This is a genomic window from Hydrocarboniphaga effusa AP103, assembly GCF_000271305.1.
In the GTDB taxonomy this organism is placed as follows: domain Bacteria; phylum Pseudomonadota; class Gammaproteobacteria; order Nevskiales; family Nevskiaceae; genus Hydrocarboniphaga; species Hydrocarboniphaga effusa.
This window is the reverse complement of sequence record NZ_AKGD01000001.1, coordinates 223,264-337,332: the sequence shown is the minus strand read 5'-3', so window position 1 is coordinate 337,332 and position 114,069 is coordinate 223,264. Positions and strand designations below refer to the sequence as shown.

Annotated in this window: 99 protein-coding genes and 3 tRNA genes (1 of these 102 only partly in view); 55 read left to right on the top strand and 47 right to left on the bottom strand. The window is 65.6% G+C overall.

The window, feature by feature from the left end; all coding sequences use genetic code 11:
* Positions 1–202: 202 nt before the first annotated feature.
* The 14 genes from WQQ_RS01465 to WQQ_RS01415 all read left to right on the top strand — a co-directional run bounded on the left by WQQ_RS01465 (position 203) and on the right by WQQ_RS01415 (position 10,219).
* Positions 203–278: transfer RNA gene (locus tag WQQ_RS01465), tRNA-Ala, on the top strand.
* Between the two features lie 182 nt (positions 279–460).
* The gene (locus tag WQQ_RS01460) at positions 461–1,675 is read left to right on the top strand and encodes a tyrosine-type recombinase/integrase (RefSeq protein WP_007183260.1); all 1,215 of its coding nucleotides are present in this window, start codon (positions 461–463) and stop codon (positions 1,673–1,675) included.
* A 102-nt stretch (positions 1,676–1,777) separates the two neighbouring features.
* A complete protein-coding gene (locus tag WQQ_RS01455; RefSeq protein ID WP_007183259.1) occupies positions 1,778–1,966 on the top strand; it encodes a hypothetical protein in 189 nt (62 codons plus the stop codon).
* Positions 1,956–2,207 carry a hypothetical protein gene (locus WQQ_RS01450; RefSeq protein ID WP_007183258.1) on the top strand — a complete coding sequence of 84 codons (252 nt, stop codon included), beginning with the start codon at positions 1,956–1,958 and terminating at the stop codon, positions 2,205–2,207. The genes WQQ_RS01455 and WQQ_RS01450 overlap by 11 nt, the downstream gene beginning before the upstream one ends.
* Positions 2,204–2,425 carry a hypothetical protein gene (locus WQQ_RS24110; RefSeq protein ID WP_157534459.1) on the top strand — a complete coding sequence of 74 codons (222 nt, stop codon included), beginning with the start codon at positions 2,204–2,206 and terminating at the stop codon, positions 2,423–2,425. The genes WQQ_RS01450 and WQQ_RS24110 overlap by 4 nt, the downstream gene beginning before the upstream one ends.
* A 41-nt stretch (positions 2,426–2,466) precedes the next feature.
* A complete protein-coding gene (locus tag WQQ_RS01445; RefSeq protein ID WP_040452780.1) occupies positions 2,467–2,820 on the top strand; it encodes a hypothetical protein in 354 nt (117 codons plus the stop codon).
* 132 nt (positions 2,821–2,952) lie between these two features.
* Positions 2,953–3,366 carry a hypothetical protein gene (locus WQQ_RS24105; RefSeq protein ID WP_157534457.1) on the top strand — a complete coding sequence of 138 codons (414 nt, stop codon included), beginning with the start codon at positions 2,953–2,955 and terminating at the stop codon, positions 3,364–3,366.
* Between the two features lie 95 nt (positions 3,367–3,461).
* Positions 3,462–3,797, top strand: coding sequence for an IS66-like element accessory protein TnpA (tnpA, locus tag WQQ_RS22765; RefSeq protein WP_083844375.1), 336 nt, complete (start codon positions 3,462–3,464; stop codon positions 3,795–3,797).
* A complete protein-coding gene (gene tnpB, locus WQQ_RS01435) occupies positions 3,794–4,141 on the top strand; it encodes an IS66 family insertion sequence element accessory protein TnpB (protein WP_040452778.1) in 348 nt (115 codons plus the stop codon). Before tnpA ends, tnpB begins: the two co-directional genes overlap by 4 nt.
* Before the next feature lie 28 nt (positions 4,142–4,169).
* Complete coding sequence (tnpC, locus tag WQQ_RS01430) at positions 4,170–5,705, top strand: IS66 family transposase (RefSeq protein ID WP_007183254.1); 1,536 nt, start codon at positions 4,170–4,172, stop codon at positions 5,703–5,705.
* A 41-nt stretch (positions 5,706–5,746) separates the two neighbouring features.
* Positions 5,747–5,998, top strand: coding sequence for a phage tail assembly protein T (locus WQQ_RS25370; RefSeq protein WP_436198055.1), 252 nt, complete (start codon positions 5,747–5,749; stop codon positions 5,996–5,998).
* The gene (locus tag WQQ_RS01425; protein WP_007183253.1) at positions 5,995–7,971 is read left to right on the top strand and encodes a phage tail tape measure protein; all 1,977 of its coding nucleotides are present in this window, start codon (positions 5,995–5,997) and stop codon (positions 7,969–7,971) included. Before WQQ_RS25370 ends, WQQ_RS01425 begins: the two co-directional genes overlap by 4 nt.
* A 428-nt stretch (positions 7,972–8,399) precedes the next feature.
* Entirely contained in the window at positions 8,400–8,927 is a 528-nt protein-coding gene (locus WQQ_RS01420; RefSeq protein WP_157534456.1) for a hypothetical protein, read from the top strand.
* Positions 8,924–10,219, top strand: a complete 1,296-nt coding sequence (locus tag WQQ_RS01415; RefSeq protein WP_007183251.1) for a di-heme oxidoredictase family protein — start codon at positions 8,924–8,926, stop codon at positions 10,217–10,219. Before WQQ_RS01420 ends, WQQ_RS01415 begins: the two co-directional genes overlap by 4 nt.
* Positions 10,220–10,229: 10 nt before the next feature.
* Here WQQ_RS01415 and WQQ_RS01410 read toward each other — a convergent pair whose 3' ends face one another.
* Positions 10,230–12,410: a TonB-dependent receptor plug domain-containing protein gene (locus WQQ_RS01410; protein WP_157534455.1), complete on the bottom strand. Its 2,181-nt coding sequence runs from the start codon at positions 12,408–12,410 to the stop codon at positions 10,230–10,232.
* A gap of 509 nt (positions 12,411–12,919) precedes the next feature.
* On the opposite strand from WQQ_RS01410, the gene WQQ_RS01405 reads away from it, so the two are divergent.
* Positions 12,920–13,282 carry a hypothetical protein gene (locus WQQ_RS01405; protein WP_007183249.1) on the top strand — a complete coding sequence of 121 codons (363 nt, stop codon included), beginning with the start codon at positions 12,920–12,922 and terminating at the stop codon, positions 13,280–13,282.
* A gap of 30 nt (positions 13,283–13,312) precedes the next feature.
* Here the strand turns inward: WQQ_RS01405 and pgl are convergent, their stop codons facing one another.
* On the bottom strand, positions 13,313–14,032 hold the full coding sequence (pgl, locus tag WQQ_RS01400) for a 6-phosphogluconolactonase (protein WP_007183248.1): 720 nt from the start codon (positions 14,030–14,032) through the stop codon (positions 13,313–13,315).
* Positions 14,033–14,210: 178 nt separating this feature from the next.
* Here pgl and WQQ_RS01395 point away from each other — a divergent pair, with 178 nt between their 5' ends.
* On the top strand, positions 14,211–15,695 hold the full coding sequence (locus WQQ_RS01395) for a DUF7125 family protein (protein WP_202800593.1): 1,485 nt from the start codon (positions 14,211–14,213) through the stop codon (positions 15,693–15,695).
* Positions 15,696–15,697: 2 nt separating this feature from the next.
* A complete protein-coding gene (locus tag WQQ_RS01390; protein ID WP_040452773.1) occupies positions 15,698–16,069 on the top strand; it encodes a response regulator in 372 nt (123 codons plus the stop codon).
* A gap of 21 nt (positions 16,070–16,090) precedes the next feature.
* Here the strand turns inward: WQQ_RS01390 and WQQ_RS01385 are convergent, their stop codons facing one another.
* Positions 16,091–16,444 carry a YciI family protein gene (locus WQQ_RS01385; protein ID WP_007183244.1) on the bottom strand — a complete coding sequence of 118 codons (354 nt, stop codon included), beginning with the start codon at positions 16,442–16,444 and terminating at the stop codon, positions 16,091–16,093.
* A gap of 199 nt (positions 16,445–16,643) precedes the next feature.
* Here WQQ_RS01385 and WQQ_RS01380 point away from each other — a divergent pair, with 199 nt between their 5' ends.
* On the top strand, positions 16,644–17,084 hold the full coding sequence (locus WQQ_RS01380; protein ID WP_007183243.1) for a VOC family protein: 441 nt from the start codon (positions 16,644–16,646) through the stop codon (positions 17,082–17,084).
* On the opposite strand, the gene WQQ_RS01375 is transcribed toward WQQ_RS01380, so the two are convergent.
* The 8 genes from WQQ_RS01375 to WQQ_RS01340 form a co-directional block, all read right to left on the bottom strand.
* On the bottom strand, positions 17,085–18,080 hold the full coding sequence (locus WQQ_RS01375; RefSeq protein WP_007183242.1) for a hypothetical protein: 996 nt from the start codon (positions 18,078–18,080) through the stop codon (positions 17,085–17,087).
* A 22-nt stretch (positions 18,081–18,102) separates the two neighbouring features.
* Positions 18,103–19,599 (bottom strand): protein adenylyltransferase SelO, encoded by a 1,497-nt coding sequence (locus WQQ_RS01370; RefSeq protein ID WP_007183241.1) that lies wholly within the window; start codon positions 19,597–19,599, stop codon positions 18,103–18,105.
* A gap of 68 nt (positions 19,600–19,667) precedes the next feature.
* The gene (locus WQQ_RS01365; protein ID WP_007183240.1) at positions 19,668–20,471 is read right to left on the bottom strand and encodes an ABC transporter permease; all 804 of its coding nucleotides are present in this window, start codon (positions 20,469–20,471) and stop codon (positions 19,668–19,670) included.
* Positions 20,468–21,235, bottom strand: a complete 768-nt coding sequence (locus tag WQQ_RS01360; RefSeq protein ID WP_050997634.1) for an ABC transporter ATP-binding protein — start codon at positions 21,233–21,235, stop codon at positions 20,468–20,470. Before WQQ_RS01360 ends, WQQ_RS01365 begins: the two co-directional genes overlap by 4 nt.
* 183 nt (positions 21,236–21,418) lie before the next feature.
* On the bottom strand, positions 21,419–22,054 hold the full coding sequence (locus WQQ_RS01355; protein ID WP_007183238.1) for a glutathione S-transferase family protein: 636 nt from the start codon (positions 22,052–22,054) through the stop codon (positions 21,419–21,421).
* A 49-nt stretch (positions 22,055–22,103) separates the two neighbouring features.
* A complete protein-coding gene (locus WQQ_RS01350) occupies positions 22,104–22,358 on the bottom strand; it encodes a hypothetical protein (RefSeq protein WP_007183237.1) in 255 nt (84 codons plus the stop codon).
* Between the two features lie 55 nt (positions 22,359–22,413).
* The gene (locus WQQ_RS01345; RefSeq protein WP_007183236.1) at positions 22,414–23,109 is read right to left on the bottom strand and encodes a glutathione S-transferase family protein; all 696 of its coding nucleotides are present in this window, start codon (positions 23,107–23,109) and stop codon (positions 22,414–22,416) included.
* 43 nt (positions 23,110–23,152) lie between these two features.
* Positions 23,153–23,587 (bottom strand): hypothetical protein, encoded by a 435-nt coding sequence (locus WQQ_RS01340; RefSeq protein ID WP_007183235.1) that lies wholly within the window; start codon positions 23,585–23,587, stop codon positions 23,153–23,155.
* A gap of 19 nt (positions 23,588–23,606) precedes the next feature.
* Between WQQ_RS01340 and WQQ_RS01335 the strand changes: the two genes are divergently transcribed.
* The 4 genes from WQQ_RS01335 (at position 23,607) to WQQ_RS22760 (ending at position 30,877) form a co-directional block, all read left to right on the top strand.
* The gene (locus WQQ_RS01335) at positions 23,607–23,774 is read left to right on the top strand and encodes a hypothetical protein (protein WP_007183234.1); all 168 of its coding nucleotides are present in this window, start codon (positions 23,607–23,609) and stop codon (positions 23,772–23,774) included.
* A 96-nt stretch (positions 23,775–23,870) separates the two neighbouring features.
* Positions 23,871–25,940 carry a flagellar biosynthesis protein FlhA gene (flhA, locus tag WQQ_RS01330; protein WP_050997633.1) on the top strand — a complete coding sequence of 690 codons (2,070 nt, stop codon included), beginning with the start codon at positions 23,871–23,873 and terminating at the stop codon, positions 25,938–25,940.
* Between the two features lie 222 nt (positions 25,941–26,162).
* On the top strand, positions 26,163–27,236 hold the full coding sequence (gene rsgA / locus WQQ_RS01325) for a ribosome small subunit-dependent GTPase A (RefSeq protein WP_007183232.1): 1,074 nt from the start codon (positions 26,163–26,165) through the stop codon (positions 27,234–27,236).
* 212 nt (positions 27,237–27,448) lie between these two features.
* Positions 27,449–30,877: a DUF4394 domain-containing protein gene (locus WQQ_RS22760; protein ID WP_050997540.1), complete on the top strand. Its 3,429-nt coding sequence runs from the start codon at positions 27,449–27,451 to the stop codon at positions 30,875–30,877.
* A gap of 131 nt (positions 30,878–31,008) precedes the next feature.
* Here WQQ_RS22760 and WQQ_RS01310 read toward each other — a convergent pair whose 3' ends face one another.
* Complete coding sequence (locus WQQ_RS01310) at positions 31,009–31,680, bottom strand: cytochrome b/b6 domain-containing protein (RefSeq protein WP_007183230.1); 672 nt, start codon at positions 31,678–31,680, stop codon at positions 31,009–31,011.
* Positions 31,681–31,696: 16 nt separating this feature from the next.
* Positions 31,697–32,173, bottom strand: a complete 477-nt coding sequence (locus WQQ_RS01305) for a c-type cytochrome (RefSeq protein WP_007183229.1) — start codon at positions 32,171–32,173, stop codon at positions 31,697–31,699.
* 147 nt (positions 32,174–32,320) lie between these two features.
* On the opposite strand from WQQ_RS01305, the gene WQQ_RS01300 reads away from it, so the two are divergent.
* From WQQ_RS01300 to WQQ_RS01290, 3 genes are all read left to right on the top strand, one after another.
* On the top strand, positions 32,321–32,761 hold the full coding sequence (locus WQQ_RS01300; RefSeq protein WP_007183228.1) for a YeeE/YedE family protein: 441 nt from the start codon (positions 32,321–32,323) through the stop codon (positions 32,759–32,761).
* A complete protein-coding gene (locus tag WQQ_RS01295) occupies positions 32,758–33,174 on the top strand; it encodes a YeeE/YedE family protein (protein WP_007183227.1) in 417 nt (138 codons plus the stop codon). The genes WQQ_RS01300 and WQQ_RS01295 overlap by 4 nt, the downstream gene beginning before the upstream one ends.
* Before the next feature lie 98 nt (positions 33,175–33,272).
* Positions 33,273–33,899: a TetR/AcrR family transcriptional regulator gene (locus tag WQQ_RS01290; RefSeq protein ID WP_040452766.1), complete on the top strand. Its 627-nt coding sequence runs from the start codon at positions 33,273–33,275 to the stop codon at positions 33,897–33,899.
* A gap of 562 nt (positions 33,900–34,461) precedes the next feature.
* Here the strand turns inward: WQQ_RS01290 and WQQ_RS01280 are convergent.
* The 3 genes from WQQ_RS01280 to WQQ_RS01270 form a co-directional block, all read right to left on the bottom strand.
* Positions 34,462–35,811 carry a DUF1329 domain-containing protein gene (locus WQQ_RS01280; RefSeq protein WP_007183225.1) on the bottom strand — a complete coding sequence of 450 codons (1,350 nt, stop codon included), beginning with the start codon at positions 35,809–35,811 and terminating at the stop codon, positions 34,462–34,464.
* Positions 35,812–35,843: 32 nt separating this feature from the next.
* The gene (locus WQQ_RS01275) at positions 35,844–37,472 is read right to left on the bottom strand and encodes a DUF1302 domain-containing protein (RefSeq protein WP_007183224.1); all 1,629 of its coding nucleotides are present in this window, start codon (positions 37,470–37,472) and stop codon (positions 35,844–35,846) included.
* Positions 37,473–37,806: 334 nt separating this feature from the next.
* A complete protein-coding gene (locus tag WQQ_RS01270) occupies positions 37,807–39,543 on the bottom strand; it encodes a sigma-54-dependent Fis family transcriptional regulator (protein ID WP_007183223.1) in 1,737 nt (578 codons plus the stop codon).
* Positions 39,544–39,763: 220 nt separating this feature from the next.
* Between WQQ_RS01270 and WQQ_RS01265 the strand changes: the two genes are divergently transcribed.
* Both WQQ_RS01265 and WQQ_RS01260 read left to right on the top strand, forming a co-directional pair.
* Positions 39,764–40,735 carry a PDR/VanB family oxidoreductase gene (locus tag WQQ_RS01265; RefSeq protein WP_007183222.1) on the top strand — a complete coding sequence of 324 codons (972 nt, stop codon included), beginning with the start codon at positions 39,764–39,766 and terminating at the stop codon, positions 40,733–40,735.
* Positions 40,736–40,813: 78 nt separating this feature from the next.
* Positions 40,814–41,893 carry an aromatic ring-hydroxylating dioxygenase subunit alpha gene (locus WQQ_RS01260; protein WP_007183221.1) on the top strand — a complete coding sequence of 360 codons (1,080 nt, stop codon included), beginning with the start codon at positions 40,814–40,816 and terminating at the stop codon, positions 41,891–41,893.
* Between the two features lie 238 nt (positions 41,894–42,131).
* Here the strand turns inward: WQQ_RS01260 and WQQ_RS01255 are convergent.
* The 7 genes from WQQ_RS01255 to WQQ_RS01225 form a co-directional block, all read right to left on the bottom strand.
* Positions 42,132–42,208 (bottom strand) — tRNA-Pro (locus tag WQQ_RS01255).
* Positions 42,209–42,219: 11 nt separating this feature from the next.
* On the bottom strand, positions 42,220–43,188 hold the full coding sequence (locus WQQ_RS01250) for a polyprenyl synthetase family protein (RefSeq protein WP_007183220.1): 969 nt from the start codon (positions 43,186–43,188) through the stop codon (positions 42,220–42,222).
* 142 nt (positions 43,189–43,330) lie between these two features.
* Positions 43,331–43,879 (bottom strand): DUF3016 domain-containing protein, encoded by a 549-nt coding sequence (locus WQQ_RS01245; RefSeq protein ID WP_040452762.1) that lies wholly within the window; start codon positions 43,877–43,879, stop codon positions 43,331–43,333.
* 81 nt (positions 43,880–43,960) lie between these two features.
* The gene (locus WQQ_RS01240) at positions 43,961–44,911 is read right to left on the bottom strand and encodes a hypothetical protein (protein WP_192812938.1); all 951 of its coding nucleotides are present in this window, start codon (positions 44,909–44,911) and stop codon (positions 43,961–43,963) included.
* A 363-nt stretch (positions 44,912–45,274) separates the two neighbouring features.
* On the bottom strand, positions 45,275–46,273 hold the full coding sequence (locus WQQ_RS01235; protein ID WP_007183217.1) for an inorganic phosphate transporter: 999 nt from the start codon (positions 46,271–46,273) through the stop codon (positions 45,275–45,277).
* Positions 46,273–46,899: a DUF47 domain-containing protein gene (locus WQQ_RS01230; RefSeq protein WP_007183216.1), complete on the bottom strand. Its 627-nt coding sequence runs from the start codon at positions 46,897–46,899 to the stop codon at positions 46,273–46,275. Before WQQ_RS01230 ends, WQQ_RS01235 begins: the two co-directional genes overlap by 1 nt.
* Before the next feature lie 149 nt (positions 46,900–47,048).
* The gene (locus tag WQQ_RS01225) at positions 47,049–47,279 is read right to left on the bottom strand and encodes a lipoyl domain-containing protein (RefSeq protein WP_007183215.1); all 231 of its coding nucleotides are present in this window, start codon (positions 47,277–47,279) and stop codon (positions 47,049–47,051) included.
* Between the two features lie 235 nt (positions 47,280–47,514).
* On the opposite strand from WQQ_RS01225, the gene WQQ_RS01220 reads away from it, so the two are divergent.
* Entirely contained in the window at positions 47,515–48,144 is a 630-nt protein-coding gene (locus WQQ_RS01220) for a type 1 glutamine amidotransferase domain-containing protein (protein WP_007183214.1), read from the top strand.
* A 54-nt stretch (positions 48,145–48,198) separates the two neighbouring features.
* On the opposite strand, the gene WQQ_RS01215 is transcribed toward WQQ_RS01220, so the two are convergent.
* From WQQ_RS01215 to WQQ_RS01205, 3 genes are all read right to left on the bottom strand, one after another.
* Positions 48,199–48,753 carry a hemerythrin domain-containing protein gene (locus WQQ_RS01215; RefSeq protein ID WP_007183213.1) on the bottom strand — a complete coding sequence of 185 codons (555 nt, stop codon included), beginning with the start codon at positions 48,751–48,753 and terminating at the stop codon, positions 48,199–48,201.
* A gap of 336 nt (positions 48,754–49,089) precedes the next feature.
* On the bottom strand, positions 49,090–49,671 hold the full coding sequence (gene pth, locus WQQ_RS01210; RefSeq protein ID WP_007183211.1) for an aminoacyl-tRNA hydrolase: 582 nt from the start codon (positions 49,669–49,671) through the stop codon (positions 49,090–49,092).
* Between the two features lie 166 nt (positions 49,672–49,837).
* Positions 49,838–50,512: a 50S ribosomal protein L25/general stress protein Ctc gene (locus tag WQQ_RS01205; protein WP_007183210.1), complete on the bottom strand. Its 675-nt coding sequence runs from the start codon at positions 50,510–50,512 to the stop codon at positions 49,838–49,840.
* Between the two features lie 169 nt (positions 50,513–50,681).
* Between WQQ_RS01205 and WQQ_RS01200 the strand changes: the two genes are divergently transcribed.
* From WQQ_RS01200 to WQQ_RS01185, 4 genes are all read left to right on the top strand, one after another.
* Positions 50,682–51,338 carry a response regulator transcription factor gene (locus WQQ_RS01200; RefSeq protein WP_007183209.1) on the top strand — a complete coding sequence of 219 codons (657 nt, stop codon included), beginning with the start codon at positions 50,682–50,684 and terminating at the stop codon, positions 51,336–51,338.
* Positions 51,335–52,660, top strand: coding sequence for an ATP-binding protein (locus tag WQQ_RS01195; protein WP_007183208.1), 1,326 nt, complete (start codon positions 51,335–51,337; stop codon positions 52,658–52,660). The genes WQQ_RS01200 and WQQ_RS01195 overlap by 4 nt, the downstream gene beginning before the upstream one ends.
* Positions 52,660–53,514 (top strand): DMT family transporter, encoded by an 855-nt coding sequence (locus tag WQQ_RS01190; protein ID WP_007183207.1) that lies wholly within the window; start codon positions 52,660–52,662, stop codon positions 53,512–53,514. Before WQQ_RS01195 ends, WQQ_RS01190 begins: the two co-directional genes overlap by 1 nt.
* Positions 53,515–53,727: 213 nt before the next feature.
* A complete protein-coding gene (locus WQQ_RS01185) occupies positions 53,728–55,194 on the top strand; it encodes a DegQ family serine endoprotease (protein WP_050997538.1) in 1,467 nt (488 codons plus the stop codon).
* Positions 55,195–55,340: 146 nt separating this feature from the next.
* Here the strand turns inward: WQQ_RS01185 and WQQ_RS01180 are convergent, their stop codons facing one another.
* Genes WQQ_RS01180 through WQQ_RS01165 form a run of 4 tightly spaced genes read right to left on the bottom strand, consistent with a single transcriptional unit; the run spans position 55,341 to position 60,256 of the window.
* Positions 55,341–57,479: a phosphocholine-specific phospholipase C gene (locus WQQ_RS01180; protein WP_007183205.1), complete on the bottom strand. Its 2,139-nt coding sequence runs from the start codon at positions 57,477–57,479 to the stop codon at positions 55,341–55,343.
* 23 nt (positions 57,480–57,502) lie between these two features.
* Entirely contained in the window at positions 57,503–58,522 is a 1,020-nt protein-coding gene (phnE, locus tag WQQ_RS01175) for a phosphonate ABC transporter, permease protein PhnE (RefSeq protein WP_007183204.1), read from the bottom strand.
* On the bottom strand, positions 58,515–59,327 hold the full coding sequence (gene phnC, locus WQQ_RS01170; RefSeq protein ID WP_007183203.1) for a phosphonate ABC transporter ATP-binding protein: 813 nt from the start codon (positions 59,325–59,327) through the stop codon (positions 58,515–58,517). The genes phnE and phnC overlap by 8 nt, the downstream gene beginning before the upstream one ends.
* Complete coding sequence (locus tag WQQ_RS01165; protein WP_007183202.1) at positions 59,324–60,256, bottom strand: phosphate/phosphite/phosphonate ABC transporter substrate-binding protein; 933 nt, start codon at positions 60,254–60,256, stop codon at positions 59,324–59,326. Before WQQ_RS01165 ends, phnC begins: the two co-directional genes overlap by 4 nt.
* Positions 60,257–60,448: 192 nt before the next feature.
* On the opposite strand from WQQ_RS01165, the gene WQQ_RS01160 reads away from it, so the two are divergent.
* The 3 genes from WQQ_RS01160 to WQQ_RS22755 all read left to right on the top strand — a co-directional run bounded on the left by WQQ_RS01160 (position 60,449) and on the right by WQQ_RS22755 (position 64,497).
* A complete protein-coding gene (locus WQQ_RS01160; RefSeq protein WP_007183201.1) occupies positions 60,449–61,420 on the top strand; it encodes a LysR substrate-binding domain-containing protein in 972 nt (323 codons plus the stop codon).
* Between the two features lie 166 nt (positions 61,421–61,586).
* On the top strand, positions 61,587–63,824 hold the full coding sequence (locus WQQ_RS01155) for a TonB-dependent receptor plug domain-containing protein (RefSeq protein ID WP_007183200.1): 2,238 nt from the start codon (positions 61,587–61,589) through the stop codon (positions 63,822–63,824).
* A gap of 13 nt (positions 63,825–63,837) precedes the next feature.
* The gene (locus WQQ_RS22755; protein WP_050997537.1) at positions 63,838–64,497 is read left to right on the top strand and encodes an HAD family hydrolase; all 660 of its coding nucleotides are present in this window, start codon (positions 63,838–63,840) and stop codon (positions 64,495–64,497) included.
* Positions 64,498–64,621: 124 nt separating this feature from the next.
* Here the strand turns inward: WQQ_RS22755 and WQQ_RS01145 are convergent, their stop codons facing one another.
* The 5 genes from WQQ_RS01145 to WQQ_RS01125 all read right to left on the bottom strand — a co-directional run bounded on the left by WQQ_RS01145 (position 64,622) and on the right by WQQ_RS01125 (position 69,179).
* Complete coding sequence (locus WQQ_RS01145) at positions 64,622–65,575, bottom strand: ribose-phosphate diphosphokinase (RefSeq protein WP_007183198.1); 954 nt, start codon at positions 65,573–65,575, stop codon at positions 64,622–64,624.
* A 243-nt stretch (positions 65,576–65,818) separates the two neighbouring features.
* Positions 65,819–65,893 (bottom strand) — tRNA-Gln (locus WQQ_RS01140).
* 40 nt (positions 65,894–65,933) lie between these two features.
* Positions 65,934–66,791, bottom strand: a complete 858-nt coding sequence (ispE, locus tag WQQ_RS01135) for a 4-(cytidine 5'-diphospho)-2-C-methyl-D-erythritol kinase (protein ID WP_007183197.1) — start codon at positions 66,789–66,791, stop codon at positions 65,934–65,936.
* A gap of 37 nt (positions 66,792–66,828) precedes the next feature.
* Positions 66,829–67,443 (bottom strand): lipoprotein insertase outer membrane protein LolB, encoded by a 615-nt coding sequence (gene lolB, locus WQQ_RS01130; protein WP_007183196.1) that lies wholly within the window; start codon positions 67,441–67,443, stop codon positions 66,829–66,831.
* Positions 67,440–69,179, bottom strand: coding sequence for a tetratricopeptide repeat protein (locus WQQ_RS01125; protein WP_157534453.1), 1,740 nt, complete (start codon positions 69,177–69,179; stop codon positions 67,440–67,442). Before WQQ_RS01125 ends, lolB begins: the two co-directional genes overlap by 4 nt.
* A 294-nt stretch (positions 69,180–69,473) precedes the next feature.
* Here WQQ_RS01125 and hemA point away from each other — a divergent pair, with 294 nt between their 5' ends.
* From hemA to WQQ_RS01095, 6 genes are all read left to right on the top strand, one after another.
* Positions 69,474–70,736 carry a glutamyl-tRNA reductase gene (gene hemA / locus WQQ_RS01120; RefSeq protein ID WP_007183194.1) on the top strand — a complete coding sequence of 421 codons (1,263 nt, stop codon included), beginning with the start codon at positions 69,474–69,476 and terminating at the stop codon, positions 70,734–70,736.
* Positions 70,737–70,813: 77 nt separating this feature from the next.
* On the top strand, positions 70,814–71,890 hold the full coding sequence (gene prfA / locus WQQ_RS01115; protein ID WP_007183192.1) for a peptide chain release factor 1: 1,077 nt from the start codon (positions 70,814–70,816) through the stop codon (positions 71,888–71,890).
* A complete protein-coding gene (prmC, locus tag WQQ_RS01110; RefSeq protein ID WP_040452758.1) occupies positions 71,883–72,734 on the top strand; it encodes a peptide chain release factor N(5)-glutamine methyltransferase in 852 nt (283 codons plus the stop codon). The genes prfA and prmC overlap by 8 nt, the downstream gene beginning before the upstream one ends.
* Entirely contained in the window at positions 72,731–73,498 is a 768-nt protein-coding gene (locus tag WQQ_RS01105) for a HesA/MoeB/ThiF family protein (protein WP_007183190.1), read from the top strand. The genes prmC and WQQ_RS01105 overlap by 4 nt, the downstream gene beginning before the upstream one ends.
* A 3-nt stretch (positions 73,499–73,501) precedes the next feature.
* On the top strand, positions 73,502–73,846 hold the full coding sequence (locus WQQ_RS01100) for a hypothetical protein (RefSeq protein WP_007183189.1): 345 nt from the start codon (positions 73,502–73,504) through the stop codon (positions 73,844–73,846).
* A gap of 108 nt (positions 73,847–73,954) precedes the next feature.
* Positions 73,955–75,043: a hybrid sensor histidine kinase/response regulator gene (locus WQQ_RS01095; protein ID WP_040452756.1), complete on the top strand. Its 1,089-nt coding sequence runs from the start codon at positions 73,955–73,957 to the stop codon at positions 75,041–75,043.
* A 56-nt stretch (positions 75,044–75,099) separates the two neighbouring features.
* Here the strand turns inward: WQQ_RS01095 and WQQ_RS01090 are convergent, their stop codons facing one another.
* From WQQ_RS01090 to WQQ_RS01035, 12 genes are all read right to left on the bottom strand, one after another.
* On the bottom strand, positions 75,100–75,498 hold the full coding sequence (locus WQQ_RS01090) for a hypothetical protein (protein ID WP_007183187.1): 399 nt from the start codon (positions 75,496–75,498) through the stop codon (positions 75,100–75,102).
* Positions 75,499–75,614: 116 nt separating this feature from the next.
* Entirely contained in the window at positions 75,615–76,646 is a 1,032-nt protein-coding gene (locus WQQ_RS01085; RefSeq protein ID WP_007183186.1) for a sensor histidine kinase, read from the bottom strand.
* A gap of 119 nt (positions 76,647–76,765) precedes the next feature.
* Positions 76,766–78,385, bottom strand: a complete 1,620-nt coding sequence (purH, locus tag WQQ_RS01080) for a bifunctional phosphoribosylaminoimidazolecarboxamide formyltransferase/IMP cyclohydrolase (protein WP_007183185.1) — start codon at positions 78,383–78,385, stop codon at positions 76,766–76,768.
* A gap of 87 nt (positions 78,386–78,472) precedes the next feature.
* Positions 78,473–78,742 carry a helix-turn-helix domain-containing protein gene (locus WQQ_RS01075; RefSeq protein ID WP_040452754.1) on the bottom strand — a complete coding sequence of 90 codons (270 nt, stop codon included), beginning with the start codon at positions 78,740–78,742 and terminating at the stop codon, positions 78,473–78,475.
* 154 nt (positions 78,743–78,896) lie between these two features.
* Positions 78,897–80,246 (bottom strand): 50S ribosomal protein L11 methyltransferase, encoded by a 1,350-nt coding sequence (gene prmA / locus WQQ_RS22750; RefSeq protein WP_007183183.1) that lies wholly within the window; start codon positions 80,244–80,246, stop codon positions 78,897–78,899.
* Between the two features lie 121 nt (positions 80,247–80,367).
* A complete protein-coding gene (gene accC, locus WQQ_RS01065; RefSeq protein ID WP_007183182.1) occupies positions 80,368–81,726 on the bottom strand; it encodes an acetyl-CoA carboxylase biotin carboxylase subunit in 1,359 nt (452 codons plus the stop codon).
* 37 nt (positions 81,727–81,763) lie between these two features.
* Complete coding sequence (gene accB, locus WQQ_RS01060) at positions 81,764–82,234, bottom strand: acetyl-CoA carboxylase biotin carboxyl carrier protein (RefSeq protein WP_007183181.1); 471 nt, start codon at positions 82,232–82,234, stop codon at positions 81,764–81,766.
* Between the two features lie 36 nt (positions 82,235–82,270).
* The gene (gene aroQ, locus WQQ_RS01055; protein WP_007183180.1) at positions 82,271–82,717 is read right to left on the bottom strand and encodes a type II 3-dehydroquinate dehydratase; all 447 of its coding nucleotides are present in this window, start codon (positions 82,715–82,717) and stop codon (positions 82,271–82,273) included.
* A 142-nt stretch (positions 82,718–82,859) separates the two neighbouring features.
* The gene (locus WQQ_RS01050; protein WP_007183179.1) at positions 82,860–83,402 is read right to left on the bottom strand and encodes a TlpA family protein disulfide reductase; all 543 of its coding nucleotides are present in this window, start codon (positions 83,400–83,402) and stop codon (positions 82,860–82,862) included.
* Positions 83,402–83,869 (bottom strand): protein-disulfide reductase DsbD N-terminal domain-containing protein, encoded by a 468-nt coding sequence (locus tag WQQ_RS01045; RefSeq protein ID WP_007183178.1) that lies wholly within the window; start codon positions 83,867–83,869, stop codon positions 83,402–83,404. Before WQQ_RS01045 ends, WQQ_RS01050 begins: the two co-directional genes overlap by 1 nt.
* On the bottom strand, positions 83,845–84,174 hold the full coding sequence (cutA, locus tag WQQ_RS01040; protein ID WP_040452751.1) for a divalent-cation tolerance protein CutA: 330 nt from the start codon (positions 84,172–84,174) through the stop codon (positions 83,845–83,847). The genes WQQ_RS01045 and cutA overlap by 25 nt, the downstream gene beginning before the upstream one ends.
* Before the next feature lie 83 nt (positions 84,175–84,257).
* Complete coding sequence (locus tag WQQ_RS01035) at positions 84,258–85,403, bottom strand: hypothetical protein (protein WP_007183176.1); 1,146 nt, start codon at positions 85,401–85,403, stop codon at positions 84,258–84,260.
* A gap of 219 nt (positions 85,404–85,622) precedes the next feature.
* Here WQQ_RS01035 and putA point away from each other — a divergent pair, with 219 nt between their 5' ends.
* The 14 genes from putA to WQQ_RS00965 form a co-directional block, all read left to right on the top strand.
* Entirely contained in the window at positions 85,623–88,832 is a 3,210-nt protein-coding gene (gene putA / locus WQQ_RS01030; protein ID WP_007183175.1) for a bifunctional proline dehydrogenase/L-glutamate gamma-semialdehyde dehydrogenase PutA, read from the top strand.
* Positions 88,833–89,347: 515 nt separating this feature from the next.
* Complete coding sequence (locus tag WQQ_RS01025) at positions 89,348–90,727, top strand: MATE family efflux transporter (protein ID WP_007183173.1); 1,380 nt, start codon at positions 89,348–89,350, stop codon at positions 90,725–90,727.
* Positions 90,728–90,823: 96 nt separating this feature from the next.
* Positions 90,824–91,459, top strand: coding sequence for a peroxiredoxin (locus WQQ_RS01020; RefSeq protein WP_007183172.1), 636 nt, complete (start codon positions 90,824–90,826; stop codon positions 91,457–91,459).
* Between the two features lie 131 nt (positions 91,460–91,590).
* Positions 91,591–91,818 (top strand): DUF2970 domain-containing protein, encoded by a 228-nt coding sequence (locus WQQ_RS01015; protein ID WP_237714993.1) that lies wholly within the window; start codon positions 91,591–91,593, stop codon positions 91,816–91,818.
* 191 nt (positions 91,819–92,009) lie between these two features.
* The gene (locus WQQ_RS01010; protein WP_007183170.1) at positions 92,010–92,828 is read left to right on the top strand and encodes a sulfatase-like hydrolase/transferase; all 819 of its coding nucleotides are present in this window, start codon (positions 92,010–92,012) and stop codon (positions 92,826–92,828) included.
* Positions 92,829–92,901: 73 nt separating this feature from the next.
* On the top strand, positions 92,902–101,934 hold the full coding sequence (locus tag WQQ_RS01005; RefSeq protein WP_040452747.1) for a type I polyketide synthase: 9,033 nt from the start codon (positions 92,902–92,904) through the stop codon (positions 101,932–101,934).
* A complete protein-coding gene (locus tag WQQ_RS01000) occupies positions 101,934–106,862 on the top strand; it encodes a type I polyketide synthase (RefSeq protein WP_007183168.1) in 4,929 nt (1,642 codons plus the stop codon). The genes WQQ_RS01005 and WQQ_RS01000 overlap by 1 nt, the downstream gene beginning before the upstream one ends.
* A gap of 81 nt (positions 106,863–106,943) precedes the next feature.
* Positions 106,944–108,557: an alkaline phosphatase family protein gene (locus WQQ_RS00995; RefSeq protein ID WP_007183167.1), complete on the top strand. Its 1,614-nt coding sequence runs from the start codon at positions 106,944–106,946 to the stop codon at positions 108,555–108,557.
* A 170-nt stretch (positions 108,558–108,727) separates the two neighbouring features.
* Entirely contained in the window at positions 108,728–109,375 is a 648-nt protein-coding gene (locus tag WQQ_RS00990) for a CatB-related O-acetyltransferase (RefSeq protein WP_237714992.1), read from the top strand.
* A 6-nt stretch (positions 109,376–109,381) separates the two neighbouring features.
* Positions 109,382–109,663, top strand: coding sequence for an acyl carrier protein (locus WQQ_RS00985; protein WP_007183165.1), 282 nt, complete (start codon positions 109,382–109,384; stop codon positions 109,661–109,663).
* Positions 109,664–109,673: 10 nt separating this feature from the next.
* The gene (locus WQQ_RS22745; RefSeq protein WP_007183164.1) at positions 109,674–110,501 is read left to right on the top strand and encodes an alpha/beta fold hydrolase; all 828 of its coding nucleotides are present in this window, start codon (positions 109,674–109,676) and stop codon (positions 110,499–110,501) included.
* Between the two features lie 15 nt (positions 110,502–110,516).
* Positions 110,517–111,254 (top strand): DUF2238 domain-containing protein, encoded by a 738-nt coding sequence (locus WQQ_RS00975; RefSeq protein ID WP_007183163.1) that lies wholly within the window; start codon positions 110,517–110,519, stop codon positions 111,252–111,254.
* 113 nt (positions 111,255–111,367) lie between these two features.
* Positions 111,368–113,647, top strand: a complete 2,280-nt coding sequence (locus tag WQQ_RS00970; protein WP_040452745.1) for a TonB-dependent receptor — start codon at positions 111,368–111,370, stop codon at positions 113,645–113,647.
* Positions 113,648–113,660: 13 nt separating this feature from the next.
* Positions 113,661–114,069: the 5' end (the start) of a PepSY-associated TM helix domain-containing protein gene (locus WQQ_RS00965; RefSeq protein WP_007183161.1), read on the top strand. 749 nt of this gene lie beyond the right edge of the window; only the first 409 of its 1,158 coding nucleotides appear in the window; its start codon is at positions 113,661–113,663; its stop codon lies off the right edge, out of view.

Here is a 114,069-nt window from a genome sequence, read left to right as displayed (position 1 = left end):
CTCGCGGACGATGATTGGCCCCGCCGCTTTTGCGCACATCGTTGCGGCGCCGAAGCATCGGCCCTGGCGCGACCGCACGCATTCCGCCGCGCATCAGCCGGCCGACCTGCGAGCCGCCGCTTGGCCCAAGGGCTTCGTCCTGAGGCTCTCGGAGAGGGGCTGTTTTCTGGCCGATGACTCGCTATACTGCGCGCCCTTGTGTGGGGCGGTAGCTCAGCTGGGAGAGCGTCGCGTTCGCAATGCGAAGGTCGGGAGTTCGATCCTCCTCCGCTCCACCATTACAGGTTCCATAGACGTCCAAAGATGCACAGATAACCCCGCTAAACGCGGGGTTTTTCTTTGGTTTCTCTGTTTTTGCTTCCACCGTCGTCCGCCGACTTCCAGCACTTGCGCCGGGTAACTTTCCGGGTAACTTCGGGATCACCGAACGAGTTACCCGACTTCGAGTTACCCGACGACCATGAAGCTCACCGACACCGGCATCCGCGCGGCCAAACCCAAGGCCAAGCCCTACAAGCTGCCTCGCGAAGACGGCCTGTTCCTGCTGATCAACCCGAGCGGTTCCAAGTGGTGGCGCCTGGCGTACAGCTTCGACGGCAAGGAGAAGCTGCTTTCCTTGGGCGTGTATCCCGAAGTCAGCCTGGCCGATGCCCGCCGCCGGCGGGATGAGGCACGCAAGCTGCTCGCGGCAGGTGTCGACCCGAGCGGGCACAGGAAGGCCGAAAAGCTGGCCGGAGCGGAGCGAGCCGCCAACAGCTTCGAGGTGATTGCTCGGGAGTGGTTCGGCAAGTTCTCGACCCGCTGGGCTCCCAGTCACTCATCCAAGACCATCGGCCGGCTTGAGCGGGATGTGTTCCCGTGGCTCGGTGATCGGGCCGTCGCCAGCGTCACCGCCCCTGAGCTCCTGACGGTACTGCGGCGCGTGGAGGCCCGCGGCGCCCTGGAGACTGCCCACCGAATCCTGCAGGTCAGCGGCCAGATATTTCGCTACGCCATCGCCACCGGCCGGGCCGAACGTGATCCGTCCCAGGATCTGCGCGGTGCCCTCGCGCCCTGGAAGCCCGAGCATTACCCGTCGATCACCGAGCCCAAGGCCATCGGCGGCCTGCTGCGCGCGATCGATGGTTTCTCCGGCACCTTCCCGGTTGCCTGCGCCCTCAAACTCGCCCCGATGCTGTTCGTGCGTCCCGGCGAGCTGCGCCAAATGGAATGGGCAGAGGTCGATCTCGACTCAGCGGAGTGGAGTATCCCGGCAGGCAAGATGAAAACGCGCGAGCCGCATCTCGTACCCCTGCCGACGCAGGCTATTGCCATCCTGCGCGAGCTGCAGCCGTTCAGCGGGCGAGGGCAGTTCGTCTTCCCTGGTGTTCGCAGCCCGCGCAAGCCGATGAGCGACGCGGCTTTGAATGCAGCCCTGCGACGTCTGGGCTATCCCAAAGAAGTAATGACGCTGCACGGTTTCCGCGCAACGGCGCGCACGCTGCTGGATGAGACCTTGGGCTTTCGTCCGGACTTCATCGAGCACCAGCTCGCGCACGCGGTCCGCGATCCCAATGGCCGCGCGTACAACCGCACGTCGCACCTGCCCGAGCGCCGCAAGATGATGCAGGCCTGGGCCGACTATCTGGATACGCTGACGGCCCCGGCCGCGGTGTTGCCGCTGCGCGCCGCTTGATCGCTGTACCGCGAAGCCCTGCGGCGGATTTCAGCGGGGCATGAGGCGGGGAGACGGCGTGTACGAGACGCCGTGCCCCTGACTCGCAACATGGAGATACCCATGGAGCAAGCTGTTGAGGATGGTATCAAGGCCGAAAGGCAGAAGCCGACGCTGAGCTACATCGTCGAAGACGGGCAGACCCTGCTCAACTGCGACGACAAGGACGCCATGTTTCGGATCATGCACACCGTTGCGGATGCGCTGGCTTGGGAGCATGGTCGCACGAGGGAGGTGAGCAATGGCAATTGAGCCCCGCACGTTTCTCGAACTGAACGCCAAATATCAGATCGTCCCCGGCAGCGGAGACGCCATCAGCTACTACGACGACGGAACAATGCTCTTTGGGGAAGCGCTTTCCGTTCTAGAGCAATTCACCGATCTCAATCAGCAAGCCATTTATGACCCGATCCACGCCGCCATTCACATGCTTCAAATGGCAAGCGCTGCATTCGCCGCGAGCCATGCGGAACATCGGAAGGTGAAGTCATGAGCGCCGCCGCGAATACCGTTGCAGGAGCCAGAGCGTTTGCTGGTGAAATCTACGACTCCGTAGATGTTGCTCTCGCTGTACTCGGAGAATTGGCACCGAAACTTTGCTTCGCCGACAGACGCCTAGTTGCCGCCGCGCAGACTCTCTGTCGCAAGGCGCTCGAGGCTCACAACGATCTTGATTGCACGCTTGAAGAGCTTGAAGGGGGTGGGGTATGAGTGCGGTTATAAAGCTTCGCGAATACGTGCCAGGTTCTGGTATGACCGAGGTGCGCCGCTCCCAGAAATGGGTTATTTCAAAAGATGCACCGTCTAAAGTGGAAGACTTGAGTTTCGTCAGTATTGGGCCCGATGAGCGCCCAATCTGGTGGAAGCCGGAGGTGCTCAAAACTCGTTATAGCCAAGCGCACTGCGCGCTCGGCACGGCGTACGCCTATGAGTTTCTGGATTTCATGAACAACCCGCATGCGAGTGACGACACCAAAGAACTGATCCTTGGCTTCATCGTGTCTGCCATGATTCATGGATCTCGCGACTGGAAGGCGGTTACGGTAGCGGAATCTTTCATGAAAACGGTCGGCACTTACATGTCGACCGGTGCGGTGTATCGATAGAGTCGCTGCTTCTGAGCAGACTTGAATAGATCAAGCCACGTCTAGCCCGACGGGGTGAAAGGCCGGATTCCTTCACCGGCTTGGCGTGGCCCTTTCTTGAGAAGCTCGGAGAAGCGAGGCTAGTTGACATAAATGGACAAACGGCTTGGATCAAAAGAGGTGCGCTATGCGGTAGCAGTCCAGCACCCCACCGAAGATCGCTGCTTTTCGTTCTCCCTGTCGAGCATTGAACCTGCTCGACAGGGAGAACGGAACGCGCTGGCCCGTGTGCTAGCCGAATCTGCTCTAGCGATAAGATCGGGGTTTCCGTTGCCCGAAGAGCTAGCCGAATTTATGAGTAGTCGCCTGCTGGCTTCCGCAAACCTTGTCGGTGCTGCTGGGGCGCTTGATCCGAAGGAATTCCAAGCGGCCATGCTGGGACCGCTACCCCGCGGCGCTGCGGCACGCAGGCGGGTAGATATCAAGAGCTGGATTCAGCTCTCCCATCAGACCAACAGAGCGCTTGGACGAACCGCAAAAGAATCCTTTGCGCGTATAGAAGCGTAAGCGTCCGAGGCTCACCGCTTGAAGGGAGTGTTGTGGCGTAGAAGATAAGCGTCCCTTGGGCGCCGATGGTGTCCACGATTGATTAAGTGGACACCATGCAAGCATCATCCTTGGGCAAGAAGCGGCGCAGCTATTCGGCGGAATTCAAGGCGGCGTGCGTAGCCGAAGCACGGCAGAAGCAGAGTTCGGTCTCGTCGATCGCCCGGCGCCATGGGCTGAATCACAATCTAATTTTCAAATGGTGGCGCGAGGCGGACGCGGCGAGCAAGACGACGTTGCTGCCGGTCACGATCGTCCCGCCTGCTGCACCGACTCCGCAATCGACGAGCGTCGCTTTGAGCGTGTCCTTCGCCGACGGTGCCTGCCTACGCATCGAATCGGCATCCGATGCGATGGTGCTGACGATCCTTGATCGCCTGCGCTCACGATGATCGGTTTGCCAGCCAGCACACAGGTGTGGATCGCGGCCGGCGTGACGGACATGCGCAAAGGCTTCGATGGTTTATCGGCACGGGTGCAGCAGGTGCTCGCAGATGATCCGTTCTCGGGCCATGTCTTCGCCTTTCGCGGTCGCCGCGGCGATCAGCTCAAGCTGCTGTGGTGGGACGGTGACGGCTTGTGTCTGCTATCGAAGCGACTGGAGCGCGGCCGCTTCGTCTGGCCGAAGGCGGAGTCGGGCCGCGTGCATCTGACCGCAGCCCAGCTCTCGATGCTGCTCGAAGGCATCGACTGGCGACGACCGGAACGCACCACAAAACCCTCGAAAGCCGCCTGATTCTGCAAGCTTTTTGCATCGAGATGCCATGCTCGATGCGCCCGAATCCGATCTGCCCGATACCGTCGAAGCGCTGCGTGCGCTGGTGCAGTCGCATGCCGCCGAGCTGTCGACGCTGCGCAGCGTGCTGCGCCATCGCGATGCCCAGATCGACAAGCTGCTGATCCAGCTGGCACGCCTCAAGCGCATGCAGTTTGGCGCCAAGAGCGAGAAGCTCGACCGTGAGATCGAGCAGCTCGAATTGCTGATCGAGGAGCTGCAGACACCCGACGCGGTACCGGTCGTTTCAGCGGCCACGGAAGCCAGGCAGAAACCTGCCCGCAAGCCATTGCCCGATCACCTGCCGCGCGAGTCCATCGTCCATGCGCCGGCATCGGCGTGCCCCGACTGCGGCGGCGCGCTGCGGCCGATCGGCGAAGATGTTTCGGAAATGCTCGATTACGTGCCGGCGCACTGGAAAGTGATTCAGCACGTGCGCCCCAAGTGCGCCTGTGATGCCTGCTCGCGCATCGTCCAGGCCTCGGCACCTTCACGGCCGATCGCCCGTGGCCTGGCCGGCGCTGGCCTGCTGGCGCATGTGCTGGTCAGCAAGTACGGCGACTCCCTGCCGCTGTATCGGCAAAGCGAGATTTACGCCCGTGAAGGTGTCGAGATCGAGCGCTCGACGCTGGCCGAATGGGTCGGCGGCAGCGCGGCGCTACTCGCCCCGCTGGTCGAACGCATTGCCGCGCACGTGATGAGCGCGACCAAGATTCATGCGGACGACACGCCGGTGCCAGTGCTCGCGCCAGGCAATGGGAAAACCAAGACCGGACGGCTGTGGACTTACGTGCGCGACGATCGCCCGGCTGGCAGCCAGACTCCCGCAGCGGTGCTCTTCCGCTACACGCCCGATCGCAAGGGCGAGCATCCGAAGCGGCACCTGAGCCGTTTTGAAGGCACGCTGCAGGCCGATGGTTACGCCGGTTTTCATCACCTCTACGGCGGCGGCAAGATCCAGGAAGCCGCCTGCTGGGCGCACGTGCGAAGAAAATTCTTCGACATCCACCAGGCCAATGCCTCGCCCATCGCCAAGCAAGCCCTCGATCGCATCGGCGCTTTGTATGTCGTCGAGCAAGACATTCGCGGTAAACCAGCACAAGAGCGAAAAGCACAACGGCAATCGCGCGCCGGACCACTGCTGCAAGAACTGAAGGGCTGGTTCGATCAAACCGTCGGCACGCTCTCGACGAAATCCGAACTCGCCAAGGCGATTCGCTACGCCACCTCACGCTGGCCGGCGCTGACGCGCTATCGCGACGACGGGAATCTGGAAATCGACAACAACGCAGCGGAGCGATCCCTGCGCGTCGTCGCGCTCGGGCGCAAGAATTTTCTCTTCTGCGGCTCCGATGCCGGCGGCGTGCGTGCCGCTGCGATCTACAGCCTGATCGGCACGGCCAAGCTCAACGGACTCAACCCCGAAGCCTATCTGCGGCATGTGCTCGATCGCATCGCAGATCATTCCATCAACAAGCTTGATGAGCTGCTGCCCTGGAATGTCGCCGCTCAGCTCCCGCTATAGGTAGTCTCTGGACGCTTACCCTGGCGATCCTCAAACGAGTCATGACCTACGGGGAATTTAGGGGGTGGTGCTCTTATTTCGAAGTTCACCCCTTTGATGACCGCAGCAATTTTCAGATTCCTTCTGCGCTCACGCGCGCACTGCTGGCAAACATAAATCGCGATAGCAAGGTTCGGTGTGAGCCTTTTACCTATAAGGATTTCATGCCGTATGACCCGCCCGAAGAAGAGCGGGTTGGCACTATAGAAGACGTGATGAAAATTTTTGGCCGGCACCGAGAGTCATCCCAATGAGTACAAGAAGCTTAGGCACACTCACGCTGGATTTGATCGCTCGTATCGGTGGATTTGAAGACGGTTTGGATAAAGCAGGTCGGCTCGCTGATAAACGGACCAGCGAGATGCAGCGGTACTTCGAAAGGCTTGGTCAAGCCGTCGGCGCGAGCTTGGCTGCAATCGCTACTGTTTCTGCAGCTGCCGTAGCAAAAGCCATTGGCCGATTCGATGAACTGGATGAGATGGCCCAGAAGGTGGGCTCGTCCGTCACCGCCTTGTCCCAGCTTCAGTTCGCCGCCGATTTAGAGGGCGTCAATGATTTCACTGGCGCGCTGGTGAAGCTCAATCGATCGATGATTGAATCGGCCGAGAACGCACAAGGCGAGCAAGCGCGCGCATTCAAGGCGCTCGGGGTGATCGTAAAAGGTGCGGATGGGCAGCTGCGCTCGACGGACCAAGTGCTGACCGATATTGCTGCGGCCTTCGGCGATGCTCGTGACGGTGCTGCCAAGAGCGCCGTCGCCATGGCGCTTTTTGGTAAGTCTGGCGCCGATCTGATTCCCTTTCTCAACAATGGCGCTGATGGCTTGCAGCGGCTGAGAGACAAGGCTGATGCACTAGGTTTCACCATTGATGAAAAGACCGCGTCAGCCGCGGGCAGTTTTAACGACAACCTCTTTCTTATGGGGCGAGCCGCCGAAGGGTTGACGACACGCCTTGCAGCGAACTTGATGCCAGCGCTTGAAAGCTTGTCGTCGGAGTTCGCGGATGTTGCTGCAGATGGCGACGTAGCCGTTGCTTTGGCTGATTCGCTTCTTGTCGGATTCAAAGGTGTCGCGCTTGTCGCGGTCAATGTCGCGCATGTCTTCAAGCAAGTTGGAAATGAGATCGGCGGTATCGCTGCTCAAGCGGTTGCGCTGGCTCATCTGGATTTTCGTGGCGTTGCGGCCATTCACGGCGCGATGGTTACTGACGCTGAAGAGGCACGAAAGCGAATCGATGAGCTCAACGCCGCAATCCATGCTTTGGGCAAAGCCGACAAGCAGGTGCGTGACCAGGCACAGGAATCAGCGGCACCGGAGGCACCCAAGCAGGAAATTCAGTTCGGCACAAACTTAGCGATGTTCGAGGGGAGACTCGATCTCAAGTCGTTAGAGGCCGACGCGCTTCGTCCATTAGGGGAGCAGATCGACACTGAGCGCACCTTGCTCCAGCAGTCGCTTGATCAAAACGAGGAATATCACGCGGCTCTTTACAAAGGGGCGTTGGACGCTGCAGAGCGACAACGCGCAATCGCCGACTCGCTCGCCGAGTATCAACGACAACAGATAGACGCGATGGTTATGCAAGCGGATGCAATCGCGAGCACGCTAAGCATGGCTGCGGATGCTGCTTCAGTGTTCGGTGCCAAAGGCTTTGCCGTTTTCAAAGCGCTGAAGATTGCCGAGGCACTGGTCTCGATTCCGTCGACTGCCATCAAAGCCTACGAATCCGCTATTGCCGTGCCCGTAATTGGTCCGGCTTTGGCCCCGGCCGCCGCCGCTGCTGCAGTAGCGGTTCAGCTGGCGCAGATCCAGCAGATGCGCGCAATGCAATTCACTGGGCGTCGGTACGGTGGCCCGGTGAACGCTAGTGGCATGTATGAGGTCGCCGAGGACGGTCCGGAGCTATTGAGAATTGGCAGCCGTACGTTGCTGATGATGGGAGCGCAGTCAGGCATGGTTGAGCCTGCCCGATCCGCCCCGCTTGCATCAGGCAAGCAGGGCATAAGTATCGTCTACAACGACAATGTTGGCGTCGCTGTGAGCATGCGCCAGCTCAGCGACGGGCAGATCATGGCGGAGATCAACCATCGCGTTGAGCGGGGCGTGGCGCAGTCGGTGAACATCGTCGGAGCTCAACTCGCGACGCGCACGGGCGCGGTCTACGCAGGTCTGCAAGGTGGCTCCGTGGTGCAGCGCCGTGCGACGCCGGCCAAGGTCTATGGCTGATTCATTCGGCTCCCCGAGACGGGCTCGAACCGAATAGCGCTGGCATCGAGGGCTGTGACTTTAGGGCGGCTGCCGTTGGTCAGATCGCTGCGGTAGCAGAATCGCTGATTTTCTGGCCGATGATTACCCCGCGAGAGCCAGTTGCGAATGGTCGGGTAACTTTCCGGGTAACTTAAAAGAGAGTGTCCAACATAGTCCAGCAGCATCATAATGTTAGGACGCGAATCACAGTGACCTCCGCCCACCATTACAAGATCCGAAGCCGCGCCGAAAAGCGCGGCTTTTTTGTTTCTGAGCCGATCAGCGTTTTTTTCCGCGTTTCGCCACACGGTTTTTCGCTCGCGCGGAGCTGCCGTGCGACGGTCCTATCGTTATGTTTGTTTTTATATAGCGTGTAGGATTCTCCGTCTCTGATACGGAAAAATCTCATGCGGACTCTGACGTGGATCGTTGGCGCTGCGATGTGCCTGGGCGCGATGCAGGCATCGGCCAGCGATGCCTGCAAAAGCTTCAAATGGGACGTTGCGCATGAGCACGCGCTGTTCGTGGGCAAGGCCGAGAGCGCCTCGGCCGGCAAGTCCGGCCAGAGCGCTCCGCTGCTGCAGCTCGATCGGCTCTACGCACTTGCGCTGCTGCCGCAGGACACCGTGCAGTTCGCAGCCAGCCCGAGCAAGAAAATGCTCGCCGACGGCGCGTCGGCCGGGCTGATCCGCTTTCGGGTGCCGAAGGCCGGGCAGTATCGCGTCGCGCTCGACGTTCCGTTCTGGATCGACATTGTCGCCACAGGCAAGGTCGTGCCTTCGCTCGATTTCAATGGCTCTCCCGGCTGCGACAAGCCACGCAAGGTGGTCGTCTATGACCTGCCGGCCGAGCAGGAGCTCACGCTGCAGTTCAACGGTCTTTCCGAAGACACGCTGCACTTCACCTTGACGCCGGTCGCACCTGCGACCCGGTGAAGTGGAGGCTTGCAGCGCTGCTCTGGGCCGGCGCGTCGGTGGCGACGGCGGCCAACGGATTCGGACGCGCGGAATTTGCCGATCGCCGTGATCCGCCGCCGTACACCGCTTTGAATGCAGCGCAGCGCGAGGCTTACGAGCTCGGCCATGCGATCTTCAACACGCAATGGGTGATCGCCGGAACGCCGCGAGCGGGCCGGCGCGACGGCCTGGGGCCGCTGTTCAACGCAGCGACTTGCGATGGCTGCCACAACGAAGGCGCGCGGGCGCAAGGCGCATCGGGCGATGAGCCCGCGCCGATCGGCCTCGTCGTGCAGCTCGGTTCGCCGACTGCGCAGTTCGACGTCGGCGATCCGGTTTATGGGCACGTGCTCAACACGAGTGCGATCGAGGGCTACGCGCCCGAGGCGCGCGTGCGCATGCGCTATATCGAGCGCGCCGGACGTTATGCGGATGGCGCGGCCTGGACTCTGCGCGCGCCGCGTATCGAGATCGATGCGCTCGCCCACGGAGCGCTCGCACGCGACACGCTGATCAAGCCGCGGCTGGCTTCTGCCTTGTTCGGCGCGGGCTTGCTGCAGGCGGTGCCCGATGCGGCGATCGTCGAGATCGCCCGGCGGCAAGCGGGAATCGATGGCCAAGTCGCCTGGCGTGAAGTGAATGGCCTGCAGCGTGCTGGCCGCTTTGGCTGGCAGGCCGATGCGGTGTCGATCGAAGCTCAAACCGCGCGGGCGTTCTCTCGCGAAATGGGGCTCGGTTCCACGCCGATTCCGCATGACGATTGCACCGCTGCGCAAGGCGAATGCCGCAAGGCCGCCGATGGCGGAAAGCCGGAAGCGACAGACGAATTTCTCGCCGCGCTCGTGAGCTTTCAGCAGTGGCTCGCGGTGCCCGCCGCGAGCGCATCGCAACCGCAGGACGGCGCTGCGCTGTTCGTGGCGACCGGCTGCGCGGCTTGTCATCGGCCGCAGTTGCCGGTCGAAAACATCGTGGGCGCCGAGATGATCGCCCCGTATACCGATCTGCTGCTGCACGATCTCGGCGCGGGGCTTGCCGATCGCACGCTCAGCGGCAAGCCGGTGACGAGCCGCTGGCGAACCGCGCCTTTATGGGGCTTGAATCATGTGCGGCGCAGCGGACGAGCCTGGGCGCTGTTGCATGACGGCCGAGCCCGTTCGGTCGAAGAAGCGGTGCTCTGGCACGACGGCGAAGCGGCGGCTGCGCGCCGCCGCTTCGAGAAGCTCGATGCATCGCGACGTCAGCGACTGTCGAGCTGGGTCGAAGGGCTTTGAAGACGCATCGTCAATAGCGATAGTCGACCTGCGCGAGCCAGGTGCGGCCGGCTTCGTAATAGCCTTCGTCGTAAGCGTAGAGCTCGTCGGTGAGGTTGCGAACGCCGATGTCGATGCCGACGCTCGTCACCGGTGAGAACCGCAGAAACGCGTTGGCGACCGTGAACGATTCGGCAACGCGTGTGCCCGTGCTGTTGCTGAAACGATCGGCCTCATGCTGCGCATCGAGACGCAGGCGCCATTGCGGCAGCAAGTTCCAGTCGGCGCGCAGGCGATAGATGGCGTCCGGCGTTCCGGTGATCTTCACCGCGCTGTTCTGGCCGCGGTTGTCGATGTCGACGAAGTTGGCCTGCGCGATCAGCGTGAGCGCGTCGATCGGAGTGGCGGTGGCCGACAGTTCCACGCCGCGATGGCGCTGCTTGCCGACGTTCTGCAACTGCGTACAGGTGGTCGTCGAGTTCGGACACGGTGGTTCGGCCGGGGCGGGCGGAGTGAGCAGGGTCACGCTCTGGATGGCGTCGTCGAGCTCGCTCTGGAACAGCGCGATCCTGCCGCCCCAGCGCTCGCGCCGCAACTCGTAGCCTATTTCGTAGTGGTCGGCGATTTCACGCTTGAGCGCCGGGTTCGGCCTGACGGTTCCGAGCCCGCCCGAAAAGCGGTCCTTGAGCGTCGGGAAACGCGTTTTGCGGCTCACGCCGGCCACGAAGGACTGGCTGTCGTCGAGGCGCCAGGTGCCGATGATCTGTGCGTTGTGAGCATCGGCATCGTCGACCGACTGCGGGTTGAAAGTCTGCGATCTGCTGTCGTAGATCTGCACCGTTCGGCCCGGTTGACGCAGAAACGAATAGCCGGGCGTGAGCGTGAGCTGCGGCGTGAGCTTCCACTCATGTTCGATGGCGACGTCGTAGGTCGGAATCTCCAGGCGCTGTTCGGGCAGCGCGGGCTGCCGCTGCGATTCGCGATGCACGTCCTGGCGATAATGGCTGGCGATGCGCGTGGTGTGCAGATCGCTCCAGCGCCATTCGAAGTCCGCGCCGCCGCCGTAGGTGTAATCGTCGTACTGGCTGCCGTAGAAAACGTAGCCCGGCAACGTTCCGGTTTCGTAGGTGTAGGAGGCGTTGCGGAACGACTCCAGCGAATTCTTGAAGCTGTCGTGGAACAGCCTCCAGCGCAGCGCGCCCTGCGAAGTCACCGCATTGCGGGCGACGAAGTAGAAGCTCTCCTTGTTCCAGTACGGCCATTGCCAGTAACGCAACGCCACGCCATCGGGGCGCGAGCAGTTGGTGTCCGGCGTGCTCGGGTCGTTGTCGGCGTCGCAGGCGTACTGGTTGAGATAGTTGCTCGAGTACAGCGGATCGTTCTTGTCGCCTTGCTGGCGGTAGTAGCTCAGCGCGAATTCGTTGTCCGCGTTCGGCACGAAGCCGATCTTGGCGCTGATGACGGTGTCGCGGCTGTCGGCGTTGTCGCGTGCGCCTCCATCTTCATGGTTGGATGGGCTGGCATTCAGCGGCAACGGACCTTGTCGCCTGAAATCATCGGACAGGCGATAGCCTTCGGAATCCGCATGCGAGACGGTGAAATTGCCGTACCAGGCGCCGCGCGCGCCGCCGACCGACACCGATCCGCGCTGCTCGATGTCGCCGAAGTCGTCGTCGAACTCGGCGCTCGCGCGCGCGAAGATTTCGAGCGGGGCGGTGGGCTTGCGGCTGATCACGTTGATGGCGCCGCCGAGCGCGTTCGGGCCATAGAGCAGCGAGCCCAGGCCTTTGCTGACGACGATCTCCGAAACGTAATCGATGCCGAAACGCGCGAGATCGACATTGCCGTCGTACGGCACGTAGACCGGCACGCCGTCGATGAACAGCGGCACCTGGCGGCTCGAAAACCCGCGCAGGGCGATCAGGCGTTCGCGGCGCTGGCCGAGATTCTGCAGGGCCACGCCGGGAACGAGGTCGAGCGCTTCGGCCAGATCGTCGCGATGCAGCGCGAGCATCTGTTCGACGTCGACCGTCTCGGTGGTCAGCGCGGTGGCGTCGGACTCGGCAGTGCCGATCACCTCGACGGTTCCGAGCGTGAAGGTTTTGCTCGGCCCGGCGGCCGCCGCGGCCTGTGCCTGCGCCGCGCCGCTTGAAAACACCGCGATCAATGCCGACGCGAACGCGCCGAGCTGGTGGCTCCCCACTCTCCGCATATCAACCCCTGTTCTGGATCCGGAAAGGCTCGGATCGATTGCCAATTCGCCAGCAACGTATCGTTATATAAAAAACTATACAACGAGGGCGCAGCGCAGGGCGAACCTGCGACTGGCGATGGGTTTGGCGGGAGCGCAAACAAAGAGCCCGCGATAACCGGAGGGAGTGGCCGGCACCGCGGGCGTGGAGCGGTCGGAACGGGAGAGAAGCGGTCCGACTGCAAGCAGGGCGACTGCGAACCCTGCTTGCGTATGACTCGGGTTCGAGCAGGTAGTTCCAAAATTTTTTTCGATCTGCGTGAGGTAGCCGTAAGGCTCAGCGCCCCACGAAAAGGCCCGGCCCGATAGAGAGATTTGCGTCCGTTCTGCTGAGGACTATTCCCCATAGGGTGGGCAAGTCCTTCTTGTTAGGCTCTTTTCAGCGGTCAGCGACTCATGCACAACGACAGCCTGCGGGGATCCATGGAGGCCGCTGAGCCTGCAGGCTGCGAGGCGTGGCGGGGAAAGGAATGGAAAGCGCGGAGCAGGCATCGCTGGAACAGTGGCTGCGAGCTTATCTGAAGCCGTTGACGGACCGCATCGCTCAGCTCGACGGCCAGTTCGCCCTGCTGCATTCACGGCTCATGGTGGCCGAGCATCTGAGCCTGCAACTCTCGACGGTGATGACCGAAGCGGCGCGCATCCGGGCGGTGCAGGAGGTTCGCAATTCGGTCGCCCAGGAGTTGCACTACGCCCAGCAGTCGGCCGGACTCGAAGTTCTCGCCCAACACCTGCAGGAGCAGGTCAACCATCTCGACAACAGCCTCGCGGTGATGCGGGCCAAGCTCGCAGCGGCCGAGGACGCGGCGCGGCTCGAAAGCGGCGAGATCTGAGGATTGCTTTGCCGAAACTGCTCGCGAAATTCAGTCCGAGTAGTACAGCCGCACCGGGATCTCGCGTAGCGACAAGATCGCAGCGATCGGACAACGCAGCGCCGGTTGGCCGACGGCCGCTTCGATCACCTCGCGCTTCTTGCTTCCCTGAATCTGCAGCACGATGCGCCGGCTGCGCTTGAGCGCTGCGAGCGTCAGCGTGATGCGGGCGTGCGGAGCCGTGCTTGGACGGATGATCGCAAGCGTGGCGGGGCCTGCCGGATCGAGCGCGCGCTCGGTTTCGGGAAGGTTCGGGAACAGCGAGGCGGTGTGCGCGTCATCGCCCATGCCCAGCACCACTACGTCGAACGGCGAAGGCAGGGCGGCGAACTCTCGCTCGACACGCGCTAGCGCGGCCTCCGGAGCGCTGTCCGCATGGGCCAGCGGGACGAAGTGCGCGGCCGCAGCCGGCCCTCGGAGCAAATGCTCGCGAACTAGCCGGGCATTGCTGTCCGCATGATCGGAGGGAACCCAGCGCTCGTCGGCCAGGCTCACGGTGATTTTCGACCAATCGAGCATCGCGCCCGACAAGGCTTGGAAGAATGCGATCGGGCTGCGGCCTCCAGAGACAATCAGCGTCGCCTGGCCGCGTTGCTGAACAGCGCCGTCGAGTTCGGTCGCGATATCGGCCGCCATCCGCAGGGCGCTCGTCTCGGAGTTCGCGTCGAGGCGCTGTTCGACGGTGTCGGGCAATGACAGCAACGTGGACATGGCGAGAATCTCCGCGGCTCGGTGAATGAGTGGTGTCCGAAGCTTAGGGATGTGCAGCTGACTCGTCGCGGGCTGGGTGGCTCGCGGACATCGGCGGAGCCCGCCGACGGGGTGTCCGCATCATCGCGCACGTCATCTGTTAGCCTTCGCCCATCGCGCGAGGAGTCAGGAGAAGTTTGTGAGTCAGGGCGGCGCAGGAATCGTGGCCGGGAACCAGAACGGGGCCGGCCGGATCTCCACAGGTATCTTCGGTCTGGACAGCGTGTTGCACGGCGGCCTGGTAGCCGGCTCGGTCTATATCGTCCAGGGCACGCCGGGAGCTGGCAAGACCATCTTCTCGAACCAGCTGTGCTTTCACCGCGCGCGGCATGGCGAAAAAGCGCTGTACGTGACGCTGCTCGCCGAGTCGCATTCGCGGCTCATGCAGCATCTCGAAGGCATGAGTTTCTACGACGGTACGCAAGTGCCCGATTCGGTCTACTACGTCAGCGGCTTCGACGATCTGCAGAGCGATGGCCTGCGCGGCATCCTGCGTCTGCTCAACGGCGAGAGCCGCCGCCTCGGCGCGCGCACCATCGTCGTCGACGGCCTGTTCGCGCTCGAGGAAAGCGTTGGCTCGGAGCGTGACTTCCGCAAGTTCGTCAACGATCTCGCCATTCTCGCCAACCTGCTCGGCAGCACCATCCTGCTGCTGACCAGCAGCCGCCGCGGGGCGACGAGCCCCGAGTTCACGATGGTGGACGGCTGGTTCGAGATCGGCACCATGACGCTCGACTACCGCAGCTATCGCTACTTCCAGGTCCACAAGTTTCGCGGCAGCGGCTTCATCATGGGCCGGCACATGATGCTGATCTCCAATGAAGGCGTGCAGGTATTGCCGCGCCTGGAGACCGTCACGGCGCTCGCTCCCGAGAACGGGCACTACGGCCAGCGCTTGAGCACCGGTGCGCCCGAACTCGACACGATGATCGGCGGCGGCCTGCCGCGAGGGTCGAGCACCTTGCTGATCGGTCCGACCGGCATCGGCAAGACCACGCTGGGCCTGCAGTTCGTCAGCCAGTCTTCGGCCGAGGAGCCCGGGCTGGTGTACAGCTTCTACGAAACACCCGCGCGCATTCGCCGCAAGGCCGATGGCAATGGCCTGGTGCTGCCCCGGCTCTGCGACGACGGCATCGTCGAAACGCAGTGGCAATCGCTGACCGACACGCTGCTCGACGACATCGGCTACCGCCTGCTCGCGGCAGTGCGCCGGCGTGGGGTCAAGCGCCTGTTCGTCGACGGGTTCGATGCGATCGAGCAATCGGCGATCTACCCGGACCGCCTCGCTCCGTTTCTTGCCGCGCTGACCAATGCCTTGCGCGAAATGGGCGTGACCTCGATCTTCACGTCGGAGAGCCCGCAGCTGGTCGGCGGCGAGACGTCGATTGCATTCGGCGCCGTTTCAGCGGTCGCTGAGAACATCATGCTCATGCGTTACATCGAGCTCGATTCCGAACTGCGCCGCATCCTGTCCGTGGTCAAGGTCCGCGAGAGCGGCTTCGACCCGTCCATTCGCGAAATCTCGATCACGTCCGAAGGGCTGCAGCTTCAGGCGCTACCAGGGCCCATGGAAGGGTTGCTTTCAGGTCAGGCTCATCGCCAGGCTCGCAGCGAGCAGGGCTGAAAATGAGCGCCAAAGCGCCGCCCCACGTGTTGCTCGTCGAGGACGAGCCGGGCACTCTCACGACGGTAGCGCTGCTGCTGGAGATGTCGGGCTATCGCGTGAGCCAGGCGGCCAACGGCGAGCGCGCCCTGCAACAGCTCGCGCGCGAACGGCCCGATATCGTCTTGACCGATTTCATGATGCCGCACGTCAATGGCCTCGAGCTGATCCAGGCCATGCGCGCCCAGCCGGCGCTCGCCGCGATTCCGGTGATTCTCACGAGCGCCGCCCTGCCGGCGGACATCGAGCCTTCGAAGGTCGCACAGGGCTTCATCACCAAGCCGTATCGCATCGAAGCGGTGATCCAGCTCATCGAGTCGATACTGGCGGCCTGATCCGCCGAGTGCACCGGCCGCTCAGGTAAAGCAGGGGCCGTTTTCGCGAATCTCGATGGTCGCGTACTGCGCCGCCGGGCAAGCGGCCGCGATCTCCAGCGCCTGCTCGCGCGTTTCGCAATCGAGCAGGAAGAAACCGCCGATCATTTCCTTGGCCTCTGAAAACGGGCCATCGACGAGCGTGCGCTTGCCGGCGCGAACCTGCAGCCGGACGCCGGCCGAGTCGGTCTTGAGCGACTGAGCCTCGATCAGCAGCCCGCGCTCCTTGAGCTGGGCGCCGAAGGCCAGCATCTGCTCGTAGACCTGGGCACCTTGTTCGGGCCCGCGTTCGGCGCGTTGGCCGCGCGGTTCGATGATCAGCATCGTGTACGGCATGAGTGTTCCTGGTTCCTTAAGTGCCTTCGATCGTCACGAGCGGCGCACTAAAAATCAAGCGCGTTTACGGACTTAGCAGGCGGGCGTAAAAAATCATCGCGCGTGTCGATTGTTCTGTCGATTTTTGCGAGCCCGATTCGACGTGTTCATAGAGTCTCGCGGCGAGGCTCCCGCAAATGAACCTGCAAGGAGAGCGGTAATGAAACTGAACACCTACCTGAGCTTCGACGGCAACTGCCGCGAGGCCTTCGAGTTCTATGCCCAGGCGCTCGGCGGCAAGATCACGGCGATGATGAGCTTCGGCGAAACGCCGGCCAGCGAATACGTTTCCGAAGCGTCGCGCAGCAAGATCATGCACGCCTGCCTCGATGTCGACGGACACGACATCATGGGCACGGATGGAACGCCCGAACATCCGCACGTGCCGGTGCAGGGCGCTCATGTCGTGGCCGATGTCGCCACACCGGCCGAGGCCGAGCGCGTGTTCGCTGCCTTGTCGCCTGGTGCGCAGATTCAGATGCCGCTGGCCGAGACCTTCTGGGCCCAGCGCTACGGGCAGCTGGTCGATCGCTACGGCGTCGCCTGGATGGTCAATTGCAGCCAGCCGTTGCCGGGCTGCGCGGTCGAAAGCTCAGGCTAATTAACCGCCCAAAGCCTTGTTGAGCAGCGACAGCACCTTGGCGAGCTTGGGCGTTTCCTGCGAAGCGAGCGTGCGACCGGCCGCGGTGATTTCGATATCGAGCGGCCGGCCTTCGTGCAGCTGCACGCATGAGAGCTTGTGCAGCATGTCGAGGCCATGCAGCAGCGCGTTGTCGTCCAGGCGTGTGCGCTGCATCCAGGCCGGGCGCAGCAGCGTGTAGTCGAGCCGGCTCTCGCCGGGGCCGAGCTCGGCGACGAGCACACGCGAGGTCAGCAGGCGCAGCTCGTCGGCCGGCGGGGTCGGGGAAACCCTGTCGAGCGGCGGGGCGAGTCGCGAAAGCGAGGCCGGGGTTTGCGCGCCGGCCATGAAGTGCGCGCCCTCCTCGGTCAGCATCCAGTGCTTGTCGATGCCGACCATGCGCGGTTGCAGGAAGCCGTCGCGCACGAGCACGTCGATCCCATCGCGCAGATCACCCGCGCGATTGCCGAGCTCCTGCCAGTAGCGCGACAAGGTCATGCCGATCAGCCTCGCGCCGGCCTTGAGCTTGAGTTCGCGATAGATACCGAGAATGTCGTTGCGCAGGCGCAGCTCGCTCGGGCCACGGAACGTGGCGGCGGCCGGAGCCGCAGTCGAGGGCGCCGCCGGCACGGTGACGGGGCGTTCCGCCGCCGATGCGGAGGCGACCGGCGCGGCTTCGGCGATCGCCTCCGCGACGGCTGCGGGCTCCTCGATCAGCGGCGCTTCGATGAGCTTGCGAAAGCCCTCGCTCGAAAACCGCAGGTGCGGCGGATCGAGGTCCGGCGTGATCGCGACCCAGTCCTGATCGAACAGCAGCTTGAGCGCCGGCCCGAGCTGGGCGGTCGAGCGCCCGGCCTGCTCCCAGCGCTTGTTGAGCAGCTGCGCAGGCAGGCCTTGCGTGACGCTGACGCTGTGCGCATCGAGCCAGTGCAGGATGTCGTCGCAATCGGCGTTGCGGGTCAGCTGGCGTCTGCGCATGGCGTTCTCCTCGCGATTCGGGTCAGGACGAGCAGCTCACGCTGATGTGGCGCGCTTCGGGAGGCGGCTCGGCTGCATACGCGTCGAATTCGGGCTGTTCGTCGTACGGGCGCTGCAGCACGCGGAACAGGCGATCGATCTCGCTCGCGTCGCTGGCTTCGGCCTTTTCGATCGCCGCCTGCGCCAGGTGATTGCGCAGCACGTATTTCGGATTGACGGCCCGCATCGCCTGCTGGCGCTCGGCCTCGGGCTGGCCGTCCTGCGCGAGGCGGGCGCGATAATCCGGCAGCCAGGCGTCGAACGCGGCCTGGTCGAGCAGCTCGTCGCGCATCGCCGGCTTGTCGTCGCCGTCGCGCAGATTCGACAGCGCGCGGAACGTGCGCGTGAAATCGCTCTTGCCCTTGTCGAGCAGGTTCAGGAAACGGTTGATGAGCTCGCGGTCTTCTTCCTGCTCGCTGACGAGCCCGAGCTTGCGCCGCCAGAGGCTCATCATCTGGTTCATGTAATCGGCCGGATAGCGCGTGAGGATCGCGTTGGCGATTTCGACGGACTGGTCCGGGTCTTCATGCAGCAAGGGCAGCGTGGCCTGCAGCAGCTTGCTGCAATTCCACTGGCCGATCACCGGCTGGCGATCATAGGCGTAGCGGCCGCCTTCATCGCTGTGATTGCAGATATGGTGCGCGTCGAAACCGTCGAGAAAGCCGTACGGGCCGTAATCGATCGTCAGGCCCAGCACGCTCATGTTGTCGGTGTTCATGACGCCGTGGCAGAAGCCCACCGACTGCCATTGCGCCATCAGCCTGGCGGTGCGCTGCACGATCTCGCTGAGCCAGGCCGCGTAGCGCTCGGGGAAGCCGGCCAGATGCGGGTAGTGCGCCTCGATCACATGATCGGCGAGCTGGCGAATCTCCTCGTGTCGATTGCGGAAGTAGAAATACTCGAAGTGCCCGAAGCGCACGAAGCTCGGGGCCACGCGGCAGACCACCGCCGCGCGCTCGAAGCGTTCGCGCTGCACCGGATCGCTCGCCCCGACCAGCGACAGCGCCCGCGTGGTCGGAATGCCGAGCGCGTGCATGGCCTCGCTGCAGAGGTATTCGCGAATGCTCGAACGCAGCACCGCCCGGCCATCGGCGAAGCGCGAGAATGGCGTCTGCCCCGAGCCTTTGAGCTGCAGTTCGAACTGCTCGCCAGACGGCGTGAGAACCTCGCCGATCAGGTTGGCCCGACCGTCGCCGAGCTGCGGAACCAGCGTACCGAACTGATGGCCCGCGTAAACGCTCGCCACATAAGCGCCGCCGACGATCTTGCGATTGCCGGCCATTGCCGCGACGAAGTCCGGGTCTCGCGCGGCCGCACCCGCATCGAGCCCGAGCTGTCCGGCAAGCTGGGCGTTGAGGTGCAGCAGGCGGACCTCGGACAGCGGCTGCGGCTCCACCTGGGCGTGGAACGGGCCGTCGAGCCGGGCGAAGCGGTTGGTGAATTCCAGCGAGTCCAGGGTGATGGCGGTGGTGGTGTCCATGCACACACTTTAACGCCTCGAACCCGGCCTGGCGGTTAGCGAAGGGATCGGGCCGCCGGATGCGCCGCTCAGGCGACGCTTTCGGCGCTGTAGCGGGCAAGCAGGCCGCTGCGGATCGAGTAGCGGAACACCCATTTGAAGCAGACTGCCGCGAGCAGGATCTGGCCGACCGCCAGTCCGAGTCCCCAGAGCAGCGTATGAGCCTCGAAAGGCTGACCCGCGACGATCGAGCGCATGCCTTCGAACACGTACGAAGGCGGCAGCGCGTGGCCGACCGCCTGCATCCAGCCCGGTAGGGTCGACAGCGGATAGAACACGCCCGCGAACGGAGACAGCAGCGCCGGAATCGGCCAGACCAGCCATTCGGAGGCCGGGCCGAGCCGCAGCACCATGGCGCTCGCGAAGATGCCGAGCGCGATACCGAACAGGAACAGCACGAGCAGGAACGGAATCAGCAGCAGCCCGTAGCTTACGAATGACAGGTCGAAGATGCCCATTGCGAGCACCAGCATGACGATCAGCCCGATGGCGCTGCCGATCAGGCTCGTGAGCACCAGGCCGGCGACGTAATCGGTCACCGACAGCGGCGAGGCGAACAGGTTGAGGAAATTGCGCGACCACACGTCCTCGAGGAACGAGGTGGTGATGCCCTGCATCACGCGCGAGAACAGATCCCATAGCAGCACCGCCCCGAGCAGGGACGGCAGCAGCGCACCGCCCGCCTGCGTGAGCGTGTCGAGATAGCGCGTGATGTAGCCCCACAGCACGATGTCGATCGCCACCCAGGCGAACATCGGCAGCAGGCGCGTCGGGCTGCCGCGCATGAGATAGAACTGTCGCAGCACGATGCCCCAGGTTCCGCTCCAACTCATTCGGTGCCCTCTGCGTTTTGCGCGGCGTTCGCGTGCGCGAGCTTCACGAACAGATCGTCGAGCGTGGCTTCGCCATGCTGCTGCGGCAGCGTGCGCGGATCGCCCTGGAGCAGGATGCGTCCGCGCGACAGGAACAGCACGCGATCACAGACTTCCTGCACCTCGAGCATGTTGTGCGAGGTCCACAGGATTCCGCCGCTGCCGTGAGTGGCGATGGCCTTGATCTGCGCGCGGATGTCGCGCGCGGTGGCCGGATCGAGCGAGGCCGTAGGCTCGTCGAGCAGCAGCAATTGCGGCATGTTGAGCATGGCCTTGGCCAGGCAGACGCGAGTCTGCTCCCCCGACGACAGCACGCCACAGCGCGTGTCACGGAAGCGCACGAGGTCGAACTGCTCGATCAGTGTCTCGATGCGCCGGGCGAGATTGCGCACTGCATAGAGCAGGCCGAAAAAACGCAGGTTCTCGTAGACCGTGAGATTGCCCGGCAGCGGCGCATAGACGGCCGCGAAATTGGTTCGTTCGAGCGCCTTGCGGCGCTGGCGCTGCACGTCGAACCCTTCGATCAGGATGCGTCCGGCGCTCGGTTCGAGCACCCCGAGCACCATGTTGAGGGTCGTCGTCTTGCCGGCGCCATTCGGACCCAGTAGGCCCACGATCTCGTTGCGCCCGACCTCGAACGACACGTCCGAGACGGCCGCGCGCTCACCATATCGCTTGCCGAGGCCTGACACCTGCAGTACCGGAGAAGACGGTTTCGGATTCACGAGTTTCGAAAGTGGCGACAGCCGCCAAGCTTGCCACGGAAAGCGCAAGCGTCGTTGCCCGTGCGCGACCGGTTGCCAAGCCGATAGGGCGGGGCCGCTCGCACGCAGGCCAAGACCCGCCTGGATTCACGACGTGGCACCATCGGCGCTTACTCTCGGCGGACGCACCTGGCGCCGAAGCGCCTAGGCTTGCTGCGCCGCCGCGAGCTCTGCATCGGCCTTGGCGGCCGCGACGATCTTCGGCCGCGAACCGATACGCTCGACATAGGCCTTGACCACCGGCGTGCCGTCGACGAGACCGAAGCCGAGCATCCACTTGAGTGCGAGCCCCCACAGCACGTCGGCCGAGGTAAAGCGGTCGCCGAGGATGTAAGGCCCTGCCGAGAGCTGCGCTTCGATGGTCGCCATCATGGTGTCGAAGTCGCCGTAGGGGCACATCGACGGCGGCGCCGGATCGCGCTTCATCGCCTTGTCGGTCACCGCGGGCTCGAACGAGGAGCCGTAGAACGCGAGCCAGCGCAGGAACGGCCCGCGCAGCGGATCGCCCATCTGCGGCGCGAGGCCGGCTTCTGGATAAAGGTCGGCGAGGTACTGGTAGATCGCCGACTGCTCGGTGATCAGCGAACCCAGGTGCACGATCGCGGGCACCTTGCCCATCGGGTTGATCGCGAGATACGCCGGCTCGCGCGTCTGCCCGGTCTTGAGGTTGAGCGCGTGCAGTTCGTAGTCGGCGCCGAGCTCCTCGAGCAGGGCGCGCACGCCGGCCGAGCGGCTTTGCGGTGCGTGATAGAAGATGACGCGGCGGTCGCTTGGGCTCATGGTTTCAACTCGATTCAATTCAACTCGATGCGCGGGCGAGGGTGCAGCCTCAAAGCGCAGCCGCTTCGCGAGTGGTTTCACGATCCCCGCTGGTCGGGAAGATGCATCCCAGGGCTCGCCGCAGAACGAAGCGGGTTCCTTCTGGAGAAGGCACGTCGAGGTCGGCGTTGACGCAGCGCGAGCCGTTCCAGCCTTGCTCCACTTCGAGCGCGCTCAACGAATCGGAGGTCTTGGGCTGCGTTGCGCAGGCACCGAGCAATCCGCAGGCGAAGAGCGCTGTGAGGATGACGAGCTGCCGGTTCATCGGGGGCTCCATGCGGGTTCTGCCAGAGAAAAGCCGTTTCGGGCTGGGCTGGATACTAAACGGCACGCAAGTCCTGCAGCCAGACGCCGACACTGCGTGCCTCCGCCTCGTGATCCGCTTCGCGCCAGGTCTCGGCGAGGCCGGCTGTGTACCAGTCACGCATCGCCGGTAGCGCGAGCAGGCGATCCGCATAAGCCTGCGCGGCCGGGCTCAGCGCCAGTGCGTAAGTCTGCACGCGAAACGCGACAGGACCGTAAAACGCATCGACGGCGCTGAACTTCTCGCCGGCCAGGAACGGTCCGCCGAATCGGTCCAGCCCCTGGTTCCAGAGTTCGTCGATGCGGCTGAGGTCCTTCTGCAGCGCCGGCGAGATCGCGTGCAGGCGCACGCGGATGCCGCAGTTCATCGTGCATTGATTGCGCAGCTCGCCGAAGCCCGAGTGCATTTCGGCCGCGGCGCAGCGGGCCCAGGCGCGGGCGGCGGCGTCGGTTGGCCAGACGCCGGCGTGGCGCTCGGCGAGGTACTCGGTGATGGCTAGCGAATCCCAGACCACGGTGCCGCCATCGACGAGGCAAGGCACCTTGCCGGTCGGCGAGAAGCGGCGGAATTCGTCCCAGTTCGAGCCCGGCGAAAACGGGGCCAGGTGCTCGTCGAAGCCGATGCCGAGTTCGCGCATCAGCAGCCACGGGCGCAGCGACCAGGACGAGTAGTTCTTGTTGGCGATGTGGAGCGCGTAGCGAGGCTCGGTCACGGTGGCGGTCCGTCTGCGTTCGGGTCGCTACCGTAACAGCCGCTCAGGAACCGCGCAGCGCTGGTTTGAGCTTGCCAGGCGCCGGCTCCGGCGGCGGAACCCAGTGCCGGGCCAGCAGCGCACAGCCGGCATAGAGCGTGCCCCAGCAGACTCCGGAGACGACGTATCGCATCAGCGAGAACATCGGCACGGTCGATTCGATGCTCAGGTGCCACCAGATGCAGAGCAGGAAGATCAGCAGGCCGATGGTGCCGCCCGAAAGAATGAAAGCCGGCGTTGCCGGCAGCCTGGGCCAGATTCGCAGCAGCAGGGCACCGAGCAGGTAGGCCGCGACGCAGCCTGTGGTCATCATCGCGCCGGCGAACGGAATGAGCGCCAGGCGTGAGATGTCGCCGTGGCCGACCGTGACCGAGCTGACGATGAAATAAAGTTCGGCCGCTGCGAAGCAGAGCAGGGTGGAGAGCAGCAGGCGTTTCATCGAGGCTCAGGCGGCGACGATGCACGCGCCCGATGGCCTGCTGTGGCTGCGCGACATCGGCAGAAGATTCGCTTGGAAGCTCGACATGGCTGCAAGGCTCGCGTCGGAAGAGGCCACTGAAAGTCTGCGCCCAAAAGATGCCCGCTCGCCATGCGGCGAGACGGACGTGCGTCGCATGCCGCTGTAGGAAAAAACCGGAATCGATGCCGCCGATCGAGGTCGGCCGTTCGTGTCGATCCGCGCTCGGGTGAGAGCGCGGGCACGCCGCTTGTACGGCAGCGGCGTGAACAACCCGACCTCCTTCCTCTCGCTCCTGCGCGGCGGCGCCTCCAAGGGCCTCGGCGCTCCGCTCGTACTGCTCGCGATCCTCGGCATGATGGTGGTGCCGCTGGCCCCGTTCGCGCTCGATCTGCTGTTCACCTTCAACATCGCGCTGTCGATCGTGATCCTGCTCGCGGTCATCTACGTGATGCGGCCGCTGGAGTTCTCGGCGTTCCCGACCGTACTGCTCGGCGTGACCCTGTTGCGGCTCGCGCTCAACGTGGCTTCGACGCGCGTGGTGCTGCTGCACGGGCACGAAGGCTCGCACGCGGCCGGCAAGGTGATCGAAGCCTTCGGCAACTTCGTGATCGGCGGACATTACACAGTGGGTTTCATCGTGTTCATCATCCTCACGATCATCAATTTCGTCGTCGTCACCAAGGGCGCCGAGCGCGTGTCGGAAGTCTCGGCCCGCTTCGTGCTCGACGCGCTGCCCGGCAAGCAGATGGCGATCGACGCCGACCTCAACGCCGGTTTGTTGACGCGCGAGGAGGCGAAAGCCCGTCGCGAGGACGTGCGCGAGGAAGCCGACTTCTACGGCTCGATGGACGGCGCCAGCAAGTTCGTACGCGGCGACGCCATCGCCGGCCTGCTCGTGCTCGTCATCAACATCATCGGCGGACTGCTGATCGGCACGATGGAGCACGATCTGCCGATCGGTGAGGCGGCCAGGAACTACACCTTGCTGACGATCGGCGACGGCCTGGTGGCGCAGATTCCGGCGCTGCTGCTGTCGACCGCGGTCGCGGTGCTCGTCACGCGCATGTCCAAGGCCCAGGACATGGGCCAGCAGCTCGCCGCGCAGATCTTCGGCCAGGCCAAGGCACTTGGAATCGCCGCCGCGGTGCTCGCGCTGCTCGGCATCATTCCGGGCATGCCGAACCTGGTGTTCCTGAGCCTCGCGGCGGGCTGCGGCTACCTCGCGTTCAGGCTGTCCCGACGCAAGCAGCAGGCGACCGAAGCCAGGAAGACGCAGGAAGCGCTGCCGGCGCCGAGCAAGCTGCCCGAGCTGAGCTGGGAGGACGTCGCGCCCGAAGACGCGCTCGGGCTCGAAGTGGGCTACCGGCTGATTCCGCTCGTCGACGCCAAGCAGGGCGGCGAGCTGATGGCGCGCATCAAGGGCGTGCGCAAGAAGCTCACGCAGGACCTGGGCTTTCTGATTCCGCCCGTGCACATCCGCGACAACCTCGAGCTGTCGCCGAACGCCTATCGCGTCACGCTCAACGGCGTGCCGCTGGCGAGCGGCTCGGTGCATGCGGACAAGTTCATGGCGCTCGATTCCGGCCGCGCGCTCGGCACCATCCCCGGCATCGCGGCCAAGGATCCGACCTTCGGACTCGACGCCACCTGGATCGAACGCGGGGCGCGTGATCATGCGCAGTCGATGGGCTACACGGTCGTCGATCCGGCCACCGTCGTCGCCACCCATCTGTCGCACCTGATCGGCCAGCATGCCTCGGACCTGTTCGGCCATGACGAGGCGCAGGCGCTGCTGAGCAATCTCGCCAAGGCCTCACCCAAGCTCGCCGAAGACCTCGTGCCCAAGACCCTGCCGATGGCGGTGTTCGTCAAGGTGCTCAAGAGCCTGCTGGCCGACCGCGTGCCGATCCGCGCGTTTCGCAGCATTGCCGAGGCGCTCGCCGAAGTGGCGCCCAAGAGCCACGATCCGGTCGCGCTCGCCTCGGCCGTCCGCGTCACGCTCGGGCGCCAGATCGTGCAGGACATCAACGGCATGGACGCCGAACTGCCGGCCTACACGCTGGCCCCGCAGCTGGAGCGCCTGCTGCAGGACACGCTCAACGCCGGCAGCCTCGCGCTCGAACCGGGCCTGGCCGAGCGCATGCAGCAGTCGATCGCCGACGGCGTGCAGCGCCAGACCGCGATCGGCCAGCCGGCCGTGCTGCTGGTTCCGGGCCCGCTGCGGCCGCTGCTGTCGCGCTTCACGCGCCAGACCGTGCCGGACCTGCACGTGCTCGCGTACAACGAAGTGCCCGAGAGCAAGCGCGTGCGGCTGATCGGGGCGCTCGGCTGAACAAAGCCCTGCGTTGACCCGGCGCAGGCCGCTCGCCATCATGCGCCCCGCGACCACCACGGTCGCCCGATCCCTCTGATGCCTGTGACTGTCTTTGCCTGAGCGCTCGACGCGCGTTTCCGCCGCTGCCGGTCCCTGCCGGCCCGGCGGTGCGTGCTTCGAAATCCTTCGCCGCGCCCACTGCGGCGCGGCGGCCTGCCGCTCTTTTTCACAGGACTTCCCATGTCTTCGAATCGATTGCCGCCCGCGCTAGCCGCGCTGGGCTGGACCGAGCGTTGCAGCCGCGAATTCGCGGCGCTCGATCTGCGCGGCGACGCCTTCGCCCCGGCGCGCGTCGTCGAACAGCATCGCCATCATTTCGTCGTTCATGACGGCCTCGAAACCGCCAGCGTCGAGATGAATCCCGCGCTGCTGCAATCGCTGCGACAGCAGGACGACGGCCTGTCGGTCGGCGACTGGGTCGTGCTCGATCGCAGCAGCGATCCGCAGCGCATCGCGCACTGCCTGCCACGCTCCAGCCTGCTCGTGCGCGGCATGGCCGACGGCTCGCGCCAGCGCATCGTCGCCAATGCCGATTGCGCCTTGCTGGTGATGGGACTCGACGGCGACTACAGCCCGAACCGGCTCGAACGCTATCTGCTCACGGTGAGGTCCGCCGGCCTGATGCCGGTGGTGCTGCTGACCAAACCCGATCGCTGCGAGGACGTGGACGCGCGCATCGAAGAAATCCAGAGGCTGGCCGGGCCGGCGACGCCGGTGCACGCGCTCGATCCGCGCCACGACGATGTGCCCGGACGGCTCGCGCCTTATCGATCGCCCGGAACCACGCTGGTGCTGCTCGGTTCCTCGGGCGTCGGCAAGTCGACCTGCATGAACGCGCTGCTCGGCGTGTCGGTGCAGAAGACGCAGGCGACGCGCGAGGGCGACGACACCGGCAAGCACACCACCACGGTGCGCAGCCTGCGCCAGCTGCCGGGCGGAGCCTGCCTGATCGACACCCCGGGATTGCGCGAACTGCGCCTGGCCGGCCGCGAATCGGTGGAGAAGGACGCCTTCGACGACGTCGCCGCGCTCGCGGCGCAGTGCCGCTATTCCGATTGCGCGCACGAGCGCGAGCCCGGCTGCGCCGTCGTTGCCGGCTTGCCGGCCGAACGCCTGGCCAGCTACCGCAAGCTGCGCGACGAGCTGACGGCGCTCGCGCGCTCGCCTCGGCAGATGGCCGAGCGCAAGCAGCAGGACAAGCAGGTCCATCAGGCGCAGAAGCGCTTCCGGCGCGAGCACGACAAGCGACGTTGAGTCTCTGGCTGCGGCGATGTCCACGCTCGTTTCGGCGCGGCGGGCATCGCTTTCGGTGTGCGGACCACGGCGCCGGAGGGGCGATCTGACGAATCGTTCGGGTTTCTGCATCCGGTCGTCGCGAGCTGCCGTAGCACTCCCAACGGCGGGCACTGGCGCTCGTCGTCCACGCGTCGCCATGAAGGCCGCGCGCACCATCAAGGGAGATGCAAATGAATAGCCGCTGGGTGAAGAGCCCGATAGCCGCCGTGCTGCCCGCCGTATTCCTGCTCAACGCCTGCAGCGACAAGGGGCCGCAGGCCGGCGAGCTGCTGTTGAGCGCCGCCAACTATTCGGTCGAAGAAGGCGCCGGCACCGCGACGATCACGGTGTTCCGCAATGGCCCGAACCTCACCCAGGCGCGTGTGAACTACGCGGTGAGCGCGGGCAGCGCGACCGCCGGCGCCGATTTCACCACCGTTTCCGGGACGCTGAGCTGGGACGTCGGCGACGCCGAACCCAAGAGCATCGTCGTCCCGATCCTCGAAGACACGATCATCGAGGGCAACGAAACCTTCACGGTGACGCTGTCCGAGCCCTTCCTCGCCGATCTCGGCTCGCCGGCGACGGCCACCGTCACCATCATCGACAACGACGCGGTCGGCGACAGCGTGGGCCTGGTCGGCAACCAGCTCGTCACCTTCAATCGCGCGGCTCCGGCCAGCGCGACGAGCGTCGTCACCGTCAGCGGCCTGGCCGCCGGCGAAACCCTGGTCGGGCTCGATCGCCGTCCGGCCGACGGCGCGCTGATCGCGCTGTCGACCGCCGGCAAGCTCTACACCATCGACGCCGGCACCGGCGCGGCGACGCTCAAGTCGACGCTGATCGCCGATCCGACCGACACCAGCAATCCGTACGCGAGCCTGTCGGGCGCGCGCTTCGGCGTCGACTTCAACCCGGTTCCGGATCGCCTGCGCGTGGTCTCGGACACCGGCCTGAATCTGCGCATCAACGTCGACACCGGCGCGACGATCACCGACGGCGTCATCAACGGTGCGGCGACCGGCTACTCGACGGCCGCGTACACCAACTCGTTCGGTGCGGCCTGCCGCACCGCGCTCTACGCGATCGACACGCAGACCAACCAGCTGCTCCTGCAGAACCCGCCGAACGACGGCACCGCGGTGGTCGTCGGCCCGCTCGGCATCGATGTCGATGCGGTCAACGCCTTCGACATCGCCACCGACGCCGCGGGCGCCAACAGCGCGTTCGCCGCACTGTCGGTGAGCGGCAGCACGGCGCTGTATTCGATCAACCTGAGCACCGGCACGGCGACGCGCGTCGCCGCCCTGCCGCTCGCCACGAGCGCGTATTCGGGCCTCGCGCTGAGCATCGCCTCGGGCAGCCGCCCGCAGGCGGCCGGCGACACGCTGGGCCTGACCGAGAGCAGCAAGCTCGTGAGCTTCAACCGCGCCGCGCCGGCCAAGCTCTGCACCTCGACCGCCGTCAGCGGCCTGGGCGCGGGCGAGGCGCTGGTGGGCTTCGATACGCGTCCGGCCGATGGCCTGCTCTACGCGCTCAGCAACGCGAGCAAGCTCTACACGATCGACAAGACCACGGCCGCCGCCACACTCAAGTCCACGCTGACCACGGCGCTGGCGGGCAGCGAATTCGGCGTCGATTTCAACCCGGTTCCGGATCGCCTGCGCGTGACCTCCGACACCGGCCAGAACCTGCGCATCGACGTGAGCACCGGCGCGACGACGGTCGACGGCGCGCTCAACGTGGGCGGCAGCGCGCGCGGCGCAACCGCGGTCGGCTATACCAACAGCCTCGCGGGCGGCAACGCGGCCTCGCTGACGACCACCACGTACTACCTCGACAGCGCCAACGATCAGCTGCTGACCTCGACCAACCCGAACGCGGGTGAACTCAGCGTGGTGGGCAGCCTCGGCGTCGATGTCTCGGGCATCAACGGCTTCGACATCAACGGCAGCGACAACACCGCGACGATCGCGGTCAACGCGCAGGGCACCACCACGACCACGCTGCACACGATCGACCTGGCGACCGGTGCGGCGAGCGCCTCGCTCGGCACGGTCGGCGGCGGCGAGCGTCTGCTCGGCGTGACCGCGTTCGCGGCTCCGGCGGTGGCGACGGTTTACGGCCTGACCTCGGGCGACGAACTCGTGAAGTTCTCGCCGGCGACTCCGGGCACGGTGACCACGGTCGGTGCACTCAGCGGCCTGCAAGGCGGCGAAAGCGTGCTCGGCCTGGACTTCCGTCCGTCCACCGGCAAGCTCTACGCGTTCACGAGCGCTGGGCGTCTGTACACGGTCGATACCGCCACCGCGGCGCTGACCGCGGCCTCGACGCTCGCGGCCGATGCGAGCGACACCAGCGATGCCTACGCCGGCCTCGGCGCGGACAGCGCCTACGGTGTCGACTTCAACCCGACCGGCCCGGTCGCGCTGCGCATCGTCGGCAACGCCGGGCGCAATCTGCGCGTGGCCAATCCGGATGCCGGCAACACCTTCACCGACGGCACGCTCTCGTACGGCGCCTTCGGCGTGAGCGGCGCGGCCTACACCAACAGCTTCGCGGGCACCGCCACGACGAGCCTGTTCGTGATCGATCCGACCACCGACCGTCTGTTTCTGCAGGCGCCGCCGAACGATGGCGTGCTCAAGGATCGCGGTCCGCTCGGCGTCGATGCGAGCAGCGTCAACGGCTTCGACATCGTCGGTGCGGATACCGCTTTTGCGGCGCTCACGGTGAATGCGATCACCTCGCTGTATCGCATCGACGTGACGTCGGCGTTCGCGGCAGCGCGCGCGACGAGCATCGGCGCCATCGGCATCGCCGGCGTCAAGGGCCTGGCGATCGCCCCGGCCACCGTCGCACCGGCCGATCCGACGATCGTCGCGCTGGTCGGCGCGGCGGGCGTCGACTCGCTCGTGAGCTTCGCGGCGAGCGCTCCGGCCACGGTATCGGCTCCGGTGATCATCACCGGCCTTGCCGTCGGTGATGCGCTGATCGACATCGATTTCCGCCCGGCCACCGGCGCGCTCTACGGCCTGTCGGGCAGCGGAGCGATCTACACGATCGACACCGTCACCGGCGTCGCCACCGCGGTGCCGGCGCTGACGGCCGATCCGACCGACACCACCGCTCCGTACACGGGCTTGAATGGTACGGCGCTCGGCATCGACTTCAACCCGGTTCCGGATCGCCTGCGCGTGGTCACCGATGCGGGGCAGAACCTGCGCATCAACGTCGGCAACGGCATCACCATCACCGACGGCACGCTCACGCGTCCGCCGCAGGCGGTCGCCGCTGCGTACACCAACAGCTTCCGCGCTTCGACGGCGACGCAGCTGTTCGTGCTCGACGGCAACAGCGCCGGCCTGAGCCTGCAGGCGCCGCCGAACGACGGCGTGCTCCGGAGCATCAACACGCTCGGCGTGAACCTCACCGACGCGAGCGCGATCGGCTTCGACATCGCCGGTGGAGCGAACGGCTTCGCACTCGCCGTGCTGGTCGTCGATGGCGCAACGCAGTCGAGCCTCTTCCGCGTGAACCTGGCGACCGGGCAGGCGACGCTGGTCGCGCCGATCGGCGTGCCGACTCCGCTGCGTGCGCTGAGCATCGAGGTGAAGTAAGTGTTGCGATTGACGTGAGCAGTACGAAAAAGCCGGCCTGATGGCCGGCTTTTTCGTGGCTCGCGATGCTGCGATCGCTCGCGCTCCTCGGATCTGCGCGCTGCGAATGGCCTGGGATGAGCTGTTCCTGGCTAGGCGCGAGCGATCAACACGCTGATCACCACCGCGACGACGATTCCAGCCAGCGCTTTGCCCATCGATGCGAACTGCAGCGGAGGTGAGGCTTCCGGGGGCAGGCGCTTGTCGCCCGTGAACATCGGCGTGATCAGGTTCTGCCGCTTGTAGAACAGATAGAACAGGACCACCGCCACGTGCAGGCCGACGAGTATCAGCAGCAGGTCGAAGCTGAGGCCGTGCACGCTCGCGTACGAACGCCCGGTGGAAAAGCTCACGAATCTGGCGAGCGGCCCGGATTCGAGGCCATCGGTGTCGACCGAAAACAGGCCCGTGAACACCTGCAGGCTCAGCAGCACGATCAAGGCGAGCACGCTCCAGCCGCCCATCGCGTTGTGCCCGGGCGTGATCGGGCCCTGGCGCGTGAAGAAATGCGCGGCGTAGTCGAGCACTTCGCGCGGGGTCTTGACGAAGCTGGAGAATCGCGAAGTCGTGCTGCCGGCGAAGCCCCAGTACCAGCGAAACAGCAGCAGCGCGAGCAGCACGTAACCCGAAACGCGATGCCAATCCATGCGCGCGTTTTCGGCGGACCACCACGAAAAGCAGAACAAGCCCGCCAGCGACCAGTGGAATACACGCGTCGGCAGATCCCAGATGCGCGTGCGGGTGGTGAGGGCGGGCTCGATCATCGTGCGGCTCCGACGCTTATTTCTTCTTCTGGCGATAGCTGTCGTGGCAGGCCTTGCAGGTGCCGCCGACGGTCTTGGTCTGCGCCGCGAAGCCCGCCGCGTCGCCCGCATCGGCCAACTGTGCCCAGCGCGCGGATTCGGTGACCAGGTCCTCGCGCTTTTTGCCGAAGTCGTCCGGGTTGCTCCAGATATCGGCCTTGGCCTCGGTCTTGGCGCCGGTTTCGGGGCCCGAACCCTGCGGGAACCAGTTGGCGATCTTGGTGGCTTCGACGCTGATGGTGCGCGCCGCCGCAGCGGTTTCCTCGTCGAGCCCGCCGCCGGCCTTGAGCTTGTCGTTCACGAGCTTGAAGTTGTCGCCGATCTTCTCGAAGCCGTCGTGGCGCTCCTTCATGACGGCTTCGGTGGCCGGATCGAGCTTGGGTTTGTTGCAGCCCGCGAGCGCGGCGGCGGCGATGAAAACGAGGCCCCAGGCCGGTGTGTATGGGTTCTTCATGCGTACATCCTTTGTCTGGACTTGAAAGGTCTGGATCGCTGCGCGCGAACTGGCCCGGCAGCGCCGGGACTATAGCGGCGCCAGACCGAACCAAGCCAGCGGCTGGGCTTATAGTCGCGGCTCGGATTCTGGGGATAGGGGAGTGCAATGCAGATCGTGGTGGATATCGCTGCCTGGCAGCGCGGGCTTGCCGGTGGCTTGCTGATCGGGGCGGCCGCCGCGACGCTGCTGGCGGCCAACGGACGCATCGCCGGCATCAGCGGGGTGATCGGTGGCTTGCTGAGCGCTCAGCCGAGCGGGGGTCGGCGCTGGCGCCTGCTGTTCGTACTCGGCCTGCTCGCCGGCGCGCTCGTCATGGCCAGGCTCGCGGGCCTGCACCACACGCCGGTCGCGGGTAGCCTCGCGGTGACGCTGGTCGCCGGCCTGCTGGTCGGTTTCGGCACGCGCATGGGCAACGGCTGCACCTCCGGTCACGGCGTCTGCGGTATTGCCCGGTTCTCCCGCCGCTCGATCGTCGCCACGCTGGCGTTCATGGGCGCGGGCATTGCAACCGTGTTCGTGCTGCGACTGCTCGGAGCGGTGTCATGAATGCCGTCGCCGCAATGCTCGCCGGCGTTCTGTTCGGTGCCGGGCTGGTGCTCTCGGGCATGACCGATCCGTCGCGCGTGCAGGGCTTTCTCGATCTGTTCGGCGATTGGGATCCGACGCTCGCCTTCGTCATGGGCGGAGCCTTGCTGTTCAACATTCCGGCGTATTGGCTCACGCGCCGCCGCGCCCGGCCGCTGTTCGCCGAAAGCTTCGAAGTGCCGACGCGTCGTGATCTCGATGCGCGGCTGATCGGTGGTGCGGTGCTGTTTGGAATCGGCTGGGGGCTGGCCGGTTATTGCCCCGGCCCTGCGGTGGTTTCGCTGCTGACCGGATCGAGCGACGTGCTGTGGTTCTGTGCGGCGATGCTGATCGGAATGCTGATCTGGGATCGCGGGTTTTCGCGGCGTCTTTGAGTCGAGATTTGGATGACAGCGAATGGGCCTTGGCTCGTCGTGTTGACGCAAGACAGTCGAATCGTCACAGTTATTGTTGCCGACAAGTAATGATCTGAATGCCCGCAGTCGCCCGAGCCCGCCGCACACAGGAAGAACGCACGGCCTTGTCCGATCAACGGATGTTCGAGGCCGCCATCGGCTTGATCATCGAGAGCGGAATTCCTGGCGCCACGCTTGCGGCTATCGGCGAACGCGCGGGCTATTCGCGCGGGCTCGTCACCCATCGCTATGGAAACAAGGCGAACCTGCTCGCGCACGTGCACGACGTGGTCGTCGCCGACTGGATCAATCGTGTCCAGCAAGCGGTGGGCGATCACAGTGGGCGCGAGGCTTTGTCGCGCATCGTCGACGCGCTGCATGCATTCGTACGCGAAGAGCCGAATGAGATCCGGGCGATGTATCTGCTGCGGTTCGCGAGCATCGATCCGAGCGCGCAGTTCCGCACCAACGTCGCCAAGGCCCATGCCGCTCAACGCCGTGACGTCCAGCGCTGGATCGAGCTCGGCAAGAAGAGCGGCAGCGTGCATGCCGGCATCGATGCCGCGTTGGTCGCGGAGCTTTTCTGTTCCGCCGCCGATGGTCTGATCTATCGCTGGCTCGTCAACCCCAAGCTGCCGATAAAGGCGCTGCACAGCTTGCTCAAGTGCGAAGTGGTCCGAGCGCTGTCGCTCGGTCACGCCTGAGCCTGGGAACCGTTCTGTCATGAAACAACAAAAAGGCCGCTTCGATGAGCGGCCCGGTTCATTGCAACGTTCCGATTTTGGTCGGGGCGACAGGATTCTGCGTCGATACCCGATAAGTTCATTCAGAAGAAAGGAAAACCCCTTTTTCGGGGGCTGACAGAGGTTCGGACCAAACTGCGGATTTGTGAGCGGTCATTGAGGAAAGCTGTACGTCATCAACTCGTCTACGAAAAAACCTGCCGATAGACCCCGGCGGTGGCGGGGCCCCGTCGGCTCGATCTCCGTTGTCCTGCACTCTTGCGGCGGCTTCGCCCCGAAGTCTTCGAGCTGCTGCGCGATGTTGCAGCCTCGGATGAACGTGATCAGTTCATCGAAGTCAGCAGGGGCATCCAGTAGCCGAGGCTCGTTCTCGAAGATGGCCTGATACTGGAGATCGTCAAATCTGAGCGTCGGCCTCTGCCACGCTGTGGCATTGTGGAGGACAACGCCGCCGGGGGGGGGCGGCGGCGACCCGCTGTCCGGACTCATCCGGACAGCGGGCATCACGAAAAATCGCTGCGAATCAGCTGTCCGCCTCGGCAGCCACGGCCTCGCCGGTGAAATAGCTTTCCGGCTTGCGATCCACGATCTTGTAGTACTCGCCGTTCAGCGACTGAACGGCACTGAAGGTCTTGGCTTCGAGATTGAAGATGATGACCGGCTTGATGAGCAGACCCGGCAGTTTCGGTGCGTAGAACGGTGTCACCTGCGATGTGCGCCACAGCTTGCCTTCGGCGTCGTAGCCGTCCATCAGCAGCATCACCCAGCTGTCCTCGTCGAAGTAGAAGCGACGCTTCGGCACCGCGTGCCGCTTGCCGGGCGCGACCGTGGCCTCCACTTCCCAGACGCGGTGCAGTTCCCAGCGAACGTTGGCAGGGTTCAGGTGGTTGGCGGAAAAGGCCTCGTCCTGCGATACCGTCACGGCCTGATTGGCGTTGTACGGCACGTACATTTCGCGCTTGCCGACGAGCTTCCACGAATAGCGGTCGGGATGGCCCATGAACCCCATGACCTCGTCGAAGTAGTTCGCGCCGGAGGCGACGAAATCCGGCGTGTCGTAGGCGACGGTCGGCGCGCGCCGCACGCGGCGCTGACCTACCAGATACTGCCAAGCCTGACGCGGCGTCACGGGATCAATGCTGTCGTGAATCACCAGCGATTCACCACGCTTGAACGGCGGATCCGTCGTATTGAAGCGCTGGATCCAGTACTCGCCGTTCCAGGTATCGGCCGAACCATCGCGGTAGTAGTACAGATGCTGGAACGACTCGTCGATGCGGGTCGCCAGTGTGCGCTTGCCGTCGGCGGTGCCGACGACGTTGCGCGCACCCAGATCGACTGATTCCGGTTCGAGGCGCAGAAGATGATTCCAGATGACCTCGACGCCGGACTTCGGGATCGGGAACGGAATGCCGCCGTAGCAAGCCTTCAGCGTCTTGCCGCCATCGACGGCCTGACAGCTCGCCGCGTTTTTCTTCGTATTGTCGTAGACGTACTGCGGCGCCACCGCAGTGCGATGGGTCGGATAGACATCGATGCGGAAACTGGACGGATAGCGCTGCATCAGCGCGACCGTGCCGTCACTCAGCTTGCCGCGATACTTCTCCATGTTCGCGACGCTGACCGAGAACAGGGGCTTTTCGTCGGGGAACACAGCCTTCGGCACGTCGCCGACGCTGGTACCGCCGACCTGCGGAGGCTTGGCGCTCCAGGCGGGAATCGAGCCGTCGGCGTTGCCCGCCTTTTCGCCGCCCAGGGGCGTCAATGTCGTGCCGAGGGTCGCCACCTCGTCGGCGCCGACTGCCGCCCGCGCAAGGCCAGTACAGAACAGTGCGGCCGCGGCAGCCGCGAGTACGGTATTTCGGATATTCATGCTTAGGTTCTCCTCAGAATCCTCTGCGGTCGTCAGAACGCGCGCTCGATCGAGACCGAGATGTAGTCGCGGTCGCCATAGAAGTTGTTGTAAGAGAGGGCCGGCGCGGCAGCGGGCCGAATGATGGCGCCATCCGCTCCGAAGTAGTGCGAGTAATTGACGCTGCCACTCCAGAGCTTGCGGTAGCTGCCCTTGACGCCGACATTGAGCGTGCCGCCGTGATGGGACGGGAACAGCACGCCATTGACCGCCGAGCGGCCGCTGATGCCGTAGGTCAGGCCGATCGGCAGCTGCAGATCGAGGCCCGGCAGAACCTGGAAGTACTCCGGCTGAAAGACCAACTGCGCCGCGCTCGCGTTGCGTGTCGCGAGCGGATCGACCGCGTCTTTGTTGTCGGTATGCGAGACCACGCGATTGAACGCGAACTCTCCGATGAACGATGCGCCGTCCCATATGGGGCTCTCGCCGAGGACGCTGATCGCCGAAGCGTTCAGGTGTAGCGTCCTGCCGACGGGATAGGCGGGATGGCGGTTGTTGTCCGCATCGGGGCCGACGATCGCCGTTGCGCCGGTTGCAGCGAGCGGCATGTTGTCGCGGTACGAGACTTCAGCCGCCACATTGGTCTCGCCGATCAGCGTGCTGACGGACGCGCCGAAGAGGCGGATGTCCTCGCCGTAGACAAGCAGGTAGTCGCCGATGTCGTTTGCACTGACCGCGTTGACGCCCGGGCGGGCATAGAACTGCGGCATCTTGTCGTGGAAGATCGCCGCGTAGAGACCGTACTCGCTGTCGCCAGCCTTGAGACGCAGCTGCATGCCGCCCTGCCCGGAGTCCTTGGCCTGCATGTCGTCGCCGCGGTGCACCCACAGGTCCGGGCCGAGCAGCAGGCGTTCGCCGCCCTTATCCGCGAAGTCGGAGAAGCTCCAGTAGCTGCCTGCGCCGGGCAGACGGGTCTTTCGCCATTCCAGCTGGTAGTACGCGCCGAGCGTCAGTCGGGCGTTCAGCTGCAGCTGCGCGCTGACCTGTCCGGCCGGGCGTGCAACCTCCTTGAACTGCGCGTTGGGGACGGACAGGGCCTTCGTCAGATCAAGCGGCGTCTGCGCCGCCGCGACGGCGTTTGAGCCGAAAAACAGGCTTTCGCCGTAGAGCTGCGTGAAGCGACCGCCTTTGACGTTGAGCCGCTTGTCGCCCATGACGAAGTTGCCGTAGACGAACGCGTCCATCAGCTCGGCCCTGCCGCCATGAAGTTTTTCGGTGTCGTTGACGAACTCGTCAGCGGGGCTGGATATCTGGTTGATGCCCTGATTGCCCGGATTGTCGGTGTCGCTGTGATAGACCGTGTCGTACCAGGCCTGACCACTGAGGCGCATGCCGTACATCTTCCGGTAGCGGAAGTCGATCGCGCTGAGTAGATCGAGTCGATTCGAGATCAGGCCTTTATCGAAGTTCAGATCGCCGTCATTGGTGTTGACCTGCGCCGTCGTCGGATCGCCGGCGACGGTGGTGGTGGGATCGTGGAGGCGCCATGCGGCGCTGTACTTCACGTTGTTGTCCCAGGACAGGCGCGCATCCTGAGAGCCAATGTCGATGTCGAATGCCACCGCCACGCCGCTTGCCGTCAAAGCGGCGACACACATCGCCGCGATCGCAACACGCGCCATGCACCCGGTTGAGCGCAATCTCATGACTCCTCCTCCGCATCTTTCTATTTTTGGTCTGCCGCCGGGTCGGACCGGGCGACTGGCGGCGACACTAATAAGGCATAGAAATACCGTCCAATACCATTTGATGGCGTAACAGATACCGATCAGGTATCGCTGCGTCCGCGCCGGGACGGGCGCGAACTCCCCGAGCGCCGCTTGCCGGTGTGACGCCGGGGGGCAGAACCGGTCAGCGCGCTGGCGCACTTCCCGCCCTTCGTGCGCCCCGGCCGAAGCCGTCAGCGCTTCAATGCCTGTGCGTCGCGCATGCGACCGCGGCGTGGCGACGCACGCGTCACCCGCCGGATGGCCTTCTTTTGCGCCAGCGGTATTCGAACTGCCCGCGCCCGAGCTTCAGCATGCGCGCCGCAGCCGAGGCATTGCCGCGGCATGTATCGAGCGCGTGCTGCAAAAGCAGCGTTTCCACCGCGTCCAGAGAGCCTGCGCGCCGGAGCAGCCGCTCCAGCAGCAGCGCCTCGTCCGCCGTGTCGGCCGCGGGCGGTGACGGTTCCGCCGACCTGGCGGCGGATTCGAAGGGGCGGCCTGGCAGCACTTCGCCTCCGGAGAACAGATGCTGGACATCGATGCCGGCACCATCGTCGGCGAGAATGATGGCGCGTTCGACCATGTTCTCGAGTTCGCGAACATTGCCGGGCCAGCTGTACGCCCACAGCGCCTCGCTGGCGGCGCGCGTGACGCCCGTAATGTGCTTGTTGAAGCGCCGCGCATAGCGGTTCAGAAAGACATTCACCAGCAGCGGTATATCGTCGCGCCGATCCCGGAGCGGCGGGATGTCGATCGGAAACACGTTGAGCCGGAAGAACAGATCTTCACGGAAGCGCCCGGCGCGAACCTCCTCGCGTAGGTTGTGATTCGCTGCCGCGACCACGCGCACGTCAAGCTTGCGCATCTGCGTGCCGCCGACCCGCTCGATCTCGCCCTCCTGCAGGACGCGCAGCAGCTTGCCCTGGGCCAGCATCGGCAGGCTGCCGATCTCGTCGAGCAGCAGCGTGCCACCGTCGGCCCGCTCGAAGCGCCCGGGGCGGGACGTGCTGGCGCCGGTGAAGGCGCCCCGCTCGACGCCGAACAGCTCAGCTTCGACAAGCTCCTGAGGCAGCGCCGCGCAATTGATCGACACGAACGGTTTCGACGCGCGCGGCCCGATCGCGTGCAGCGCGCGCGCGAAACGTTCCTTGCCGACACCGCTCTCTCCCGTGAACAGCACGGTCGCATCGGTTTGCGCCACGCGTTTGAGCCGCCAGGCGACCGCATTGAAGCCGGCCGAAGCACCGACCAGGTCCGGAAGCGCCGATCCGGCCGGAGCCTTGCCGCGTCCCTGCTCGTCCGGCTCCCGGTGACGCGGGACCGTGACGAACTCTTCGACCCGCATGAAGCTCAGCAGATCGTCGGCGTCGTCGCACTCCTCTACCGGCTGACCGATGACGCGACAGCAGGCGTGGCCCATCGCGACGCATTCGATCTCACGCCAGATGACCGGACGGCCCATCATGGCCGTGGTGTAACCGCAGGCATAGCCGGCCATCATCCAGCAGGCAGGGACGCCACTGATGCCGAAGTGCTGCAGGTGAGTTTCGGCCTCCCACGAGTGTTGCCAGTGGTAGTCGCCCCAGAAGCCGCCGGACTCGGTGTCGTATTGCATGCGCTCGACCACGCGGTTGCGTACGAAACCCTCGATCTCGCGCAGTCGCGGCCCCAGCTTCATGGCCTCCGGCACGCCGGCGCCGCCCTGACGGCGAAGCCCTTTGGAATCCTCCACGCCCTGCTGATAGCCGAGGCGCATGAACAGCTCCCGCGTCTTGTCGAGCCCCAGCCGTTCGATCAGTTCATGCCGCAGGGTCGCCAGCGAATAGCCATGCATCAACAGCATCCGCTGATCGAACAGGAGAATCTCGCCCCGATCCGGATCGAAACGCAGATGCTCGGCCAGCGCGGCGTCGTCGACCGTCGCAGCGACGAGTTTCAGAGCGGGGACATCGGTGCCCCGCCGATGGCAGGGGATCTTCTTTTCCATGGCGCGCGTAGTTCCTTGGTTTCAAAAAATTGTCTGATATCAAAAAGTCATTGTTTCTGATTTCAGACGATCTTTTCAGGAGCACGCCGCACGGCCATCGAGAAAGACAATCTAATTTATTGTTTTATAAGAGTTATAAACGAAGACGGTGAGGTGGTCTCGCTCTTGCTATCTCTCCGGCAGGCGCTCATCGATGGCGCCATGACAGCAGGAGGAGAGGATGTCGGATTCACCGATCGCCGCGACCACGCAGGCGCGCATCATCAGGCGCCGGATGCTGGCTGACGGCATCCTGGGACTCACACTGGAACGCATTGACGGCGAGCCGCTGGCGGTCGCCGATGCCGGCGCCCATATCGATCTGCACCTGCCGAACGGCCTGGTCAGGCAGTACTCGCTCAGCAACGCCCCGACCGGGCGCACCTACGAGCTCGGCGTGCTGCTCGATCCGGGCGGCCGGGGTGGATCGATCTGCGTGCACGAGGACTTGCGTGAAGGCGAGGTCCTGACGATCGGCGCCCCGCGCAATCTGTTCCGTCTGGTTGCCGGGGCGCGGCGAAGCCTGCTGGTCGCTGGAGGCATCGGGATCACGCCGATCATTTCGATGGCGGACACGCTGCACGCCGCCGGCAAAGCTTTCGAGCTGCACTATTGCTGCCGCTCGGCCAGCCGCGCCGCCTACCGTGACCGCCTAGGAAGCGCGGCCTACGCCGATCGCGTCCGCTTCTACTATGACGACGCCCCGCAGGACGGCCGCCTGGATACCGATGCGCTGCTGGCATCGCCCGCGAAAGATCTGGACCTCTATGTCTGCGGACCCGGTGGCTTCATGGACCACGTCATTGGCCGCGCCAGAGCCGCCGGCTGGCCGGAATCAAATATTCACGCAGAGCGGTTTTCTGCTGACGTTAGAGATCGCGCTGGCGACGCATTCCAGCTGGTGCTGGCGCGCTCCGGCCGCACCTTGCGGGTCGCCACGGAACAGTCGGTTCTCGATGTCTTGAGAGAAGCGGGCGTGCAAGTGCCGGTCTCCTGCGAGCAGGGCATCTGCGGAACCTGCATCACGCGCGTGCTGGAGGGGCAGCCGGAGCACCGGGACGTGTTCCTGACCGAGGACGAGCGCGCCTGCAATGACCGGTTCATGCCCTGTTGTTCTCGCGCCCGAAGCGCCCGGCTGGTCGTCGACCTGTAAGCGATTTTCTTGCGCGGCGCGCACGCCGGCGGCGCCCGTGGATCAGCACCAGAAGCCGCAACCCCTCGAGGAGACCCCATGTACAACGGAAAATACTTGCTCAACACCTGGTATGTCGCCGCGCTGTCGAGCGAACTGGAAAGCGAGAAGCTGTTCGCGCGAACCCTGCTCGACACGCCGGTGGTGATGTATCGCCAGCGCGACGGCGCAGCCGTCGCGCTGCACGACCGCTGTCCGCACCGCTTCTCGCCGCTGTCGATGGGACATCGCGACGGCGACAACGTGGTTTGCCCGTACCACGGCTTGCGGTTCAATACCGCGGGGCAGTGCGTCCACAATCCGCACGGCAATGGCGCCATTCCCGCGGCGGCGAAGGTCCGCACCTTTCCCCTGATCGAGCGTTACGGCTTCATCTGGATTTGGATGGGCGAGGTACCGGCCGATGCTTCAGCGCTTCCCGACTACGGTCCGATCGATCGCGGCCATCCGAACGGCGTCGCACATACCTACATGCGCCGCCCATGCCATTACGAGCTGATCACCGACAATGTCATGGACCTGTCGCACGTCGATCACCTCCACGGCGAGATCATCTCCACCCGCGGGCAGCTCTCGCCGAAGATTCCAAAACTGCAGGAAGCGGACGGCGAGATCAGCGTGCACTGGCAGTGGGAACAGACGCCCCCCATCATGATCTTCAACGCGTTCCTGCCGGAACCCGGCGCCAGCGCCCGGCATTTTGTGAGGGTCGCCTGGCGCGCACCGACCCACATCCAGCTGACGATCGGCGCTACGCAGGATTCGGGCGCCCCTCTGACCCACGATGCCTGCACTAGCCAGTACGATTTGCATACGTGCACGCCGGAAACGGACAGCACCACGCATTACTTCTTCGCCACGCGCCGCAACCACTTCGAAGAAGACGCCGAGTACAACCGCATGAAGATCACCGGCATGCACGACGCATTCGTCAACGAGGACGGCCCGGTCCTCGATGCCGTGCAGAAGCGGATGGGCACGTCGGACCTCTTCAGCCTGAACCCGGTCCTGATCAGCTCCGATGGAGGCCCCGTCCGCGTCCGCCGCATCCTGAAGCGGATGATCGAAGCCGAGCGAGCCGCTTCGAGCGCCGAGCCTCAAGCATCCAGTGTCGCGTGAGCTGGACCGATGCTGCGCCGGCGGACACGTCCGCCGGCGCAGCATCGCCGCTTCGGAACGCCCGGAACGAACATCTCGAGAAGGCGTTGTTTGGCAAAGCCTCTCAGTTGGCTGGAATCCCACGCCAACGTCCAATGAACATTGCTCCGGATCTTGTTCCAACGCGACAGACAATAAAAAACCGCCTTGCGGCGGTTTCATGTTGACTTCGATAAGCGCCTAAACTGCCCCTTATCATTGGTCGGGGCGACAGGATTTGAACCTGCGACCTCTTGCTCCCGAAGCAAGCGCTCTACCAAGCTGAGCTACGCCCCGATTTGTCTTTCTCAGCTGGCTCTGGAGAGCGCGAACTGAGTCAGATCCAGCAACGCTTTTTTGTATGACGAGTCGGGAAGATCGTCTAGCGCCGCTGCCGCCGAAACCGAGTAGGCCCCGGCGAGCGCGCGAGTGTACGGGATTGCTTGGGTGGCTTCAACGATTTTCAGCACTTCATTCAGAAGTCCCACCTTGCCGCCCGTGAGCGCTTCGCGGATGAGCGCGGATTGCTCGGCCGAGCCCACGCGCATGGCGTGAATCAGCGGTAGCGTGGGCTTGCCTTCGGCGAGATCGTTGCCGACTGCTTTGCCGCTGACTTCGGGATCGGCGGTGTAATCGAGCACGTCGTCGATCAGCTGAAACGCGATGCCGAGATCATGACCGTAACGGCCGAGCGCTTCGATCAGCGCAGGCGTGGCGTCGGCGCAGAGCGCGCCGGCCTGGCTCGCGGCACGGAACAGTACTGCGGTCTTGAGTTCGATCACGCGCATGTAACGCGCCTGGTCGACATCGGGATCGCCGGCATTCAGAAGCTGCAGCACTTCGCCTTCGGCGATCGCGTTGGTGGTATCGGCCATCAGTCGCATGACCGGCATGCGGCCAGAATCGACCATCATCTGAAAGCTGCGCGAGTACAGAAAATCGCCAGCGAGCACCGCTGCGGCGTTGCCCCAGGACGCATTCGCGGTCTTGCGACCCCGGCGCAGCTCGGAATGATCGACCACGTCGTCATGCAATAGCGTCGCGGTATGGATGAACTCCATGACCGCCGCGAGCAACTGCGGCTCCTCGGTCCTGCAGCCCAGCGCACGCGCGGACATCAGCAACAGGGCAGGGCGCAGCCGTTTGCCGCCGGCTCCGACGATGTAAGCCCCGATCTCGTTGATGAGGGCGACTTCGGACGCTAAGCGCGCACGGATGATGCGGTCCATGCCGAGCATGTCGTCGGCAATGGGGGCGAGAAGGGTCTTGAGGTCCATAGGGCGGGCTTGCGAAGGACCAAAATGCTAGGGGCTCGCGGCACCCAGGGTCAATCCGGACGATGCTGCGGCCGACCTTCCATGCCGTTATCCCGCCCGTTTAGCGGTCTTCGAGCCGGCGCCGCCGAAGTCTGGGCGAGGGTTACGGCTTGCGAGCCGCGACCGAGTGCTTGGACTGCGCGTCGAACTGGCCGCGGAACCAATCGTCGAGCATGGCCTTTTCGTAGCGCAGCGAATCGTTGTTCGCGCGGGCGGCCGGGCGACGCAGATAGTTCATGTCGGCGACGCGCTGCTCGCCGTGGGCGATCTCATGGCCGTCTTCGAGCAGGCGGTACTGCAGGCTCACGCTCGGCCAGGTCACGTCGACCATGTAGCGCACGTCCGGGTTGTAGTTGCGCCAGGGCTCGTAGCGGCCCGCGAGGTCGATGTCGGTGACTTTTATCTCCAGCCTCTGGTTCGCCGGCAGATAACGCTGGCCCAAGCCGACGAGGTAGTCGGAGAGTTCCTTCGTCACGCGCTCGTAGGACTGGAACCGGTTCTGCAGCGTCGCATCGGTGAACTTTTCGGGCTTGACGAAGCTCACCGCCACCCGGGGCTCCGCTGCAGGCGCGGATGCGCTCTGCGGCTGGGCATGGGCCGGCAGCGCCAGCAGGGCGCCGGTCAGGGACATCAAGGGAAGCAGGGTACGCATGGGAAACCTCCGAAGCCACATAGGCCGATCGGCAACGATCGTACCGATCTTGGACCGCTTCGCCGTGAGGAGGTTTCCGGCTCAGAACATCGGATCGACACGCAGCCCGTCGTTGCGGGCGAGCGCGCCGCGCGTGCGCATGGACACGTCGCCGAGGCCGCGCATGGCCGGCCCGGCCGCTTCGACGAGCACGAACGGGCGGCCCTGATGGGTGATGAAGGCCTCGTCCGCTTCGGGCCGGCGATCGAGGCCGAGCAGGTAGTGCCCCGGAACGTGCAGGCCGACGACGCGACGTTCGCCGAGGTCGAGCAGCATCGCCGCGAGCAGGGCGGATTTGGTATCGCAGTCGCCGTAGCCGCGTTCGAGCGCGAACGCCGGCGGATAGAAGCCCAGCAGCGAGCGCCCTTCGAGTTGTGCGACGGGCTTCTTGTACGGCAGTGCGGTCTGCACGAGCGTCATCGCGGTCTTGATCATCCAGTCGCCGTTCTGGCCCCGCTCGGCCGCGGCGCGGCGCAGTGCATCGGTCAGCGGACGCACGCGCGAGCGGTTGCGCAGCACCACGGCCGGTACGTCGACCGACAGCCGCGAGGCGCGCCCCGGATCGGCCGTGAGGCGCAGTGCATGCTCGCGGTAGTAGCGCGTGGTGTAGCCGTCGTAGGTGGCCTGATCGCAAGCCATGGCCTGGCGGCAGAGTCGCATCAGCGCATCGAGTTCGCGATCGTCGACGCCGAACTCGCTCAGCGAGCGGCGGCTTTCGGCAGTCGCGAGATCGAAGCCGAGCGCGATGGTTTGCCCGTCGAAATTTCGAAAGCGCGTCGACACGCGATAGCGCCCATCCGTGGTCGGCTGGCCCCAATAGCGATTTTGCGCGGTGGTATCGGCGCTCGCGGCGACAGCGCTTCGGTCTTCGTCGACCTCGGCACCTTGCTCATTACCGGCGACCGGTTGCGCGAACCAGGCCAGGCACAGCAGCACGGCGCGCAGGACGGCACTCGATCGCGATGAAGCGCACGACGAAGTATGGGGGCTCATGTGGATCGCCATGTCCGAAGAGGTCATGGCGATCGACGTTCAAACCCCGTTCTCGAATCCTGAGCACGGTTTCATCTGGCCGCATCAGGCGTGCACCGGCAGGCCGTGGCCTGCCGGTGCCGCCGGGCGATGCAAGAGCTTGTTGCAATTGGGGTTTGCGCTCACCGCGATCGAATGCCGCAGTGCGTCAGAAGGCGCGATACACCGGGCAGGCCGCGGATGGCCGGCGATTGGGCTCGGATGGACGGAATCGCCGGCTTGCGGGTTTTGAATCCCAGAGCGCCGGTTCGCCCGCGTATCGCGACGAATCGTGTCAGTTGAGTGGCCGATCAGGTGACGCAGCGCGTCGTCCGGCCGGTGGCTTCAGAACACCACGTGTGCCACTTCCCAGGCGATCGCGGACAAGAACGCCGCCGCCGGAATCGTGAAGATCCAGGCCCAGACGATGTTGCCGGCCACGCCCCAGCGCACCGCCGAGAGCTTGCGCGAAGCGCCGACGCCGACGATAGCCCCGGTGATCGTGTGCGTGGTCGACACCGGTACGCCGAGTCCGGTGGCCAGGAACAGCGTCGCCGCCCCGCTCGCCGATGCGCAGAAGCCGCCGACCGGGCGCAGCTTGGTGATGCGCATGCCCATGGTCTTGACGATGCGCCAGCCGCCGAACAGCGTGCCGAGACCCATCGCCGTCTGGCAGCTGATGACGACCCAGAACGGCAGGTCCGCATCTTTCTGCAGCGCACCCGAGACCATCAGCAGCAGCCAGATGATGCCCATGGTCTTCTGCGCGTCGTTGCTGCCGTGGCCGAGGCTGTAGAGCGCCGCCGAGACGAACTGCAGGCGGTTGAAGGTGCGCTCGACGCGGCGAGGCGAGGTGCGGAAGAAAATCCAGGCGATCGCGATCATCAGCGCGGCTGCGAGCAGAAAGCCCAGCAGCGGTGACAGCACGATGGCCGCTGCGGTCTTGAGAAAGCCTGCCGACACCAGCGAGCCGGTGCCGCCCTTGGCGATCGCCGAGCCCGCGAGTCCCCCGATCAGCGCGTGCGAGGAGCTCGATGGAATGCCGAAGTACCAGGTGATGACGTTCCAGCAGATCGCCCCGAACAGGGCGCCGAAGACGACATAGGTGTCGACGATGTTCGGGTCGACGACGCCCTTGCCGATGGTCGCGGCGACGTGTGAGCCGAAGAAAGCGAAGGCGATGAAGTTGAATCCGGCGGCCCAGATGATCGCGGCCTGCGGCGACATTGCGCCGGTGGAGACGATGGTGGCGATCGAATTGGCCGCGTCGTGAAAGCCGTTCATGAAATCGAACAGCAGTGCCGCTGCGATCAGCAGCACGAGAACTTCCATGCTGACGCTCATCAGCCGTTCTCGATCACGATGCCTTCGATGATGTTGGCAACGTCCTGGCAGCGGTCGGTCACCGATTCGAGCAGCTGGTAGATCTCCTTGAGCTTGAACAGCTGCTTGGCGTCGGCCTCACCTCGGAACAGCTTGGCCATGGCGCTGCGCATGACGTGGTCGGCATCGCCTTCGAGGCGGTCGACCTCGTTGCAGAGCTCGAGAATGCGCTTGGCGTTCTTGAGATTGCTGAGCAGGTCCACCGCTTCCTTGACCTTCTGCGTGCTGGTGAGGCAGAGGTCGGCGAGCGCGCGCGCCTCATCGGTGACCGCGCGGATGTCGTACAGGAACATGCACTGCGAGACGTCCTCCATGAGATCGAGGATGTCGTCCATCTTGGTGATCAGCTGATGGATCTCGTCGCGGTCGAGCGGAGTGATGAAGGTCTGATGCAGCAGCTGCATCGTCTGCGAGGTGATCTTGTCGGCCCGATGCTCGATGTTCTCGATGTTGCGCTTGCGCTCGTCGAGCTCATGCTCGGCCCGCATCAGCGCGGTGAGCTGCTCGGCCCCGAGCACGATCTGGTCGGCATGCTGGCTGAAATAGTCGAAGAATTTGCCCTCGCGGGGCATCAGGCGTCCGAACATGGGAGCTCGCGGTACTTTAAAAACGCAAGCTTAAAGCTTGAACGGAAGCTGAGCGAGATTGCGGCTGTAATCGATTTTGTGCTTGGCGCCACCGCGGCGGCCGACGCGACCGCTCGGCAACCATGATCCTGCGACCGTGCAACGCCGGCTCAGACGATCTCGCCGAGCTTGGTTCCGACCGGATACGCGGCGCCTGCGGCGTGCAGAATCTTGAGCCTGCCCGAGGCGGGAGCCTCGATGTCCTGTATGGATTTGTCGCTTTCGAGCGAATACAGCAACTGTCCCTGCATCACCGCCGCGCCGTCGGCGACGAGCCAATCGGCGAGCGTTCCTTCGGTCATCGAAAAACCGAGCTTGGGAAGGACGATCGGCGTACTCATGGCGTGCTCATGTTCCGGAAGGCTGCGGGCTGCGGGCTAGTGTAGTGAGTATTCCTGTCGACCGGGAGCGCATGGCGCGGCGGATCAGCCTGCACGATCGGGCTTCGATAGTCGTGCGGCTTGCGGGCGAGTCGGCGCCTTTTTGCGGCGTTTACGTCCGCGTGCGAGCCGGAACGTCTATTGCAACCGATCGGCTGCGCACGGATGCGCATCGTAAAAACGCAAGGAGCACGACATGAACGACAAGACCCCAGTACGCAGGAAAATCGCCATTCTCGCCACCGACGGCTTCGAGCAGGACGAGCTCTTGGGGCCCAGGCAGCTGCTCGAGCAGGCCGGCCTCGAGGTCGAGGTGCTGGCCCCGGCCAAGACCGCCAACCCCGGCGAGATCAAGGCCTGGAAATTCACCGATTGGGGTGAGACCGTCCGCGTCGATCGCAAGGTCGACGACGCGAAGGTTCAGGACTACGAGGCGCTCGTATTGCCGGGCGGGCAGATCAACCCGGACAAGCTCAGGCTCGAGCCACGGGCCATCGACTTCATTCGCGCGTTCGGCCAGACCGGCCGGCCGATCGCGGCGATCTGCCATGGCCCGTGGACCCTGATCGACGCCGGCCTTGCGAAAGGCAAGCGCATGACGAGCTGGCCCTCGCTCAAGAACGACCTGAGCAATGCGGGCGCGCAATGGGCCGATGCGGAGGTCATCGTCGATGGCCCGATCATCACGAGCCGCAAGCCGGACGATATTCCGGCTTTCGTCGACGCACTGATCAAGCAGCTCGGCATCGACTCGAAGCAGAAGAAGCAGCGTAGTACGAACAGGGCAGGTCGGCAGCCCGCTGCTGACCGCCTTTTTAGCGCATGAACAAAAGTGGGTTAGCGCGCTGGCGCTAACCCACTTGTGAAGCGCCCGAATCGATCAGGCCGCTTTTTTCATCGCGCGCTGCGGCAGCGGTTGCGACTCGATGAGCTTGGCGCGCACCACGCCGCGAGGGCTGCCCTCGTCGCGCAGCTGCGTCATGAGCTGCTCTTTCAGAACGAGCATGCGCTGGCCGATCGCTTCGAGATCGAGCGAGGTCTTTTCCACATCGGGAAAGTAGTCCTTCTCTTCTTCCTTGACGTGATGCTGCACGTATTCCTTCAGTACAGTCACGTAAGCCTTGAACAGCGGCTCGTTCGCGCGCATGCCATCGAGCCGCTGGATCAGGCCCTTGAGACTCGCGTGCTCGACATAGGCTTCATCGACCTGATCCTGGCCGTCGCTCTTCAGCACGTTGCGCGACTCCGGGTAAAAGATGCGCTCTTCGAGTTCGGTATGAATGGCGAGCGCCTTGCAGATGCGGCTGACGATTTCGGTTTGATCGGGGCCGGTTGTGGCTTTCTCGAACGCCTCGAACATGGCATCGACTTCGCGATGATCGGTTTCGAGCAACTTGATCGCATGCGTGGAAGAACGCGGATTCATCAGGCTCATGGCTTGCCCTCCTGGCTGGCTATTGAGGGCTCCAAGATTAGGCGCACGTGCTGAATCGTCGCAGGCTTCAAACGGCCGCTTTTTCAGCATTCAAGTCAGGGCGCGTACACGCGTGCTGGCCGAGCATCGACGCTTCTTGAAACGCAAAAAACTCAGGAGGCGACGACGAATCGCAATGATCGAAACGATGACGGCAAGCAGGCTTCGCGGGCTCGAAACGAGCAACCGAAGCAGGGCAAGGATTCACCGCAGGAACGCGAGAAGAGCATCAACGGTGGACATCAAGGCAGCACGGGCCAACGTGACAAGCACGATCGCTAGAACGCAGACCGGTGATCAGCGCGCAGCGGTGTGGAGCTGCTGAGTGCCCTTGTCCCAACTTTCCTTGAGCCAGGTTTCGACCGCGTTCAAGGAGTGACCGAGGCCATCGAGAATGGCGTCCTCATCGGTTTTGTTAGGGCGGCCGAGGACGTAATTGAGCACCAGCGTCTTGTCGCCCGGATGGCCGATGCCGATGCGCAACCGACGGTAGGCCTCACCCTGTGACTTGTGGATGTCGCGCAAGCCGTTGTGTCCGCCGTGCCCGCCGCCAAGCTTGAGGCGCATGGTGCCGGCCGGCAGATCGAGTTCGTCGTGAGCGACGAGCAACTGGTTCGGAGTCAGCTTGTAGAAATTCGCAAGTGCCGAGACGGCTTGGCCGCTGCGATTCATGAACGTGGTCGGCTTGAGCAGCAGCACGTCTGCAGGGCCGATCTTCACGCGCGCGGTTTCGCCGAAGAACTTCGATTCCGTGCGGAAATTACCGCCGTAGCGCAGGGCCGCGAGATCGGCGAACCAGAAGCCGGTGTTATGGCGAGTGCGCGCGTATTCCGGCCCTGGATTACCGAGGCCGACGATGGCGTAGAGCGAGTCGGGCATTGCGTGTTTTTCGAGACTGCTGACGAGGCGGCGACCTTAACAAAAAAGCCCTGCCGATGAGGCAGGGCTTTTCGTTGAGCCGGAGCTGGTGTCGCGTCTGGGAGAGCAGACACTCGCCTGGGCGTCGATCCCGGCTTCGCCGGGCCCCGACGCGTGGCTCGGTCTGCTACTTCTTCTTCGGAGCCGGAGCCGCCTTGGCGTCCGCAGCCTTCTGGTTGGCGGCCGGAACTTCAGCGGAGGCCGGAGCGGCTTCCTCTTCTTCGGCGGCCTTCGGCAGGTGGATCGCGACGACCGCGAGGTCGTTGTCGTGCTTGAGTTCGACGAAGGCGACGCCTTCCGGCAGCGCGATCTGCGAGAGATGGATCGACTCGTTGACGTTGAGGCCGGAGATGTCGATCTCGAAAGCTTCGGGCAGATCCTTCGGCAAGCACTCGACTTCGACTTCGTTCAGCAGATGCTCGACATAGCCACCGCCGGTCTTGACGCCCGGAGCCACGTCGCCGCCCTTGAAGTGCAGCGGAACGCGGATGCGCAGGGCGACGTCGGCCTGGATGCGCTGCAGGTCGAGGTGCAGAACCTGCTCGCGAACCGGGTGACGGTGCAGATCCTTGAGCACGACCTGCTCGGATTCGCCGCCGACGTTCAGCGTGATGATGGCCGAGTAGAAGGCCTCGAGCTTGAGCTGCTTCCACAGTTCATTGTGGTTGACGGAGATCATCTGCGGCTCTTTCTTGCCGCCGTAGACGATGCCCGGGACCGAGCCCGCGTGGCGCAGACGGCGGCTCGCACCCGTTCCCTGCGCCGACCGTGCTTCGGCTTCGATAACGAATTTCTGTTTCATGGCAAAACTCCAAAAATGGTTGACGACCCGTAGCCGCGACCAGCCACGGGGGCGCGGATTCTACGGGAGCGGTCGCAAAGTCGCCACCGATCGCGGCGGCTCCGGGCTTGACGTTTGGCCGCAACCGGGCAGGCTAGCCGGCTTTCCGTAGCGACGAATCGGGCCCATCGTGCGCATCCTGCTGGTCGAAGACGACGAAATGATCGGCAGCGGCCTGCGTGCGGAGTTGCGCCACCGCGGCTACGCGGTCGACTGGCTGCAGGACGCACCTGGCGCCCTGACTGCCGCGATCACCGAGCATTTCGACCTGATCGTGCTCGATCTCGGGCTGCTGCGCGGCGATGGGCTCGAGGTGCTGCGCCAGCTGCGCACGCAGGGTGTCGCGTCCCCGGTGCTGATCCTCACCGCGCGCGACGCGATCGCGAGCAAGGTCGCCTGCCTCGACGCCGGTGCCGACGATTACCTGACCAAGCCCTTCGACCCGGACGAGCTCGCGGCCCGCATTCGCGCCCTGGTGCGGCGCAAGAGCGGGCAGAGCGGCCCGCTGATCGAGCATCGCGATCTGCTGCTCGACCCGGCCGCGCACAAGGCCACGCAGGCCGGCGTCGAGCTGGCGCTGTCCCCGCGCGAATTCGCGATCCTGCAGGCCCTGCTCGAACGCCCCGGCCAGGTGCTCTCGCGCAGCCAGCTCGAGGAGCGGCTCTACGGCTGGGGCGAGGAAGTGGAGAGCAATACCGTGGACGTTCACCTGTCCGGCCTGCGGCGCAAGCTCTCGGCCGGCTTCATCCAGAACGTGCGCGGGGTCGGCTGGCGGGTGGCGACATGAGCTCGCTGCGCACGCGCCTGCTGCTCTGGCTGCTCGGGGCCGTGCTGCTCACGGGCATCGCGGGCGCGGCGTTCCTGTACCGGCAGGCGCTCGCCGAGGCCGACATCGTGTTCGACCAGCAGCTGCAGGAAACCGCGCATGCCCTGCGCGACCGCAGCTTCCTGCAGCCCGCGCCCGAGTTCGGTGAGCGCGAAGCCGCGGCCGACCTGGTCGTTCAGGTCTGGAGCCTGACCGGCGTGCGCGTCTACCTGTCGCAGCGCCACGCGAGCCTGCCGGGCTTGACCACGCTGGGGTTTTCGACCGTGCGCACGCCCGAGGGCGAATGGCGCGTCTACGGCCTGCGCACGCCGTTCAACGTGATCCAGGTGGCGCAGCCGATGCGCGTGCGCGAATCGCGGGCCGCGCATCTGGCCGCTCGCGTGCTGTTGCCGCTGCTATTGCTGATGCCGGCGCTCGGCATGGTGATCTGGATCTCGGTCGGCCGCGTGCTCGCCCCGCTGCGCAAGCTTGCGCAACAGGTCGGCTCGCGGCCGGCCGTCGAATCGGCCCCGCTGCGCGAGCGGGGCCTGCCGGCCGAGGTGCGGCCGCTGGTGACCTCGCTGAACGATCTTCTCGGCCGCCTGAGCAGCCAGCGCGAGCGCGAGCGCCGCTTCATCGCCGACGCGGCGCACGAGCTGCGCACGCCGCTGACGGCCCTGCGCCTGCAGCTGCGCGGGCTCGACCAGGCCGGCGAGCAGGAGCGCCGCGCCGCGATCGAGGCGCTCGAATCCGGCGTCGGCCGGGCCTCGCGGCTCGTCGAGCAGATGCTCGCGCTGGCCCGGCAGGACGCGCCGGAGTCGGAGGCCGGCTCCGAATTCCGCCGGCCGCTCGTGCTGGCCGAACTCGCGCGCCAGGTGATCGGCGAGCTCTACGCTGCCGCCGAGGCCAAGCAGGTCGATCTGGGGCTCGATGACGCGGCCTCCGAAGCAGTGCTCGTCGGCGAGCCCGAGGCGCTCAAGACCCTGCTGCGCAACCTGCTCGACAACGCCATCCGCCATTCGCCGCAGGGCGGGCGCGTCGATGTGTCGGTGCGCAACGCCGGATCGACGATCGAACTCGTGGTGCTCGACCAGGGCTCGGGCATTCCGGAAGCCGAGCGCGGGCGCGTGTTCGATCGCTTCTACCGCGCGCCCGATGCGCCGCCGGGCGGCAGCGGGCTGGGCCTGGCGATCGTGCGCAGCATCGCCGAGGCGCATGCGGCCACGGTGACGCTGGCCGGCGGTGACGATGGGCGCGGGCTCAAGGTGATCGTGCGCTTCGCCGCGCAGAAAGGATCGAACTGATGCGGACCGAATCGCTGGCCGGGCTGGCCTTCGTGTTGCTCTGGAGCACGGGCTATCTGGCGGCCGAATTCGCGCTGCAGGGCAGTGGCGCGTTCACGCTCGCGGTGCTGCGCTTCGCCGGATCCGGGGCGATCGTCGGGCTCTGGCTGCTGGCGTGGCGACGGCCGGCCGCGGCCGCGTTCTCCGAACTCAGGCACGCGGCGATCGGCGGCGTGCTGCTGCAGGCCGGATTCTTCGGCTTCACCTACGCGGGCATGCGCGCGGGCGTTCCGCCGGCCGCCGCCGGACTCATCGCCGGGCTCATGCCGCTGACGACGGCGATCGGTGGCGCGGTGTTCCTCGGCGAGCGCCTGCGCCGCTATACGCCGATCGGCCTCGCGCTCGGGCTCGCCGGCGTGCTGTTCGTGATCGGGCCGAAACTCGTGGCACCGAGTTCGCTGCTCGGCTACGGCTTCATGCTGCTGGCGCTGCTGTCGCTGAGTTTCGGCACGCTCTACCAGAAGCGCCACACCACGCATCTGGACCCGCGGCTCTCGCTGGTGGTGCAGCTGCTCGCCTCGCTGATCGTGCTCGCGCCGTTCGCGATCGCGCTCGAAGGCCTGCACTACGTGCCGCAGACCCGCGTGCTGCTCGGCACCGCCTGGTCGATCCTGGTGAATTCCTGCGCGGGCCTGCTGCTGTACCTGTGGTTGCTGCGCAGGGGCGCGGCCGGCCGCACGGCCGGGCTGTTCTACCTGGTTCCGCCGGTCACGGCGCTGCTTGCAGCGCTGCTGCTCGACGCGGCCTTCGGCTGGCACGAGCTGGTCGGCCTGCTGCTGGCTTCACTGGGCGTCTGGCTCGGGCAGCGGGAGTAATTCGGGGAGAGAGGGTTCGTCTGAAAAGTGGGCGCACTTTCCGATCAGCCCCTCACCCGGCGCTTGCGCGCCACTCTCTCCCACGCGTGGGAGCGGGGACAATCAAACCCGGCGTGGCTCGTCTTAAATCTCTCTTAAATCTTCGCCCCCATCGTGGCTGCACGCGGAACGATTTCCGCGGCTTTCCACCGACTTGTCAGGAGCGTTTTGAAGATGAGCATGAAGATCGTACGCAATCCCTTCGCCGCGGCGTTGTTGGGCGCTGCGGCCGTCGCCGTGCCCGGCACCGCGCTCTTTGCGATGGGCCACGAAAACCCGAGCGTCGCAGTCGCAGCCCCGGTGGCCGCGCCGGCCAACGTCTCGGCCCGCGCCGCGCTGCCGGATTTCTCGGCCATGGTGCGCGCCTATGGCCCGGCCGTCGTCAACATCACCACCAAAGGCACCGTGAAGACTTCGGCGCGCGGCCAGCTGCGCGGCTTTCCGGGCTTCGGCGGTAACGGCGACGATCCATTTTCGCAGTTCTTCGGACAGATGCCGCAGCAGGAGCGCCCGACCTTCGGCGAAGGCTCCGGCTTCATCGTCGGCGCGGACGGCGTGATCCTGACCAACGCGCACGTCGTCGCCGATGCCAAGGAAGTCACGGTCAAACTCACTGACCGCCGCGAGTTCACCGCCAAGGTCATCGGCCAGGACGCCAAGAGCGACGTCGCCGTGCTCAAGATCGATGCGCGCGACCTGCCGACCGTCAAGCTCGGCAACCCCGAAGAGCTCAACGTCGGCGAATGGGTGGTGGCCATCGGCAGCCCGTTCGGCTTCGAAAACACGGTCACGCAGGGCATCGTCAGCGCCAAGGGCCGCACCCTGCCGGACGGCTCCTACGTGCCGTTCATCCAGACCGACGTCGCGATCAACCCGGGTAATTCGGGCGGCCCGCTGTTCAATCTCGACGGCGAAGTGGTGGGCATCAACTCGCAGATCTATTCGCGCAGCGGCGGCTTCCAGGGCGTGAGCTTCTCGATCCCGATCGACGTCGCGCTCAACGTCAGCAAGCAGCTGCAGACCAGCGGCAAGGTCACGCGCGGCAAGCTCGGCGTGACGATCCAGGCCGTCAACCAGCAGCTCGCGCAAAGCTTCGGGCTGGCGCAGCCCACCGGCGCGCTGGTCTCGAACGTCGAAGAGGACAGCGCCGCCGCCAAGGCCGGCGTGCAGCCGGGCGACGTGATCCTGGCCGTCGACGGCAAGCCTGTACAGGACTCGTTCGCACTGCCGTCGGCGATCGCGTCGATGCAGCCGGGTGCCAAGGTCGAGCTGACGGTCTGGCGCGACGGCAAGAAGCGCGATCTCACCGCCAAGCTGGAGGCGATGGACGATACCCAGGTTGCCAGTGCCGACGAAGGCGGCAAGGCCGATGCCGGCGGACGCCTCGGCGTCGCGGTGCGCCCGCTCACCAGCGACGAGAAGAAGCAGATCGACGTCAAGGGCGGCCTGGTCGTCGAGGACGTCGCCGCCGCGGCGGCCGAAGCCGGCATCCGCCCGGGCGACGTGCTGCTGTCGGCCAACGGCAAGACCATCGACAGCGCCAAGCAGCTGCGCGAGATCGTCGAAAAGTCCGACCGCCACATCGCCGTGCTGATCCAGCGCGGCGAGGCGCGAATCTTCGTGCCGGTCGATCTGGGCTGAACGATGCGTTGAACGATGGACCGCTGCGGCGGTCCATCGACGCGTGAGCCGGCAAAGGCGCCGGTTCACGCGGGCAACGAAGCCCGGACATCGCCAACGGCGGCGATCGCGGATCGGATGGAGCACAGACGAGCTCCGGATCGATGTCAGGAGAACAGCGCAGGCCCCATCGCCATCGCCGGGTCGCTGAAGCCATGACTGCCGGACTCCGCGCGTCCGGCATGACGCTGATGCCAGTCCGGCTTGCCTTCCAGGCTCACGGTGAAGTCGTACCAGTGCGCGCTCTTGCGCAAGCTCCAGTGCTTGCTGGCCGTGGTGCCGGGCTTCAGTTTGAGCTTCACGATGCCGTCGCCGTAGGCGTTGTCGACGATCGTCAGCGTCACCGGCTCGCTGCCGGCTGCCGCCTGCGCTTCGAGCGTCAGGCTGCCGTCGTCGCCGTGGCGAAACCGCAGTTGCGGGGCCGAGGCCGCGTCACCGATGCGGCCCTTGAAATGGCGCACGTGGCCGTTGACGCCATGCACCCAGAGGTCGAAAGCCCCGTCGGTGTCGGCGGTGGTCCAGCGATCCGTCAGCGACTTGCCGGCTTCGACCGTGTAGCGGCGCGGGATGCGCTTGGGCTGCAGGCGATCGTAGACCTGGAACACTGCGCCTTGAGCCCCGGTGTTGCCGAAGTCCAAGGCCAGTTGACCGTCTTGGCTGCGCGCGTCGACGTGCAGCGCGTAGGGCAGGGCGCGCGAGGGGCGCATGCCTTGCTCCTGCCAGACCGGCTGCGCCTGCGCGGGCGCGGCCGGCACGGCGAGCTTGTTTTGCGCGCTTTCGATTTCGGCGTAGTTCGCCACGTCCGGCAGGCGCGGAAAGCGGGCCGCATTCGGGTTCTTGAAGTCGAACGCGGAGCTCAGGTCGCCGCAGACCGCGCGATGCCAGGGGCTGATGGCCGGAATGCGCACGCCGAAGCGGCGCTCCAGGAATTGTCCGACCGAGGTGTGATCGGCTACCTGCGAATTGACCCAGCCACCGCGGCTCCACGGCGAGATCACGTACATCGGCACGCGCGGCCCGAGGCCCCAGGGCCGGCGCGTGCCGCTGATGACGTCCTCGCGCTTGAGATGGTTGCGATAGGGATCGTGGAAGAAATGGCCGGCCAGATCGAGGGTCGCGGCGCCCGCGAGCTTGCCGTCGGCATCGAACGAAGGTGGCGCGGGCGGCGGCAGGTGATCGAAGAAGCCGTCGTTCTCGTCGAAGGTCAGAAACAGCGCGGTCTTGCTCCAGACCTCCGGGTTGCGCGTCAGCGCGGCGAGCACTTCGCTGGTGAAGTGGCCGCCCTGCTGCGGGCTGGACGGGGCGCCCGGGTGCTCGGACTGCAGGCGCGTCGGCAGTATCCAGCTCACCTGCGGCAGCGTGTCCTGCTCGACGTGCTGGATCAGGTCGTCGATGCTCCAGTGCGACATGCCGTTGCGATAGATCGGAGAATCGCGTTCCGCTTCGCGGAAGCTCTTGAACGCCAGGCAGCCGTGCATCGCGCCGGTCCAGTTGTCGTTCGGGTCCTGGTAGACGCGCCAGCTCACGCCGGCCTCCTGCAATACGTCCGGAATCGTCGGCCAGGTCAGCGCGTTGCTCACGTACCGGTAGCCCGGCTCGGGCAGCGCGCCGGTGACCCAGCAGCGCAGGTTGTCGGGTTCGGAATCGACGTCGGTGCTGTCGATGCCGCGTGCGCGCAGCTGCGGATCGAAGCTGGAGCCGCTCCAGAACACGATGCGGTTCGGATCGGTGCCCGCGGTGATGGAGCAATGGTAGGCATCGCAGATCGTGAAGGCTTCGGCGAGCGCGTACTGGAACGGCACGTCGGCACGCCGATAGTGGCCCATCGAATACTGCGTCTTGTACAGCGGCCACTGCCCGAACAAGCCCTGGTTCCAGGCCGCCTGCGCGTCCGAATACGAATGCGGCGTATCGGGCACCAGCAGCGCGTTCATGCGCGCGCTGTCGAGGTGGTACGGCGGAATCTCGCGCTTGCCGTCGGATTGCCACCAGACCGACTTGCCCGAGGCCAGCGGAATCGGAAAGCGATCACCGAAGCCACGCACCCCGCGCAGGGCGCCGAAGTAGTGATCGAACGAGCGGTTTTCCTGCATCAGGATCACCACATGCTGCACATCGCGGATCGTGCCCGTTTCGCTGCGTGCGGAGATGGCCAGCGCATCGCGGATGGACAGCGGCAAGGCAGTGGCGCCGGCAGCGCCGCCGACCAGGCGCAGAAAGTCGCGGCGACTGCGAGTCGTCGTCATGGGAGCAGCTCCTGCTGTGGGGGTTAGATGAAGCGGGCGCGCAGGCGTCCGGCCAGATGTTCGAGCAGCACCACGGAGGCGAAGATCGCGAGCAGCAGCGTAGCCACGTGCCCGAAGTCGAACATCTCGAAGCGTCCCTTGAGTTCCTGCCCGATACCGCCGGCACCGACGATGCCGATCACCGTCGCGGTTCTTACATTGCGTTCGAGGATGTACTGCACCTGGCCGATCACCGACGGCAGCACCGCGGGCCAGACCGCATAACGCAGAACCTGCAGATCGCGCGCGCCCGCCGCGCGCAACGCATCCTGCGGAGCGCGCTCGGCGTTCTCGATGCTTTCGGCGAAGAACTTGCCCAGAAAGCCCGCGCTGTGCGCACCGAGCGCCAGCACGCCCGCGATCGGACCGAAGCCGAAGGCCAGCACCAGGAACAGCGCACTGACCAGATCAGGTATCGAACGCAGCAGGCTGCTGGTTCCGCGCGCCAGCGTGTGCAGTAGCGGATGCGGTGCGTAGTCGCGGGCTCCGAAATACGCCAGCGGAAAGGCCATCAGCAGCGCGACCAGCGTTCCCCACAGCGCCATTTCCACCGTTTCGAACATCAGGCCAGCCACGCGCCAGAGATAGCCCAGCGGCTGCACGAGCACCTCGCGCGCAACCACCTGGGTCTGCACTTGCAGCGTGGTCGGATCGAGGCTGCGCGTCAGCGACTGCTCCTGCTCGAGGTGCGAGCCCAGCGGCAGATGCTTGCGGTCGAAGCCTTCGATGCGCGCCACTTCGCGTCGCTCCGACAATTGCGGCGGCCACAGCGAGCTGCTCACACGCCGTACGCCATCGGCGACTTGCGAGGGCCCGCCAATTCCAAGCGCCGAACCCGCGGCCTCGGCGCTCAGCAGCAGCATGCGATCGATCTCGGTGCGCTTGGCCGAGAACAGCAGCAGCGCGATCACGAGCAGCCCGATCAGCAGCCGGCGCAGCGAGCCGCGCGGCTGCAGTTGCCACTGCTCGGGCGGTTTGGCCGCGAGCGCGCCGGTCTCAGGCATGCGCCCACTCCCGAAGCAGCGGTGCCCGCGCGTCCGCGTTCGCAGGGTCGGTGCGGACATGCGGATCCAAAGCGGAATAAAGCGAGGCATGCGCCGCCGCATCGAACTCGGACGGCACCCCGTCGAACACCACGCGCCCCAGGCGCAAGCCGACGATGCGATCGGCGAATTCCAGCGCCAGCTCGACCTGATGCAGCGTGCAGAGCACGGCAACGCCCTGCTCGTGCACGGTGTTGCGCAGCAGGCCCAGGATGTCGCGGCTGATGCGAGGGTCCAGGCTCGCGACAGGCTCATCGGCGAGGATCAGTTGCGGATCGCACATGAGCGCACGGGCGATGCCGACGCGTTGCTGCTGGCCGCCGGACAACTCGTCCGCGCGACGGTACAGCTGGTTTTCGTCCAGCCCGGCATCGGCGAGCGCGCGACAGGCGCGGCGGCGCTGCTCGTCGCTGAACGCGCCGGTCATCGAGCGCAGCAGGCCCATGCGCGGCAGCAGGCCGCAAAGCACGTTGTCGAGCACCGACAGGCGCCCGACCAGGCCGTAATGCTGATGAATGCTGCCGATGCGGCTGCGTTGCTGGCGCAGTCGCGCGGTCGTGAGCGTCACGCCGTCGAAGCGGATGTCGCCTTCATCAGGGCGCGTCAAACCATTGAGCATGCGTAGCAGCGTCGACTTGCCGGCGCCGGAAGGGCCGAGCACCACGCAGAACTGCGCGCGTGGCATCGACAGTTTGAGCTCGTCGAGCGCCCGGGTGCCATCGGCGTAGCGCTTGCTCACGCCATCGAATTCGACGAGCGCGCTCATCGCTGGCCCGCCTTCCGCAGAATCGCGCCGAGTTGCGGGTCGCCGATGCGTTCGAGCATCTGCGCGGGCTTGTCGAATGCGGCCTCCGGAAACGCGGCATCGTAGCGATCCACCGGGCTGTTGCCATAGCCGCGCAGCGAAGCCGCGGCGATGTGGCCGGCCTGGTGTACGCGCGCAAACGCTGTCTTGAGTTTCTGCTTGATGGCAACAGGCAAGGCGGTGCTCATCGCCAGGGGCGGATTCGGAATCGCCTCGCTGCGCGCGAGTACGCGGTAATCCTCGGCGTGTACCGAGCCCGCATCGACCGCGCGCAGATACGAATTGAAGCTCAGGCAGGCCGCATCGACGAGTCCGCTGCTCAGCGCGGCGAGGCTGGCGGCGTGGCTGCCGGTGATGCGCAACTCGGACAGATCACGCGCCGGATCGAGTCCGGCCTCCAGCAGCATCGCCACCTGATACGAGAAGCTCGACGTGGAGTTGATGTCGCCGAAGGACATGCGCTTTGCGCCCAGGTCGGCGAGTGTCTTGAACGGGGCGTTCGCGCGCACGAAGATGCCGGCGTAATAGCTCGATTCGCCGTCGCGCACCGAAACCGCGAGCAGCTCGGCAGCGCCGGCCTTGCGCGCCTGCACGTAGGCCACTGGGCCGAACCAGGCGACGTCGATGAGCCCCCCTTTCATCGCCTCGACCACGGCCGAATAGCTACTGCCGACCCGTAGCGAGAAATGCAGGCCGGTGTCCGCAGTGATGGCATCGAACAGCGGCTTGAAGTCGGCCAGCGTGCCGGTGGCGGTGCCGCCGTCGGCAGGAATCAGCATCACGCGTAGCGGACGCTGCGTGCTGCCGTCGTTCGGTGTGGCGAATGCGGAAGGAATGAATGCCAGCGCGGTGAACGCGACCAGCAAGCGGCGCAGCAGGTTCCAGATCATGAGGAGCTCGGGCGAGCGTGGGTCACAACGATGGGCGCAGCCTATGAGCCCCTGATTGCACCGTCGTGAAAGAAAAATCGATGAATCGCCGCCCGGCATGAAAATCTTCTATGGATCGGGCACCAAAGTCACGGCAATGAAAGATTGTTGCCGTTAACTGCGGGCCGTCCATAGATCACGTCGATAGATTACATGCGCCTACTGACCGGCCTGCGCGCCTTTCACTACACCGCCCGCTGCGGTAGCACCACCGCCGCGGCCATCGAGATGGGTGTCAGCCAGCCCACCGTTTCGGCGCAGATCGGTGCGCTCGAAAAGCAGTTCGGCGTGCAGCTGTTTCTGCAGATCGGCCGAAAGCTCATGACTACCGAATTCGCCGACAGCCTGCTGGTGATCACCAATCGCCTGTTCGCGCTCGAGGAGGAAGCGCATTCCATGCTCATGGAAGCCGAAGGCATGTTGCGCGGTCATCTGCGCATCGGTGCGGTCGGACCCTACAACGTCATGCCGGTGCTGGCTGCGTTCCAGAAGCGCCATCCGCGCATCTATGTGAGCCTGTCGGTCGGCGATTCATCGCAGATCGTCGATCGCATCCTCAATTATCACGCCGACCTCGGCGTGCTCGTGCACGACGTGCAGGACGAGCGTGTCGAAAGCGTGGCCTACCGGCGCCAGCCGCTGGTGGTGTTCGCGCATCGCGAACATCCGCTGGCGCGGCGTGGATCGCTCAGCGTGCACGATCTTCATGGCTGCGAATTCGTCGGCCGTGAAAGCGGTTCGACGACGCAGCGTGTCTTCAACCAGGCGCTGGAACGCGCGGGTGTTCGCGTGAAGCAGATCATGGAAATCGGCAGCCGCGAATCGATACGCGAAGCGGTCGCCAACGGCATCGGCCTCGGCGTGGTTTCGGAAGTGGCTTACGTCGACGATCACCGTTTGGTGCCACTGCCGATCGACGATCTCGATGCGGCCACATACTCGCACGTGATCTGCTTGCGCGAGCGCATGAAATCGCGGCTGGTGATGTCGTTCCTCGAGTTGGTGCATCAGTTGCGCGCGGAACTCGAAGCGACGGACCGACGTCTGCCCAGCGCGGAGCTGGCGGTTCGTCCGCTTGCCGGTCGTGCACCTATAGAAGGATTGGGGCTCGGCACAAATCCCTGAATATCAGAACATTTCGTTCATTTTCCTGACATCGGTCAGAAAAAGAACCGCACCAGACTTCGGGGCAGGGCGATCGCAATTGATCGCCAAGCACGACGCACCGGCATTCGATCGCCGCTGCTGTGTCGTGTCGAGAATTCAAACGCTATCCCGAAGGAGCCTTCCGATGTCCGCGATTCATGTTCGCGTGCCGTTCCGGCGCGCGCTGTTGTCCCTTGCCGTCGGCGCGACGATCTGCAGCTTGCCTGCACAGGCACAGGATGCGGTCGCTCCTGCGGCTGTGGATCTGCTGGTGGCACAGGCGGGCGCCGGCGCCGCCGTCATCGAGGCGGCGCAGGCCGCAGTGGCGGTCAGTGCGGTCGAGGAGGTCGAGGTGCTCGGCCACGAGCGCGTGACCGCAGTGGCGCAGGATCTGAAGCAGTTCGGCAATCAGGTGCAGGTGATCAGCGCGGAGCAGATCGAGGCCGGCGGCTACACCAACATGGCCGAACTCGCGCAGGGTCTGATCGCAGGCGCCTATGTGGGCTACTCGCCCGACGAAGGCGAATTCACCATCCGTCTCGATGGCGGCGGCGATCGCGACACGCTGGTGACGCTGGACGACGTGCCGCTGTACGACCGCGGTCCGGGTGTCGAGGACATCTGGGGTTCGACGCTGATCGATCCGCACATGATCGAATCGGTGGAAGTGTTCCGTGGCGGCCAGAGCCTGTACTTTGGCAGCAACGCCGGCGTCGGTCTCGTGAGCATTCGCACCAAGAAGCCCGATGGTACGCAAAAAGGCGAGATGGGTTTCAGCTACGGCAGCTTCAACACGCGCGAGATCTGGGGCAATTACTCGTTTCCGCTGACCGCCTCGGGCAAGCACAGCGTGATGTTCTACGGCGGCCGCCTGGACACCGACGGGCCGACGATCTTCTCGCGCGAATCGCAGACCGACAACCATCTTGCCGCCGGCGGCATCACCGACTATTCCAACTCGCGTGACGACATCGGCGTGAAGTACCTGTGGAAGATCGACAGCAGCAGCCAGCTGCTCGCGAATCTGCAGTACGTGCAGATCGATTTCCAGGACACCTTCCCGAACACGACGATCTACGGCCCCACGAAGTCGAAGATGCCGCTGTTCAACCTGAGCTACAACAAGACCTGGTCGAGTGCCGTACGCACCGACATCACCGCCTCGTATCGCAAGCCCGAGCTCATCAACACCAAGTTCCTGCCTGAAATCTGCCGCATCGAGGCCGGCTGCCAGAGTCCGGGCAACCCGAGCACGACGATCGAGTGGGGTCATTGGACCGGGCGCCTGGAGCCCCAGACGCAGCGCGGTATCGGCATCAACGCGATTCCCGCCGGCTTCGAAGAGATGATCGTCACCGCGCTCAACCACGTGAGTTTCACGCCGTCGGTCGGCGCCACGCTCGGCGCGCAGTCCACCAACTATCGCGATGCCTCCGATGCGCGAGTTCGCATCGATGACGACATCGTCTCGAGCAACGCACTGATCGCCGATCTTCACCTGACGCCGACTTTCAGCCCCGGCACCAATCTGTCGATCGCCGGCCGCGTCGAAAACGAGAAGTCGTTCGGAACCAAGACCATCGGCAAGTTCGGCCTGCACCAGAATCTGCCGGGCAGCACCTTCGTTCGCGTCAACGGCGGCAACTCTTTCAGCCTGCCACGCACCAACGAGCTGTACTCGAATACCGACACCATGGTCGGCAATCCCGATCTGAAGCCCGAGAAGACCAAGACGCTCAACTACGGCGCGGGCGCCAACCTGCGGTTCGGAGAAGCGCAGGTGCAGGTCGAGATCGGCGGCTTCGCCACCGACATCACCGATCGCATCCAGTCCACCAGCGGACTGACGCCGAACACGCGCTACAACACCGACGCCGTCACCGAGATTCGCGGCATGGTCGCCGACGTCCAGGTCCAGCTCGCCAGCAACTGGCTGCTCAGCGCCAACTACACGCAGCAGAAGGCCGAAGTCGAGGGCACCCATCGACAGATCGATGCGACACCCGAATGGTTCGCAACCGGCCAGCTGCGCTATACCACCAGCGATCGCCGCTACCAGTTCAACCTGCTGCCGCGCCTGCAGGGCCGCACGATCACCAACGGTCCCATCGCTAGCGTGCCCGCGTACAACTGGGGCGATTGGTTCGTGCTCAACGCCACCGCTCAGTACTGGGCCGGCGAGGGGCGTGAACATCGTCTGCAACTGCGCCTGGAAAACATCCTCGACGAGGACTACAGCAACCGCGGCCTGTTCGGAAACCTGCAGTACGCCTCGGCCGGCGTGCGCCGCGAAGTGCTGCCGACCGATCCCGAGTACTACTACCCGTACGCGTTCCAGGCCAAGCCGCGCAGCGTGTTCTTCACGTACTCGTATGAGTTCTGAGTCCGGGACGGTGATGTCGACGCTCCGCCGTCGTTATCGTGGAATCGTGTTCGATCTCGACGGCACGCTGCTGGATACGCGTGCCGGCATGATCGAAGCCATCAATGCGGTGCTGCGGGAGCACAAACTGCAGCCCGTCGATGCGCAGGACCTCGCGCACAGCGTGCACTTCGGGCTCGATGCAATGCTGCGGCAGGCGCTGGAGTTGCGCGGCAGCGGCGAGTCCGTCGAGGCGCTGGCGCGGCAGGTCCGGCAGCGCTATCTGCGGACCGCGTCGGAATCGGTCCGGCTGTTCGACGGCGCTCGCGAGCTGCTGACCGCACTGAGCGCCGAGCGGGTGTGGCTGGCGATCTGCAGCAATCAGTCACAGGAAAGCGCCATGCGGCTGCTGGCGTCGTTCGGGATCGCCGGCTACTTCGACGCGGTGGCCGGTGGCGACACGCTCGAACGGCGCAAGCCCGACCCGCTGCCGCTGCAATGGCTGCTCGATCGCGGCGGCCTGCGGCCGAACGAAGTGCTCATGATCGGCGACAGCGACGTCGATCGCCGTTGCGCCGAAGCCGCCGGTGTCGATGTCGTGCTCATGGAGCACGGCTACGGCCTCGCCGAGGTGACCGAGCCGTGCGCGCGCTGGGCCAATTTTCGCGCGGTGGCTGGCGAATTGGTTCGCTGATCGCGATCGCAATGCGGGGCTCGACCGCGGCCCGCGAGCGGTCGCAAGCGAAAAGAGCACGCCATGGGCGTGCTCTTTTCGTTCGCGTAGAACGCAGGACGGGCCGTGGCCCGCCCGGCGGCGATCAATCGAGATACAACGAGCTGACCGATTCCTCCGCGCTCACGCGGCGGATGGTTTCGGCGAGCAGGCCGCCGATCGAGAGCTGGCGGATCTTCGGGCAGGCGGCGGCTTCGGGCGTCAGCGGGATGGTGTCGGTGACCACCAGCGTGTCGAGGCGCGAGTTGGTGATGTTGCTGATCGCCTTGCCCGACAGCACCGGGTGGGTGACGTAGGCGACGACCTTGATCGCACCGGCGTCCTTGAGCGCGCCGGCGGCCTGGCCGAGCGTACCGGCGGTGTCGACCAGATCGTCGACGAGCACGCAGGTCTTGCCGCGCACGTCGCCGATGATGTTCATGACCTTGGCTTCGTTCGGGCGCGGGCGGCGCTTGTCGATGATGGCGAGGTCGGCGTCGTCGAGGCGCTTGGCGACCGCGCGCGCGCGGACCACGCCGCCGACGTCGGGCGACACGACGATCAGGTTGTCGTACTTCTGGCGCCAGATGTCGCCGAGCAGCACCGGCGAGGCGTAGACGTTGTCGACCGGAATGTCGAAGAAGCCCTGGATCTGGTCGGCGTGCAGGTCGACCGTGAGCACGCGGTTGGCGCCGCACTCGCCGATCATGTCGGCGCAGACCTTGGCCGAGATCGGCACGCGGGCGCTGCGCGGGCGACGATCCTGACGCGCGTAGCCGAAGTAGGGCACCACGGCGGTGACGCGGCCTGCCGATGCGCGCTTGAACGCATCGAGCATCATCACCAGCTCCATGAAGTTGTCGTTGGTCGGCGCGCAGGTCGGCTGGATCACGAATACGTCCTTGCCACGGACGTTCTCGAGGATCTCGACCTGCACCTCGCCATCGGAGAACCGGGTGACCGATGCCTTGCCGAGGGGAATCTTCATGTAGTTGGCAATTTCGCGAGCCAGCTGGGGGTTCGCATTGCCCGTGAAGAGCATCAACTGTGCATCGGCCATCGGAATCGATCTCGTCGCAAGGAAACTACGGTGAGCTGTTGCCTGGGCAACTTGACTTGTCGGTCGTTACCGACCGACAAGCGACGCAACCTAAAATTGGCTGGGGCGGATGGATTCGAACCGTTCGGAAGGTTCGGGATCAAAACCCGCCTTTCACCGCACTTACAAATTGGCTGGGGCGGATGGATTCGAACCGTTCGGAAGGTTCGGGATCAAAACCCGCCTTTCACCACACTTACAAATTGGCTGGGGCGGATGGATTCGAACCACCGAATGACGGGATCAAAACCCGCTGCCTTACCACTTGGCTACGCCCCAAATTTGAGAGTCTTTCTGGTGCCGGAACAACAGCCGGCCCTCAGAGGCCGCGCATTATATCCGCGAGTGGCGAGCGATTCAGCCCTTTTCCAACAAAAGCTTGCCAGTGGCTCGGAACCGCTTGACGCACGCGCTCGGCCTCGAGCAGCGAGTCGAAGGCTACGAAGCAGGAAGCCCCGGTGCCGGACATGCATGCCTTGCCGTGCGCCGACAGCCAGTCGAGCACTGCACCGACCTGCGGGTGACGCGCGCGCGTCACCGCCTCGCAGACGTTGATGCCTTCGCCGGCCTTGAAACCGGCGAGATCGATCGGCGGCCGATCGCGCTGGAGTTCGGGCGCGTCGAAGATTTCCGCTGTCGAGACCTGAACGGGCGGGGTGACGACGAGGAAGTAAGGCTCGGGCAGCTCGATGGGCCAGAGCTTCTCGCCGATGCCTTCAGCCCAGGCCGAGTGGGCGCGCACGAACACCGGCACGTCGGCGCCCAGGCGCAGGCCGATGCCGGCGATTTCGTCGTACGGAATGCCGAGGTTCCAGAGCCGGTTCAGCGCCACCAGCGTGGTCGCGGCGTCGCTCGAACCGCCGCCGAGGCCACCGCCGAACGGGATGCGCTTACGCACCCGGATATCGGCGCCCAGGCCGGCGCCGCTGATCTCGCTGAGCAGGCGCGCCGCCCTGAGGACCAGGTCCCGATCGTCCGGGATGTCGTAATTGCCTTCGACGCGCCGGCAGATGCCGTCGCCGCGCGGAGTGAAGTACAGCGAGTCGCCGTAATCGAGGAACTGGAAGACCGTCTGCAGCAGGTGATAGCCATCGGCGCGTCGGCCGGTGACATGCAGGAACAGGTTCAGCTTCGCCGGCGCGGGCCAGGCGAATTCCACATTGAAAGGATGGGTCATCGGGCAGACAACTTTGTAGCGTCAACGGGACTACGGGTTATGGTGAGCCGATCTCGGGCTGCAGATTCCAGCGGTCGATCAGCAGTTTGAGCCGTACCTGGCCGTTGTCGGCCTCGAAGCGGCGCGGGAGATCGTACTCGCCTTCGCGTCGATATTCAGAATAGGTGAGCTTCCAGCCGTTCTGGATCAGCGTCTCGAGCCGGCCCTGGGCATCGAGCGAGGGCTGCGACGGAATCCGCGGGTTCGGGACGCCGAGCGCCCAGTAGCGCAAGCCGCTGATCGGCAGCGTCCAGCCGTAGCGGTGGCGGATCCAGCCTTCGGGGTCGGCGGTCTGTTGCACGCCGTCGCTGTTGCGCACTTCGACCAGATCAGCATCGCCGCGCAGTTCCACTGCTCCGGCTCCGAAGGGCCCGGCCAGGCGCAGCTCGAAATGCCGGTCTGCGCGTTCGAGCCAGTGCAGATCGGCGCGAAAGCCGAGTTCGGCGCTCGCGGCGCGTCCGTCGACCTGGAAGGATTCGATGCCGAGGATCTGGGCCTCGTGGCGGGCATAGGCCGCGCCTTTCTCGGCCGAACTGAGCTCGCGCTGTTGCGGCGAGAGCGAGCAGCCGGCCAGCAACAGCAGCGCGGCCAGCGCCGCGACCAGTGCCTTCATGGCGACAGGCGCTTGATGGTTTCCTTGAGCACTTCGTGATCCGGGCTGCCCTTGAGTGCGTCGCTCCAGACCGCCTTGGCCTGATCGCGCTGGCCGAGCGTCCACAGTACTTCGCCGAGATGCGCGGCGATCTCCGGATCGGGCGTGATTCCATGCGCCTTTGCGAGCAGATCTTTGGCGGTCTCGGCCTTGCCGAGCTTGAAGTTGATCCAGCCGAGGCTGTCGATGATGGCCGGGTCTTCGGGCTCCAGCTTCAGCGCTTTTTCGATCAGGTCGCGCGCCTCGGGCAAGCGATCCTTGCTGCCGTTGCTGAGCATGTAGCCGAGCGCATTGAGGGCGCGCGCATCGTCGGGCTTGGCCTTCAGAATGCCGCGCAGATCGGCTTCGGCCTCGGCGCTGCGCCCGAGCTGGTCGAACACGAGCGAGCGGCCGTAGAGCAGATCGGCATTGCCGGGCAGCTCGCGCAAGCCGTCGTTGTAGGCGGCGAGCGCTTCGTCGCGGCGGCCGGCGGTCAGCAGCATCTCGCCTTCGGCGAGCAGCAGGCGCTCGCGCAACGGCGGGAACTGGTCGCGCATGCGATGCAGGGTCTCGCGCGCCTGGTCGACGCGACCGAGGCGCGTGAGCACGGCGGCGCGGCGCACGGCCGCGTCGAGTGCCTGCGGCCCGCTGCCGACCGAGTCGTAGAGCGACAGCGCGTCGTCGTAGCGCTTCTGCTGCTCGGCAATGCGACCGAGCTGGAAACGCGCGTCGGGGCCGCGATCGATGTCCTTGGACAGCTGCTCGAACTGCTTGCGCGCGCCGTCGAGATCATTGTCGTTGAGCTGGAACACGGCGAGCGCGTAGCGCGCGTCCTTGTTCTTGGCATCGGCCTTGAGGATGCGCTCGACCTGCTGGCGAGCCCGATCGCGCTGCTGCGATTCGACCAGCAGCTTGGCGTAGGCCATGCGCATGTCGGCGCTTTCCTTCGGATACTTCCGGGTCAGCGCCTCGATGCTGCGATCGGCCTCGTCGAGCTTGCCGGCGCGCACGAGCACGCCGACGAGCAGCAGCACGTTCTCGCGCGAATCCGGGTTCAGCTCGACGGCCTTGCGGATCGCGGTCTCGGCGGTATCGACCCGATCCTGGCGCAGGGCCAGCAGGGCGGTGGCGTAATAGGCGCCCGATTCCTTCGGATATTCGCTGCTCAGGCGGTCGAGCACCGCGATGGCGGTGTCGTTCTTGCCGGGTTGCTGGACCATCAGCACGCCGACGTGACGGAAGCCGTCTTCGCGACCGCCGCCGTGACCTTCGACGATGGCCTTGGCCTGCGTGTAGGCGCCTTCGACTTCGTTGCGCTGCAGGTTCATCGCGAGCAGCACTTCGCGCGGATCCATGTTGTTGGCGTCGAGCTCGAGCCAGCGCTGGGCGGCCAGCTCGACGAGATTGGCGCTGCCGGCCGTGAAGGCCAGGCCGGTCGCGCGGGCGGCGAGCGCCGGATCGTCGACCTTGCGCAGCGCGGCGAGAAATTCGGCTGCCGCCAGCCCGGGCTCGTTGCGGGCCGCGGCCATTTCGCCGGCCATGATGTGAAAGCGCGCTTCCGGATCGGTGACGGTGGCGCCCGAGGTGGATTCGGCCTCGACGGTCTGTACCGGCGCATCGTCGTCCTTCTGCGCCCAGGCGTTCGGGGCGATCGAAGTCGCCAGCAGGGCCGAAGCCAGGGTGATAGGGGCAAGGCGGCGATGCAAAGGTCGGGTCACGAAGAGTCCAAGGCGAGACTTGAAGGGTTGGCGATTCACGCGACGGCGTTCAGGCCAATCGGCATGTCCTGAGACTGTTCAATGGTAGCGTGGTTCCTGAGCCCCTTGAGCACGAATTTTGCGACGCCCGGAACAGCGCTGGCTTGTCCTAAGGGCGGGGCTGCCAGACAATAGGGGGATTCACGGATTGGCTTGCCCGGCGCTGAAGGCGCAAGGTATGTCGAAGCGGATTTCGATTCCGGGAATCGATCCCCGACCGGGGGGCGACGTCGCCTCTTCCAGATCAGGTAGCAAATGGCCCTTATCACGCTCGGGCTGAGCCACCACAGCGCGCCCGTCGAGGCTCGCGAAAGGCTCGCCTTCACCGAAGCCGACCTGCCGGCCGCGCTCGCGCGGCTGCGGGCGCTGCCCGGTGTCGAAGAGGCGGCGATCCTGTCCACCTGCAATCGCACCGAGATTCTGGCGGTCGCGCCGGTCGAGGACGAAGCCAAGCTGCTCGAGTGGTGGCGCCGCGAGCTCAACGCCCCGCACGACTATCTCAATCAGTTCGTCTATACGCATCGCGACCAGGCCGCCGTGCTGCACAGCCTGCGCGTCGCCTCGGGCCTCGACTCGATGGTGCTCGGCGAGCCTCAGATTCTCGGCCAGATGAAGCAGAGCTTCGCCACCGCGCAAAGCCAGCGCGTGCTCGGGCCGGTGCTGTCCCGCCTGTTCCAGCATGCCTTCGCGGTCGCCAAGCTCGCGCGCAGCCGCACCCAGGTCGGGGCGCATCCGGTTTCGGTCGCCTACGCCGCCGTGCAGATGGCCAAGCGCATCTTCGCGGACTTTCGCGAAACTACCGCGCTGCTGGTCGGCGCCGGTGAAACCGTGCAGCTGCTCGCGCGCCATCTGCGCGGGCAGGGCGTGGGCCGGCTGATCGTCGCCAACCGCAGTCTCGACAAGGCCGAGAAGCTCGCACGCGAGGTGCACGGCTATGCGATTCCGCTGTCCGACCTGCCGCTGTATCTGCCGGACGCCGACCTGCTGGTGTCCTCGACCGCCGCGCGCGGCCACGTGATCGAGCGCGACGCGATGGTCGCGGCGACCAAGAAGCGTCGCCGCAAGCCGGTCTTCATGATCGACCTCGCGATGCCGCGCGACATCGATCCGCGCATCGCCCAGCTCGAAGACGTCTACCTGTACACGCTCGACGACCTGCGCGACGTGGTGCAGGACAACATGAAGGCGCGCACCGAGGCGGCCAAGCAGGCCGAGGTGCTGATCGGCGAATACGCGATCGAATTCACCCGCTGGCTCGAAAGCCGCGACGCCGGCACCACCATCGCCCAGATTCGCGCCAATGCGCGCGCCCATCGCGACGAAGTGCTGGAGAAGGCGCGTCGCCGCCTGGCTTCGGGCGCTTCGGCCGAAGACGTTATGGCCTTCGTTGCCGACACCCTCAGCAACAAGCTGCTGCATGCCCCGAGCAGCAAGCTGCGCGGCGCGAGCAGTGTGGAGCAGGCCTTGCTGGTGACCGCGGCGCGTCAGCTGTTCGATCTGCCCGACGAGGACGCGTAGTCCTTCCTCGCGCGGTTTCTCAACCGCAGCGCGGCACCCGGAAGCAAGCGGAGCCGCCGTCAGGCGATAATGGGCCGATGAAGCCTTCTCTCCTGTCCAAGCTGCAGAACATGGTCGAACGCCGCGAAGAGATCGCGGGCGAGCTGTCGACGCCCGAGGTGCTCGGCGATCCGGACAAGTTCCGGCGGCTGTCGCAGGAATACGCGCAGCTCGGGCCGCTGGTCGAATCGTTCTCGGCTTACCGCAGCACGCAGGACGAGATCGAGAGCCTCGATGCGATGCTCGGCGATCCCGAGATGCGCGAGCTTGCCGAAGCCGATCTGCCGGCCGCGCGTGCCCGGCTCGAAGAACTCGAGAAATCGCTGCAGGCCTATCTGGTGCCGAGCGATCCGCTCGACGGCAACAACGTCTTCCTCGAAATCCGCGCGGGTACCGGCGGCGACGAGGCCGCGATCTTCGCGGGCGACCTGCATCGCATGTACAGCAAGTACGCCGAAGCGCGCGGCTGGCAGCTCGAAGTGCTGTCGCTGTCCGAAGGCGAGCACGGCGGCTACAAGGAAATCATCAGCCGCATCGCCGGCTTCGGCGCGTATTCGCAGCTCAAATTCGAGAGCGGCGCGCATCGCGTGCAGCGCGTGCCGGAGACCGAGGCGCAGGGACGCATCCACACCTCGGCCGCGACCGTCGCGGTGCTGCCCGAGATCGAAGAAACACAGGCCATCGAGATCAATCCGGCCGATCTGAAAGTCGACACGTATCGCGCGTCCGGAGCGGGCGGCCAGCACGTCAACAAGACCGAATCGGCGATCCGCATCACGCACATCCCGAGCGGCGTCGTCGTCGAATGCCAGGAAGAGCGCAGCCAGCACAAGAACCGCGCGAAGGCGATGGCGCTGCTCGCGTCGCGGCTGCTCGATGCCGAGCGCAGCAGGCAGCAGGGCGATGTTGCGGCCACGCGCAAGAAGCTGGTCGGCTCGGGTGACCGCTCCGAGCGCATCCGCACCTACAACTTTCCGCAAGGCCGCGTGACCGATCACCGCATCAATCTGACGCTGTATCAGCTCGAACGCGTGATGGAAGGCGAGCTAGACGGCGTGATCGTGCCGTTGCTCAACGAGCATCAGGCCGAGCTGTTGGCCGAGCTCGGTGAGTGAAGCGACTCGCATGACCATGGCCGAGGCGCTCGCCAGCGGCAAGGCGCGCTTGGCGCCGTGCTCCGACTCGGCGCGGCTCGATGCCGAATGGCTGCTGGCCGACGTGCTCGCGATTTCGCCGGGCGCTTTGCCGGCGCGCAGCCGGCAGGCGCTCGATGAGGCGCAGCGCACTCGTTACGAGCAACAGCTTGCAAGGCGCGAGCAGGGCGAGCCGGTCGCTTATCTGCTGGGGACTCAAGGCTTTTGGACGCTCGATCTGCAGGTGAGTCCGGCGGTGCTGATTCCGCGTCCGGATACCGAGCTGCTCGTCGAATGGTCGCGCGCCATGTTGCCGCCGAAGGCTGAAGCGGAGGTTGCCGATCTCGGCACCGGTAGCGGCGCGATCGCGCTCGCGATTGCGCGCGAATGCCCGAAAGCGCGCGTGCTCGCGACCGATGTGTCGCAAGCCGCGCTGGACGTGGCCGAGCGCAATGCGCGGCTCAACCACATCGCCAATGTGCGCTTTGCTCAAGGCAGCTGGTTCGAGCCGCTGACCGATGAGCGCTTCGACCTGATCGTTTCGAATCCGCCCTACATCGCGGCCGGCGATCCGCACCTGCCCGCGCTGCGCCACGAGCCGCTGTCCGCGCTGACCGATGGCGCAGACGGCTTGAACTGTTTGCGTGAAATCGTCGCGGGTGCGCGAGCGCACCTGAAGCCGGGCGCCTGGCTGCTGGTCGAGCACGGCTACGATCAGGCTGCGGCCGTTCGTGAGTTGTTCGCGCAGGCGGGCTATTTGGATGTGCAGACGCGCCGCGATCTCGGTGGCAACGAGCGAGCGAGCGGCGGGAGACTCGGCGCGTGAGCAATCTTTCGCGCTATCGCCGCCAGATCGTGCTGCGCGAAGTCGGCGTCAACGGCCAGCAGCTGCTGCGCGATTCGAGCGTGCTCGTGATCGGGCTCGGCGGGCTCGGCAGCGCGGCCGCCCCGTACCTGGCCGGTGCCGGAATCGGGCGACTGCTGCTGTCCGATCTCGATCGCGTCGACCTGAGCAACCTGCAGCGGCAGACGCTGTACCGCCAGGCCGATGTCGGCCGCGACAAGCTCGCGGCGGCCGCCGAAACGCTGCGCGCGCTGAACCCCGAATGCGAGCTCGACCTGCTGCCTGGCCCGCTGTCCGACGCGGCCTTGCTCGCGGCCGCGCGCGAGGCCGATGTGGTGCTCGACTGCACCGACAATTTCCCCACGCGCTTTGCGATCAACCGCGCCTGCGTGGCCGCGCGCAAGCCGCTCGTTTCGGGCGCCGCGATCCGCTTCGAAGGCCAGCTCGCGGTGTTCGACCTGCGTCGCGGCGGACCGTGCTACGCCTGCCTCTACGCCGAAGGCGGCGAAGCCGCCGAAACCTGCGAGGAGGCCGGCATTCTCGGCCCGGTGGTCGGCACCATCGGCAGCCTGCAGGCGCTCGCGGCGATCAAGCTGCTGCTCGGCCAGGATGCCGAAGCCGGTACGCTGCGGCTCTGGAACGCACTCGATCGCCAGCAGTGGCGCACGCTCAATCTCCGTCGTGAACTGCGGTGCCCCGCCTGTGGCGATGCACGCGGCGACAAACCCCACGAATCGAACCTCTAGGCCATGAACCCAGACCTGCTCGTCCCGCGCCGCCTCGCCATCCAGATCCTGCACGAGGCCCAGATCGCCCAGCCCAATCCGATACACGGCTGGGTCTACGAGCGCGGCGGGCGTCCAGCGGTGTTCCGGCTCGCGGCCGCCGACATGGGAACCCACCGTGCGGACGAAGACCTGTGGGCGCGGCTGTGGTCCAACCCGACCTCGCCGGCGGTACCGCAGGCGAACGAATTGCGCGAAGGCATCCTGAACCTCGTCGTCTCGCTCAACACCAAGGGCGTGCTCGAGATGCGCGCCTGGGAGCTCGAGTCGGGTTTGCCTGTCGAACGTGTGTTGAGGGTTGAGGACTAGGTCTCTCCCATGGGTACAACCGTCGAGCAGCCGGTCCGGTTAAATTGCAGGATGCACCGCGCACGCCTCCGTTCAGCCCCCGGCCATCGCGCCTAATTCGTGAGATCAATGGACCGAGACGTCATATTCGTGGTGGACGATCAAACGTCCAATATCGAGGTCGTTACCGCGCTGCTCGAGCGCGCGAACTACGAGGTGGTGCCCGCGCTGTCGGGTGAAGAGGTGCTCGAGCACTGCCTGCGCCGCACGCCGAGCCTGGTGTTGCTCGACATGCGCATGCCGGTGATGGACGGCTTCGAAGTCTGCGAGCACCTGCGCGCGAACCCGCGCACCGCCGACGTGCCGATCATCTTCCTGACCGCCGCGCGCGAGCGCGAAAGCGTGATCCAGGGTTTCCAGCATGGGGCGGTCGACTACGTCACCAAGCCTTTCGTCGCCGAAGAACTGCTCGCCCGCGTGAAGACGCACGTCGAACTCAAGCGCGCGCGCGATCATCTCGCGCTGGTCGCGCAGGAGCGTGCCGACCTCACCCAGATCGTCGCGCACGATCTCAAGAACCCGCTGTCGAGCATCCTGTTCGCGGTCGATCTGCTCGAACGCGGCAAGGACAGCCCCGAGAAGATGGCGGCCGAGGTGCGCGAGTCCGCCAAGCATTGCCTGAGCTTCATCGACAGCTATCTCGGCCGCTGGGCCAAGTCGCAGGACCTGCGCAAGGTCGAGATCACGCCCTTGCGACTTGCCCCGGTGGTGCGCGGCACGGTCGACAGCTTCGCGTTGCTGTCGCAGGAGCGCGAGATGAAGGTGAGCGCCGACATCGTCGAAGACCCCGAAGTGCTCGGCAACGCGACGGCGATCCGCCACGTGCTCGAAAACCTGATCTCGAACGCGCTGCGCTACGCCCCGCGCGGTAGCGAAGTGACGGTGCGCTGCGAGACCGGGCGCTCGGGCATGGCCCGCGTGTCGGTGGCCGATCGCGGCCCCGGTGTGCCGCGCGAACGCCAGCAGCAGCTATTCAAGCGCTACGTGCGCCTGCAGGCCGACTCCGAAGTGCAGCATGCGAGCGGCCTGGGCCTGGCGATTTCGAAGGAGGAGATCACGCGCATGTCCGGACACCTCTGGTACGAGGATCGCGAGAACGGCGGCGCCGTGTTTTCGTTCGTGCTGCCGCTGGCCGGCAAGGCTGCTCCGCGGCCTTGACCGCGGCAACGCGCTGATCACGCGGCGCCGGGCCAACACGCTTCGCCCGCCTTACTTCACAGCGCTTCGCGCGTGAAGGAATGTTCCATGTAGTCGCAGTGCGTCCATTTGACGCGCAGTTCGAGCGGCGGCTTGTCCTTGAGCCCGGCCGGAACGGTGACGGTGCATTCGAGGCTCACTTCGCCTTCTTCGCCGAACAGATGCGTCTTGCTGCCCTCGTCGCAGCCCGCCAGCGGGGTGCCATCGAGCGCGACCAGATCGGCCTGGGTGTCGTCATGGCCACCCGAAAAGCCCACCTTGAAGCGATAGCGAAGCGGCTGCTCCGCACCTTGGAGCGGACACTTGAGGTCGATCGAACTGTAGGTCTTGTTCGGCACGTCGCACTGCACCGCGTCGGCCGCTGTGGCCGAGAGCGACCAGGCCGAGAACATCAGCATGGCGATGGCATTCTTCATGGGTTGCTGCCCTGGATCCCGTCGTTTCCCGCGCGAACCGCGGACTCGCCATTAGATCGGGGGCGTGTGTCGTTTTCGTGGCGCCCGCCTGCGCCTGCACGATCTCGGGATAGCGCTCAGGCGGTCGCGGCGCCTTGGGCCGGCAGTCGCAGCGAAAAGCAGGCGCCGGTGTTGGGACCGTCGCTGCTGATGTCGAGCCGGCCGCCATGCAGGCGTGCCACTTCGCGCGCGATGCGCAGCCCGGTGCCGAGACCGCCGGGGTTGACGCCGGGCGCAGCGGCGACGGAAGCGCGCAAGGCCGCGAGCTTGTTCGCATCGAGCCCGCGACCGCTGTCGCGAACGCGAAGGTTCAGCGCGCCGGCCTCGCTCTGCAGTTCGACATCGATGCGTCCGCCCTTGGGCGTGAACTTGATCGCGTTCGCGAGCAGGTGATGCAGCGATTGCTGCAGGCGCCCGGCGTCGGCCTGGATCGTCGCGGGGACCGCGCCGGGCGTGTAATGCACCTCGATCTTGCGGGCCTCGGCCTGCTGCCTGAGCCCGGTGATCGCGGCGCTGACGACGGGTGCCGGATCGACGGTCTCGATCTCGAGCTCGAGCGTTCCGGCCTCGAGCCGCGACACGTCGACGAGGTCGGACAGCATCTGCGCCTGCGCCTTGGCGTTGCGCTCGATCGCCTGCAGGCCCTGGGTGAAATCGGCCTCGCGAGGCTGGCGCACGAGAATGTCGGCCCAGCCCAGGATCGCGTTGAGCGGCGTGCGCAGGTCGTGCGAGAGCGTCGACACAAACTGGTCGCGTACCCGGCGCGCGTTTTCGCTTTCGCGGCGTGCCGCGCCGGTCTGCAGCAGGCTCATGACCACGGTGCGCAGTACCGATTCGTCGATCGGCCAGGGCAGGTGGGGGATTTCCGACGCATCGGCAGTTTCGCTGCCGATGCAGAGGCTCATCGCCGCCGCCGCTTCGCAGTTCGGCGAGCAGCGGCCCAGGCTGATGTACAGATCGGCCTCGCTGCCGTCGACGCGCTGCAGTTGCCAGCGGCTTAGCCATGCATCGACGAGCCCGAGCATCTCCGCGTCCTCGCCGCTCAGCGCGACACGGCCCGTCTGCTCAATCGCAGGGGCGGTTGCTGAGGCGGTGGTCGAGTCGGGCATCGTAAGTCTTGGCGGCGCCAAACGGCGGCTGTGAAGAACTTTCTGGTCGGTCGAGAGCTTAGGCGTCTTAAGTGAATGAAGGCCGTCCGGACGCCGCCTGCGCGCTACGCGAACGCGACTCAGTGGCGGAAGTGGCGCATGCCCGTGAACACCATCGCCATGCCGGCCTCGTTGGCTGCGGCGATGACTTCGGCGTCGCGCATCGAGCCGCCCGGCTGGATCACCGCCGAGATGCCGGCCGCCGCGGCCGCGTCGATGCCGTCGCGGAACGGGAAAAAGGCGTCGCTGGCCATTACCGAGCCGCGCACTTCGAGCTTCTCGTCGGCGGCCTTGATGCCGGCGATCCTGGCGCTGTAGACGCGGCTCATCTGGCCGGCGCCGACGCCGATGGTCTGGCGGTTCCTGGCGTAGACGATAGCGTTGCTCTTGACGTACTTGGCGACCTTCCAGGCGAAGATCAGGTCGTCGATCTCGGCCGGTGTCGGTGCGCGCTCGGTGACGATTTTGAGATCGTCGGCCGTGATCATGCCGCGGTCCGCGGTCTGGATCAGCAGGCCGGAGCCGACGCGGCGCGAGTCGTTGCCCGGATGCGCGGCGCGCAGGTCGCCGTTCTCCGGCGGCGGAATCAGCAGCACGCGCACGTTGGCCTTGGCCGCGAAGGCCGCGAGCGCCTCGTCGTCGTAGCCCGGCGCGAGCACCACTTCGACGAACTGGCGGCCCGTGATGCTGCGCGCGGTTTCGCCGTCGACCGGACGGTTGAACGCGATGATGCCGCCGAAGGCCGAAGTCGGGTCGGTCTGGAAGGCGAGCTCGTAGGCGCGGCCGATGCCGTCGAGGCTCACGGCGACACCGCAGGGGTTGGCGTGCTTGACGATCACGCAGGCCGGCTTGACGAAGCTGCGCACACATTCCCAGGCGGCGTCGGCATCGGCGATGTTGTTGAAGCTCAGTTCCTTGCCCTGCAGCTGGCGAAAGGTGGCGAGCGTGCCGGGCGCCGGATACAGGTCGCGATAGAACGCGGCGCTCTGGTGCGGGTTCTCGCCGTAGCGCAGGTCCATGACCTTCACGAAGCGGCCGTTGACCTGGCCCGGAAAGGCCTCGCGCGAGGCGATTTCGCTCTGCGTGTCGTCGAGCTTGACCGAGGACAGGAAATCGCTGATCGCACCGTCGTAGTTCGACACGTGATTGAACGCGGTCACCGCGAGTTCGAAGCGACGCGCTTTGGTCACGCCGCCGGCCTGCCGCAGCTCGGCGAGCAGGCCCTGGTACTGCGAGGGCTCGGTCAGGATCGCGACGTGCGCCCAGTTCTTCGCGGCGGCGCGCAGCATCGCCGGGCCACCGATGTCGATGTTCTCGATCGCGTCCTCGAGCGAGACGCCGGGCTTGGCGACGGTCTTCTCGAACGGATAGAGGTTCAGCACCACGAGATCGATCGCGTCGATGCCATGCTGGGCCATGACCGCGTCGTCCTGGCCGCGACGGCCGAGAATGCCGCCGTGGATCTTCGGATGCAGCGTCTTGACGCGGCCGTCCATGATCTCGGGGAAGCCCGTGTGCTGGCTCACTTCCGTCGCCGCGATGCCGTGGTCGACGAGCAGCTTGTAGGTGCCGCCGGTGGAGAGCAGTTCGACGCCGAGTGCGTGCAACTGCTGGGCGAGGTCGACGACGCCGGTCTTGTCCGAGACGGAAATCAGGGCGCGGCGGATCGGGCACAGCCCGGTGGAGGTGACAGTGCTCATGGTCGGGCCTTCGACAGCAAAAAATGAAGAATCGGTGAGTGAGTCGGCGCCCGATTCATGTCGTCTCGAGAGCGCCCGACGGTCGACTCAGTGTTCGGGCTTCGCGGTGATGCGGTGCTGGCGCAGCTTCTTGCGCAAGGTGGCGCGGTTGAGGCCGAGCATTTCGGCGGCACGCGATTGGTTGTGGTCGCAATAACGCAAGGTGGCGCGCAGCAGCGGCGGTTCGATCTGGCCGAGGATCATTTCGTAGAGTTCGGCCGGCGCATGACCGTTGAGGCTGCTGAAGTAGTCGTCCAAGCACTCCGACACCGAATGGCTGAGCGGTTTGATGTCGTGAGACGACTTGTAAGCAGACATGCGCGGCCCTCGGGCACTACAACTGACTTTCCTGACGGCGAGAACATCCGCCCGGGTCATGTTTTTGGGGGCGCGAATGATAGCGCCAAGTCTGGACCGAAAAAAGCCAGCACCGAAATGTGGCGACGATGTTAAAGCCGGCGTTTTTTTCGGCTCAACTCTCGAGTTCCGCGGGGCTCGGTAAATCAAGGCCTCGCGTCGCGAGCTGCTCCGAAATGAAGCGTGACCAGACCGCGTCGGGCGTCCATACCGAATACAGATCGCGCGCAGCGTCGGCCAGGTTCACGCTGCGATGCAGCACGCGCCACAGGAACACGAAAGCCGAGACGCGCAGGTTGAGCGCGCAGTGCACGAGGCGGCGACGATCGCCGAGCTGATCCATGAGCACGCGAAAGCGTTCGAAGTCTGCGGCTGTCGGATTCGCCCACTCGATCGGTAGCCAGTGGTAGTCCATGCCGGCGGCGCGCACGAGATCGCCTTCGTTGGCGAGGAAGTTCGGCGAGGTCGGCATCGCCAGATTGATGACGGCGGTGAAGCCGCTGCCCGCGAGTACCGGGAAATGTTCGGGACGTGGCTGGCCGGCCGTGAGCAGTTCCGGGCCCAGGCGACGCGGGCTGATCATCGCCGGCATGCGGCAGCGGCCGGCCAGGCGGGTCCAGCCGTCGCGGCTGACGTCGGGTTCGAATTCGATCCAGGCCTCGTAGGCGCTGCGCACTTCGTCGGCCTGGCGATCAAGCAGGCCGGCGAGCACGATCCAGCCGCCCTGGCGCACGCTGGAGCACAGCAGCGGGGCGAGCGAGATCAGCGGCTTGGCGAGAATGTTGGCGAGCACCAGATCGGCCGGGAACGGCGTGACCGATTCTTCCGGCGGCACCGTGGTGAGCCGGGCGGCGACGCCGTTGGCGGCCGCATTGTCCTGTGACGCCTGGATCGCCTGCGGATCGATGTCGTAGCCGATGGCGCTCGCGGCCCCGAGCTTGAGCGCGGCGATCGCCAGGATGCCCGAGCCGCAACCGTAGTCGAGCACGCGCCAGTGATTGATTTCGTGCGTCGCCAGCCAATCGAGGCACAGCGCAGTCGACGGATGGGTGCCGGTTCCGAACGCCAGGCCCGGATCGAGCAGCAGGGTTACCGCGCCGGGCTCTTCGATCTTCTTCTCGTGCGGGCAGACCCACAGGCGATCGCCGAACTTGATCGGCGGACAATCCTTGAGCCAGACGCGCACCCAGTCGCGATCCTCGACGAGCTCGGTTTCGATCTTCAGGTGATCGCCATCGGGCAACTGCTCGGCCAGGGCTTCGAGCACCGGCGCGATGTCGGTCTGCTCCGCGAACAGGCCGAGCGTGACCGTATTGGTCCATAGCGGGGTTTCACCCGGCGCGGGTTCGAGCACCGGATCGTCCTCGGCATCGACGAAGCTCACGGCCGATGCGCCTTGAGCCTGCAGGATCTCGTCGGCGAACTCGGGGTATTCGGTGTGGATGCGCAGCTGGAGCCAGGCCATTTTTGCGGGGGACGGGGAACGAGAGACGGGAGACGTTACAGCAGCGGCATCGCGTTAACCAACACTTCTCGATGCCTCAAGCTTTTACGTCTCCCGTCTCCCGTCTCCCGTCTCCCGGCTTTTATTCCGTCTGCCACTCCGCGAGCATGTCCGCCAGATAGTGAATGTTGTGCTCGCCGCGCTGGAACACCTTGTCGGCCATGATCCGGCGCTGCAGGTTGATGTTGGTCTCGATGCCCTCGATGATCATCTCGGACAGCGCCACCTGCATGCGCGCGATCGCCGACTGGCGCGTGTTGCCCCAGCAGATCAGCTTGCCGATCATCGAGTCGTAATGCGGCGGCACGCGATAGCCCGCGTAGATGTGCGTATCCATGCGCACGCCCGGTCCGCCCGGCGGATGGTACTTGGTGATGGTGCCGGGCGAGGGCACGAAGGTGCGCGGGTTCTCGGCGTTGATGCGGCATTCGATCGCGTGACCGCGCATGCGGATGTTGCCCTGCTTCTTCGTCAGCGGCTTGCCGTCGGCGATGCGGATCATCTCGCGAATCAGGTCGACGCCGGTGACCATCTCGGTCACCGGGTGCTCGACCTGGATACGCGTGTTCATTTCGATGAAGTAGAACTGTCCCTGGTCGTAGAGGAACTCGAAGGTTCCCGCGCCGCGATAGCCGATGCGCTTGCAGGCCTCGACGCAGAGCTGGCCGATCTGGTCGCGCTGCTCGTCGGTGACGCCCGGAGCGGTGCATTCCTCGACCACTTTCTGGTTGCGGCGCTGCATCGAGCAGTCGCGCTCGCCGAGATGGATCGCGTTGCCCTGGCCGTCGGCAAGCACCTGCACTTCGACGTGGCGCGGCGTCTCGAGATATTTCTCGAGGAACACCGTCGCATCCTTGAACGCATTGAGCGCCTCGGTGCGCGCGATGCCGATCTTGTCGATCAGCTCGGCCTCGGTCTTGACCACCTGCATGCCGCGACCGCCGCCACCGGATGCCGCCTTGATCAGCACCGGATAGCCGACCTTGGCCGCGATCGCGAGGCACTCCTCGTCGTTCTCGGGCAGGGCGCCGTCGGAGCCCGGCACGCACGGCACGCCGGCCGCGATCATCTCGGCCTTGGCGTTGGTCTTGGAGCCCATCAGGCGGATGGTTTCCGCGCGCGGACCGATGAAGCGGAAGCCCGAGCGCTCGACGCTTTCGGCGAAGTCGGCATTCTCGGACAGAAAGCCGTAGCCCGGGTGGATCGCGTCGGCCTGCGTGACCTCGGCGGCGCTGATGATGGCCGCCATGTTGAGGTAGCTCTTCTGCGCGGCCGGCGGGCCGATGCAGACGGCTTCGTCGGCCAGCAGCACGTGCTTGAGGTCGCGGTCGGCCTGCGAATACACGGCCACCGTCTTGATGCCCATTTCGCGGCAGGCGCGCAGGATGCGCAGCGCGATCTCGCCGCGGTTGGCGATCAGGATTTTCTTGATGTCTTTCATGGCGCGATGCAGCCCATCGGCTTCGTCATGGGGGCGCTTACTCGATGACGAAGAGCGGCTGGTCGAATTCCACCGGGCGCTCGTTGTCGACCAGGATGTCGACGACCACGCCGGCGCGATCGGATTCGATCTGGTTGAGCATCTTCATCGCCTCGATGATGCAGAGCGTCTGGCCGACCTTGACGGTCTGGCCCACTTCGACGAACGACTTGGCGTTGGGCGACGGCGAGCGATAGAAGGTGCCGACCATCGGCGCGCGGACCACGTGTCCGCTCGGCTTCGGCGCTTCGGCCGGGGCGGGCGCAGCGGCCGGTGTGGCAGCGGGAGCTGGGGCGGCGGCTGGAGCGACGGCTGGCTGGGCGGCCGGAGCGGCGGCCGATGCGATGTATTGCACCGGCGCGGTCTGGCGGCTGATGCGCACCGATTCCTCGCCTTCGCGCACTTCGAGCTCGGAAATTCCGGACTGCTCGACGAGCTCGATCAGCGTCTTGATTTTTCTGAGATCCATTGTGATGTCTCTTCCCCTTAAATTTGACTGTGCAGCTCAGGTGTTGTTGGACAGGCGCGCATGCGCGGCCTGTAGCGCCAGGCTGTAGCCCTGGGCGCCGAGGCCCAGGATCACGCCCGCCGCGACGTCGGACAGATACGAGTGATGGCGGAAGCGCTCTCTCGCATGCACGTTGGAGAGATGAATTTCGATGAACGGGATGCAGACCCCGAGCAGGGCGTCGCGCAGGGCGATGCTGGTGTGCGTGTACGCGCCGGGGTTGATCAGGATGAAACCGACTTTTTCATCGCGTGCCCGGTGGACCCGATCGACCAGGGCGCCTTCATGGTTGCTCTGGAAGACCGACAGCTGATGGCCGAGTGCCTGGGCTTCGCGAGCCAGCTGGGTCTCGATGTCGGCGAGCGTGGTCGAGCCGTAGACCTCGGGCTCTCGCGTGCCGAGCAGATTCAGATTGGGGCCATTCAGCAGCAGCAGATGGCTCACGTGGCGATGGTCCGTGGTCGAGAGAACCGGATTCTGCCCTAGCTCTTGGCAAAAAGCCAAATTGCCAGATTTTGCCTACACGATGGGCGCCGATGGCATGGATTTAGCCGCAGGTTGGCCGTAGCGCCACTCGACCGCTCGTTCAACCGGCCTTCGGAAGATGGCTTGCGATGAGCTTTTCGAGCTCATCCCGCTCGAACTCGCCATGCTTGCGGAACACGATTTCTCCATTCGCATCAATCAGAACGGAGTATGGAAGCGCCCCGAGCGTGTCGCCGAGCGCCTGCATCGCATCGACGATTTCGGCGTCGCCGACGAGCACCGGGTACGGGATGCCGAGCTGCGGCGCCTTGTTGCGCACGGCCTCCGGAGTATCCATCGCCGGGCCGACGATCTGCAGGCCCTGTTCGCCGAAGCGGGTCTGCATGTCGATCAGCATCGGAATTTCCTTGAGGCAGGGCGTGCACCAGGTCGCCCAGAAATTCACCAGCACGAGCTTGCCGCGAAATTCCGCGAGCGTGCGCGGCTGGCCGGTCAGGTCGGGCAGCGAGATCGCGGGCGCCTGGCCGCCCGGCTCGTCGATGACGGTGGGGCTCGCGAGATAGCGATAGGCGCCGTAGCCGCCGGCGGCCGCGACCACGCCCAGGCCGAGCACCACGGCCAGCTGCGAGAACTTGCGTGACATCAGTTGAGCTTCTCCACGGTCAGGATGCGGGTCTGCGGCGGATAGCAGACGCGGTTTTCGGCACAGCCTTGGTAACGGACGCGAACCTGCTGCGGCGCGTTGGCGACCGCGGCGCGTGCGAGCACGCTACCGCGCAGCACGCGCACGTCGCCGAAGTGGTCGTCGTGATGCGGCTCGCCATCGGGAAGCTTGAGCTTGCCGAGCCTGGCGCTCGCGGGCTGCAGGGCCTCGAGGCTGAGCTTGTCGCGATACACATAGACGCCTTTGGCGGCTTCGAGGCCGACGCTGAGCTCGCCGTTCTGCCAGACCGCGGCCTGCACCTGAATCGCCTCGTCGGCGGGCAGCAGATCGTCGTCGGTTTTGGGCTTTAGCCAGTCGACGGCGGCCGCCGGCATCGGGGTCGCCATCGACAGCGAGCCGATCAGCAGACCGGCGACCAGGCTCAGAGTGTGTTTTCGAGAACCCATGCGAGATAAGGCGTGTGTGCGGGCGTGAGCTTGACCGCGACGATTTCGGGAAGTTCGTAAGGATGATGGTCGAGCACGAAGGCCTTGAGCGCTTCGAAGCGCGATTCGGCGGTCTTGATCAGCATCAGCGACTCGTCATCGCTTCGCACTTCGTTGTTCCAGCGATAGATCGAGCGCACGGTCGGCACGATGTTCACGCAGGCGGCGAGGCGGGCGTCGACGAGCTGGGCGGCGAGGGGCTCGGCGCGCTCGGGTGGACAGCTCACGGTGACCATGAGCACAGCTTCGGATGCTTCGGTGCTCATGGCGTTGTTGGGGAGGCCAAACCAGGACAGCACGCATTGTAGAAGCCATGGGCGCGCCGCGTCACAACGCCGCTTTGCCGTGATCAGTTCTTCTCGACGAATTCGGTGCCGAACGGCAGTTCCAGCGACAGGCCGATGTTGGTCGAGCCGTCGCGCGGCTTGTTCGGATCGATGCGTGGCCAGCTGTAGCCCGCGGCCCACTCCAGATACATCCTCCGCTTGAGGAACGGATGGCGGAACAGGATGCGCGCCCCGTATTCGTAGAGCGGCTCGGGCTCGTCGGTTTCGCCACGGATGAACGCTTCGTAGGCCAGGCCACGCCGGTAGTTGAGGTTTTGGTAGAGCACCAGCGAGTTGCGCCAGTTGAGTCCTTCGCTGCGCTCGGAGATGGTGCCGATGGTGTACCAGCGCAGCAGGTGCTTGGGCGTCAGCACGTGGCTGAAATCGAAGTTCTGGGTGATGCCGAAGCCATCGCGCGTGTTCCAGAACGGGGTTGTGCGCAGGTAGGCGACGTCATTGTCATCCGAGTAGAGCATGTAGCGAACGCGCGATTGCACGAACGCGCGAGGCGAGGTCGCCCCGCGCACGCCCACGCGAAACTGCGTCTGCAGGTTGGTGCTGGAAGGCAAGGCATAGCCAAGGCCGGCGAGCCATTGGTTCTGGCCGTCGAGCGTCGGAAAGGTATCGCGCAGTTCGGAGGTCTCGGTTCGGCCGCGCACGAAGTCTTCGTCGCTGTCGCGGCCGATGAAGGCTGAAAGCCGGTCTTCCATCGTCGGCAGGTCGAACTCGACGCGCATGCGCATGCGCGAGTTGTAGCCGTCGAACTCCGACCAGGTGTTGTTGAGCTGCACGAAACCGTGCGTGCGCTTGGCTGCTTCGACGTCGCCGCCTTCGTCGCCGAACAGGCCGTCGAGCCACAGCGCGGCGGTGCAGGTGCGCTTCTGCAGCATCACGCGCGTGTCGTCGATCACCGGCACTTCGTCTTCGCTTTGGAATTCGCAGGGGTTGTTGCGTTTGCGCTCGTCCTTGAGCCGGCGCTTACGTTCTTCCTTCTCGGCTTTGGCCTGCTCGGCCGCGATCGCTTCAGGGGAGCCGGGCTCTGGCTTGTGGCGGAACACTGAGCAGGCGTTCAACAACGCGAGACAGCCGAAGATCACCAGCAGGCGTTGCCATACGAGCCGTCCAGGACGATACGACGCGCACAGGCTGCGTGATGACTGGCCCCTCATTCCCCCTGTGTCCTCCTCGTTGTGACTCTGGCTACCGGTATCGATGACCGGTTTTCGGTCCTGCCGACCGCGCGAGTCTGAATCGGCCGGCTTGATCCGGGCTGAAGATCGGACCAACGGCGGATGCGAGTCCAGCGAGGGGCAGGCTGGGCGTTTTCCCGGCAGGTTCGATCGCCGTTGCAGGCCTAGAATCTCACGACACTATCGAGGAGCGCCGTCGTGACCGACTCCAGCGAATTCGTCGTCAGCCGTCCCGCGCCGTTGCGCGACGCTCTTTTCACCGCCATCACCTCGGCCTGGCTGGCCGATGAAACCAGCTTGTTGCACCGGCTTTGCGCCCTGGCCGAGCTGCCCGCGGAGCGCGCCGCGGCCGTGCAGGCGCAAGCGGTCGACTGGGTCCGGCGCGTGCGCGCGAGGCGCGACGATCAGAGCCCGCTCGATGCCTTCATGCGCCAGTACGATCTGTCGTCCGAAGAAGGTGTGCTGCTGATGTGCCTGGCCGAGGCGCTGCTGCGCATTCCGGACGACGACACCGCCGAAGCGCTGATCGCCGACAAGCTCGCGGGCGCCGACTGGGAAAGGCATCTCGGTCGCAGCGACTCGCTGTTCGTCAATGCCTCGACCTGGGGCCTCATGCTCACCGGCAAGATCGTGCGGGTAGCGCCGCAGACCGAAGGCAATTTCAAGTCGGCGATGAACCGTCTGATCGGCCGATCGAGCGAACCGGTGATCCGGCTCGCGGTACGCCAGGCGATGAAGCTCATGGGGCATCAGTTCGTGATGGGGCGCACGATCGCCGAGGCGCTCAAGAACACGCGCGATCGCGATCAGATCCGCTACCTGCATTCCTTCGACATGCTCGGCGAAGCCGCACTCACGCAGGCCGATGCGGATCGCTATTACCAGGCGTATCGCGATGCGATCGTGGCGATCGGCAGTCGAGCCGATTCGAACCGCGACGGTGATGTGGCCGAAAGACCGGGCATTTCGATCAAGCTCTCGGCGCTGCATCCGCGCTACGAGTTCGCCAAGCGCGAGCGCGTGCTCGCCGAACTCACGCCGCGCCTGCTGGTGCTCGCGCAGATGGCGCGCGAGCAGAACATCGGCCTGACCGTCGATGCCGAAGAAGCCGATCGGCTCGAACTGTCGCTCGACGTGATCGTGCCGGTGTTCCTCGATGCCTCGCTGGCCGGCTGGAGCGGCTACGGCCTGGCCGTGCAGGCCTTCCAGAAGCGCGCGCCGGCCGTGATCGACTGGCTCGAATCGGTCGCACGCAAGGCGGGCCGCAAGCTCGCGGTTCGGCTCGTCAAGGGCGCGTACTGGGACACCGAGGTCAAGCGCAGCCAGGAGCAGGGCTTGCCGGGCTATCCGGTGTTCACGCGCAAGCCCAACACCGATGTCGCGTATCTGGCCTGCGCACGCAAGCTGCTCGCGGCGCGCGACGTGTTCTACCCGATGTTCGCGACGCACAACGCGCACACGATCGCGGCCGTGCGCAGCTTCGCGGGCGATGAGCATGCGGCGCGAGCCGCAGCGGGTTATGCAGCCTCCGTCTCGACGGCGGCGTCAGGCTATGAGTTCCAGCGCCTGCACGGCATGGGCGAGGCGCTCTACGAAGTCGTGCGCGAGCAATGGCCGGTGCCTTGCCGCGTCTATTCGCCGGTCGGCTCGCACGAAGACCTGCTGCCGTATCTCGTGCGTCGCCTGCTCGAGAACGGAGCCAACACTTCGTTCGTCAATCGCATCTTCGACGAGCAGGCGCCGCCCGAATCGCTGGTCGCCGATCCGGTTGCGCAGGTCGCCGAGTTGCCGGTCAAGACCCATCCGAGTCTGCCGCTGCCGCGCGATCTCTACGGCGCCGCCCGACGCAATTCGGAAGGCTTCAACTTCGCCGACGAAGCGGGCGTGGCGGCGCTCGCGCAGGCGCTGCGTTCGGCTGCGGTTCCGACGCAGGCCGCGTCCCTGCTCGCCGAGGGTTTGCCGAACTCCGGGCCGCGTTATGCGATCACCGATCCGTCGGACCGCCGTCGTCGCTTCGGCGAATGGATGGCGCTCGACGTCGCCACGGTGCCGGCGGTGCTGTCGGCCGCGGCAAGAGCGCAACCGGCCTGGGCTGCGACGCCGGTCGCGCTGCGCGCCGATGCGCTCGATCGCGCCGCCGACCGGCTCGAAGCGCGTCGCGCCGAATTCCTGCACCTGCTCGTGCGCGAAGCCGGCAAGACCTTGCCCGACGCGATGGCCGAAGTGCGCGAGGCCGCCGATTTCCTGCGCTACTACGCGACACATGCGCGTCGTCTGTTGTCGACGCCCGAAGTCATGAACGGCCCCACCGGCGAACACAACGAACTGCAGCTGCATGGCAAGGGCGTGTTCGTCTGCATTTCGCCATGGAACTTCCCGCTCGCGATCTTCACGGGCCAGATCGCGGCCGCGCTGGTCTGCGGCAATGCGGTGGTCGCCAAGCCGGCCGAGCAGACCAACCTGATCGCGGTGCAGATGGTGCGCCTGCTGCACGAGGCCGGCGTGCCGGCCACCGTGCTGCAATGCGTGCTCGGCGACGGCGAGGTCGGCGCCGCGCTGTGCGCCGGCGTGGGCATCGCCGGCGTGGTGTTCACCGGCTCGGTCGAAGTGGCGCAGGCCATCAATCGCCAGCTCGCCGCAAGGCCCGGCGCGATCGCCACGCTGATCGCCGAAACCGGCGGCCAGAACGCGATGATCGTCGATTCGTCCGCCTTGCCCGAGCAGGTCGTCAAGGACGCGATCGCATCGGCCTTCCACTCGGCCGGCCAGCGCTGCTCGGCCCTGCGCGTGCTCTACGTGCAGGAGGAGATCGCCGACAAGGTCGAGCAGATGCTGCGCGGGGCGATGCAGGAACTCGCTGTCGGCGATCCGGGCCTGCTCGAAACCGACGTCGGCCCGGTCATCGACGACGCCGCGCTCGCACGGCTCAAGCGGCATGCGGACGAGCTGCGCTGGCAGGGGCGCATCGTCGCCGAAGTGGCGTTGCCACAGGCCTGCGCGCACGGAACCTATTTCGCGCCGACGGTGGCGAGGATCGAGGACATCGAGCAGCTCGACGGCGAGTATTTCGGCCCGATGCTGCACTTGGTGCGCTATCGCGCGAAGGATCTCGACCAGGTGATCGACGCGATCAACGCGACCGGCTACGGGCTCACGCTCGGCGTGCATTCGCGCATCGAAACCACCTGGCGGCGCGTGCAGGCGAGGGCGCGGGTCGGCAACTGCTACATCAATCGCGGCATGACCGGCGCGGTCGTCGGCGTGCAGCCGTTCGGAGGCGAGGGTCTGTCGGGAACGGGCCCGAAGGCGGGCGGGCCGCATTATTTGCTGAGGTTCGTGACCGAGCGGACCTTGACGGTGAATACGGCGGCGGTGGGTGGGAATGCGCGGCTGCTGGCGGGTGGTTGAAGGTTGGCAATGTCGAGCTGGACTGCCGTTCCTCTCTCCCGCTTGCGGGAGAGAGTCCTCGCGACAGCGAGGGAGAGAGGGGCTTTGTTCGTGGGCGCTCCGCTCGGGCTTCGTTGTGAACTTAGAGTTTCGACCTCGCCGGTCGGGCCCTACTTCTCTTTGCTCGTGCATCGATCCGTAGGCTAGAGAAAGCACGCCCCGAAGTCCGCGCCCGTTTGTCGGTTCCCGACAAACGGGCCCCCCGGCTGAAGCGCCGTGCTCGGGGTCGCTTCGACGCGACATCCTGTCGCGGCGAAGCTCAGCCGGCCGTCCTGGCCGGCTGAGCCGCTGCGCGCGACGCTTCAGCCGGCGCTGCCAGGGGTTGAACCTCTACAGCCACGGCAACGGCACAGTGACTCGCGCTGTTGTCGGTCTTGTCTTGGCAATGCAGTCTTCGGCCTCTACCATTCCGGCCCCCTGGTAGTCAGGGCAGTCCCAGTGACGCATCAGACGTCACGGCTTGCCCGAGAGGCGTCATGAAATCCTTCACCGTTCGGAGCCTCGTTCGCGAGGCCCGGGATAACCTGTTTCTCGCTGCGCCCCTGATCGCGGCCCAGCTGTCCTTCGTCGGCATGCATACCGTCGACACGATCATGGCCGGGCAGCTCGGCGAGACCGCGCTGGCGGCCGTCGCGGTCGGGGCCAATGTCTGGTTCCTGAGCTTCATCGTGTTCATGGGCCTGTTCATGTCGGTGTCCCCGATAGTGGCCCAGCGCGTCGGAGCCGGCCGCTTCGCGGCCGAGACCGGCGATTTCCTACGCAACACGCTGTTGCTCGCGGTCGGGCTCGGCCTGTCGTGGACCGCGATCGTGCATCTGATCGCCCATCCGGTCATGAGCCGGCTCGGCCTGAGTGCGGAAACGGCGCGGATCGCCGAGGCTTACCTGCGCACGATCTCCTACGGCGCGATTCCGTTCTGCCTGTGCTTCGCCCTGCGCAACGGCTGCGAGGGCCTGGGCGTGACGCGGGTTCCGCTGATCGCCGGCCTGGTGGGGCTCGGCACCAACATCGCGGTGAACTTCCCGCTCATGTACGGGGCCTTCGGCTGGCCCGGATTCGGAGCGGTTGGAACCGCCTGGGGAACGGTCGTCGCGATCAGCGCAATGCTCAGCGTCTACCTGGTCTGCTACCGCTTGGAGCCGACGCTGGCCGGGCTGCGGTTATATGCACACGCGCCACGCTGGAGGCCCGAGCTCTGGGAGATCTTCCGGCTCGGCGCGCCGATCGCCGCGACCGTGATCGCCGAAGCCTGGCTGTTCAATCTCGGCGGGCTGCTGATGGCGCGCTTCGGCGACACCGTGGTGGCCGCGCACCAGGTGGCGCTGAACTTCGCCTCGCTGGCCTTCATGGTGCCGCTGTCGATCGGGCTGGCGACGACGATCCGCGTCGGCCAGAAAGTCGGCGCGCGCGATACCGGGGCGGCGACCTTGAGTGGCTATGCGGGCATCTGGCTCGGCGCGGCGTTCGCACTGCTGTCGGCGGGGATCATGGTGCTGCTGCCGGGCGCCATCGTCGGGCTCTACACGAAGGTGCCCGAGGTCTCCGAGCTCGCGGTGCGCTTTCTCGGCTTCGCGGCGCTGTTCCAGATCTTCGACTGCGTGCAGGCCACGGCCAACGGGGCGCTGCGAGGGTTCAAGGACACGCGTGTGCCGATGGCGGTGACCCTGGTCGCGTACTGGTTCGTCGGCCTGCCGGTCGCCGCGCTGGTGTCGTTCCATACGCCGATCGGCCCCGCAGGCGTATGGTGTGGCTTCATCGCCGGGCTGTCGGTTGCGGCGGTCGGACTGGTGTTGCGCTTCCGTCGCCGGACGCGCCGACTGGCGTTCGATCGCAGTGGTTCTGTTCTTATGACTTGATCTTCCTTGTCAAGGAAGGAATAAGAGCCGAGGCTCGGCGGTCTCAGGAATCTGGCTGAACAGCCTGATACCGGTTCGACTGACAAGGAGATGAGCATGACCCTGCAACTCGGCGATATCGCCCCCGATTTTGAAGCGGACACCACCGAAGGCCGTGTGTCGTTCCACCAATGGCTCGGCAATTCCTGGGGCGTGCTGTTCTCGCACCCCAAGAACTACACGCCGGTCTGCACCACCGAGCTCGGCTACACCGCCAAGCTCAAGCCGGAGTTCGACAAGCGCAACGTCAAGGCCATCGGCCTGTCGGTCGACGAGCTCAAGGATCACGAGGGTTGGAGCAAGGACATCGCCGAGACGCAGGGAACGCCGCTGAACTTCCCGCTGATCGCCGATCCGGACTTCAAGGTGGCCAATCTGTACGGGATGATCCACCCGAACGCCTCGGACCGTTTCACCGTGCGCTCGGTGTTCGTGATCGACCCGAACAAGAAAGTGCGCCTGACGCTGACCTATCCGGCCAGCACGGGCCGCAACTTCGACGAGATCCTGCGCGTGATCGACTCACTGCAGCTCACCGACCAGTACAAGGTGGCGACGCCGGTGAACTGGAAGCCCGGCGACGACGTGATCATCGTACCGTCGGTCAATAACGAGGACGCAAAGAAACTGTTCCCAGGCGGATGGAACGAGATCAAGCCCTACCTGCGCGTGGTGCCGTCGCCGAAGCGCTGAGCCGGCACGCGGCACGGTTTCGACAGACGGGTGCCGGCCTTCGGCGCCCGGTGCGTAAAAACGGCGCCGGTGGCGCCGTTTTTTTGTCCATCATGCACACCCGACCGCTGTCACTCGCTGTGGAGAAGGCCATGCCGGCACGAAAGCCAATGATCGAGGGCGGCTGCAAGCCCACGCTGCTGCAGATCGTTCTGAGCGTTCTGGCGGCGTTCTTCGGAGTCCAGAACAGCCGCAATCGGGCCCGTGATTTCACGCATGGCAGCGCCATCCCCTTTGTCCTTGTCGGTATTTTACTGACGTTGCTGCTGGTCGGATTCCTGACCCTGCTGGTGAGGTTTGTGGCTTCGGTCCCAGGCTGATGGTGTGGCCCGCTTTCGGACGTAACTTGGATAACCGATATAAAAGAAGGAGTTCCGTTCAGCTTCTGTAGGAATATTGATATATCGAAATGAAAAGGCCGCGTGTAGCCTCTGAACGGTCGGTGAATATGCGAACCGGCAAATAAACTTACATATCAATAAGCGCTCACACGCCGAGGCCGCCCTTTTTCATGGCTGGACACAATCTCGTTTTCATCGTCATGGACAGCTGCCGGTTCGACAGCTATCAGCGCGCCAAGCGTCCGAACATGGATCGCATTGGAGCCGGTAGCCGCCGGTACTCCTATGCCTCCTGGACTTCGCCGTCGCACTACACCTATCTCATGGGAATGGTTCCGCATGAGAGCCCGCAGGGCGTCTTCGCTTCCGAGGTCTACAAGAAAGAATTCAGCCAGTGGGTCGGCCGGCTCGGCATCGCCGACCTGTCGTTCAAGAGCTTCGTGCCGCAGCTTTCGCTGCCCAAGGTGCTCAAGGACAACGGCTATCGCAACGTCGCGCGCGTGTCGATGCCGGTGCTCAATCCGTTCTCGCATCTGAACAAGCATTTCGACGACTACAAGCTCATGGCGAACCACAGCGATTTCGCCGGCATGGTCGAGGAGATCGAGTTCTACGATGACGAGCCCAGCTTCCATTTCCTGAACCTGGGCGAGACGCATTACCCCTACATGCTCGATCCCAAGTCGCTGCCGCACATCTCCGGCGTGCACGGCGTGTTCAAGCGCATGGATGACGAACTCGGGCATGCCAGCGACGACCGGTTCTTCGACGATGACCAGATGAAGGATCTGCATACCCAGCAGGTCAAGACCGTCGAATACGTCGATCAGGTGCTCGGCGCGCTGATCTCGAAAGCGCCCGTCGATACGCATTTCATCATCACCGCCGATCACGGCGAGTGTTTCGGTGAAGGGGGCTATTTCGGCCACGGTCCGATCGTGCACGAGAAGGTGCTCGAAGTGCCGTTTCTGGAAGGTCGCAAGCGATAGCGCAAAAGGCGTTTGCGGCCAGCGACGGCCGCTTGCGGCGTCGGCTGTTGCGTCTGATTGGTAGGGTGGTGTCATGAGCGAACCAAGCTTCGATGTCCTTGCATTGGCCCCCGCAGCCTGGGCGCATCCCGGAGTCGCCGTGTCGGCGGCGCGAGCGGGCGGCGTCGGTCTGCTGGATCTCGAGTTCTGCACCGACGCGGGGCTCGCGCATGCGAACTTCGCGCGACTGCTGAGCGCCACGTCGGGCTCCGTCGGCCTGCATGTTCCGGCCGCGCAATTCGAACTCGCGCGCGACTTGCTCGCGCATGCGGGCGAGCGCGCGCTGACCGTGCTGCTCTCGGGGCCGTTCGACGGCTTGAAGTCGCTCGACGGGGCCGTGCTTGCGCATCACCGCACGTGGCTGCAAGTCACGCGGGCCGACGATCTCGACGTGCAGCTCGCGGCGCTGCCGAAGGTCACCGGCCTCGTCGCCAAGGGCCATGAGGCTCCGGGCTGGGTCGGTGAGGATTCGAGCTACATCCTGATCCAGAAACTCCTGCGCAAGACCTCGCTGCCGATCTATGTGCGCGGCGGCGTCGGCCTGCACACGGCGGCCGGTTGTCGTGCGGCCGGCGCGGCCGGCGTGGTGCTCGACGATCAGGTTCTGCTGCTCGACGATTCGGCGCTGCCCGAAAGCCTCAAGAACGAACTCGCGCGCCTGGTCGGTGCCGAGACGCGGCTGTTCGGCGAGCTCATCGATGCGCCCTGCCGCGTTTATGCCAAGCCCGCTGCGGCACAGCTCAAGCACGCTGACGCGGATGCAAGGCTCGCCGAAGCCGGAACGCTGGCGATCGAATCCTGGCGGCAGGCCCTCGACGCGCGCATCGGCTGGGACGAAGCCTCGCTGCTTCCGGTGGGCCAGGGCATCGGTGCCGCGGCGATCTATCGCGCGCGTTTCAAGCGCATCGGACGCCTGATTCAGGCCTTGCGCAAAAGCAGTTTCGACGCGCTGCGGCAGGCTGCCGAACTCGGTCATCTGGCCGAAGGCAGCGCGCTCGCGCAATCGCAGGGCACGCGCTATCCGCTCGCCCAGGGGCCGATGACGCGCGTCTCCGACAGCCCGGCTTTCGCGGCGAGCGTGACCGAAAACGGCGCGCTGCCGTTTCTCGCGCTCGCGCTGATGCGCGGTGACCAGGTGCTCGACATGCTCGAGCAGACCGCGGCGCTCGCGGGCGATCGCGCCTGGGGCGTCGGCATGCTCGGCTTCATTCCGCAGGCCCTGCGCGACGAGCAGTGCGAGGCGATCTGGAAGTGCAAGCCGCCGTATGCGCTGATCGCGGGCGGGCGTCCGGACCAGGCCGCGGCTTTCGAATCGCGCGGCATCAAGACCTACATCCACGCGCCGGCGCCGGCGCTGCTCAAGATGTATCTCGAACAGGGCGCCAAGCGCTTCGTGTTCGAAGGCCGCGAATGCGGCGGCCATATCGGCCCGATCGCGAGTTTCCCGCTGTGGGAGCAGATGATCGAGGTGCTGCTCGAGAACGTGAAGCCCGGCAGCGAAGCCGACATTCACCTGCTGTTCGCGGGCGGCATCAGCGATGCGCGCTCGGGCGCGATGCTCGCCGCGCTGACGGCGCCGCTCGCCGCGCGTGGCATGAAGGTCGGCGCGCTGATGGGCACCGCGTATCTGTTCACGCACGAGATCGTCGCCACTGGCGCGATCGTGCAGGGCTTCCAGGAGCAGGCCGTGGCCTGCGCGCGCACCGTCAATCTCGAAACCGGGCCGGGCCATGCGACGCGTTGCGCGGACACGAAATTCGCGCACGACTTTTTCGAGGCGCGCCGCGCGCTCATGCGCGAGAACCGCAATGCCGACGAGATTCGAGACACGCTCGAAGACCTGAACCTCGGCCGTTTGCGCATCGCCTCCAAAGGCAAGAACCGCGACGAGTCCGGCAAGGTCGTCGACATCGATCCGGCGCAGCAGCTGACCGATGGCATGTACATGATCGGCCAGGTGGCGACGCTCACCGATGCGCCGCTGTCGATCGCCGAACTGCACGATCGCGTCAGCAACGGCGGCCACGCGCTGTTGCAGCGGTTCGACGACGCGGTCTCGGTCCGGATCGAAAAGGCGCAGCCGAGCGACATCGCGATCGTCGGCATCGGCCTGATGCTGCCGAAGGCGCAGGACGCCGAAGCGTATTGGGACAACGTGCTCGGCAAGGTCAACGCGATCACAGAAGTGCCGCGCGATCGCTGGGACTGGCGCCTGTACTTCGACGCCGACCGCAACGCCAAGGACAAGATCTACAGCAAGTGGGGCGGCTTCATCGACGAGGTGCTGTTCGACCCGACGCGCTACGGCATTCCGCCGAACTCGATGAAGTCGATCGATCCGCTGCAGCTGCTCACGCTCGAAGCGGTCAATCGCGCGCTCGAAGACGCCGGGCTCGACCAGAGCCATGCGGATTTCGATCGCGAGCACACCAGCGTGATTCTCGGTGCGAGCGGAGGCGCGGGCGACCTCGGCCTGCAATACGGCGTGCGCTCGGAGCTTCCGCGCTTCGTCGCCGATCTCGATGCCGACGCCTACAAGCGCCTGCCCGAGTGGAGCAACGAATCCTTCGCCGGCGTGCTGCTCAATGTGGCCGCGGGCCGCGTCACCAACCGCATGGATTTCGGCGGGCTCAACTTCACGATCGACGCGGCCTGCGCCTCGTCGCTCGCGGCGCTGTCGATGGCCTGCAACGAACTCGAATCGGGGCGCAGCAACGTCGCCATCACCGGCGGCGTCGACACCGTGCAGAGCCCCTATGGCTTCATGTGCTTCGCCAAGACCGGCGCGCTGTCGCCCGATGGCAAGGCCAAGGCTTTCGACAAGAAGGCCGACGGCATCGTGATCTCGGAAGGCGTCACGATGGTGGTGCTCAAGCGCCTGGCCGACGCCGAAGCCGCGGGCGATCGCATCTATGCGGTGATCAAGGCGGTGGCCGGATCGAGCGACGGCAAGGCGCTCGGCATGACCGCTCCGCGTCCGGACGGGCAGATTCGCGCGCTCAACCGTGCTTACGGCAAGGCCGGCTTCTCTCCCGCGACGCTCGGCATGCTCGAAGCGCACGGCACCGGAACCGCCGTCGGCGACAAGGCCGAAGCGGAGACGATCACGCGCGCGCTGAAAGCGCATGGCGCGTCGGCGAAAACGGTCGCGCTCGGCTCGGTGAAAACCATCCTTGGCCACACCAAGGCCAGCGCGGGTATCGCGGGCCTGGTGAAACTCGCGCTCTCGCTGCATCACCGCGTGCTGCCGGCGCACGCCAATGTCGACGATCCTCTGGATGCGATCGCCGAGCAATCCTCGCCGGCCTTCCTGCTCAAGGAGCCCAAGCCCTGGCTCGCGAACGTCGATGGAACGCCGCGTCGCGGCGGTGTCTCCGCGTTCGGTTTCGGCGGCACCAATTTCCATGCGGTGCTCGAGGAGTATCGCGACGGCATGGCGCACGCCGAAGTGCCGGGCGCTCGCAGCTGGACGCAGGAACTCATCGTGTTTCGCGCGGCCGATGCGGCGAGTCTCAAGGCCGATGTCGAACGCGTACTCGAACTCGCGAAAGCCGGCCCGCGACTCAAGCTTGCGCTGCTCGCCGCGAGCCTTGCTCGTGAAGCCGACCGCAAGCGGGGCTCGCGTGCGCTGCTCGCGTTCGCGACGCGCAATCGCGCCACGCTGATCGCCGATCTCGAACTCGCGCTCGCCAGACTCGCGGGCGATGCCAAGCCGCTGCCGCCGCACATCAAGCTCGCGCTCGAGCGTCCGCTCACGGCGCCGACGCTCGCCTTCGTGTTTCCGGGGCAGGGCGCGCAGTACGTCAACATGGGCCTGGAGTCCGCGCTGTTCGTCGAAGAACTGCGCTCCGCGCTCGAACGCGCCGATCGCACGCTCGCGACGCTGTTGCCCGAGCGCTTGTCGCGCCGCGTCTGGCCGGAGTCCGCGTTCAATGCGGCCATCGAGGTCGCGCAGCAACAGCAACTGACCGATACCCGTTACGCCCAGCCGGCGATCGGCACGCTCTCGCTCGGCTATCTCAATCTCGCGCGCCGGCTCGGCTTGCAGGCGGTTGCGACGGCCGGTCACAGCTATGGCGAATTCGCGGCGCTGCATGCGGCCGGTGTGATCGACGAAGCCGATTTCCTCAAGCTCTCGGCCACGCGCGGCAGCGTGATGGCCGCAGCGGCAAGCAGCGGAACGCCGGGCGGCATGGCGGCGGTCTCCGCTGCGCGCGACAAGGTCGCCGATGCGATCGCGGCATTCGCGGGTGTGAAAGTCGCCAATCACAACGCGCCCGAGCAGACCGTCATTTCGGGCCCGGCGGCGCAGATCGATGCGGCCGTCGCGGCCTTGTCGGCTGCCGGCTTGCGGGTGACCCGGCTGCCGGTTTCGGGCGCTTTCCATACCGAACTCATGGAGCCCGCGAAAGCGCCGCTGTCGGCGGCGATCGCCGACGCCAGCTTCAACGCGCCGACGATCGCGGTGTACTCGAACGGTAGCGGTGCGCGCTATCCGGAATCGATCGCCGCGATGCGCGCCCAGCTCGATGCGCATCTGCTATCCAGCGTCGAGTTCGTGCGCGAGATCGAGGCGATGTACGCCGATGGCGTGCGCGTGTTTCTCGAACTCGGTCCCAAGAGCATTCTGAGCAACATGATCGGCGCGACGCTCGCCGGTCGCGATGCGCGCTGCGTGTCGCTCGACGGGCAGGGCGGTGGTTTGCGCGGCCTGCTGTCGGGCCTTGCCGACTTGCTCGCGGCCGGTGTCGATTTCGAACTTTCGCGCTTGTTCGCGGGACGCCCGATCGAAGCCCTGCCGCTCGCTCGCGTCGCCGAGCTCGCCAAGCCCGCGACGGTCAAGCCCACCGCCTGGTATCTGTCGGGCGGCTATGCGCGCCCGCATGCCGACCCGATCAAGCGTACCGGCGTCGAGCCGCCGATGACGCTCGAAAAGGCCGCCGAGGCCAAGCAGGCGATCGTGCAGAAGATCGCCGATTCGCTGCCGAAGCCAGAGCCTGTCGTCGTGCAGGCAGCGGCTCCCGTTTCGGCGCCGGTTCACGCTCCGGCGATGCCGGTTGCGGCGTCGGCGCAAAGCGGCGATGCGCTCGCGGCGTATCACGAAACCATGCGCCAGTTCCTGAGCTTGCAGGAACGCGTGATGGCGCAATTCCTCGGTGGTTCTGCCGCGCCTGCGGCGATGCCGATGGCGGCTCCGGTGCAGATGCCTGTGCATGTGGTGGCGCCTGTGCAGGTTCCCGTTGCTGCGCCGGTTCAAATTCCGGCACCGGTCGTCGTGGTTGCTCCTGCCGTGATGGTTGCAGCCGTGCCGACACCGGCAGCATCCGCAGCGCCGACGCTCGACACCGCAGCGCTTTCCGCGATGCTGCTGCGTCTGGTCGCCGATCGCACGGGGTATCCGGAAGACATGCTGTCGCTCGATGCCGATCTCGAAGCCGAGCTCGGCATCGATTCGATCAAGCGTGTCGAGATCGCCGGCAGCTTGCAGAAGGCGCTGCCGGCCGCACTCGGCGAGGCGATGCAATCGCAAATGGAGCGCTATACGCGCGCCAAGACCTTGCGTGCGATCGTCGAGCCGCTCGCAGGCATCGCCTCGACCTTGCTGCCGGCCGCAGCGACGTCGATCGCGGTGACGCAGTCGGTTGCGTCGACGATGCCTTCCCCGGCGGCTCCGCCTGTTTCGATCGACGTACAGGCCTCGCTGCTCAAGCTCGTCGCCGATCGCACGGGCTATCCGGAAGACATGCTGTCGCTCGATGCCGATCTCGAGGCCGACCTCGGCATCGATTCGATCAAGCGCGTCGAGATCGTCGGCGCGTTCCAGAAATCGCTGCCGGCTTCGGTTTCCGAAGCCTTGCAGTCGCAGATGGAGAAGCTCACGCGGGCGAAGAACCTGCGCAGCATCGTCGATGCCGTGCAGCCGCTGCTGTCCTCCGCGGTGCCGGTCTCGATCACGGTCTCCGTGACGGCTCCCGCGCCGCTCGCAGTTGCGGCCGCCGTCTCGTTCGATGCGCGCGACCTGCTGCTGACGATCGTCGCCGATCGCACCGGCTACCCGTCCGAAATGCTTGCGCTCGATGCGGACCTCGAAGCCGATCTCGGCATCGATTCGATCAAGCGCGTCGAAATCGTCGGCGCGCTGCAGAAGCAGCTGCCGACCGAGATCGGCGCTGCGATGCAGGCCGCGATGGAAAGCTTCACGCGCGCCAAGTCGCTCGCGACGATCCTCGAACGCCTGTCCGCGCTCGGTGCTTCGTCGCCCGCATCGGCGGCCGTCGCCGCGGCGCCGGTCATCGTGCAGGCGAGCGTTGCGACGAGCTTCGATGCGCGCGAACTGCTGCTGGGCATCGTCGCCGATCGCACCGGCTACCCGGCGGAAATGCTTGCGCTCGACGCGGATCTCGAAGCTGATCTCGGCATCGATTCGATCAAGCGCGTCGAGATCGTCGGCGCGCTGCAGAAGCAGCTGCCGACCGAGATCGGCGCTGCGATGCAGGCCGCGATGGAGAGTTTCACGCGGGCCAAGTCGCTCGCGATCATTCTCGAACGCATCGCTGCCCTGGGCTCCGGGTCCGCTGCGCCGAGCATCCCGAGTGCACCGATCCCGACGGCTGCGAGCGAACCCGTCGTCGCGCAAGCCGCCGACGTGCCCCGATACGTGATCCGCCCGCGTCCGGCTCCGCTGACCGGCGCCCGCGTAAAGCTGAGCGGTCCGGTCATCGTCGCAGGCGGACGCGATGCCATCGTGCTGCCACTGATCAGGCGGCTCGAGAGCGCCGGGCTCAAGCCGATCCGCCTCGATGCGATCGATGCGGCGACGCTGGCGTCCTCGGTCGCCCGCATTCGCGCGGAACACGGCGTCATCGCTGGCGTGATTCATCTGCACGGCTTGTCCGAAGACCAGCCGCAGACGCTCGTCGAATGGCAGCAGCTCGGCGAGCGCAGCGTGATTTCGCTGTTCCGCCTGCTGCAGCCGATCGGCGAGGGGCTCGCGAACATTCGCGTGATCGCCGCGAGCCGTCTCGGCGGAACCTTCGGCCGCGATGCGGTCGGCCCCGGCACGCCGCTCGCGGGCGGCCTCAACGGCATGCTCAATTGCGTGCGCGACGAGTATCCGCAAGCGACTTTGCGCGCGGTCGACTTCAACGGCCAGACCGACGACACCATCGCCTCGCATCTCGCCGACGAGCTGCTCGCCGACGATCGCAGCGTCGAAGCCGGCCACACCGGCGATGCGCGCTACAGCGTGGCGACCGTCGAAGAAGCGCTGGCCGACACGCCGTTCGCACCGCATCTGCAACCCGCTGCGGATTGGGTCGTGCTGGCGACCGGCGGTGCGCGCGGTATCACCGCCGAGCTGCTCGAAGAAATGGTGGTTCCGGGCATCACGCTCGTGCTGCTCGGCCGCACGCCGGAGCCGGCACCTGAATCATCAATTTTTGGGGGCGCCATCGCGAGCGCGACCGACCCGGCCTCGCTCAAGCGCGTGCTGATCGAGCAGATGCGCGAGCGCGGTGAAATGCCCAAGCCCGTCGAGATCGATCGCGCGGTACAGAAGATCCTGACCGAGCGCGAAGTGCGCGCGAACCTGCAACGCCTGCGTGCCAAGGGGGCGACCGTCGGCTACTTCGCCTGCGACGTGCGCAACGAGGCGGCGTTCGGCGGCGTGATCGATGGCATTTACGCGAACTATGGCCGCATCGACGCGGTGCTGCATGGCGCGGGCGTGATCGAGGACAAGCGCATCGCCGACAAGTCCGACGATTCGTTCGCGCGCGTGCTCAACACCAAGCTCGATTCGAGCTTCATCCTCACGCAGAAGCTCAGGCCCGAAACGCTCAAGCTGCTGGTGTTCTTCACCTCGGTCGCGGGTCGCTACGGCAATCGCGGGCAGATCGACTACGCCGCCGCCAACGAGGCCTGCAATCGCCTGGCCTGGACGCTGTCGCGTCGCTGGCCCGAAACGCGCGTGATCGCGGCGAACTGGGGACCGTGGGACGCCGGCATGGCGAGCGAAGGCGTGAAGCGCCAGTTCCGCGAGCGCGGCATCGAGCCGATTCCGGTCGACGGCGGACGCCGCTACTTCCTGCGCGAGCTCGCCTGCGGACCCAAGCACGAAGTCGAACTCGTGATCGGCAAAGGGCCTTGGCAGCAAGCCGAAGTGGCGAGCGTGTCGAGCAAGGCGGCGGCTTCGCAGTATCCGCTCGTGCGTGGCCCTTTGCGCATGGGCGCGGGCGGCGCGCTCGTGCTCACGCATCGCTTCGGGCTCGACAGCGATCCCTATCTCGGCGATCACATGATCGACGGCAAGCCCGTTCTGCCTGCAGCGGCTGCGACCGAATGGGTCGCGCAGGTCGTCGGCCAGGGCTGGCCGGGCTGGCAGGTCGCCGAAGTACAGGAGCTGCGCACGCTGGCCGGCGTGGTGCTCGAACCCGGCGCGACGCGCGAGATCGAAATCCGCGCCAAGGCCACGAGCCATTCGGGCCCCGGCGAGCAGACCGTGACGGTCGATATCGCCGATCCAACGCGCAAGGCGCCGCTGTATCGCGCCTCCGTACGGCTCGTCGAACATCTCGAGGCGCCCGTCGTCGATGTGCCGCAGCCGATAGCAGGCCTGCGCATGGACCCGCATCAGACCTACGAGCGCATGCTGTTCCATACCGGTCGTTTCCGCCTGTTGACCGGGATCACGGCGGTGGCGCCGGCCGGCGTCGATGCGATGGTGTCGCCGAGTTCGCTTGGCGAGTGGATCGATGCCGAGGGCGAGTGGCTGTTCGACCCGGGCCTCATCGACGTGGCCGCGCAGCTCGCCTGGATCTGGGGACGCACGCACAGGCAGCAATCGGCGCTGCCGAGCCGCTTCGGACGTGTGCTGCGCGTGCCGGGCCTGCCGAAGCCCAAGGGCTCGCTGTCGCTGCGCTTCCGCATCAAGCCGGCCGATCACGATCAGGCGGTGCGCTACGATGCGGTGTTCATCGACGAAGAAGGGCGAGTGCGACTGGCGATGCTCGATGCCGAAAGCACCTTGAGCGCCGCGCTCAATCGCATCGGCAGCGAGCGTCTTTGATGGCCGCTCCGGTCGACATCGCGATCATCGGCCTGTCGGGCTGCTACGCGGGCGCGGCCAACGCGCAGCGCTATTGGCAGAACATTCTCGACAAGGTCGATGCGGTGGCGCCCGCGGATGAGGAGTGGACGCGTCACTTTCTCGACCGCGATCACTGGCAGCAGCGCAACGATCGCATCTACACGAACCGTGGCGGCTTTTTGCGCGATCTCGCGGTGATCGATCCGACCGAATATGGCGTGATGCCGAGCCAGGCCGACGGCGGCGACCCCGATCATCTGCTCGCCTTGAAGCATGCGGGCGATGCGCTCGCCGACGCGGGCTATCGCAAGAAGGATTTCGATCGCCAGCGCGCCGGCGTGATCCTCGGCCGCGGCACCTACACCAATCGCGGCCAGGCCAATGTGCTCGCGCATGCGCTGTTCGTCGACGAGCTGATGGATGCGGTGCGCGGCCTGCGGCCTGATTTTTCCGAAGCCGAAATGCGCGATCTGCATGCCAGGCTCAAGCAGCAGCTGCCGCCTTACAGCGGCGAACTCGTCGGCCAGCTCACGCCGAACGTCATCACCGGTCTGATCTGCAATCGTCTCGATCTGATGGGTCCCAACTACATCGTCGACGCGGCCTGTGCTTCGACGATGATGGCGCTCGACCAGGCGGTGCGCGAACTCGTCACCGGGCGCTGCGATCTGATGATCACGGGCGGCGTGCAGGCGCAGACGCCGCCGCAGCTCTATGTGCAGTTCACGCAGATCAAGGCGCTGTCGAACGGCCAGCTGCGTCCGTTCCAGAAAGGCCATTCGGGCACCTTGCTCGGTGAAGGCGTCGGCATGCTCGTGCTCAAGCGCCTTGCCGATGCCGAGCGCGACGGCGATCGCGTCTACAGCGTCATCAAGGGCATCGGCGTGGCGTCGGACGGTCGCGCCAAGGGCCTGCTGACGCCGCGGCCAGAAGGCGAAGTGCTCGCGATGCGCCGCGCCTACGAATCGAGCGGCATCGATCCGCATACGATCGATCTCATCGAAGCGCATGGCACCGGCACCGATGTCGGCGATCGCACCGAGATCGACACGCTCAAGGCGATCTACGGCGGCCGCGGCATCGGCCCGCAGATCGCGATCGGAACGGTCAAGTCGATGATCGGCCATTGCCTGCCGGCATCGGGCTCGGCTTCGCTGATCAAGACCGCGCTCGCGCTGCATCACAAGGTGCTGCCGCCGACGCTCTGCGACGAGCCCGATCCGGAATTGCGGCTCGACCAGTCGCCGCTGTATCTGAATACCGAAACGCGCCCGTGGGTGCACGGCAAGTCGCATGCGCGTCGGGCCGGCGTGAATGCCTTCGGCTTCGGCGGCATCAACGCGCACGTGATTCTCGAGGAATATCGCGGACCGTCGAAGACGCAGGTGCAGGTTCTGCACCGTCCTGCACCGACCGAACTCGTATTGCTCGCTGCGAATTCGCCCGCCGAACTCGCGAGCAAGGCAGCCGCGATGCTCAGGCACGTCGAAGCCGGCGCCGACCTCGCGGTGCTCGCCAAGGCCAGTGTCGCGCAGACCGCGGGCGCGCATCGTCTCGCGATCGTCGCAGACGACATCGCCGATCTCGGCAAGAAGCTCGCGCAGGCGATCGACAAGCTGCAGCGTGCGGATGCCAAGCCGTTCAAGACGCGCTCGGGCCTGCACTACGGAACGGGCGCCGCGCCCGGAAAACTGTGCTTCGTCTATCCGGGCGAAGGTGCGCAGTACCCCAACATGCTCGCCGATCTGTGCCTGCAGTTTCCGCAGGTGCGCGACTGGTTCGATTTCATCGAGCGCACCGCGCTCGAAACCGGCCGCGAATCACGCGCCTCGGCGGTCTTTGCGGCTCCGACCGGCTACGACGAGGCGCAGCGCAAGGCGCTCGAAGCACGGCTGTTCGAAATGGATGTGGCGGCCGAGAGTGTGTTCGCCGCGAGCATGGCGATTCAAAGCCTGCTCGATGACCTGAAGCTCGCGCCCGATGCGATGCTCGGCCACAGCACCGGCGAGAACACCGCCGTGACCGCCTGCGGCGTGCGCCGCTTCAAGACGCGCGAAGAGATCGCCGAATCGGTGCGCGACCTGAACCTGATCTTCCGCAAGCTCGAAGCCGAAGGACGCATCGCCGAAGGCACGCTGCTGACGATCGGCGCCCTGCGTGGCGAAATGCGCGAAGCGCTGCTCGCCGATCCGGGTTCGATGCAGGTGGCGATGGACAACTGTCCGAACCAGCTGGTGATGTTCGGTCCGCCGGATGAAGCGCAGGCGCTGGCCAAGAAGCTCGCGGAAGAAGGCGCGATCTGCCAGGAGCTGCCGTTCGGCCGCGCGTATCACACGCCGCTGTTCAAGCCGCTCGCCGACGCGTACCGCGAGTATTTCCGCGAGGCCGATTTCGGTCGCGGACGCACGACGCTGTATTCGGCGCGTTCGGTGGCGCCGTTTCCGACCGAGCCCGATGCGATTCGCGAGCTTGCGGCCCAGCAATGGGAAAACCCGGTTCGCTTCACCGACACGCTGCGCAAGCTCTACGACGACGGCTATCGCGTGTTCGTCGAAGTGGGCCCGAGCGGCAACCTGACTTCTTTCGTTTCCGACACCTTGCGCGGCGTCGACGACGTGATCGCGGTATCGAGCAACAGCCGCCGCAAGGCCGACATGGCGCAGCTGCATGCGATGCTCGCGCAGCTGTTCGCCTGCGGCGTGAGCTTCGATCCGGCCGCGCTGTATGCGCACCGGCGCATCGATGGCGAGATCGATCTGCTCGCCGAGCCCGTCAAATCCACGCGCCGCACGATCACGCTCAAGCTGCAGATGCCGACGCTGCGCATGCCGCAGGACTGGGCTCCGGCCAAGCGTCCGCTGCCGGTGCCGGCGAGCGAAGCGCCGAAGCCTGCGGTCGTGGCCGGGCCCAGGCCGGTCGACGCGACGCTGCCACAGGCGGCGATCGCCACGCCCGCGACACCGATCGATCCGCGCATGGCCGCGCTCCAATCGCACTTCGCGCTGATGCAGGATTTCATGCAGTCGCAGGCGCGCGTGCTCGGCATCAGCGCCGGCATCGGTAGCGGTGCAGCGGCCGCCGTCGCCTCGGCCGCGCCCCTCGCGACGAGGGGCGATGATCTCGATCCGCAGTATCCGCTGCTCGGCCGCATCGTCGAACTCGACGCCGCGCATCTGCTCAGCGAACGCGTCTACAGCGTCGAAACCGATCCGTTCCTGCTCGACCACGCGATGGGCGAGGCGCCGTCCGGGCGCAACGCCAAGCTGCTTCCGCTGATCGTGGTGCCGTTCACCTTCAGCGTCGAGATCATCGCCGAGGCCGCCTGCCGGCTCTGCGGCGATGCGCTCAAGGTCACCGTGGTCGAGAACGCGCGCGGCCATCGCTGGCTGGCGCTCGACGAGCTCGGAAAGCTGTCACTGCGCATCGTTGCCGAGCGCCAGCCTTCGCCCGATGCGACACCGCGCGTCGCGGTGAAGCTGTTCCAGCTCGATACGAACGAGGCCAAGCCCTTGCTCGTGTTCGAAGGCCATGTCTTGCTCGCGGATCGCTATTTGCTTGCACCGACGCCGATGCCGGCGCTCGCGCAGCCGCTCAACGCGGCGCGCAACAATCCGGCCGGCGAGCTCTACCGTCATGGCATGTTCCACGGTCCGCGCCTGCAGGGCGTCAAGCGGCTGCGCGGCTGGAACGAGCAGGGCATCGAAGCCGACATGGCGACGATTCCGACGCACGATTATTTCGGCTTCACGCAAACGCCGCGCTTGCGCACCGACCCGGCGCTGCTCGATGCGGCCGGCCAGCTCGCCGGATTCTGGCTCACCGAGAAACTGAGCTGGGAGTACAACTGCTTCCCGTTCCAGATCGGGCGCTACGAGCAGTACGCCGATCCGCAGCCCGCGTCGCGCGCGATGCTCGGCCGCGGCGAGTTCCGTCTCGAAGGGCTCAAGCTCGATTGCCAGTTCGATCTGCTCGATGCCCATGGCGCGCTGCTCTCACGCGCTACCGGCTGGGAGGATCGCAAGTACGCGGTGCCGCAGAACCTGTTCCAGCTGCGCCTGGCACCCTTGCGGCACTCGCTGTCGCTGCCGACGCTGCAGCGCGAACTCGCGTCGTCGGGGCTCGTCGCACGGCGCATCGATGCCTTCGACGAGGGCTATCTCGAACAGGGCGGGGCGGTGTGGATGCGCCTGCTCGCGCATCTGACGCTGACCGAGCGCGAGCGTCACGAGTTCTATCGCGTGCTGCCGCGCAGCGGCCCGCGCCGCGAGGAATGGCTGCTCGGCCGCGTCTGTGCCAAAGAGGCCGTGCGCGAATGGGCCGCACGCGAATGGCAGCTCGATATCGCGGGCGCGGATATCGAGATCGGCTATCGCGACAGCGGTGCGCCTTGCGTCGTTTCGGTGCCCGGCTGGCCCGAAGGCATGGCGCTGCCGGCGGTTTCGATCAGCCATAGCCGCCGCTCGGCGGTGGCGGTCTGCGGCAACAGTGCGATGCTCGGCATCGATTTTTTGCCGCATCAGGCGATCGAGCGCGTCAACGTGGACGACTTGATCGCCGGCGCATTCACGCTCGCGGAGGCGCAGGCCTTCATCCACGGCTGGCCCAAGAGCGATCAGCGCCGCGCCGCGACGGCGCTTTGGTGTTCGAAGGAAGCCGCCGCCAAGGCATCCGGCACGGGTCTTGAAGGAAAACCCCAGGAGTGGGTGATCGCCAGCGCGAATCTCGAGCGCCGGGCATCCAATCAGCCACTCGTGAGCGTACGCAGGGGCGGAATCGATTACGACGTCGAGCTCTACTTCGGCGGCGATGCCCTGATCGCGCTGTGTCGAAAGGCCAGCGCGGCGACGGTGAAGGCCGTGGCGCAGCCGCGTGAGATGAACGATGGCGCGGTGCAGCGCATCAGCTGATCGCCCGGTGATCATCGGGCGATCCACGATGCGCGAGGCGAACCATAACGAGATGGATAACGAACAAGCGAGGAACCTGCCATGAGCGCGCAGAACAGCAAGACCAAGACACTCTTCATCGGCCTCGACGGCTGCACCTACACGGTGCTCGACGAGATGACGCGCGAGCTGCCGGACGTGGGCGTGACCATGCCGTTTCTCGCCAGGCTGCTCAAAGGCGGCGTGCGCGCCAAGCTGCGCTCGACGCCGAACCCGCTGACGCCGCCGGCCTGGACCAGCATCATGACCGGCAAGAATCCGGGCGCGCACGGCGTGTTCGATTTCATCCGCGCCGAAGACAAGGGCGGCGAGGTCTACTGGACGCTCTACGACAGCCGCGACGTCGATTCGGAAATGATCTGGTCGATCGCCAATCGCAACGGCAAGAAGATCGCGGCGCTCAATTTTCCGCTCACGGCGCCGCCGCCTCCCGAAACCAGCGGCGTCATCGTTCCGGGCTTCATTCCGGCCAAGCATCTGCGCCGCAACAGCCATCCGAGCGGGCTGTTCGAGACGCTCAAGAGCGAGATTCCGGGCTTCGATCCCAAGGAACTGGCCTGGGATTTCGACAACGAGAAGCAGGCTACCGAAGTGCTCTCGGAGGAAGAGACCTACAAGTGGGTGAGCTATCACCTGCCGCGCGAGCACCAGTGGTTCCAGGTCGCCGAGTACGTGCTCAAGACCGAGCAGCCCGAGCTCATGGCGGTGATGTTCGACGGCACCGACAAGATCCAGCATCAGGCCTGGCCGTATCTCGATCCGGCGCTGCTCAAGAACGATCCGAGCGCGCACGACCTGCGCATGCGCGAGGTCTGCCTCGAATACTTCCGCAACGTCGACGATTACATCGAGCAGCTCGTCAAGCTCTGCGGCCCGGACGTGCAGGTGTTCTTCGCGTCAGACCATGGTTTCACCGCCTCGGTCGAAGTGCTGCGCATCAACGTGTTCCTCGAAGAGAAGGGTTACCTGAAGTGGGCCGTCAACGACGGCAGCGAGCAGGCGCTGCGCCGCGAGGCTTCTGATTTCGCCAACCTGGACTGGAGCAAGACCACCGCGTACTGCCGCACGCCGTCGAGCAACGGCATCCATATCCGCGTGGCGAACCAGCCCGGCGAGCCGGGCATCAAGCCCGAAGAATACGAGAGCTTCCGCGAAAGGCTCATCGCCGATCTGAAATCGCTGCGCAACGAAGACGGCGAGCCCGTGGTCGTCGACGTGCTCAAGCGCGAGGAGTGGTTCCCGGGCGCGCACATGGACAAGGCCTGCGATCTGACGCTGGTGCTGCGAGACAACGGCTTCGTCTCGATCCGCAACATCCAGCCGGCCGTGGTCAAGCGGCCGACGCCGGCCGGCACGCATCATCCGGACGGCATCTTCATGGCGGCGGGCGCGGGCATCGTCGCGGCCGACATGGTCGAGCGCCGCGATATTCGCGATGTCTGTCCGACATTGCTTTACAGCCTCGGTCTGGCGATTCCCAAAGACATGGAAGGCAAGGTCGCGGATACTTTCTTTACCGATGCCTACAAGGCCGCCCATCCGCAGAAAAAAGGCGCGCCGACCAGGAAGTCCCAGCGCCAGGCCGGCGAAGACATGGATGCGTCGGAGAAGCAGCAGATCATCGAGCAGCTGCAGATGCTCGGCTACATGGAATGAATCTATAGGGGAGCCAGTTCTGGCGGGTCATGGAAGAACATAGTGTGGGCGAGGGAAGGCCTCTGTTCGAGGCCGGGTTGGGCGGGGTTGGTATCGGTGCAGGACTGCATGGAAGCTTGCGCTTCGAGCGGCCGTGCTGGCCGCAGGGGCACAGGCTCAAGCACTGCACCATGGGGGCCTTCACGTTCTTCAACGCAGCGGGCATGACGAGCGCGTTCCGTGTGCATTTCGGGCGCTACGCGCAAATCGGCGAATCGTCGATCCTCGGTCCGCCCGAGCATCCGCAGGACTGGTTCAGCTCGCACCCGTTCGCGTTCACGCGGCCGCGTTTCACGCCGGGCATGTACGAATTCGAGGAGTTCGCGCGGCTCGCGCCGGAGGCCGAAGGCGGGCCTTCGTACGTCGATACCGTGCCGTCCGAGACCTTCATCGGCCACGAGGCCTATGTCGGGGCGGGCTGCTTCGTGAAGCGCGGCGTCACGATCGGCCCGGGCGCGACGATAGGCGCCCGCTCGGTGGTCACGCGCGATATTCCGGCCTATGCGATCGCGGTCGGCTCTCCGGCTCGCGTGATCAGGCTGCGCTTCGGCGAATCCATCGTCGAACGCCTGCTCAAACTCGAGTGGTGGCGCTACGACCTGGCTCCGTTCAAGAAGCAGGTGGACTATTCCAAGATGGAAGCGACACTGGCCTTCTTCGAGCAGAAGCTCGCGGACGGCGAGCTCGAAGCGCTGCGGCCGCCGACCTACCACGTCTCCAGGAGCGCACAGGGCCTGCGGATCGATAAACTGGCGACACCTCTCTACTACAACGATTAAAACCTTATGAGCGCCACGAGCGAGGAACTGGTCGGCAAGCTGGCCGAGCTGTTGCAGGATTTCACTCAGGACTGGGATAACGAATTCGAAGGCGAGATGACGCGGCAGACCAAGCTGCTCGCCGACCTCGGCTTCGAGTCGATCGACATCATCCAGCTCGTCGTCGCCATCGAGGAGATGGTCGGCAAGCGCAAGCTTCCGTTCAACGAGCTGCTCATGCGGGACGGCCGCTACGTCGACGATCTGTCGATCGGCCAGATCGCCGATTTCCTCGCCACCAAGCTCTGAGTCGCGGCACTTGAAGCTCGCCTGGCAGCAGATCGGCGAAGGGCCCGATCTGGTCTTCGTGCATGGGCTCGCGGCGAGCCGGGCGTTCTGGTTCGCGCAGTACGCGCTGCCGCTCGCCGGCCGCTATCGCTGCACGCTCTACGATTTGCGCGGGCACGGCTACAGCGAGGCGGCGGATGCGGGCTATTCGGCGAGCGCGCAGGCCGATGATCTCGCCGCGGTGCTCGACGAGGCCGGCATCGAGCGCTGCGGGCTCGTCGGGCATAGCTACGGCGGCGGCGTGGCGCTGGAATTCGCCGTGCGCAATCCGCAGCGTGTTTCGTCGCTCTGCATCATGGATACCAAGGTCAACGCCTTGCAGCCCCGGCAGATGCTCGCCGACATGCCGTATCTGTCCGCGTTCGAGATCGAAGTGGCCAAGCGTTCCGGCATCGATTGGGATCGGGAGGAACAGATCGGCCTGCGCTTCCTCGAAGCCGTGGCCCGGCTCAAGACCTCGGGTGAAGAGATTCCGACGCGCGATTCGGTGACGCCGTTCGGCGAAGGCCGCGGCGCCCTGCGCACGGCCAGGGCCTGGGTCGAGCTGATCGACAAGCCCGGCGTACGCGAGGAGCTGCTGATGGCGGGCGCCGATGCGCAGACCATCGCCTCGCGGCTGGCCGACGTGCGCCTGCTGCTGATCTACGGCGAGCTGTCGCGCTGCATGCCCTCGTGCCGGAGCTTGCAGGGCCTGCTGCCGAAGGCCGAAGTCGAGATCGTGCCGGGCGGCGGGCATTTCTTTCCGCTTTCTCACGCGCAGAGCGTGCGGTCGCGGCTGGAAGCTTTTGTTGCGGTCTGAGCTGGAGGCTATCGAGTGTCGATTCCGAACTATCGCGGCTACGTGTTCACGCTGATCGCGATCTACGCGGTGCTTTGGGCGGTGCTGGCGATCGCGCCGTTCGATCGCCACGACTGGCTGCTCGAAAACGTGCTCGTGCTGCTGTTCGGCGTCGGCCTGTTCGCCCTGCACAGGCAGTTCGTGTTCTCGCGCATTTCGTACACGCTGATCTTCGTCTTCATGTGCCTGCACGCGGTCGGCAGCCATTACACCTACGCCGAGGTGCCGTACGAGCAGGCCTGGCAGGCGCTCACGGGGCGCAGCTTCAACGCCATGCTCGGATGGGAGCGCAACAACTTCGACCGGCTCGTGCACTTCTCGTACGGCCTGCTGCTGGCGTATCCGCTGCGCGAAATCTTTCTGCGCGTGGCCGATGCGCGCGGCTTCTGGGGTTACTTCCTGCCGCTGGACTTCACGCTGTCGACCTCGGCGCTTTACGAGCTCGTCGAGTGGGCAGCGGCCGAGTTCTTCGGCGGTGATCTCGGTGTGGCCTACCTCGGCACCCAGGGCGACGTCTGGGACGCGCAGAAGGACATGGGCTGCGCGGGAACCGGGGCGCTGATCGCCATGCTGATCACCGCTGGGCTCAACTTCCGGCTGCAGCGGGATTTCGCCCGCGAATGGAGCGAGAGCCTGCGCATCAAGAGCGAGCTTCCGCTCGGCGAAAACGAGATCGCGCGCCTGCTCGGGGAGCGGCGCGGGCGGGTCGACTGAAGGCTCCAGCCTCGCCCGGATGGGCGATGGTAAATGCCGATCCAGCTGGGCCGAAGCGATCCGGCGCTTGGTATAGTTGAGAAGAATTCTCAATTGTCGGGGCGTCTGGGGAGATGGGTACGACGTGGAAGAAGGCTCGGGGCTGGCCTGCGCTGATGTTGATCGCCTGCGCGGCGGCCCAGGCGCAGAGCGCGGATGAGAGCCAGCCTGCGCGGGAGCCGGTTTCCGCGATCCCGCTCGAATCCCCTGCCTCCGAGACGCTCGAGCGCTCGACGGACGAACCCTCCGATCGGGTCGAGACGGCCATCGAAACGGTGATCGTGACGGGCGAGCTGCTGCGTCGCGAGATCGTCCAGACCACCAGCAGCGTCGCGGTCAGGAGCGGGGCCGAGATCGAGCGCAGCACCGCGCGCGATGTCTACGACGTGATCCGCGCCACGCCCAACGCAAGCCTCGAAGACAGTGACTACGGCGTCGGCGGCATGACCCTGCGCGGCATCGGCAGCTACGGGGCCAGCGGCTCCGGCGCGTATGCGTCGTACGGCACCACGTCGGTCGTCGTGCTCGATGGCGTCGGCCTGCCGCGCTCGGCGCTCGCGTACGCCGATCTGTCCGCCTTCGATCTCGATACGGTCGAAATCTTCCGCGGTCCGCAGTCGACCAGCCAGGGCCGCAATGCCATGGCCGGCGCGGTGATTCTCAACAGCGTCGCTCCGCAAGCGCTGGCTCGCTTCTCGCCGCAGTTGCGCGGGCGCTTCGCCGCCGGCGAACACGGAGTGCGCCAGTACGCCGGCGCCGCCGAAGCCACGCTGTGGCCGGATGCGCTGGCGATGCGCGTGGTGATCGACGATCGCCGCGACGACGGCGACATCACCAACGCGACGCGCGACGACGACCACGCGTCGCGGCGTGACAGCCGCAGCCTGCGCGCGAGGCTGGCGTTTACGCCAGGCGGTGCGGACGGCGCCTACAAGGCGCTGCTGAGCGTGATGGACCTGCAGCGCTTCCAGGGCAGCACCTATGTTCCGCTCGCCAACGAGCGCAGCCGCGTCTCGCTGAGCGATGCGCCGCAGGATTACGACAACCAGGCCCAGCTCTACGCGCTGAACCAATCGCTGCGCTTCGGCGATGCCTGGGAGCTGCGTGCCGTCAGCGCCTGGTTCCGCTCCAAGACCCTGAGCCATTTCGATATCGACTACGGCGCCGAATCCGGCGGCGCGACCACGCAGTGGGAAGACTCCGACGGCTTTTCGCAGGAGCTGCGGCTGAGCTATCTCGGCGAGCGCCTGCACGGCACTTTCGGCGCGTACTACTACGACGAGAAGAACCGCGACGATTCCAGCGGCTTCATCAACCTCAACTTCCTGATCGGCCTTCCCGCGCCGCAGCTCGGCAACGTGGTGTACGACTCGGGCTCGCCGTCCAAGGTGAAGGACATGGCGCTGTTCGGCGAGCTCGACTGGCTGCTGACCGAGCGGCTCACGCTGACCGGCGGACTGCGCGTCGATCGCGAGAAGAACAGCCGCGTCACCACCTCGAGCTACGACGGCGACTCACTCGCCTCCAGGCTGCTGGTCGCCTCGCTGCAGGGCTCGGTGCTGCCGCCGGACGGCTCGGTGCCGGTGTCGCGCGAGTTCTCCGAGGTGATGCCCAAGCTCGGCCTTCGCTACGAGCTGTTCGACGGCTGGTTTCTCGGCGCCACGTATTCCGAGGGCTATCGTCCGGGCGGCGACGGCTACAACGCGGTGTCCGGACGCCAGTTCAGCTTCGATTCCGAGCGCACGCAGAACACCGAGCTGTCGCTCAAGGGCAGCTACCGGCCGTGGCGCGTGCAGAGCGCGCTGAACCTGTTCTACACGCGCTGGAGCGACATGCAGATCCAGCTCGGCGAAGGTGTCGACAACTACATGGGCAACACCGGGCCGGCCTACGTTCGCGGCGGCGAGTTCGAGTTCCAGTGGCGCGCGCATCGCATGCTGCAGCTCATCGGCGGCTACGGCGTCACCTGGGGCCGCTTCGCGAGCGACATGGCGCCGGTGGCCAACGGCGCCGACTATTCCGGCAACCGCCTGCCGAAAGCGCCCGAATACACCGGCACCGTCGCGCTCGAGATCAACCCCTGGCGGAGTCTGCTGATCCGCCCGGACATCACCTTCGTGGGCAGCGCGGCGGCCAACTCCGACAACGAGCCGCTGCACGAGCTGCCGGCGTTTCACCTGGTCAATGTCGCCGTGCGCTGGCAGATCGGCCATTTCGGGCTGTTCTTCTCGGGCACCAACCTGACCGACGAGACGTATCGTCGCGATGCCAACCGCTACAACACCTCGCAGATCGATGTCGTCAGCCTCGGCGAGCACCGGCGCATGGTCGGTGGCTTCGAGCTGCAGTTCTGAGCAGGGTCCGGGCATGAGCAAGCCCACGCAAAAGAGCGGCGCCTCGCGCTGGTTTCGCGCCAATCTCTGGCTGCATCGCTGGGCCAGCCTCGTCGCCACGCTGCCGTTCCTGGTGCTCTGCATCACCGGAACCGTGCTGATCTTTCACGAAGAAATCGACCATGCCTTGGGCGTGGTGCCGACCGCGCAGAGCACGGGCGGCGACGCGCAATCGATGGCGCGTGCGATCGCCACCGTGCAGGCCGCGTATCCGGACGAGCGCGTGCTCAGCACGGGTATCGATCCGGACGATCATCCGGGCGTGCAGCTCGTCGTCACCGGGCCGAAGGCGAACCAGGATTTCACCGGCGCGCAGCTGCGCTTCGTCGATCTGGCCTCGGCGCAGCTGATCGGCGAATCGAATCCGCAGAAGACGCTGACGG

Excerpts from the sequence above, each read along its gene's own strand:
- ispE (WP_007183197.1), bottom strand. The coding sequence starts at position 66,791 with ATGACCCATCCTTTCAATGTGGAATTCGCCTGGCCCGCGCCGGCGAAG.
- WQQ_RS01185 (WP_050997538.1), top strand. The coding sequence starts at position 53,728 with ATGAGCATGAAGATCGTACGCAATCCCTTCGCCGCGGCGTTGTTGGGC.
- WQQ_RS01295 (WP_007183227.1), top strand. The coding sequence starts at position 32,758 with ATGAATGCCGTCGCCGCAATGCTCGCCGGCGTTCTGTTCGGTGCCGGG.
- WQQ_RS01350 (WP_007183237.1), bottom strand. The coding sequence starts at position 22,358 with ATGAACCGGCAGCTCGTCATCCTCACAGCGCTCTTCGCCTGCGGATTG.
- WQQ_RS01290 (WP_040452766.1), top strand. The coding sequence starts at position 33,273 with ATGCCCGCAGTCGCCCGAGCCCGCCGCACACAGGAAGAACGCACGGCC.
- WQQ_RS01365 (WP_007183240.1), bottom strand. The coding sequence starts at position 20,471 with ATGAGTTGGAGCGGAACCTGGGGCATCGTGCTGCGACAGTTCTATCTC.
- lolB (WP_007183196.1), bottom strand. The coding sequence starts at position 67,443 with ATGAAGGCACTGGTCGCGGCGCTGGCCGCGCTGCTGTTGCTGGCCGGC.
- WQQ_RS01250 (WP_007183220.1), bottom strand. The coding sequence starts at position 43,188 with ATGGACCTCAAGACCCTTCTCGCCCCCATTGCCGACGACATGCTCGGC.
- WQQ_RS01245 (WP_040452762.1), bottom strand. The coding sequence starts at position 43,879 with ATGCGTACCCTGCTTCCCTTGATGTCCCTGACCGGCGCCCTGCTGGCG.
- WQQ_RS01025 (WP_007183173.1), top strand. The coding sequence starts at position 89,348 with ATGAAATCCTTCACCGTTCGGAGCCTCGTTCGCGAGGCCCGGGATAAC.
- WQQ_RS01020 (WP_007183172.1), top strand. The coding sequence starts at position 90,824 with ATGACCCTGCAACTCGGCGATATCGCCCCCGATTTTGAAGCGGACACC.
- WQQ_RS01010 (WP_007183170.1), top strand. The coding sequence starts at position 92,010 with ATGGCTGGACACAATCTCGTTTTCATCGTCATGGACAGCTGCCGGTTC.
- accC (WP_007183182.1), bottom strand. The coding sequence starts at position 81,726 with ATGAAAGACATCAAGAAAATCCTGATCGCCAACCGCGGCGAGATCGCG.
- phnE (WP_007183204.1), bottom strand. The coding sequence starts at position 58,522 with ATGCCTGAGACCGGCGCGCTCGCGGCCAAACCGCCCGAGCAGTGGCAA.
- WQQ_RS01410 (WP_157534455.1), bottom strand. The coding sequence starts at position 12,410 with ATGCGGAGAGTGGGGAGCCACCAGCTCGGCGCGTTCGCGTCGGCATTG.
- WQQ_RS01015 (WP_237714993.1), top strand. The coding sequence starts at position 91,591 with ATGCCGGCACGAAAGCCAATGATCGAGGGCGGCTGCAAGCCCACGCTG.
- WQQ_RS01050 (WP_007183179.1), bottom strand. The coding sequence starts at position 83,402 with ATGTCACGCAAGTTCTCGCAGCTGGCCGTGGTGCTCGGCCTGGGCGTG.
- WQQ_RS01100 (WP_007183189.1), top strand. The coding sequence starts at position 73,502 with ATGAACCCAGACCTGCTCGTCCCGCGCCGCCTCGCCATCCAGATCCTG.
- WQQ_RS01145 (WP_007183198.1), bottom strand. The coding sequence starts at position 65,575 with ATGGCCGATGCACAGTTGATGCTCTTCACGGGCAATGCGAACCCCCAG.
- WQQ_RS01240 (WP_192812938.1), bottom strand. The coding sequence starts at position 44,911 with ATGAGCCCCCATACTTCGTCGTGCGCTTCATCGCGATCGAGTGCCGTC.
- WQQ_RS01275 (WP_007183224.1), bottom strand. The coding sequence starts at position 37,472 with ATGGCGCGTGTTGCGATCGCGGCGATGTGTGTCGCCGCTTTGACGGCA.
- WQQ_RS01220 (WP_007183214.1), top strand. The coding sequence starts at position 47,515 with ATGAACGACAAGACCCCAGTACGCAGGAAAATCGCCATTCTCGCCACC.
- WQQ_RS01370 (WP_007183241.1), bottom strand. The coding sequence starts at position 19,599 with ATGGACACCACCACCGCCATCACCCTGGACTCGCTGGAATTCACCAAC.
- tnpC (WP_007183254.1), top strand. The coding sequence starts at position 4,170 with ATGCTCGATGCGCCCGAATCCGATCTGCCCGATACCGTCGAAGCGCTG.
- WQQ_RS01425 (WP_007183253.1), top strand. The coding sequence starts at position 5,995 with ATGAGTACAAGAAGCTTAGGCACACTCACGCTGGATTTGATCGCTCGT.
- prmA (WP_007183183.1), bottom strand. The coding sequence starts at position 80,246 with ATGGCCTGGCTCCAGCTGCGCATCCACACCGAATACCCCGAGTTCGCC.
- WQQ_RS01260 (WP_007183221.1), top strand. The coding sequence starts at position 40,814 with ATGTACAACGGAAAATACTTGCTCAACACCTGGTATGTCGCCGCGCTG.
- phnC (WP_007183203.1), bottom strand. The coding sequence starts at position 59,327 with ATGAGCGCGCTCGTCGAATTCGATGGCGTGAGCAAGCGCTACGCCGAT.
- WQQ_RS00990 (WP_237714992.1), top strand. The coding sequence starts at position 108,728 with ATGGGGGCCTTCACGTTCTTCAACGCAGCGGGCATGACGAGCGCGTTC.
- WQQ_RS01165 (WP_007183202.1), bottom strand. The coding sequence starts at position 60,256 with ATGATCTGGAACCTGCTGCGCCGCTTGCTGGTCGCGTTCACCGCGCTG.
- WQQ_RS22760 (WP_050997540.1), top strand. The coding sequence starts at position 27,449 with ATGAATAGCCGCTGGGTGAAGAGCCCGATAGCCGCCGTGCTGCCCGCC.
- rsgA (WP_007183232.1), top strand. The coding sequence starts at position 26,163 with ATGTCTTCGAATCGATTGCCGCCCGCGCTAGCCGCGCTGGGCTGGACC.
- WQQ_RS24110 (WP_157534459.1), top strand. The coding sequence starts at position 2,204 with ATGAGCGCCGCCGCGAATACCGTTGCAGGAGCCAGAGCGTTTGCTGGT.
- WQQ_RS01405 (WP_007183249.1), top strand. The coding sequence starts at position 12,920 with ATGGAAAGCGCGGAGCAGGCATCGCTGGAACAGTGGCTGCGAGCTTAT.
- WQQ_RS01225 (WP_007183215.1), bottom strand. The coding sequence starts at position 47,279 with ATGAGTACGCCGATCGTCCTTCCCAAGCTCGGTTTTTCGATGACCGAA.
- WQQ_RS01280 (WP_007183225.1), bottom strand. The coding sequence starts at position 35,811 with ATGAATATCCGAAATACCGTACTCGCGGCTGCCGCGGCCGCACTGTTC.
- WQQ_RS01390 (WP_040452773.1), top strand. The coding sequence starts at position 15,698 with ATGAGCGCCAAAGCGCCGCCCCACGTGTTGCTCGTCGAGGACGAGCCG.
- hemA (WP_007183194.1), top strand. The coding sequence starts at position 69,474 with ATGGCCCTTATCACGCTCGGGCTGAGCCACCACAGCGCGCCCGTCGAG.
- WQQ_RS00995 (WP_007183167.1), top strand. The coding sequence starts at position 106,944 with ATGAGCGCGCAGAACAGCAAGACCAAGACACTCTTCATCGGCCTCGAC.
- WQQ_RS01305 (WP_007183229.1), bottom strand. The coding sequence starts at position 32,173 with ATGAAGAACCCATACACACCGGCCTGGGGCCTCGTTTTCATCGCCGCC.
- WQQ_RS01460 (WP_007183260.1), top strand. The coding sequence starts at position 461 with ATGAAGCTCACCGACACCGGCATCCGCGCGGCCAAACCCAAGGCCAAG.
- WQQ_RS01355 (WP_007183238.1), bottom strand. The coding sequence starts at position 22,054 with ATGAGCCCAAGCGACCGCCGCGTCATCTTCTATCACGCACCGCAAAGC.
- WQQ_RS01155 (WP_007183200.1), top strand. The coding sequence starts at position 61,587 with ATGTCCGCGATTCATGTTCGCGTGCCGTTCCGGCGCGCGCTGTTGTCC.
- WQQ_RS01230 (WP_007183216.1), bottom strand. The coding sequence starts at position 46,899 with ATGTTCGGACGCCTGATGCCCCGCGAGGGCAAATTCTTCGACTATTTC.
- purH (WP_007183185.1), bottom strand. The coding sequence starts at position 78,385 with ATGAGCACTGTCACCTCCACCGGGCTGTGCCCGATCCGCCGCGCCCTG.
- cutA (WP_040452751.1), bottom strand. The coding sequence starts at position 84,174 with ATGAGCACCGAAGCATCCGAAGCTGTGCTCATGGTCACCGTGAGCTGT.
- WQQ_RS01335 (WP_007183234.1), top strand. The coding sequence starts at position 23,607 with ATGCACGCGCCCGATGGCCTGCTGTGGCTGCGCGACATCGGCAGAAGA.
- WQQ_RS01205 (WP_007183210.1), bottom strand. The coding sequence starts at position 50,512 with ATGAAACAGAAATTCGTTATCGAAGCCGAAGCACGGTCGGCGCAGGGA.
- WQQ_RS01095 (WP_040452756.1), top strand. The coding sequence starts at position 73,955 with ATGGACCGAGACGTCATATTCGTGGTGGACGATCAAACGTCCAATATC.
- WQQ_RS01005 (WP_040452747.1), top strand. The coding sequence starts at position 92,902 with ATGAGCGAACCAAGCTTCGATGTCCTTGCATTGGCCCCCGCAGCCTGG.
- WQQ_RS01085 (WP_007183186.1), bottom strand. The coding sequence starts at position 76,646 with ATGCCCGACTCGACCACCGCCTCAGCAACCGCCCCTGCGATTGAGCAG.
- WQQ_RS00985 (WP_007183165.1), top strand. The coding sequence starts at position 109,382 with ATGAGCGCCACGAGCGAGGAACTGGTCGGCAAGCTGGCCGAGCTGTTG.
- pgl (WP_007183248.1), bottom strand. The coding sequence starts at position 14,032 with ATGTCCACGTTGCTGTCATTGCCCGACACCGTCGAACAGCGCCTCGAC.
- WQQ_RS01035 (WP_007183176.1), bottom strand. The coding sequence starts at position 85,403 with ATGAGGGGCCAGTCATCACGCAGCCTGTGCGCGTCGTATCGTCCTGGA.
- pth (WP_007183211.1), bottom strand. The coding sequence starts at position 49,671 with ATGCCCGACTCGCTCTACGCCATCGTCGGCCTCGGTAATCCAGGGCCG.
- WQQ_RS01075 (WP_040452754.1), bottom strand. The coding sequence starts at position 78,742 with ATGTCTGCTTACAAGTCGTCTCACGACATCAAACCGCTCAGCCATTCG.
- prfA (WP_007183192.1), top strand. The coding sequence starts at position 70,814 with ATGAAGCCTTCTCTCCTGTCCAAGCTGCAGAACATGGTCGAACGCCGC.
- WQQ_RS22755 (WP_050997537.1), top strand. The coding sequence starts at position 63,838 with ATGTCGACGCTCCGCCGTCGTTATCGTGGAATCGTGTTCGATCTCGAC.
- WQQ_RS01045 (WP_007183178.1), bottom strand. The coding sequence starts at position 83,869 with ATGGGTTCTCGAAAACACACTCTGAGCCTGGTCGCCGGTCTGCTGATC.
- WQQ_RS01180 (WP_007183205.1), bottom strand. The coding sequence starts at position 57,479 with ATGACGACGACTCGCAGTCGCCGCGACTTTCTGCGCCTGGTCGGCGGC.
- WQQ_RS01450 (WP_007183258.1), top strand. The coding sequence starts at position 1,956 with ATGGCAATTGAGCCCCGCACGTTTCTCGAACTGAACGCCAAATATCAG.
- WQQ_RS01000 (WP_007183168.1), top strand. The coding sequence starts at position 101,934 with ATGGCCGCTCCGGTCGACATCGCGATCATCGGCCTGTCGGGCTGCTAC.
- WQQ_RS01380 (WP_007183243.1), top strand. The coding sequence starts at position 16,644 with ATGAAACTGAACACCTACCTGAGCTTCGACGGCAACTGCCGCGAGGCC.
- WQQ_RS00970 (WP_040452745.1), top strand. The coding sequence starts at position 111,368 with ATGGGTACGACGTGGAAGAAGGCTCGGGGCTGGCCTGCGCTGATGTTG.
- WQQ_RS01270 (WP_007183223.1), bottom strand. The coding sequence starts at position 39,543 with ATGGAAAAGAAGATCCCCTGCCATCGGCGGGGCACCGATGTCCCCGCT.
- WQQ_RS01420 (WP_157534456.1), top strand. The coding sequence starts at position 8,400 with ATGCGGACTCTGACGTGGATCGTTGGCGCTGCGATGTGCCTGGGCGCG.
- WQQ_RS01090 (WP_007183187.1), bottom strand. The coding sequence starts at position 75,498 with ATGAAGAATGCCATCGCCATGCTGATGTTCTCGGCCTGGTCGCTCTCG.
- WQQ_RS01375 (WP_007183242.1), bottom strand. The coding sequence starts at position 18,080 with ATGCGCAGACGCCAGCTGACCCGCAACGCCGATTGCGACGACATCCTG.
- WQQ_RS01385 (WP_007183244.1), bottom strand. The coding sequence starts at position 16,444 with ATGCCGTACACGATGCTGATCATCGAACCGCGCGGCCAACGCGCCGAA.
- WQQ_RS01340 (WP_007183235.1), bottom strand. The coding sequence starts at position 23,587 with ATGAAACGCCTGCTGCTCTCCACCCTGCTCTGCTTCGCAGCGGCCGAA.
- WQQ_RS24105 (WP_157534457.1), top strand. The coding sequence starts at position 2,953 with ATGGACAAACGGCTTGGATCAAAAGAGGTGCGCTATGCGGTAGCAGTC.
- accB (WP_007183181.1), bottom strand. The coding sequence starts at position 82,234 with ATGGATCTCAGAAAAATCAAGACGCTGATCGAGCTCGTCGAGCAGTCC.
- WQQ_RS01445 (WP_040452780.1), top strand. The coding sequence starts at position 2,467 with ATGACCGAGGTGCGCCGCTCCCAGAAATGGGTTATTTCAAAAGATGCA.
- WQQ_RS25370 (WP_436198055.1), top strand. The coding sequence starts at position 5,747 with ATGACCTACGGGGAATTTAGGGGGTGGTGCTCTTATTTCGAAGTTCAC.
- WQQ_RS01190 (WP_007183207.1), top strand. The coding sequence starts at position 52,660 with ATGCGGACCGAATCGCTGGCCGGGCTGGCCTTCGTGTTGCTCTGGAGC.
- WQQ_RS01310 (WP_007183230.1), bottom strand. The coding sequence starts at position 31,680 with ATGATCGAGCCCGCCCTCACCACCCGCACGCGCATCTGGGATCTGCCG.
- tnpA (WP_083844375.1), top strand. The coding sequence starts at position 3,462 with ATGCAAGCATCATCCTTGGGCAAGAAGCGGCGCAGCTATTCGGCGGAA.
- WQQ_RS01300 (WP_007183228.1), top strand. The coding sequence starts at position 32,321 with ATGCAGATCGTGGTGGATATCGCTGCCTGGCAGCGCGGGCTTGCCGGT.
- WQQ_RS01160 (WP_007183201.1), top strand. The coding sequence starts at position 60,449 with ATGCGCCTACTGACCGGCCTGCGCGCCTTTCACTACACCGCCCGCTGC.
- tnpB (WP_040452778.1), top strand. The coding sequence starts at position 3,794 with ATGATCGGTTTGCCAGCCAGCACACAGGTGTGGATCGCGGCCGGCGTG.
- WQQ_RS01195 (WP_007183208.1), top strand. The coding sequence starts at position 51,335 with ATGAGCTCGCTGCGCACGCGCCTGCTGCTCTGGCTGCTCGGGGCCGTG.
- WQQ_RS01265 (WP_007183222.1), top strand. The coding sequence starts at position 39,764 with ATGTCGGATTCACCGATCGCCGCGACCACGCAGGCGCGCATCATCAGG.
- WQQ_RS01215 (WP_007183213.1), bottom strand. The coding sequence starts at position 48,753 with ATGAGCCTGATGAATCCGCGTTCTTCCACGCATGCGATCAAGTTGCTC.
- WQQ_RS01235 (WP_007183217.1), bottom strand. The coding sequence starts at position 46,273 with ATGAGCGTCAGCATGGAAGTTCTCGTGCTGCTGATCGCAGCGGCACTG.
- WQQ_RS01455 (WP_007183259.1), top strand. The coding sequence starts at position 1,778 with ATGGAGCAAGCTGTTGAGGATGGTATCAAGGCCGAAAGGCAGAAGCCG.